Origin of the sequence: Bacillus cereus group sp. BfR-BA-01522, from assembly GCF_022662635.1 — a bacterium.
Classification (GTDB): Bacteria; Bacillota; Bacilli; order Bacillales; family Bacillaceae_G; genus Bacillus_A; species Bacillus_A cytotoxicus.
Genome location: NZ_JAKUDY010000011.1, coordinates 57,672 through 141,477, shown reverse-complemented (window position 1 = coordinate 141,477; position 83,806 = coordinate 57,672). Strand labels below are relative to the sequence as shown.

The window sequence follows — 83,806 nt, the reverse complement described above, 5'->3', positions numbered from 1 at the left end:
TTGCAGCGTTGTATAATCCTCAAGTAATGTATTTATTTTCTTTTCTTGTTTTCTATGATAGAAATCAATACATCTATCTGAATCTAAGTCTTGTATTCTCTCTTGTATATCCTCTAAAAGTTCATCTGCTTGCCGTAAGTTCGGGATTGCATCTTTTGTAATCTCATTGATCCCATCTTTCATTTGTTGCCAATGCTTTGACTTATAATGCACATCCATCTCTTTTCCATCCCCTACTTCCGTATCCTGATTATTCAAGAACTTCTCATATTTTTTGTAATTCCTCGTCTTTTTTTATCATTTCTTCAAGTGTATAGTTCACAACGATTGTAGCTGGTCTATAGATATCAGCCATTTTCGCTATTTTATTGCTTCCCTTTTTTAATAGAAATGGAAATTTTCTAGATTACTCATGTTTTACCTCCTTTATTCATTTCGATGAAATAATTATTTTTCAATACTTTATGTATAATCTGTCTTATGGTTATTTTCAGAATTTTGAACATAAAAGTATCGTATGAATATTCTATCAAAAAATAGTTTCTCTTGGTCCTGAATATATTTTTTTATTGTTGCTTCATTCCATTCCACTGTACTCACATCATATCCTTCTATCCCAAAATGCCTATTTCCAAATTTATATTTTAAGTTTGCATGTTTATCAAATTCCTTTTAGATATCCCATAAAACTTAAAACAGATAGCTTGGGTGGGATACTCACCAACATATACACATGATCTAGCATCAAATGACCCTCTATAATTTCTACCCCTTTATATTTACATAACGTTCTTAAAAATTCTTCAACACTCTTTCTATATGGATTGTAAATTATTTTTCGTCTACACTTTGGAGTGAAGACTACATGGTACTTACATATCCATTTTGTGTGTGCAAACTATTCGCTTTATTAGCTAGCGAAAGATGCTCACTTTCCTTCCTTCTTACAAAGACTTGAGCACTCTCTATTATAAAACTGAAAGTGAGTTTTTTTATAACTTCTATTTTCCACCGCATAGCGGGGGATTTATGTTTCGCCTTTCTCAGGCTCAACTGACTCAAGTCGATAATATAAAAGAAGCTGCCTCTTTAGGAGACAGCTTCTTCCTTTTTTACCCATATACGAACAAAAAATACTTCGTTTGTTGCTTTTAATTGAGTTATTGTTTCCCACCTCAATATCCTAACCAGCAAGGTAAGAAAAACACTCAAATATCTTTCACTAAATTTCCCTCTTTATGTTGTTCAAGGTATTCTAAAAATTTCTTCTTATAAATATTTGTAGCACAACGGATTTTTCTAACATCATTTACTCTTTCCGAAAAGACAGCTATTTCATACGTAGCCAGGTTTAATTTTCTTTCTAAAGTATTTTCTGATACACCTGTAGTTTCTATAAATTTTTTCAAATAAATAACCTTACGGACAGTACCACTTCTAATAGTTTGAATAGTAATTTGTTTTTCTTCAAAAGAAAAACCTTTCTGTTTATTTTTTAGAAATTCCATTCCAAAGATGTATAGGCAAAGTAATACCCCATATTTCACTTGAAGATTTGTGAATAACCATAATACAAGCATAAGCAATCCAATCTTTATGACTTTAACTGCTGCTGGTTTTAAAAATGCAATAGTATGTACTTTCTCTATACATTTGGGCATTGAAAAATCAGGCAAATATTTTTTGAATAATGATGATACTTCACTACTTTGAATCGACGGGATAAGAACAATTTTCGATTTTCTAGAGCTATTTCCAATAAGTTGTAAATGTATTTTACTATATCCAAACAAACGATAGATCCATGGTTGAACAATTTCAACTGCTCTAATATCGTGTTTTGCAATAGATACCTCTTTTTTATCAATTAACCCATATGAAATATCAATACCAAATGTACTTCTTTGAACCTTGAAATTTTTATACGTAAAGAACGTAATGATTATTGATATACACCAAGCTATCATAATTATGATAAAAATAACCAAAATAAAAGATAGTATTGTTTTAACAGTTCCGCTTGAAAGCAAGAGTCCTTGAATATCATTCTTAAAGTCTTGACTTAAATTTATATGTATACTATCTTCTGTAAAATCAAAGGAAAACAAGTTTTCTTGTCCCTTATTTTTTTCTGGATTTTCTCCAAGTCCTAAATACTTAATTAGTTGTTGGGATGTAGTTAAGGTTAGTAGAATAGAACCCCAGAAGAGTTTAAAATTCGTTGTCGTTATTAATATATAATCTTTTAGCTTAAAGAAATTTGTATTTTGCGTTTCTTTTGCAACTTCGTTAATATGCCGGTTTAATATACTCTTTATGTAAGATAACTTTTTATTGGAAACAACTATTTGAATTGTGTCGCCACCAACTGTTTCTATATTAACATTGGATACGTTTAGTATTCTTTTCACAAACGTACGATCTATACTGATTGATTTAACCTTAGTATAATGTATATCGCTATATTCTTTACTCCATACCCCTTCTCTCACAGAAAGTATATCTTCATAAAAGATAAATACATTATTTTTCCAAATCAAAAATGATTTCAACAGGATATAGCTTACAAAAATTGCAAAACCGTAATAAGCGAACCTCTCCCATTTCCCATTAATCCCTAATGTAGCAATAAGTGTTGTAAGTAGCGGATATAGATGATCCTTAATTTTCGTAAAGTTAATATACAATAATTCGATAGGATGATTACGCATTCTCAATTTTTGGTGCATTCATATCCTCCTTTCCGTGAAGAAACTGCTGAACCTGTTGCATAATATCATCAGCTACTTCTTTGGAAATAAATCCAATAGTGTTGCAATCACCTGCGGTATACACTGTTAATTCATATAATTCAAACCACCTTGATATGTATGTTTGAGAAATGTTCATATGCTGAACGCGAAAGATAGGAATCCGGATTTCTTCATTAATCATTCCTTTTTTATAGATGCAAATATTTTCTTCTGTTATTTTATATAACTTATTTTTAAATAGAAGATAATTAAAAAAGATATTTTGAATATAAAGCCCCACATTTGCGAAATATCCTACTAAACAAAGCTTTTGTACAAATTTATAATCCTTTAAAATGCACTGTACCACTACAATAAATGCGGTAAATATAAGAAACTTAATGGTATCTCCTATATTCCAAATCTTTATAGTACGTTTGTCTACTTTTTGCAACTCATTAATATTCACTCATAATTCCCTCCGAAACCTAAAATCAATAAATCACCAGAACTATATTATACAATTTTAAAACGAAAAGTTAATGCTGTTCTCTTATCTTTTATGTACCTACTCAGCCTATAGTTAAAAACACAAGACAAATAGAGGTAATCGCTACGAAGCGTTACCCCTAAGCTTGAGATGGGAAAACTCTAACTCTCCTGTTTCAATCCACTCTTTGGTACATTGAAAGATAGATTTCCCTTGTTTTTTGATCGTACTCATATAACTTCTAATTCGTAAAAAGTTGCGAGCACCATATTCACTTCGGAACGAACCGCTCATTGTTTGTCGTAATTTTACAGGGCGTATGTCTCGTTCCGCTTGATTGCCGTGTCTTTATATTCATCGCACAGTAAAATGTCATCTCGCCTAAGCTCGTACTTTATTTTCTATTCTATCATTGCACGTAATACTCTATAATGGTACAACCATCATGGAGTACTTACTTTTTAACAGCTTATTCATTCTTTTTCTTCACTTTTCTTATATGTCTTTAACTTTAATACCACATATTAAATCTTGTTATATTACTTACAAAGTCATTGTACCAAGTTTTATTGTAGTACCTCTAAAAACTCAGTAAAGTTATCTACTACTTTATAAAACACTGGTTCGAACTCTCCTGACTCTTCATGAGACCATACACACACCGATGGATTCTCTTTATTTTCTCTAAAATCCAAGCATACAAAATCCCCTGCAAATATATTAGCTATTGGTAATACCTCTGCACCTAATAAATCTTCATTATCAGTTAATCTTTCCTCTATCTGTGAAAATACAACATCAATATCATAGATTCCTTTAGGGTTATTTTCAATGTCATCCAGCATACATAAAAACCTTTCTATCGCATAACTGCGATTATCACATACAAATGTAGCTTCTTCAACTTCTGCACCATTATACATTTTAATAAAATCCAAAAATGAACCTGGTAGTTTTAATCTCCAAAAATTTCCATGTTTTTTATTAACTCTTCTGAAGGTAATGGTTTTACAATAGTATCCTGTTTTATTTTCATGTTTTTACCTCTTTTTTTAGTTAACTATCTAGGAGCATCGACCCACATTCCAGCCGACCTTCCACCATTGTGAATCGTAATATGGATCGAACTTTTTGGAACCACCAATACTTCGGTAGTACATGGCACCGATTTCCTTCCAATCAAACGCTCGTTTCTCACAGCTCATTTTATACAAAGCGATTAAAAATTTTAAAAATAGACATACTTTATGAAAAGACCAACGTTTTTCAGCTAAAATAGATACTTCTTGTTTTATTTTACATTCCAGATCATGTAAAACACGCCATAACTTTTCCGTATATTCATTTGTATACACTGGAAGCGTCTGTTTTTCTTCTATCCATTGCCGAAGCATCTCTTCCTCTTCCTTCTTCTCTAACTTTCGTTTCTTTTCAATATATAAAAATAATCCATATCCCATTCGATATATAATCGATTCAACCGTCTTCCCATCCTTTTTAAAACGAACTTCTTTTATTAAAATGCCGCGCTCTATATAGTCAACCATTTCATGTACAGTTAACCATTTTAAAACATCATTTTCCTTTTTCTTTACATTAGGGGAATAAAACATTTTCATAATATGAGTAGAAACATCCAACCCTTTCCCTTCACCGAGAAAAATTTCAGCTGTTTTGACAACTTTACGCGCAGTTTGTTTTATAATGGGGACAATAGTGATATTATGTTCTTTACGTATATATACATGATCTATCTTTTCTGCACTTTTCACAATATAAGATTGAAAAAATTGTAATTCATCCATGCTTCCACTTCCTTATGCCACATACTTCTTTTATTGTAGCATACGCGCAAACTTACAATATAACTTGCTCTATTTCAGCTTCTCTCTAAAATGTAAGTATTTAAACCGAGTCTCGGAAACATTCTCATATCGAAGCTGCATTCAATGGTGCAAAATACTCTTTCCTCTTTTTAAAACATTCCCTAAATACATTTCATAAGGAGTATCTCCAAAAAGCCAAAAACCATTCTTTTGACTCTTTATCTAATTCCTCGTTTATTTCTTTACCTTCTTCATCCAATTGCTTCAAGTTTGTATACTTCTACATTCTTATGCACATACTTTTTTTAGTGTGGTATATCCGAAAAGTCATAACAGATTCGCACTTTTTCAAAGATATCAATCGAGAGGAAATTTTAATTTAACCGAATTTTATAATTATTTATTAAAAACAAAATAATTATAAAAATTAATATATTACCGCTTTTTTAGCTAATTTTATTCAGAATTTGATTCTCTTATATTTTTTGAATATACTTTTCTTATAACTAGAAAAGGAAGTGCATTATATGATAGAAACCTTTAGTAGATTTCTTGGGATGACGAATAACATTCTATGGACATATATTCTTCTTGCAATGTTAATCGGACTTGGGCTTTATTTTTCTTTTAGATTAAAATTTGTACAAATTAGCCATTTTGGCGAAATGATACGATTAGTAAGTAATGGATTTAGCGGAAAAACAAAGAAAAAAGGTAGTATATCTGCATTCCAGGCATTTTGTTTAAGTGCAGCAGCTCGCATTGGAATCGGAAACTTAGCTGGTGTGGCACTCGCGATTTCAATGGGAGGACCTGGGGCCGTATTTTGGATGTGGTTCATCGCAATTATCGGCGCAGCTACAAGCTTTGTAGAATGTACGCTTGCACAAATTTATAAAGTAAAAGACGGAAGCAGGTTTCGCGGAGGTCCTGCTTATTACATGGAAAGAGGTTTAAAGAAGCGCTGGATGGGCGTTTGGTTCTCACTCCTCATTACCGTTACTTACGGCTTAATTTTCAACTCTGTACAAGCCAATACAGTCACATTAGCATTTAAAAATGCTTTCGGTGTGGAACGTTATGTAATAGGGATTATATTAGCTGTATTAGTTGCGATTATTATTTTTGGTGGTATTAAAAGTATTGCACGTATTTCTGAAACAATCGTTCCTCCAATGGCAATCGTTTATATCGGTGTTGCCGTTTTTGTTGTCATTAAAAATTACTATGTATTGCCAGATGTTTTCTCAGAAATATTTAAAGGTGCTTTTGGTTTAGAGCAAGCGATCGGCGGTGGTATCGGGGCCGCAATGAAGTATGGGATTCAGCGCGGTTTATTCGCGACGGAAGCTGGTATGGGAAGTTCTCCAAACGCTGCCGCAACATCAGATGTGTCACACCCTGCAAAACAAGGATTTATTCAAGCACTCGGCGTTTTTGTAGATACATTCTTAGTATGTACCTCAACGGCGTTTATCGTATTGTGCTCTGGGGCATATAAAGCAACAAACTTGGAAGGTATTGAATTAACTCAAAACGCATTAAGTTCACAAATTGGTCCATGGGCAAGCAGTTTCTTAGCCATTATTATTTTCTTATTTGCTTTTAGTTCATTACTAGGCAATTACTATTATGGTGAAACAAATATTGCGTTCATTAAAGAAAGTAAACTATGGTTACTGATTTATCGTATTGCAGTTGTTGGAATGATACTATTCGGGTCCGTCGCAACACTTCAAACAGTTTGGAATATGGCTGATTTATTTATGGGACTAATGGTATTTACAAATTTAATTGCGATTACACTTCTTAGCAAGTTTGTATATGCGACTTTAGCAGACTATATAAAACAAAGAAAAGCTGGAAAAGATCCAATTTTCCGTGCAAGTTCTATCCCTAACTTAAAAAACACAGAGTGTTGGGAGGATACTCATTTAGAGAAAGACAGACAGGCGGTATCGTAAGAACTTACCATATGAACGAATAGATTAATCAACTCTTATTTCCCAGGCTGTGGAGAATACTTTCTCCACAGCCTATTCTTCACTTCTACTACAAAAAATAGTAGCACAGACCATAACCATAATCTGTGCTACTAATCTTAGTATGGCTTTAATTTTTCTTCTTTTCCGTTCTGATGACCAATATGCGTGCCCGATCAGTAACGCTTTAATCTGCGGGGTTTTCTTGGTTATTCCTTGTTTCTTTCTGCATCCTAAGGCGTGAATCTGACTGTTCTAAGCATTCGTACCGTTTGAAGAGAACATATCATTATGAAGTCTAGTGGATTTTGATATATTCATTAATATTCCTACCGCAATTAAATTGGTTATGAAAGAACTTCCTCCGAAGCTGACAAAGGGTAGCGGTGTACCCGTAAGAGGAATAATTCCTGTAATCCCTCCCAAATTCACAATTGTCTGTATTCCAATCATACATCCAATTCCAATTGCTAACAAGCTCCCAAACAAATCTGGACACTTTTGAGAAATTCGCAAAGCGCGAATGACTAGTAGCAACAGTCCCATTAAAATGAGGAATACCCCTATAAAGCCAAGCTCTTCAGATATAATGGCCATTATAAAGTCTGTATGTGGCTCAGGTAAGAATCCACGTTTTTGGATACTATTACCGAATCCGCTTCCAATTATCCCCCCCGATCCAATTGCAATAAACGAATTAATGAGTTGATATCCACTTGTTTGTGGGTCATCAAATGGATTTAAAATCGTCGTGATTCGTTTCATTTGCACTTCAGATAAGCCATATTTAATAAAAGCGTATAGAATCGGCACTGTCAAAACAGATGTGAATAAAATTCTTTTTATTAAATATTTAATACTTATACCTGAACAGAAAAAAATAGAAAAGCTTGTTGCGACAATTAACAACGCTGAACCTAGATTAGGCTGTTTATATATTAAAAAAAAGATAACAGAGAGAAATAAAATGATTTTCCCAATTCCCTCCCAATACGGTTTTCCCAGTTCTTGACGAATCGCAAAAAAACGAGCCACTACAATAATCATACCCAATTTAGTAAATTCTGCAGGCTGTATTCCAAATATCCAAGATTGCGCATTATTTACAACTTTCCCCTTCCACAAAACTAAGCAAAGTAAAGTAATACTAAAAACTACGATACATACTGAAATAAACCTCTTTTTCCAAAACTTAAAAGGAATAAACATACATATAAACAAATATACTCCACCTATTAATAATTTGTGTAATTGCGACTGAAAAAAGTAATGACTGGGAAGTTCATAATGGGTAATTGCAACTATAGAACTAGCACTGTACAACATTATAATCCCTAATGTAGATACCAATACCAGTGGGAGTAGTAAAGCGTAGTCAATTTGCTTTACAAATTCCTTCATTGTCTCTACCTCCATTAATTTTTAATACCGTTAAAAATTACGAACCCCCTACCATTTTATTCAAATATTCAAATAAATCTTAGCAACTGTAAAGTAAATAATGAGTCCCGTCCCATCAACAAGTGTCGTTATGAAAGGACCCGAAATAACAGTAGCATCTAATTTTAATTTATTAAGAATTAATGGTAATACTGACGCTACAAAAGAAGACCATATTACAACAAAAAGTGCTGAAATAGCTACAACTTTTGCAATCTCTTGTCCCATACCAAGTGTATATGCTCGAATCAACGCAGCTCCTCCAAGTGTAAAACCAAGAAATATACCTACTAATATTTCTTTCTTCATAACATGGAAAATATCTTTAAATTTTATTTCTTCTACTTTTAGTGCACAGACAAGCGTCGTAACAACTTGAGTACCTGTATTCCCGCCAGTACCAATTAATAATGGAATAAAAAAGGAAAGAGCAACGACGTGTGCAATGACTTCTTCGTAATAGGATATAACAGTACTTGTATATGCCTCAGCTATGAATAGGACAAGTAACCACGGGATACGTTTCCAATAAATGCTCCAGATTGAACTATTCAAGTAAGGCTGATGAGATGACTGGTAGTAATCTAACTTGTAAGTATTTTCGATATGATGATTCTCAGTAGAGTATATTGCTCCATTAAGAGCTACGCTTCCAATTAAACGATGATCCTTAGTAACTACAGGCAGCTCTGATACATTCATGCTTGTTAACCGCTTTAATATAGATTGCGAATCTTCATCTATTTGTGCAGTAACTACTTTTCGAATCATTATATCCGAAACTAGCACATCATCATCTGCTGATAACAATTTATGAATAGAAACAACTCCGTTAAGATACCCATAATTATCAACTATGTATATATTCGAAAAATATTTTATGTCTGTAGCAGTTTTTCTAATATGAGAAAAAGCTCTTTTCACTGACCACGCTTCTCTAATTGATATATAGTCGTTTTCTAATAGTCCTCTCATATTATTGGCATTCAAACTTATTAAATTATGGATATCTTTTTTTACATTGCCATCTAGATAATGCATCATTTCCTTTCGTTGTGTTGAATGGATGGCTAATAAAAAATCGATTAGGTCACGATTAGGTTTTGTATTCATTATAATTTTCGTTTTAAATTTAGGTAGATTTATTAAAATACTATATTGCTGATCAGGAATCAAGTATTTCATAATTTGAATGCTTTCATTCACCGGAAAAATATCCATTAATTCGACTTGTTTACTAAGCGGAAATCTTTCTATCTCTTTAGCAATTTCACATGATTGATACTGCATAATTTCTTCTATTAAAGAAGTGTTCTTACTTATAAGTAATTGTTCTAAACGTTCTTTCACAATATCCCTCCCTGCTAAACAAGAAAATTGAAAATTCACTTGTTTGTTAAGTTATTCACTGCAATATAAAGATAAAAGAAACATAACAGCATCATTTCGCTCATATTCCATGAAAAAAATTTCTTGTATCATACTTAAATCGAATTGTTCTACTAGACTTGATGAAATCATTTCATTCGGTAGCAAACTTACATTCTCGACTTTTGTGTTTTTACATATTTTTCTATATGTTTACCCCGAATTAAAGCGATCGTTACACGAACCATATTTGTCTATTGGACAATCTAATAAAGGGTAGGTCTTGTAGAAATGGATTTCTTCATCTACACTTACAAATAATGACTGAATTCAAGTCCTGTTTGAAATTCATAATTTTGCCTCTTTCATAAATAACAGAAGAAACATTTAAAAAACCCATCACTTCCTCTTTCTTCAATATCTCTATTCATATAGGAATCATTTTTTTACAGAGAGTTAAAGATAAATTTACTATTTAAAAATATTTATACCTACCCTAAAATCATATCAATTCCCGTACAAATACATGATACTAAATAAATAACTTATATTTACATAATATTTTCCTTTTGTTAAAGGGAGTTTTCTTCCTTTCCTTTTTTGATTCTATATAAAAATATAGACTTGAACGTTTGAACAGAGCATTACAGCAAGAGAAAAGACGTAAGACAGATTTGGAGATTCTGCTTATTCAAAGAAAAGAAATATGTAATATGCGAACGAATCTCCATTCAATTTAGATCAAAATGAAATCCCATATTACACAAGGTATATCTCAAAAAGATGATAAACTCGAGTTTATATACGTGTGTAAAGCGGGATATGCAAGGAGCTACCTACAAAAAAATATAGAAAAAATCTTCATAATAAAAAAGTGAAAGTTTCCTCGACTTCATCGAGGAAACTTTCACTTTTTAAACGATAAGGACTTTTTCAGTAATTTCTTTTTTTAACGATAAGCAGAAACGTTATGTCCTTTTGCTTCGTAATAGTCTAGGATACCAGCGTAGATTGCTTCAGCAGCACGCTGTCTCCATTCTGGTGAAGATAGTTTCTCACCTTCTATTTGATTGTCTACAAATCCTAGTTCTGTTAATACAGCTGGCATTGTATTTTCACGAACTACGTATAGATCCCCTTCTTTAACTCCTCTGTCGCGTGTTCCCAGTGCACTTACAAGACGACTTTGGATTTTTTCGGCTAGTAAACGACTCTCATCTACATATGGATTTGTTGCACGTGTTGCTGATCTGTAGTAGTAAGTTTCTGTGCCGTGAGCCGTTCCGTCAAAACCGTTACCGTGAATACTTACAAAGATATCTCCATTATTTTGTTGTGCAAATTCCACTCGTTTTCTCAGAGAATCTTTTGCATCTGTTCCTGGTCGTACATCTGTATCATGTGTTAGCAATACAGTAAATGGCGTTTTTTGTTCAAATAATTTCTGTACACGTAGCGCTGTATCTAATACAATTTTACTTTCGTCCATATTTACGCCTGTATGACCTGGATCGACTCCGCCATGACCTGGATCAATAATAATCGCCTTTCCTTCCAAGAAGTTATCTTGCTTTGGCGGATTTAATTGATTTTTATCAACCCATTGAAAACCAGAGCTTGTCCGAATGCGAATCCAGCTTCCGCTTTCTTCTATAACTGTTACTGTTTGCGGTGCATATGTACCTAGTATTTTCGATGAATGTGATGCTTCTTGATATGTAGTAAACGCGCTATGAATTGTTTCTTTCTTTTCCTGTAATGGTGTCCATTTATCGCCTTTATCCGTTACAATTTTCAGCCAACCATCTTCTCGCTCTTCTTTTACCACAATCATTTGCGGTGCATGCTGATTTGATGTAATCCCTGATGATAAGGATGGCTGATGATATGTAATGAAATATCTGTTCATGTACATTCTTTTTGATGTATCTGCTTTTTGCATATCCGTTTGTGCGATAAATTGCGCTGCTTCTGCGCGCGTCACAATACCATTTGGTTTCCATCCATCACCAGTACCCTTTGAAATCCCTAATGCAACTAATATATTCGCTTGTTTCTCACCCCAATGCCCTTTTAAATCAGCAAATTGCGTTGGTAAATTACCAATAATTCTATTATTTAGCTTATAAGCTTCAACAAGCATAGATGCCATGGAAGCACGATCAATGTTTTTTGATGGGTTAAAGTGACCGCTCCCATCTCCTTTAATGACACCAGCTTTTTCAACCGCCGCAATATATGGAGCTGCCCAATGATGTTTAGCATCTTGGAATGAAGGTTTTGCTTCTTTATTAATCTGTAAGCCTAGTACCATAGCTATTAACTTTGCAGCTGAACCACGGTCAATTTCTTCTGATGGTGAAAAGGTTCCATCTGGTTTTCCATCAAGTGCATGTTTCTCCACTAAATAGTTAACTGATTGTTGTGCCCAGCTTGGTACATCTGGAAATGTTTTTCCTGCTGCTGAGGTGCTTAATGGATAAGTGAATAAGTTAGCTGCCAAAATTCCAGCTGCGATTACTCCGTATTTCATTCGCTAGTTTCTCCTCTCAAATCTTCTCATTCTCAAAATCTCATTTATTAAAATAGTACCTAATTTAGTGTATTCCATTTATTAATTTGAGTAAATATGAATAACATTAATTAATATTTAAATATTAATTACAGAAACGTATCATTTAGATATAAAAATATAAAATTACCTTTTCACTATAAAAAAGAGAGTGTGTCTATCACTCATAGACACACTCTCTTTTTCTATCAAACTTGTATATTAACGATAAGCTGACACATCGTTACCCTTCCACTCATAATAATCTAAAATACCAGCATAAATTGCTTCAGCAGCACGTTGTCTCCACTCTGGCTGAGCTAGTTTTTCACCCTCGATCTTGTTATCAACAAATGCTAGTTCTGTTAATACAGCCGGCATTGTATTTTCACGGGTCACGTATAAGTCTTTGTGTTGTACACCTCGATCGCGTGTTCCAAGTGCCGCAACAAGGCGTTTTTGAATTTTTTGAGCTAACATGTAGCTTTCATCTACATGTGGGTTTGTTCTTTTTGTTTTAGAGTTATAATAAAATGTCTCTGTTCCATTAGCTTGTCCGTTATATGCATTACCATGAATACTTACAAAGATATCGGCTTTATTTCTTTGTGCAAATTCTACCCGTTTTTTTAGGGAATCCGCTGCACTGCTTCCTGGTCTCGCATCTCCTTCACGTGTTAACAAAACAGTAAATGGTGTTTTCTTCTCAAACAGTGCCTTTACTCGTTTCGATGTATCCAACACAATTTTACTTTCTTCCATATATAAACTGTCTTTCCCTGGATCCGGATCACCGTGACCTGGATCAATGATAATTGCTTTCCCTTCTAGGAAGTTTGCTTGTTTTGGAGGATTTAATTGCTTTTTATCTAACCATTGAAAACCAGCATTTGTACGAATGCGAATCCAGTCTCCACTTTCCTCCATAATTGTTACAGTTTGTGGGCCGTATTTCCCTAATATCGTAGATTTGTGAGATGCTTCTTGATACGTAGTAAATGATTCACCGATATACTCTGTTTTCTCATGTAATGGCGTCCATTTATCACCTGTACTTGTTACAATCTTCATCCAGCCGTCTTTTCGCTGTTCTTTTACTTCAATAATTTGTGGTTTATGTTGATTAGATGTAATACCAGATGAAAGGGATGGCTGATGATACGTGATAAATGGTCTATCCATATACATTCTTTTAGATGTATCTTCTTTTCTCATATCTGTTTTCGCAATAAATTGAACTGCTTCAGCTCGTGTTACTTGACCTTCTGGGTCCCAAACATTTCCTTTTCCTTTAGAAATCTCTAAAGCCGCTAGAATGTTCACATTTTTTCTGCCCCAGTGATCTTTTATGTCATCAAATTGATTTGGGATTTCTCCAATAACTTTCCCTTCTAAAGCATAAGCTTTAACAAGCATCGTCGCCATGGAAGCTCGATTGATTTTACCTGTTGGATTGAATTTCCCATTCCCTTCCCCAACAATAATCCCAGCTTTTTCTACTGCTGCAATATAGGGAGCTGCCCAATGATTTTGCGCATCTGTAAACGATGGTTTTGCCTCTTTGTTCACATCTAATCCAAGAACACTCGCTAATAATTTAGCTGCCGATCCACGGTCAATCTCTTCAATCGGTGCAAACGTCCCATCTGGCTTTCCATCCAGTACATTCTTTGCAACTAAATAGTTCACTGAATCTTGTGCCCATGTCGGCACGTCTGGAAAGCTTTTTCCCGCAGCCAAACTGCTTGTTGGACAAGATAATACCGCAGCTGTCAGAATGCCCGCAACAACTTTTCTGTAATTCATAAGTCAATCCTTCTCCCCTCAAAATCTCTCATTTTCATTGTAAAATATTCGTTCTACTAATCACCCAAAATATGTCAACTATAATAGTTTACATTATTAAAATATTATAGTAAACATATTTTTAAAATATACTCCTTGGAAACATCAAAAAAAGTGAGTAGTACTGAAATACCACTCACCTTTTTCAACGATTGATTACTCTCCTACCATCGGTGATAACACATAGGCATAAACAAGCGCTTCTGTATGTGCAATTGAGCTTTCATGTGTACGTTCAAACGCATGAGATGAATCAATTCCGGCTCCAATTAACGCATGTTTTATATCGAATCCAGCTCGAATCGCTGCTGAAGCATCTGAGCCGTAATATGGATAAATATCTACTTTATATTCAATCTTGTTTTCTTTTGCAAGTTCTACTAGATGCTTGCGTAAGCCATAATGATACGGACCGCTAGAATCTTTCGCACAAATGGATACCGTATATTCATCTGAAGCTTGTCCATCTCCTAACGCTCCCATATCGACTGCTAAATATTCTACCGTTTCTTCTGGAATATTAGAATTTCCTCCATAACCAATTTCTTCATTATTAGAAATTAAGAAATGCGTTGTATATGGTAATATCACCTTTTCTTCTTGTAATCGTTTTATAAGTTGTAATAGAATCCCGACACTTACTTTATCATCTAAATGACGCGACTTTATGTATCCACTTTCTGTAATTTGCACGCGCGGATCAAATGAAACAAAATTTCCTACTTCAATTCCTAATGCACGCACCTCATCCGCTGAAGATACTCGTTCATCAATGCGGACTTCAATATTTTTCTCATCACGTTTCGCTTCTCCTGCATCCTTATATACATGAACCGATGTTTGGTGCATTAAAATTGTCCCGGTATACGTTTTTCCGCTCGATGTTTCAATCTCACAATATTCTCCTTCCACCGAATTCCAGCGAAATCCACCAATCATCGATAAACGAAGGCGGCCATCCGCTTTAATCTCTTTTACCATCGCCCCTAACGTATCGACATGCGCTGTTACTAAACGGTGCCGCAACTCATTCTTTCCTTTTAGCGTCAGAATAAGAGCTCCCTTATGATTTCGTTTCGTCTCTACATTCCATTCCTTCACATAGTTTTCAATAAAGCTTATAATTTTCCCTGTATTTCCAGATGGACTTGGAATTGAAACGAGCTGCTTGATCAGCTCCATCGTTTCTTTTGTTTGATGTGCCACTGTCATTCCTCCTCTTTTTTTCCTAATATTCAGTATACCGAAATACTCATAAAACCTCTACTCATCTTCTATATATCTTGTTTCGAATTCTACAATTATCGTAAAATATAACAGTCAAATGAAAAAAGAGGAAACCCTGTGAAATTTACAAAAAAACATGAAGAAATACTTTTAATTTGGATATTATCATCTTTATTATGCCTGCATATCGGTACTTCTATCGCCATTTCTGTAGGATGGATATTCACCGCAGTCCTTTTCATGATGAGTCTCTACATAGGAAACAAACATATTAAAAAAAGCACAGCCATTCCTAAAAGCTGTGCTTTTTCTATTACACTATTCCTCAGAAACATCAAGAAGGTAGATTCCTTTTTCGAATCCTCCGCGCTCCGTTTCTTTTTGTTTCCGAATGCGTTCGATGTCTTGGAACGTTGCCCCTTCTGCACGCGCTAATGCAATGATAACCTCTAATGCATCAGCAAGTGAATCAAGCGCATGTTCCCGCTCCTTCATCGAAGCAAATTCACGAAGTTCTTCCGTTCCAATTTTCGCTAATGCTTGTATGTAGGCTTGCCCTGTTAATGTTTGTGCTGTATATGTTTTTCCAGACATTAAAATCTTTTCTGGAACACGATCTCTTACTAACTTATTATATGTTGCCATCGTCTCTTTGCCTTCCTCTCATTCCTTACAATCTTTTGAACTATGCAATATAACATACATAACGATGAAAAGCGTAATCACCATTATACTTTTTCTTTTATTTTTTCATCTATTTCTCCTAAAAAAGTGCTAACACAATTATACTAAAATGTGCTAGCACTTTCTTCCTTTTTATTCTCCTTTAAAGATTGGGGAACGCTTTTCTAAAAACGCAGCAATTCCCTCTTTATGATCGGCTGTTTTTCTCATTGCATATTGTCCACGCTTTTCAAGTGCTAGTGTTCGTTCCAGACTTGAGCGATTGAATTCACATAAAATTTGTTTCGTTTGAATCATTGCTTGAATTGGCTTTTGCAACCACTCATTGATTTTTTGTTTTACAGCCCCTTGGAAGTTTTCCCCGATTACTTCATCAATTAAACCGAGATCTAACGCTTCCGTTGCCGATAGTTTTTTCCCTTCCCAAATGATTTGCTTGGCCACATTTTCACCAAGTCGTTTTTGTAAGAAGAAATGTCCTCCGCCATCTGGAATCAGCGCAATTCCAATGAAATTCATCGCAATAATAGATGAAATATCTGCTAGCACATAATCCGCTGTTAACGCAATGCTTAGTCCAAGGCCTGCCGTTGGACCATGAATTGCACTAATCACAAGCTTTGGCATTGTATATAACGTAATAACAATTTCCGAAATCGTATTCATAATGTCGTCAAATTTACTTTCATCGTTGCTAGAAAGCATGGATTTAATATCCCCACCTGCAGAAAAACCACGGCCATTTCCGCATAATACGACAATGTGAGCAGGACTTTCTGCCACTTCTTTCAGTTTTTTTCGTAATTCTCTTAAGGTAGGCTCATCTAACGCATTTAATACTTCAGGACGATTGACCATCACTGTTGCAACACGTCCTTCATATTTCACAACAACAGATTCTGCTTTGCTTTTTACTTCCATTATATACCCCTCTCTCTTGTCCAATGATTATACTTCTATACTTATAGAAAAGAGCTACAAAACCCTTCTTTTTCCCTAATTTTCTGTCTAATAAAGGCAAATTTTGTATGTTTTCTTGTATAAAACGAATGATTGCGAAGAAAAATAATGGAGTTCAAAGAGATTCTTCACCTCTTCCCTTCTATTTACCATTAGAATGAAATAGTGTATTCTTAAGTTTGATGTACCAAAATCATATAGAAATTCATTCGCCTTACAATAGATGAAAGGCTGTTATGAGCAGCGGAAAATCACGCTGCAATAAAGGAATGAAGAAATGGAGGAAAACATGGTTAACAAGTTGAAACAAACGGATAACTACTTCCCACATTTCCTGTTACTATTCATTGTGTTTCAACCAATTTTAGATTTACTAACATCTTTTTCAATCTACATATTACACATGAGTGCGACAGTCGGAGTTGTAGTCCGTTTTGCTTTTATGCTTCTTGCACTAGGGTATCTTCTTTTTCATATAAAGAAGCCTGGAAATAGAAAGTATATTATTTATTTGATCTTACTTGGAATTGTTTTGGGAATTGGCCTAATCAACAATATGATCGTAAAATCACCTGTTTCATTTAGCGAAGAAGTGAAGTTCATTTTAAAGAGTGTATATCCATTTGTATTATTGTTTGGATATATTATCGTCTTTAAAGAATTAAAGGATCAAACAGATACATACAACAAACTGATTACCTATTTCTTATATACAACAATTATTTTAAGTATTGTCATGATTGTATCGATGGCAACGGGAACAGATTTCCCAAGCTATCCACATTCAAAGATTGGTTCAAGAGGATGGTTCTTTGCCGGAAATGACTTAAGTGCTATTTTCGCCATTATGTTCCCAATCGTTGTCCTTTACTCTATACATAAAACCACTTCATTTTCAAAAATATACTACTGGATTCCAACACTGTTAGCCATGTATGCAAGCATTATGGTTGGAACAAAAGTTGGTTATGGCGCAATTGTTGTTACATTAGGCATAGCCCTTTTCTTTTCATTTATTGAATATATGATGAACCGGAAAAAGGAAGGGAAGGGATTCCCTCAGCTCGTAAATACAATTGTTGCGCTCGTTGTACTAGCAGGATTAGGTGTGCTTACGCCGCTAACTCCAATCGCAAAAAATATGGGCATACATTTGCAAATATATGAATACAAAAAAGCGTTACGAGAAGAGCAGGAACGAAAAGAAGGAAAAGTAGTAAAAGAAGATCCGGACGAAGCGAAAAAACATGCGCAAGGTGAACTGACAGATTCTGAAGTAAAGAGCTTAATCTATAGCGACCGAGATAAATTCTTAAAGGTATACCAAAGATATTATAAAGAAGCACCCCTGTCACAGAAACTATTTGGTATGGGATACGCTGGAAACTATACAAAAAAAATCAAGTTAATCGAGATGGATTTTCACGATATATTCTTTGCTTTCGGAATCGTTGGCTTTCTCATTTACTTCATACCGCTTCTATACTTTGGAGTCCGATTACTAATCCGTTTCCTTGCAAACTTCAAACAAATGCTGACTGTAAAATATACGCTGCTTGCTAGCACCATTCTCTTATCGCTTGGCATCGGCTTTATGTCCGGTCACGTATTAACTGCACCATCTGTTAGCATTTTCTTTGTAGTCATTCTTGCATACTTAATTGTTGATTTACGAGCGGAATAATTTCTAATGTTCAATCAAAAAGCAGCATCCCTAGATGCTGCTTTTTACTGTTGTATAGATGCATAAATTCGATCTAACACTTCATCAATATTATCTTTTGTAATCACAATCCCAAAATCTTTTGGAATCGTATGATCTTCTTTATTGACAACTTTATGTGCAATCATTTTCCCCACTTCTGGCCGGAAATGATGTCCATCCATATAGTTGTCCAAGTTTGTTGTAACAGAGTTTATATACATAAAGTGTTGCACTTCTCCAAATACATCAACAACGTCATGAAGCCATCTTTTATACTCTTCCCATCTGCCAGACTGAATCATCGTCCGAAAAAGTGGCTCAGAAACAGGCGTTGTAAAAATATAAAACTTCGTATTTGGATTATGAGCTTTTACAGTACCTAATATTTCTTTCATATTTTGATATTCATAATTCCCACCATAGATTTCCCTACTAAATTTATCAACTTGTGCTTGAATTTGTGCATCTCTTTCTTCTTTCGTATACTCACGCATTTTCTTTATATTATCACGATTATATCGATCAATATCTGTACTCTGATGGATAGATGTCTTAATTGTCTGTAAAGAATAGGTAATCCCATCTGTACTCACATACGATTTAATTGGATATAACCAGCTCCGTGCCTGATCGATATACACGTTTGGCTTATCAAAACCAATCTCTCGGTTTCCATTCGTTCCAAGAAAATCTAAGCCAATCACAATAGATGATAATTCACTTCCCTTTTGTTCCTTTGCATATTCAATATATGCATCATATTCACGCGGATCCATACTACTAACCGCATAGTTAAATGCATGTAATCCAGTGAAATCATGCTGGTTAATAAATGTCGTTCGGCTGCTTCCCAATATAATACTATCGTAAGGAAACGGACGATATGATATGTAGTTTGTTTTTTGCTGTCTCTCATTAAATCCAAACTGAACATTATTCCACTTATTTTTATGAGGGAATATCCAAAGGGAATCAATATAGCTATTAAATATCCCTACCCCAATAAGCGGAATGAAAACAAATGCAGAAACGACAATAAGCCAATGTTTGTTTTTCATATTCCCCACCTAGAAATTAAAATATAAAAACTCACTAATACTTGTTAAATGTAGCACGCTATATACAAGCAATATTGCTGTAAATACTGCATTCCATATGTGAGGTCGAAACGTATCTCTTAACTGAATAGAATTCTTTAAGAAGAAACTAATACATAACGCACCCAAAATATAAACGACCATCGTCCGGTCTAATTGTGATACTTGATAACTTTCTGTAAACGAAATACTATACTGCGCCAAAAACTGCATTTTCTGCAATATAAATGCAGGAAACACACTGTTTGCTAGTTCAAATCCATTTAAGCCAATCATACCTTTTAATACTTTTATCGCATCATGCCACGATGTAGCACGGAAAAACACCCAAGTTATATTAATAAATAGGAATGTAATCAGCCAACCAGCCCACGGCGGCATACACCCGCCCATCTTTCTCCATAAACGATGAATCACTGAAGCAGCCCCGTGCAAAAATCCCCAGAAAATAAAGGTCCAACCAGCGCCGTGCCAAAGACCACTAATTAAAAAGACAATCATAATGTTTACATACGTTCGCGTTACGCCTTTACGATTCCCACCTAATGAAATATATACATATTTCGTTAAAAATTGACTGAGTGTCATATGCCAGCGATGCCAAAAATCCTGTATATTCACTGCTTTATACGGTGAATTGAAGTTTTGCGGCAATGTAATATTGAACAGTAAAGCGATTCCAATTGCCATATCGCTATACCCGCTAAAGTCAAAATACAGTTGAAATGTAAAAGCAAGTGACGATAGCCATGCTTCAACAAACGTTAAACTCGGTTGTACATCAAATCCTTCCCGAACAAGAGGTGATAGCACATCTGCAATCCCAACTTTTTTAAAAATCCCAATTGCAAATACGAATATCCCCAGCACAAGGTACTTCGATTGCCAACGCTTCTTCTCACGATCCATAAATTGCGGCATAATTTGTGCATGATGCACAATTGGACCTGCAATCAATTGAGGGAAAAACGTAATAAACAACGCATAATCAAGAAAATGACATGCTTCTGTTTCTCCGTGATATGTATCTACTAAAAAAGCAATCTTTTGGAACGTATAAAAACTAATCGCAAGCGGTAATGTTAATGATAACAATGTAAAATGCGTTCCAAATAGTTCGTTTACATTTTCTAAAAAGAAATCATAATACTTAAAATAACTAAGCATTCCGATATTAAACAGTAAACCAACCGTTAACAGCACTTTACTTCTATGCTGCACAAGGTGCATCCCAATAAAATAGTTCACAATAAGCGATACTAACATAAGCGGCAAATACTTTACATTCCAATAACTATAGAAAAATAGCGATGCAAGCACAAGCCATACCTTTGCCAATGTCACATATCCAAATCTATTTAATAAAAAATATAAAAGAAACGCGATTGGTAAAAATAAAAAAATAAACTCAAATGAGTTAAATAACACACCATCTCTTCCCTTCTAAACGAATCACACTTTATCATCTTATCTTATCCAAATAGTGGGTGTCAAAGGGATTCCGCACATATAAAATATGACATATGAAGTGAAACTTATTTCATGATTCACCCTCCTCCCATTTTAATTGAATTATTAAAATGATAAAATATTAAAGGCACTTTTATGAGAAAAAATATATAATAGATATGTCGCTTTTTGGAAGATAAAATGAGTAATAATTCTTTCAATCTGTTCTAATAGAATGTATTTTATAAAAAGTGAGGAGAATAGCTTGGTATTTAGTAGTACTGTTTTCTTATTTATCTTTTTACCCTTAGTATTATTTTTCTATTTTATTGTGCGGGCTGCATTACGGAACTTCGTATTACTAGCATTTAGTTTACTCTTTTACGCATGGGGAGAACCACGTTTTGTTTTCTTAATGCTCTTCTCCATCCTATTAAACTACTGCTTCGGTTTACTCGTACATCGTTATGAGCAGCATAAAAATATGAAAATCACCTTTTTAATTATGGCGATTATCGGTAATATTTTACTTCTTGCTTATTTTAAGTATATTTCCTTCTTTGCTGACATTGTCAATCAAACATTGAACCTATCGATTCATATCGATCCTGTTCCATTACCAATTGGAATCTCATTCTATACGTTCCAAGCAATGTCTTATGTCATTGATATATACCGTAAAGATGGAAAGGTTCAAAAAAATCCGCTCGATTTAGCATTGTATATCTCGATTTTCCCGCAGCTCATTGCTGGGCCAATCGTTCGATACAATATCGTTGCGGAACAAATAAAATCGCGCATTCATTCTTTTGAAAAATTTACAGAAGGCATTCAAATCTTTATTCTTGGACTAGCAAAGAAAGTTTTAATCGCCAATCAAGTTGGATTTGTTGCTGATAAAATTTTTGCCCTTCCTCCTTCAGAAATAGGTGTCGGCACAGCATGGATTGGCATTATTGCCTATACACTACAAATTTATTTCGATTTTAGTGGATACTCTGATATGGCAATTGGACTTGGGAAAATGTTCGGATTTGATTTCCCTCGCAATTTCCATTACCCATACATTTCAAAATCTATTTCGGAATTTTGGAGAAGATGGCATATTACACTCGGTTCTTGGTTTCGCGATTATGTATATATCCCGCTCGGGGGAAATCGCGTCTCTAAACTAGCCAACTATCGAAATGTATGTATCGTTTGGGGGCTCACTGGTTTATGGCATGGTGCAAGTTGGACGTTCCTTGCTTGGGGATTATATTACGGATTGATTATTTCGATTGAAAAAGCAGGTCTTGAAAAACTGTTACAAAAACTATGGAAACCGCTGCAACATATGTATGTATTATTACTTGTTATGATTGGATGGGTCTTTTTTCGCGCTGACAATTTTGCGTACTCGTTCCAATACTTACAATCAATGATCGGTCTTCATCATCCACTAACAGATGATAACACGATGTTATACTTACATGAATATGGTCTTGTCTTTCTCATTGCCTTCATTGCAGCAACACCAATTTTAATGCGCATTCAAAACGTACTCGAACTTGCGCCAAAGACGTATGCATTTTCTATGCAAATTGCACGTCCAATTATATTACTCACATTATTTATGATTTCGATTATGTATCTCGTTAATTCGACATATAATCCATTTATTTATTTTAGGTTCTAACTTATAAAGGAAGGAAAAGTAATTATGAAAAAATTGGGGAACTTTGTTCTTTGTATCGGTTTTCTCACCATTATCCTTTCATTTGGAATTATATCATTGCTGAAAACAGATCGTGCGATTTCACCTGTTGAAAATCGTCAACTTGCTCAAAAACCTGTCCTGACAAAAGAATCGATTGTGTCGGGCAATTTCTTTAAAGATTTCGAAGCATATACAAACGATCAATTAGTGGGCCGAGATGAGCTCATAAAAACCTATACGCTTGCCCAGATCAAAATGGACAAGTCTCTCATTAACGATATCATTCTTACCGATGATAAATGGCTCTTAAAAAATCCGGCATGGACAACAAAATATAAAGAAATTGACAAGTCAATGCCAAGGATTCGAGAATTGTCTCAGTTTCTGAAAGAACAAAATATTGAGTTTTACTTTGCACTGCCGCCGTCTAAAACGAACGCCTTATCATTTAAATTACCTTCTCACATTCAAACATATGCGAAGGAAAATTTACAATACTTTTTAAATCAACTTCCAGCGGATGTAAAACCAATTAAAATTATGGAACATTTTCAGAAACAATATACACAAAAAGAAATACAAGATATGTATTTTAAAACAGATCATCACTGGAATATGGATGGTGCCTTTCTAGGCTACCAATACATTATGAATACGATAAAACAAGAATCTTCTATATATATAGGAAAAGAAGTGAAGCGAGAAGATTACACGCGAGTATGTGCAAAAAACAAGCATCTCGTTGGTAGCTTTAATAACCAATTGTATCAGCTCATCGATGCAACAGGTGAAAAACTATGCTATTACACACCAAAGGGTGGCTTCCACTTCACAAGTGTTACGGTCAAAGATGCAAATGGCACAATTTATCATTCACTAGATGAACTATATGGTACAGAAAAACAAAAGGGCACAACATCATACGCAGGGTATTACACAAACGATTATCCGGAAATTATCTTTGAAAATCATGATGCACCAAACAATACCCGTATTTTAATTTTAAAAGACTCATTTGCAAATGCGATCATACCGCACTTCGCCCAAAACTTTAAACATACATCAATACTAGATTTACGTCACTATCACGAAAAAGATGTTTACCAATACATAAAAGACAACAATATTAATATGGTCTTGTTTGTATATAGTGACTCCAATTTAAGTGGTGAAATGTTTAAGTTTAAGCAATAATCATAAGATAAGCCCCTTTAGAAATCTCTAAAGGGGCTTATCTCATTAGAACAAAAACAATCCCCACGCCACTAGTAGCGCAGGGATTAGTAATCAATTAGATTTCTTCTTTAATTACGTTGATTGTTACAGCTTTTGTACCATACTCAGTAGTTGGTGCAACTCTATCTTTCAATACTTTAAAGATAACTGTACCTTTATCTCCAAATGCAGTTGTTACACCTTTGAAGACATCATTTTTCTTATCAGCAGTTTCATCAGCTAAGAAGTCGAATAGTTCATTTCCTTCTTTAGATACTGTATCATTTGATTTCACAGCTGTTACATAACCAAGCGCAACATCGTTACCATCAAATGTAGCATTGTCGTTGCGGTCAAGGTAAAGTTTACCTTGTTCTGGATTTGCTGCATCATCTACAATACGTACTTTATGTTCTGTGTTGATATTTAATTTGATACCGTTTATAACATCATCTTTATCACTCTTCACAACGTCAAGCACTCTATGAATATCTACTTTACGATTTTCAAATTGTTCCACTTCTACATCTTTAAATTTAACAGATGTAATTTGAATATTTTCTTGTGTAACAGTAATTGTAGCGTGTCCAGCTGTAGCGCCATCTTTCGTTAAAATAACATCTGTAACACCTGCTTTTTTACCTGTTACTTTTAATGCTTTTCCATCAATTTTAGCTTCCGCAATTTCCTCATTACCTACTCTAAATTCGTAACCTTCTAAGCTTGCTGCATCTGCATATACACCTTCTGTAGTGTAGTTAGATAATTGATATGCAACTGTATTTCCTGCTGCAAGTGTAGTATCTGCTGCTTGATCTTTTTGACCTGCTTTAGAAACTAGCTCGAAACGTGGAGCGTCATGACCGATATTGCTCTTCGTAACTTCAACATGAAGTGAGCCGTAACCTTCGCCGCTTGCATTGTTATTTGGGTTTTGGAAGTGGATTGTACCTGCTCCCACTTTCGCACCTTTTACTAGAATAGAAGATGTGCCAATTGAACCTTCTTTTGTTGTAGTAACATCTAGAGCTTTTACAATACCTGTTTGCGGTAACACTTCTTTAATTGCGTCAGTGTTTGCACCAAATGGATCGCCATATTGGTCAGTTGTTACAAATGTTACTGGTAACTCTTTGCCTTCAACAACTTTTAATTGATCTGGATTTGCTTTTACAGTTGTAAGTTTACGTGCATCCGTTTTTACAACAAAGTTAAAGTCTTTTGTTACATCGCCCACTTTAACAGTAAGTGTTGCAGAACCAGCTGCTTCCGCTTTAATTTCACCGTTTTTCACGGAGATAACACCTGGATTAGATGATTTCAAGCTAATTGCATTAGGATCAACAACTTTGTTCTCTTTATTAATTTGAGCAACAACTTTATGGATACCTGCTTTTTCACCAGCAACTAATGTTTTACTATTTAAAGTAAAGTCTGTTCCATTTAGTACTTTAGCATAATTTACTTTTCCGTCTCTATTTGCATCTACTGCAAAGACAACATTTTTAATTGCTGTTGCTTCTGCATCAAGGTTTTTCACTTCGATAAAGCCAGTGTTTGTAATGGTAATGCCGCCGCGTTTTGTCACTTGTACTTCCACTTTATATTTACCTTCAGCGATACCTTCAGCTAGTTTACCAGTTGTTGACTCTGCAGAACCTCCTTCAAAGATTTCTGCCGGAGTACCATCTAAGTTATTCGCAACAAATTTCACATCGTAACCAGCTATATCTAAATATTCGATGTCAGCGTTGCCTTTTTCGTCATTCACTTTAAATACAACTGCTTGACCTGCACGATCGTCATCAAATGTAAGTGGTTCTACACGTAATTTTTTCACTTCATATACATATTTCGCATTGAATGAATCATCTTTTACTTTTACAGTAAGATCTTTATTTGGAGCAACTTTACCGCTAAGTGTTACAGTTGCTGTTTTTCCATCTTCACTTGCTTGAATTGCAATCGCTTTGTTTCCTTCAAGCGTTACATCTTCAGCAGCAAGCTTTTTCAATCCTGTACCAGTTAATGTTAACTCTGTTGGTCCAGAAACAGAAACGTTCGTTACTTTCGCTTCACTGTTATCTTCTTTTCCATATTTACTATGTGTTTGTGCAATAAATTGAGCTGCCTCTGCACGAGTTACAGATTTATCTGGCTCCCAAGCCTTACCTGTACCTACAGAAATGCCAAGGTTAACGAGGATATTTGCTTTTTCTTCGCCCCAATGTCCTCTTAAGTCATCAAATTTTGTCACTAATGTGCCGTTTACTTTATCTTTTAAGTTATATGCATTTACTAACATAGATGCGAAAGAAGCACGATCGATTTTACCTTCTGGATAGAAGTTATCTTTACCGTCACCGACGATAACACCTGCTTTTTCAACTGCCGCAATGTATTTTGCAGCCCATGTATTTTTAGCATCTTTGAAAGATGGCTGAGCATTTTCATCAATTGGTAATTCTAAAAGCTGTGCAAAGATCGTTGCTGCAGAAGCGCGGTCAATCGCTTCACTTGGACCATATGTGCCATCTGGTTTACCTTTGATAGCACCTTGATCTACTAAATAATAAATGGATTCTGCTGCCCAATGATCAGATGGAACATCTGGGAACGATTTATTTTCCGCTGCTACTGGAGATACAACTCCCGCCACCATTGCCGCTGTCATTGTACCTGCAATTACTTTCTTGTAAGAGTTATTCTTTGCCATTTCTCTCTTTTCCTCCTTTAGGACTATGTTACTAGTTTCATAATCATATGTAATTTGAAAACTAGTTACTTATAAACCTATTAATCGAAAAACTACATACAAACATACATACAAATTCCAAAGAGTTTCACATAATTATAGATAGTAGAAAAAATATTAGGTAAAATAATACATTTTTACTATCTTTTTGAAACAAGTTCATCATACTATATTCGGTTATTTTTTTTCAACAGTTTTATCAAAAGAAGATTCGACATTTTCCGATAATTCAACTTTTTATTGTGTTATCAAGATATAGTCAATAATAAAACCACTTCTACTATTCCATAGGATCAATTTTTCCATTTGTATATCAAATACACAAATGGAATTATATCACAAATAAACACATTATTATCCAAATATTTTTTTGCAGCATCTGTAATATTCAGACTTTTAATGACAATATACCTCGTTTTTCGACAATATCATTCATATTTCTAATCTATTTTTAGTAAGAAAATATTGGGATTTACAAAATCTTTACATATATTGCAAGAGGTTTTGATAGGGTGAGGATATATTTCTCAATAAAGATATATAGTAAAATTGAGAATTTTTTATTTTGTAAACCAAATAAAAAGCCTATGATACTCATAGACTTTTGTCTATTTTCTCATAGGCTTTTACTAATCATTTAATGTATCAAATGATTTTAAATTAGTTTTTTGGTGCTTCTTTAATAGATTACAGCTACTCTTACTGGTTTGTCAAATTCAACTTTTTGTGTTTTCTCACCTTTTTTAACAGTAAGTTCTTTAACAAAGACAGAAGTTGAACCTTTTTCACCAAATAAACCAGTTTCATCAGCTACAACATTTGTATCTGCAGAAACAAATTTCACATCAGTTACAGTTGCACTTGCTTCAGTTGCAGGTACGTTATCAACAGATAGAATGTTTGCAAGCTCAGCTTTTAAATCAGCTTTTGGAGCCACATCTTTAAGAGTTGTGCTTGTAAATTCTACTGCTAGTTTTTTAGCAGCTGGTGCTGTATCAACAACTTTAAATGAGTGAGTTGTGATTAACTTACCATCTAATTTAACAGCTACTTTATAAGTTTCACCAGCTTTTACATCTGTACCAAGAGCAATTACACGGTTATCTTTTACAGAAATTTGTGCACTAGTTGCAGGTACTTCTTTACCTTCTTTATCTGTTGTTGTTACTTCTAATTCAGCATCTTCTGCACCTTTTAAAACTAAACCATTTGCATCAACTGGAAGAATCGAAACAGTCATTTCATTTTTCTTGTGTTCATCAGTAACATATTTATCTAATTCGTTCTCTAAACCACGAACTTCAAATTTAGAGAATAAACCTGGGTCTTTTAACTCTAATGCTAATTTAGCTTTAACTTCTTTTTCACCAGAAATAGCTGTTAATTCTACTGTGTATTTACCAGCTTCTTGGCCGTTAGAATTTACTACTAATTCTTTGTTTTTATAATCAGCTTTTAATGCATGTTTTGTTAGTTCTTTGCCATCTTTATCGTAAACTTTTACTTCTACTTTATCAGCATCAAAGTCTTTGCCATATTGGTCTAATACCGGTGCTTCTACTTTGAAGTCTGTTACATCTTTTGTAGAAAGAGTTAAGTTTGTTTTTTCTAATTTAATTTCGTTCATTGCTTTTTTAGCAAAAGTTTCGATTTCAACTGTTTTTGTAGCAAGTTCTTTACCGTTTTCATCTTTAACAGTTACTTTTACTGGCGCTTTTCCTGCACTTAGTACTGTTACCTTACCTGTAGCTTTATCTACCACTGCTACTTCTGTATTTAATGATTCATATTCAACTTTTCCAGTTGTTACCATATTAAATTGGTCTTTCAATTCTACTTGAACGTAAGCATTGTCGTCTTCATAAACTTTATTATTTTGTTTGAAATCTTTAGAAGTAAAGTCAGCTTTATTTTGTTCTGTAACTGTCCAATTAGAGATTGAAGCTACTGTAGCACCTTCAGCAGAAACTTTTACAGTTTTACTTTCAGCTACTACTTTATCGCCTTTTTTGTATACTGCTTTTACAGTAGTTGAAGTACCTTTTGCTAAAGTAATCTCACCGTTTTTAATTGTTCCTTCAGCAGCTGGAGTTTCAAATTCAATACCAGTTGGTGAAACAATTTCAGTACCGTTTTCATCAGTAACTTTGTATTGTAATTTAGTTGCTTTTCCAGCTACAACTGTTTGATCAGCCATTTCAATTGTTTTTGGTTCTAAAGAGCCAACAGTTACTTCTGTTTTACCAACATTATTTACATCTACAGTGTAAGTTTGTTTAGCTTCTAGTTTACCGTATAATTCAACTGTAGCAGTTGTTTTATCTTCAGATAAAGTTACATCTTTAACTAATACTTTATCGTTGTTAGCTTTGTTTGCTACCTTCACATCTTCTTTAGTTAATTTTTCAACAGCTTTGTCGAATTTAACTTCTAATTTTTGAGATGTAGCTACTTTTGCAGAGTCAACTTTTGCTGCTGCACCGAACTTCTTATCAGTGTTTGCAATAAATTGAGCTGCTTCTGCACGAGTTACAGATTTGTTTGGCTCCCAAGCGCTACCTGTACCTACAGAGATTCCTAATTCAACTAGGATGTTCGCTTTCTTTTCACCCCAATGATTTTTTAAGTCATCGAATTTCGTTTTTAATTCTCCACTTACTTTAGAATCTAATTTGTAAGCTCCTACAAGCATAGCTGCCATTGAAGCACGATCGATTTTTCCATTTGGATCGAATGTGCCGTCACCTTTACCTGCAACTACACCAGCTTTTTCTACAGCTGCGATGAATTTTGAAGCCCAGTGATCTTGAGCATCTTTGAAAGATGGTTTTGCATTTTCTTCAATTTTTAAGTTTAAAATTTGAGCCATCATTGTAGCTGCTTCTGCACGAGTTACTGTGCGGTCAGGAGCAAATGTACCGTCATCGTTACCTTTGATAGCACCTTTTTCTACTAAGTAGTAAACTGAGTCTTTTGACCAGTGATTTTCTACGTCTGGGAATGTTTTACCTGCTGCTGCTACTGGAGAAACAACGCCTGCTACCATTGCAGCTGTCATTGTACCAGCGATTACTTTTTTGTAAGAGTTATTCTTTGCCATTTTATCTATTTCCTCCTTCAGGAATGTAATACTAGCTTCATAATGTATGTATAAAAATGTATTTTTTGATAAATTATGAAACTAGTAAATATAATGTGTTAAAAATTCATCTTAATAGAATGAAAAAATCATCCATAAAGTAGAACAATAAACATAATACACCATTTTTGGATATTTTTAAACATTTTTCAACAGTTAATTTCGACAAAAATGGTAACATTTCAATTTCTTAAATATGTAATTTTCTATTTCTACGGAAAAATAACTTCCAATAAAATCAAAAAAATACATATATATAAAGGATTTCATCTAAATTACATTCGTATTCTTTAGATATATCTATATTCAACTATAACAGGTACAATCGTCATATTTCAACATCTAATTGTTACTATTTTTCGACTTTATACGACAAAACAGACTTCTTTTCGCGAAAAGCATATAAATAAAAAAGATCAAGGTGTCACAATCACCTTGATCTTTTTTATTCACTCACATTATTGATATATTTTTTCATAATCTAGAAGCTAGATTATCATATTGATTCGTTCTCTCATTCTTATATATTTTTAGTGTTATTTATAAAAGAGGGAATGACTTCTAAATTTTCGATTTCACTTCTCTTTTTGCCCCTTCTCTTGTATGTAAATCATAAATAATGTGCTTGGAAGCTTTTGAAATTTGTTCACGTAATTCTTCCACGCGCTGACCTAGTGTCAACTGTACATTTTCTTTTTGTTGAAGTTGTTTCATCGCCATGCTATATAATGTTTCCGCTGTCCAATCTCCATCTACGTTGCCAATGATCGGCTGATTCACTTGTTGTAAAAAGGAATCAATCTTTGGATCGTATGAAATACCAATCATAGGTATATTTGCTACTGCAGCAAATATAAGCGCATGGAGTCTCATTCCAATTAACAGGGAACATTCTGATAAAATAGCAATTTTTTCGTGAATATCCATTTTATACGGGAGCATATGAGCTTCTTCCCCCATTAAATTAATAATATCACGAGATGCATTTTGATCGAACGGTCCATGCATCGGTACAAACAAAATATGATAGCCCTCTTGCTTAAACTTCTTTAACGTTTCGGCTAACTTTCTCATATAATCTTCTTTTGCATCCCAGTAACGAACACTCACTGCAATCACTTTCCCCTGAACAGATTGCTTTTGTAACCAGCCTGAATGTTGCTGCTCTGGCTGACAAGCTAATACGGGGTCAGGGACAAGTTCAATACCTTTCTTAATACCAATTTCTTTTAAATACAGAAAAGAGTCTTCATCACGCACTGAGATATATTCTGCTTTTGACACATGCCATTTTACTAATAATCGATTTTGCTTCTTTGTAATGGGACCAATTCCTTGTGCATAAATATAGTACGGTTTCTTCAAAAAACGAGCTAAGCGCATAATACCTGTATAATATAAGATGCTTTTAATACTCGTTTTATCTTGTAATAAGCTACCGCCTCCACTAATGAGACCATTACTTTGTTTTATCTCGCGATAAATCGCTTTTATATCCCAGCGATTTACTGCTTCTACACCGTACATTTTCCTTGTATAGTCAGGATCATTGGAAAGTACAACAAGTTGAAGAGTAGGATCCTCTTCATGTAATGCCTTAATAATTGACTGCAAAATCGCTTCGTCCCCAACATTATAAAAACCGTAATATCCTGATAAAACTAACCGCACTCTTAATCTCCTCCAACATTTCGCAATCAACTCTTTTTGTACTTAAACAAATGGCCATCAACTCCTTGATAAAAAAGGTTTGATAACATAAAACTAATAGCTTCCCTACTAAAGCTATTCATTGCTTTTATCTATTCCGCATCAGCGGATATGAATCTCTACAAATGAGAGTACTAAATGTTCTATTTCCTTAAAAAGGATATCTGTTCTTTCGATATCCAGTCAAGTTTTAATGCACATAAACCATATAATAGCGTTGCCAAACAAAATGCGATTCCGCTGTATAAAAGCGCAAAAAATCTTGAATCCGTTACAGGTATGGTAGTAGATACCTCATATAAACCAAATCCTAAAATACAGGATACACAAATGACAGCAAAAAATCTGCCTATATGAATGGAATACGCAAGATATTTACGAATATACATTTGATTTACAATACAAATCAATATATATATAAACAGCGTGCTATAAGCTGCTCCGCTTATACCAAACTCTCCCACAAGTACAATATTGAATATAATCTTTACGAAACTTGCACAAATCACAATCCATGCAGCTTTCATCGAATGATTAATGCCTTGCAAAATACCTATTGATAATACCATAAGTGAAGTAAAATACGAACTACCAATCACAACGGCTAACATACCGCTCCCTTTCGCATCTGTAAACAAACCTACATTTAAAGGTACTGTTAACGCAATGAGCCAAACTGTCATAGGCATTGTTAAAACATGGGCAAGTTCTGTTGTACGCTGCACTGTTACTCTCGCTAACTGGGTGTCGTGCTTCGTTAAAGCTGACGTTAATAATGGAATTAGCGGAAATACCATAGCACTCGCAAACACGACAATTAATTGCGTAAAAGCAAAGCCGCGACTATATATACCAAATTGCGCATGAATCGTTTCAGAGGATTCATGCAGTAAACTCGGAATGGTAATGGAGTCTATTAAATTTAAAATGGGCATAGATAACGCGCCAATTGCAATCGGAATCGAAATGTGCAATATTCTCTTTCCATCTCGTTTCAAGTCTTGAAATGTGTATGTTTTCGTCTTATAACGATATGGACTTTTACTATACTGGACACGCAAGTATAGCAGTGAGCTCATTACGCCAAGAACCGCGCCAATCATCGCCCCACCTGTTACGACATCGCTACTTTCATTCCAAACAACACATACATACGCAATTGTCAGCATAAAAAACACGCGAACAAACTGTTCAATCACTTGTGACACGCCAGTTGGAGCCATATCTCCAAACCCTTGAAAATACCCGCGATATACTGCCATATACGGCGCAACCAAAAGTGCAAATGAAGTGATAATAAGTGACAGTCTTGTCTCTTGCCCTCCAAGCATATTAGCAATTGTGCTAGATCCAAGTACAATAACAACGCAGCCAATTAATCCAAATATACTGCCTATAATAGAGGCAGAAGTAAATAATTTCGCTATCCTTTCTTGCTCATTCTTTTCATGAAGTTCTGCTATTAATTTAGATATCGCTACTGGAACCCCGGCAACCGATAAAGTTAAAGCTATCATATATACAGGAAAAACAAGGCGAAAAATACCTAATACCTCATCTCCTGCAATGTTTTGTAATGGGATTTGAAAAAAACTTCCCAACAGCTTCGATAGAAACGTTGTAATCGTTAAAATCGCAGCCCCTTTAACGAACTTTTTATTCATGTTCCTTCTCTTTTCTTTTCATATATTGAATGAATTTTGAATATTTTTATCGAAATATTCAAATAGATAAAGTGTATACACAATATATATAAATTCACTTTCCGAGCATATAAACCATAGCCATGAAACAAAAAGAAAATTTACATTCATTTTCTTTTTCATTTCATATAACATAGCTGATAAAAACACTGACCACTTCTATATATAGTAGGATGTTCTCTTTCGAAATGCTCTTCAAAATTCGTACAAGCACCACCTTATCTCATTAAGTTATCATACCAAATTTCTCATATATTGAATACTCTCTTTCTTTTTCTATCGAAAATAAAATGTATGAAATGTAAGTTTATTACCCATATTTTTCTTCTATTTACTCCTTCTACTTTTTCTAGAGAAACATGTGATATAATGAAGCTATTGTCAGTAAGAGGAGTGTTACAAAATGCTGAATTCGGTAAAAAAGCTGTTAGGAGATTCTCAGAAAAGAAAGTTAAAAAAGTATGAACAACTCGTAAATAAAATAAATCAATTAGAACCGGACATGGAACGTTTATCAGATGAAGAATTGCGTCAAAAAACAACGATATTTCAAAATATGCTCCAAAACGGAAAAACAATTGATAATATAAAAGTAGAGGCATTCGCGGTTGTACGTGAAGCCGCAAAGCGCGTACTTGGCTTGCGTCACTATGATGTTCAGTTAATTGGAGGACTTGTATTATTAGAAGGAAATATCGCTGAAATGCCAACTGGTGAAGGGAAAACGCTCGTTTCTTCTTTACCGACATATGTGCGTGCTCTAGAAGGCAAAGGGGTTCATGTTATTACAGTAAACGATTATTTAGCAAAACGGGATAAAGAGTTAATCGGACAAGTGCATGAGTTTCTTGGTTTACAAGTTGGGCTAAACATCCCACAAATTGATCCATCTGAAAAGAAACTTGCCTATCAAGCTGATATTACATATGGTATCGGAACAGAATTCGGATTTGACTATCTTCGTGATAATATGGCTCCTTCCTTAGCAGATCAAGTACAACGCCCGTACCATTTTGCGATTATTGATGAAATCGATAGTGTCTTAATTGATGAAGCTAAAACACCACTTATTATCGCTGGAAAAAAATCAAGTAGTTCTGAATTACACTATTTATGTGCAAAGGTTATTCAATCATTTAAAGATACTTTGCATTATACATACGATGCAGAAACAAAATCTTCTAGTTTCACAGAGGAAGGAATTTCGAAAATAGAAGATTTATTTGATATTGATAACTTATATGATCTTGAACATCAAACATTGTATCATTATATGATTCAAGCGCTACGTGCGCATGTAACCTTCCAACGAGATGTTGACTACATTGTCCATGATGATAAGATTATGCTCGTTGATATTTTTACAGGGCGCGTGATGGATGGACGCTCTTTAAGCGATGGATTACATCAAGCAATTGAAGCAAAAGAAGGCTTACAAATTACAGAGGAAAATCAAACCCAAGCATCGATTACAATTCAAAACTTCTTCCGTATGTATCCTACATTATCTGGAATGACTGGTACAGCGAAAACGGAAGAAAAAGAATTCAACCGTGTGTATAATATGGAAGTGATCCCGATTCCAACGAATCGTCCTGTTATTCGTGAAGATAAAAAAGATGTCGTATACGTAACCGCTGACGCTAAATATAAAGCTGTGCGTGAAGAAGTCATCAAACGTCATAAAACGGGACAACCTATTTTAATTGGGACAATGTCCATTTTGCAATCCGAAACGGTTGCTCGTTATTTAGATGAAGCTGGATTGTCCTACCAGTTATTAAATGCTAAAAGCGCTGAGCAAGAAGCGGACTTAATTGCAACAGCCGGTCAAAAAGGACAAATTACAATTGCGACAAATATGGCTGGACGCGGAACCGATATTTTGCTAGGTGAAGGTGTTCATGAGCTTGGGGGATTGCATGTAATCGGTACAGAGCGCCATGAATCTCGCCGCGTTGATAACCAATTAAAGGGACGCGCTGGTCGACAAGGTGACCCTGGAAGTTCTCAGTTCTTCCTTTCATTAGAAGATGATTTAATCCAGCGCTTTGCACATGAAGAAGTGGAAAAGTTAAAAAAATCACTACAAGCAGACAGTTCAGGTCTTATTCAATCAGCAAAAATTCATGACTTTGTTAACCGTACACAATTAATTTGTGAAGGTAGCCATTTCTCTATGCGTGAATATAACTTAAAATTAGATGATGTGATTAATGATCAACGAAATGTCATTTATAAACTTCGCAATCGTTTCTTAAATGAGGAAACAGATATGATAGAAACTTTCATTCCGATGATTGAACATGCAGTCGATGCCATTGCAAAACAACATCTTCTAGAAGGAATGCTTCCGGAAGAATGGGATTTCACAAAATTAATAGCTGCTTTACAGGAAGTTTTACCATCTGAATCGTTCCCAGAACTATCGGCTAATAATATCCATTCTCCTGAAGATTTACAGGCTGAATTAAAAGATACAATTGCTGATTATATTGAGCGCGTCAAAGAACTAGATAGCCATACAGACTTACAACAGTCATTACGCCAAGTTGGTCTTCACTTCCTAGATCAAAACTGGATTAACCACTTAGAAGCAATGAACCATTTAAAAGAAGGTATTGGACTAAGACACTATCAACAAGAAGACCCGACACGCCTTTATCAAAAAGAAGGGCTGGAAATTTTCTTATATACATATAGCACTTTCGAAAAAGATATGTGCCGATATGTCGCACGTCACTTAACAGTGCCACAAAACGTATAATGAGGTGAAGTTTTATGCTGTCATTTTTAAAAAGAGCAAAGAAAAAAGGGAAGGATTCCGCTGTTTCAAGTGATCAATTATTTGGTCAAAAAGAAGCAACTCCCCAAAATAAAACAGTGAAACCTGTTCTATATTTTCATCCTAGCTGGGGGGAAGTAGCTCAAGAACAAAAATATATTTATCAGTTCTTACATAAAGAGTTACCACGTTTACAAGAAAATCAAATTTCTTTATCTGGGATTGAAATTGAAAAGCGTGAGGGCTCCTATGCTGTAGCTGCTTTTATTCGCAGCAGCATTTCGAAGCCAATTTCTTTCGAAGAAGTAACGTTATTACTATTAAATAAAGAGGATGAGCTGTGCGCACGTAAAACATTTAACTTATCAGACATTGGCGATATTCCTGCCAATGTAAATATGCCTTGGGTTTTCACATTCGATGAAGAAACAATTACCGATGCAGAATTATCTCAAACAGATTGGCAATTAGCATTCGAATTAGAGGGCGAGCATCGCTTAGATTTAGATCCGACTTGGGAAACACAACTATCTCCACAAGGTAAGGAAGCTTTACGCAACTTTGTAGAAAGTTTAACACCTCCTCAAAATGGTGAGTTAAACTTCTTAGGTTTACAAGCTGCTCAAAAAGAAAATGGCGATTTACATGCGACTATTTTAATCCGTAATGGCTGCAAGCGTAATATTCAACTAAAGCAGCTTCCACTTCATATCGAAGATGCATCTGGCGAAATAGTTGTGAAAGGTGCTTTTACATTACCAAACCTTGAAATTAAAGCAAATTCAACAAAACCGTGGTCATTTATCTTCCCTGTTTCTTTCGTACTGAAAAAAGAGATGGACTTATCCACATGGAAAGCAATTGTACCACAAGATTAATAAAATAAGAGAAGGCAGAGTAAACATGTCTTCCCTTATTTATTTCTATCATTAAAAGAGCCTATACAAAAGAATGGAGTCCCTCATCCTTTTGTATAGGCTCTTTTTCTATGTAAAATCTATTTTGTTACAAGTAAACGGTCAATATGATACTGTGCTTCTAATTTACACATTTCATCCACATGTTTTACCTTATGTTTCTTTAATTGTTCTTTCTGTTCTTCCGTCGGCTCTTCATTAATTAGCTCATTTATTTTCTCGTTTACTCTCATTGCTAATGCTTGATGGAAATCTGGATGTTCTTTTAGTTCACGATCTACTTTATGAAGCCAAGTCGATCTTGTGTATAAGTATTGTTTCCACTGCTCAACAAACTGTTGCATATCAAATTTTTCCGCATTCCACTCAATGTCTTTCATATACTGTTCAAAAGAAGCAACAATTGAGCGCGTAATCCCAATTTTTACACCATGTGGTAACTGTTTGTACATCAAATATTCCCTCCAGCTTAACGCTCCTCCAAATAAAAGGAAGATTAAATTCATATATTCTTAATGATAGCATATTGCTAATACAAAATGTTACTATACTGTCTAAAATTTTAAATGTCAACTTTAATATAAAATACTAATATATCGATATTAAAACCTTACAAACATAGATTCATATAAACACTGTATGTAGAAAGATAAAAAACAACTTTGACCACTACATATAATGATCTCTTCCATCTTTAGAAAAAGAACGCGCTATGCTATAATGAACAAATTAAATCTTATACTATATACTTTGGAGGCTTTATGCTAACTTTTGAAGAGAAATTATCAATTATCGAGTCCTTCCCGCAACTAGAAAGAAAAAATGTATCGTTAAAGCGCGTTAACTTTCACTTTGAAGAAAGTCGTTTAGATAAAAAGAACGTTGTCTATCATTTACACCCAAATGGAAATGGTTTCGTATATGCAAGTGGAATTAGCGGTTATAAAACAGATGATAAAGGCATGGTAAATATCCGCGATTTTTCAGCAGATGAACTGCGAACACTCATTCAAAAAGCAATTGAGCGGCTATCACATACCCCAGAAGAAATCGTGGTACAAGCTGCACCGGTAACAGAAGAGGAATGGCGGAATGAAGATGGTCATACGCTTACACTCATTCACGAAGACGATATGTGGAACGTGTACGCCAGCTTAAACTTAGATGGTACATTTAATTCCTATCCAGAAGCAGCGGAATACCTAGATGAAGAAGGCTTTTCACGTAAATAAGAATGAAACAGGAGCCCTTTGACTCCTGTTTTTCTTCTATTTCTTCGCACCTTTTAACGACTCACGGAGTATAAATTTTTGAAGCTTTCCGCTTGCATTTCGCGGAAGTTCATCGACAAATATATAATGGCGTGGACGCTTATAATCAGCCAATTGGTCGCTTTCTTTACAAAATTTTTCTAAATCAGCTGCTGTTACATACTCATCTTTTTTCACGATTACTGCAACAACACGTTCCCCCCACAATTCATCTGGTTCACCAAGAACAGCAACATCCAATACACCTGGATGACTATGAAGGAAATCTTCAATTTCACGCGGATAAATATTCACTCCACCGCTAATTACCATATCGTCTACACGATCAGCCACATATAAATAACCATCTCTATCTAAATATCCCAAATCACCTGAATGGTACCACCCCTTGTACAATGCTTTTGCTGTCGCCTCATCATGATTATGATAGCCCGCCATCATACATGGCCCACGCAAAATAATCTCCCCTACTTCATAAGGAAGTAATACATCATCTGGTTCAGATGGTCCCTCCTCATTCGGCTTCACAATGCGAATTTCATGACTAAAGCAAAGCGTCCCCGCAGAACCAGCTTTCGTAATTTGATCTTCTTCTACTAAAAAAGCAACGACTGGTCCCATTTCTGTCATACCATAAATTTGGACAAGATCAATAAAAAGACGCTCCTTGCATTCTTTCACAAGTGCCGGTGCCATTGCCGCGCCGCCATATATCCCAACCTTCATCGATTGTAATTCATACTGTGACAAATCCTCTTGTAACATCATATTCCACATCGTTGGCGCGGCAAAGAATGTTGTAATTTTTTCCGTTTCTATCGAATGTAATACTGTCTTTGTATCGAAGTGGTGTAAAATAACATTTTTTCCGCCGACTTGAATACGCGGCAAAATGCCAGCATTTAATTCTCCGCAGTGATAAAGCGGCGCTACCGAAAGCCCGATACTATCTCTGTTATACTTTAAGAAATATGTACAAATCATACTATGCTCTGCAATTTCACGATGACGATGTAACACGCCTTTAGGATGACCTGTTGTACCACTTGTATATAGCATAGAACAAAAGTCTATTTCTTCTACTACTATATCGACTTCTGTTGATGGTGCAGCCTGTACTTTTTCATGATATGACTCAGCATAATTCGGTTTGTCATCTTCTATATACCAAAAAGAACTGTTTGGGAAATCTTTTTCAATAGCGGCAACTGTTTGTTCAACAGCTTTTTCAAATACAACAACTTTTGAGGATGCATCTTGAAGAATATAAGCGACTTCTTTTGCTTTTAAGCGGAAATTAATTGGATTAAAGATTGCGCCGATTTTAGAACAAGCTAGGTAAACGTTTACAAATTCATGACAATTATATAAATAAACCGATACAGTATCCCCTTTTTTCACCCCTTCAGCTAATAAAGCATGCGCCGTTTTATTTACTTGTTCATCCCATTCTGTATATGTCCAGCGAATATTTCTTGCCGGTTCTACCAATGCTTCTTTATTTGGATACTTACCAACTGTTAAATCAAAAATTCTCCCAATCGTCATATACATGCCAAAATATGCCCCCTTTATACTTTCATAAATTTATCATTTCGTGTATAGATAGACATTTCCTTCACATTTTTACTTTCTTTTTCTGATGTTTCTCGACATGATCACCACTCGGGCTGTTATTGCCCTAAAATAGCGAAATAAAACATACATCATCACAGAAGCGGTCTCGATATATGAAATTATATCGGCGCAAGTAGCACTTTTATCGGCGATTGAGCACGAAATATCAGCGCAAAATGAAAAATATCGGCGATTCGACACGAAATATCGATCAGACGACAAAATTCGCCACCTCATCACTACCAAAAAAAGAGCCTATCCAAAAGGACAGACTTATTTTCGTTTAACAAAATAGTTCTTCTAAAATCTTTAGCTTATCTTCTGTATATTTTACATAGCCATCATTGTATGACTTTGGATCTTTCGGATTGGCAAAATACGTAATGGCTCCTGTTTTCGGATGAACAAATTTACTTGATGCACCGCAACCAAGACCAATAATAGACTGCACTTCTTCCATAATTACAATATTATAGAGGCTCTCTTGCGTTGGCATCGCATACCCTACATTCTCTAAGTTGCCTAAAATATTTTTTTGACGATATAAGTAGTATGGTACGTAATTATGTTTTTTCGTCCACTCTTCTGCTTCATGCATCATCGCAGTAATTTCTTCGCGACCAGCAACTTTATATTTGCGCTTATTTTGCGTCATTTCAGAAGCACGTTTAAATGATAGTGTGTGCACAGTTAATGATTCTGGCATTAACTTTTCCGTTTCAGCTAACGTATGCTGAAAGATTTCTAACCCTTCACCTGGAAGACCAATAATTAAGTCCATATTAATATTGTTCATTCCCATTTTACGTGCTAAATGATACTTCTCAATTGTCTCTTCTACTGTATGATGGCGCCCAATCGCCTTTAACGTTTCTTGATGGTACGACTGCGGATTAATGCTAATACGGTCAATATTCCATTTATTTAATACTTCTAGTTTTTCTGGTGTAATGGTATCTGGACGCCCTGCCTCAACCGTTACTTCACGCACATTTTCCACATTTGGAAAGGATTCATACATTTGTTCATACAACATATCCATCTCTTCTGCTGTAATACTTGTCGGTGTACCACCGCCGTAATAAATCGTCGTAACTTTAATTCCCTTTTCCTTTAAGAACGCACCAATTTCACGAATTTCATAATGCAAACCGCCTAAGAATGAATCAACAGAGCCTTGGCGCCCGTTAATCGCATAAGCCGGGAACGTACAATACGCACATTTCGTTGGACAAAACGGAATACCGATATAAATACTTACTTCTTCCTTTAAGCGATATAAATCAGGAATAACTGATAATTGACAATCGACGATGCGCTGCAATAATTTAATCTTTTCTTCATCAATTAAATAACTATCACGAAGTTCTTTATGCGCCTCTTCTTTTGACATACCACTTTGTAGCATTTTATGAAGAAGTTTTGTTGGACGTACCCCTGTTAAAATTCCCCAGCTCTGTTTTATTCCAGTTAGTTGCTGTAAAACTGAAAGATACACATAGGAAACAACATGCTTCACTTGTTTCATACGTTCTTTTTCTACTCCATAAGAAGATAAATCTTTAGAAAATGTTTGCTTATATACATTTCCTGTCACAACGTCTGTTAAACAGGCAGAAGCCATTACATTTCCTTCAATTTGTATATCAACAATAAGATTTGCCCCTTCTTTCTCAAACCCTATCGTACTCTCCTCAAAAAACAAGCCACTAATATGTTGTAGCGGACGTAAAAAACGATCATCTTGTAACGTTTTAATTGAAATTAACAACCCTTATCACCTTTTCATTTGTAAACTCTCTTTAGTTTACTTGAAGGGCGTTTTTAGGTCAATATAGAAGATTTTACTACTTTTTTATGTAAACCATGTATTGCATCCCCTCTTTTTCTCTTCCCATTAAATCACCATTTTATGTAACTCATAAATGCTTAACTTAACTAAAAAACGGACTATTATATGCCTATAATAGTCCGTTTAAATCAATCTAGTTATATTTTCTTTTATTCACTACTAACATTAATAGTCCTAGCACAAACAACACTCCACCTACATGTCCTCCATATGACATATGACCACCCGTCTGTGGCAATTGTTTTCCGCCACCTTTTGATGATCCATGTACTTCGGATTTCGCTTGTACTTGATGTTTTCCAAACCGACTTGTTTCTTCTGGCTGTGGTTGCCCTTCTAATTCATCCATTGTTTCCCATGTTTCTTCAGTTTCTTTTTCTTCATCCACGCCTTCTACTTGTGGTTTTTCTACTTTTGGATCCTGTAATTTCTCTTCTTCCTCTTCTTTTGCTGTTTCCAGCTCTGGGTGCTCTTCTTTTAACTCATCTGTTGTTTCCCATGTCTCTTCCATTCCCTGCTCTTCTGCTTTTGAATCGTTGAATTCCCTTCCTTCTGTTGTCTTCTCTTCACCCACGCCTTCCACTTGTGGTTTCTCTACTTTTGCATCGTGTAGTTTCTCTTCTTCCAATTCTTTCGCTGTTTCTGGCTCTAGTTCTGGGTGCTCTTCTTTTAATTCATCCGTTGTTTCCTCAGTTTCTTTCTCTTCACCCATACCTTCTACTTGTGGTTTCTCTACTTTTGGATCCTGTAATTTCTCTTCTTCCTCTTCTTCCAATTCTTTCGCTGTTTCCGGTTTTGGGTGCTCTTCTTTTAATTCATCTGTTGTTTCCCATGTCTCTTCGGTTTCTTTCTCTTCACCCATGCCTTCCACTTGTGGTTTCTCTTTATCTTTTTCCTGTCTATCCCCTTCAGCCTCACCATATAGTGTAATATTTTCAATTTGTTCAACTTCTGACATAGACACCGGTCTATGATTTTCTATCTCATATTTAATAGTATACTTATTTTTTAGATATTGAAGTTTCTCTCCTTCTTCAGTTATATCTACGTTATACATAATTGAAAATCTAGTAGCACTAGCTTTCTTTTTATTAAAAGTAATATTGAAAGTTGAATCATTCACAAATTTTATTGTTCCATATCCTTGGCTCTCAAAATCTTTTAATGTAAGACCTCTATATTCTGCACTGTTTTCAACCACTATATAAAAATGATCCTTCTTTAATTTTTGACCACCTTGTAAGCTATCAGTTATCGTAATATCTTTATTTAAAGTATCCTTATTATAATTGACCATCAAATACCACTGAACTTCATGGGTATTATCTGGATCTATATAACCTCCTTTGTAAGAAAATGGTCCTTTTTGCTCTTCACCATCACCATTACCACCACCGCTACTTGGACCTGTAATAGTTATGGTTTTCATTTCTAAAAGTGTTCCTAAGTTAGTTTGTATTTCTTTCTTCTGATCTACTTCTACATTTGTAACTTGAATATCAATACCAAATTTCCCTCTTATATTTGTATGCGTACTTACCTTTTCATTAAATGTACACTGCGCAATGCCTGATGATATTTCACAAACACCATAATCATCTAATGCGACTTTTTTATTAAATCCTTTTAGTTCTTGAGGTAAGGTTAATGTTAATACATCTCCAGGCTGTAAATCATAATTATCTTTTTCACTAAATTTCACAGTGATTTTCGTTCTTTGTCCATAATATAAATCTGTGCTCTCAAACTCGATACTATCTACAAATCCCACTGAATTTAATTCTTGTGCCTTTGCAGTGATTGGCATGAAACTTTGTGACATAATAACAACAAAGACTAAAAATAGTACAAACCATTTTTTTGAGTTCATAAAATCCCCCCTTTTATTGCCATTGGGATAAGATATTCCAAAAACTTCTACAAGAAAAAAGATATTAAACTAACTGAACTGGAAAATAAATCCTAAAACTCATAATAAGGAGCCATCACCCCACAACTTCCCTATTATAAATGAATATTATGGAAATGTCAGGCTTAATTTGGGAATTTTTCACGAAATTTGTATGGCTAAAAAAAGAAACTTTATTCATAGACAGACACCACTGAAAAAGACCATTTCATAAGAAAAAGGAGTCTATCACCTGTTATATACAGGTGATAGACTCCTATACTTCACATTTTGATGAAATCCATTTTATTTTTTGCAAGGTGCCCACTGATTATGCGTTCCCACCTACCTTCCTTGTTCCTCTCTGAACTTTAAGATAGAAGTCTTACTGCCTGTAAATAGCAAGGTTAAAACTATTAACGATATTTCTTCTTTTCTCACCGTTTTGGCATTTGCGTATGATTTTTTAAAAACGGAAGTGGGAATTGTTTACGGAAATGCTCTTTAATCATGTACTGCACACCATTTTCATTATTAGAACGCGTAATCCAGTCTGCTGCTTGTTTGAGCGGAAGAGGTGCATTTCCCATCGCTACCCCTAGGCCTACATGTTCAATCACTTCAAGATCTTCTAAACTATCTCCAATCGCTACCATTTCATTTACATGAATACCGAGATGCTCCCCTAATACTTGTAATCCACTTAATTTTGATACATGAGACGGTAGGATTTCTAACCTTCTTGTATCACACTCCACATATTCTATATCTGCAAATGCTTTCTGCAATGTCTTAAACGCTCGTTCCTTTTCTCCCTGGCTATGAAAGATGACATCAATTTTAGGAGCTGCCACAGGATGATCGCGCAGCGCATCCCCTAATGAATCGACAAATTGAACGGGATAAAAGAGCGGGTCTGCACTCGATAACACAGTGCGCGCAATTAAATTTGGGGTATTGCGTTCCCTGTTCCCAATTGAAAAGCGCTCATGTGAAATCCGAATATTACATTCAAAATGTTCTAATACTTGCACAATATTAAAAGTCTTTTCTTCAGATAGTCGTTTTTGCATGAATGGCTTATCTAATGTTGCTGAAATAAACGCGCCACCATGCGTAACTAATATAGAATCTAACTTTAAAGATTTCGCTATTTTATGAGCCGATTGAAAATTACGATTTGTAAATAATGTCACATATACGCCTTTTCTTTTTACAAAATCAACGGCTTCTCTTGTGCCTTTTGGGATTTTACCATTGTTCTGTAATAGCGTCCCATCTATATTAAGAGCCAATAAGCGATAAATCATGACACATTCCTCCTCTTAGCTGCTTTACCCTATCCATAATTTATGAAAGAAATATGCGAAATAGAACGAGTTAGAATTACTACTATAAATTTGGTTTAATATAAAGAGAAACCTTCATTTATGAAAAGTTTCTTCATCTCTCACGAATTAGACTCTCTTGCGAATCGAGCTTTTACAGGTACCAAAAACATATATCATCAAGAAAGGAGCGATGAACATGAAAGCACCTCCTCCCTTTTATGAAGGTGATACATTGGACGTTGCGAAAAAATTGCTTGGACAGAAACTTGTCCATATCGTAGATGGAGTGAAACGAAGCGGATATATCGTTGAAGTAGAAGCATATAAAGGACCGGATGATAAAGCCGCACACAGTTATGGAGGGCGACGAACAGAACGAACGGAAATTATGTTTGGTGCACCAGGACATGCTTATGTATATCTTATTTACGGTATGTATCATTGTTTTAATGTAATTACCGCACCAGTTGGTATCCCCCAAGGCGTTCTCATTCGGGCATTAGAGCCAGCCGAGGGAGTAAAAGAAATGAAACTGGCACGATATGGAAAGATGGAACTGACGAAAACACAATATAAAAATTTGACGAATGGACCTGGTAAGTTATGCCGCGCGCTTAACATTACGTTAGAAGAACGTGGACTCTCTTTACAAGGAGACAAACTATATATTGAATTAGTGCCTGAATCACAGCACCTCTCTTCTCAATATGAAATAGTAAAAGGCCCGCGCATTAATATTGATTACGCAGAAGAAGCTGTCCATTACCCTTGGCGATTTTATTTTCAAAACAACCCATTTATTTCCAAATAAAAAAGAAGCAGGATATCATTTTCCCTCCTGCTTCTTTTTTCAGCATTCACTTCTTTTCACTCCGCACCTTCTACAGTCGCAATGTCGTCTTTAAAATTTTCTCTCGATAAATTAGCTGTTTCTAGGAGCACTAAAGCATATGTGCTTTTTAGCAAATATAACGGCATTTCTTCATCCTATATTAGCATTTCGGTACAAGCGATCAACTAACCAACACAATTCGCACCTCACTGCTACTAAAACATATAAACAAAAAAAGCCGCCCAAAAGTTATACTTTTGAGGCAGGCTCGTCTCAAAACAGACAATACATAAAAATAAAGTTTCACTACAATCAGAGTAACTCGTTTTAAAAATTGTACGCTATTTCTTTTCATATTTTTTAAAACATGTAGGGAATTATGAGAAATAGCTAAGGAAAATAAGAGTTAACTTTTATCGTCATAATGGAACTTATGGAAGAAATGCAAGCGTCCAATTTTCTTCGAGTTATTGCTCTTCCTGTAATTATAGGATACGTTATCCTTCTTCTTATTTCACCGAAAAGCTACTTCGCTTTTCCGCAACGTTTCAGTGGCGAGTTGCATTACGAATCAAAAAAACACTATTTGCCCTTGCAAACAGTGTTAAGAAATATTAGTTTATTCCTACGTTAGAGAAGTCCTATGCTCAACTCATCCGATGAATTCTACTAGATTGTTTACAGCGGAGTATCTGTTAAGGTCCACTCTAATTCACCCTGATACGTCTCATTCACTTTGACATTCGGACCTGGCTTAACTTTTAACCGAATTCCTTCAGAATCTTTCCAGTTAATATGCACATTTTGATCATCTTCTGATTTATGACGATACACTAAAGAATTTTGATCGCTCAGTACAATATCCTGACCGCCCTTACTGTATACAAATCCATCTGATATTACATCATTTTCAAGAGACGTCAATGGTTTTACTTGCTTCACATAAATTTTCCATTCATTTTTATGTTGTCGCTGATCTGAAACAACAATCTCGCCTTGCATGCTACTGCGATTTACTATTTTTTCTCTAGATGGAATTGTAATGTTTTCAAAAGAAATTTTTTCTGGCGCAGCAATTAATTCTAAATTTCCTTCGTCAATCGTTAGATTTATCTTTTTCACAATATCTTCTCGCTGTTTTGTCAAATCTTTAGATAAGAACAATTCAACTATGTAGCTTCCTTTCTCTTGTTTTATTTGATCAAAATTACGGATTTGAACATCTTTTTCTCCATCATGATATTTAAAATCAGCTACATACCATGCTTTCACATGACTTTCATCTAAAAGGAATTGTCTAAACTCTTCTCTAGACATAGATTGTATATCATTTATACGGGCTTTAATATCGGTTGCATGGATTTCTCCAGCTGTAGCATGAACAACTAGTTCACTCTTAATTGGTTGACTCGTATTTCCATTGTCGTCTTCCAATACAATATACACTTCGTGTGTCCCCTCTTGTTTTAACATTGTCTGCAAGTCACTCGTATTCTTGTCACTCCATAAATAATTTATTTTCTTATTGTTCGGATTCGTATCTGATTCTTCTTTGATAAAATTTGATAGTGCGGGAACTGTAGTATCATTTAACGCTGTTTCTATCTTTTCTCCAGTACCTACAGGTGGCGTTGTATCTAAAACTTCTACTGAATATTCACTATATTTCCCTTCATTAAAAGCAAAAGCAACAATTTTATCTCCAGCTACAAAATGACGTGTAGGTGAAATTGTATACTTAAAGTTTCCTTCACTATCAGCTTTCACTGTGAAATTATCAGATATTTCTTTAGGAATATCCTCGCCTTGAACAGGACTTTTGATTGTATGATCCTTTTCCGTAAAAGAACTACCTGATAAGCGAACATACGCATTTGGTATAGTTTTCCCTACCACAATATAAGAATTCTCATCTTTCGGATTATCGGAAGGCTGATTCGTGATTTTCACATTACAATCAGGTATATGATCGAAAACGATTCGTTGTGCTTTAGCCGAATTAAAATGTTGCTTAAAGTCACGAAGCATGTCTTCATTTACTGATTGCGCTCTAATATTCCCAACCGTTGTATTCACATATGGAATTGCCATTCCAAAAATCGGTGTCCATTTATAATCAGGCGATTGAGTTATATTTCCTTTATTCCATTGATAGACACGTTGAACATCTACTTTCCATTCTCCTGAAGGCATTTGAATCAGTGCTGAAGGACTATTAGGATTTGTTAATTGCAAATCAATTTTCTTAGCATCTGAAAATTGAAAAGTTGATCCATTTCCCATATATATTAATCCATAATTGGGAGATGTCATATCACTTATCACTGTAAAAGTGCCGTTTTTCCCTACTTTAAATGTTCCTGCCCCCATATTCACAATCGCTGGAGCGCTTCCAGCATTCGTTCCTTTTACATTTAGATGAAAACTACCGCCATCATCTACAAAGAACTGACTGTTTCCTTCCATATAAATGGGACTTTCATTTCTACCATAACCAACTTCATCTTTTTGAATTTCAATATCTAGTACAGCATTCTTTTTAATCGATATCTTACTATTGTTAGCCATAGAAATCGCACTTGGGCGATATGCACGACCTGGTCCATTAATTATGTTCATATGACTATTTTCTCCCAGTGTTAGCGAACCCGCTCCATAGAAAAAAATAGATGGACTTGCATCAGTATCTGTATGATTTTCTGAAGCTGAATTATCAAAAAGGATAGAAACATCTTTTTCAATTTGAACATTTCCACCATTTTGAATAGCAAAATTCGAAACGGTACTATACCCATTCGCTTTAATTTTACTTCCTTCTTTCACAGTAACATCCGCAACTTCCCAGTTCGCTTGTCCTCGGACAGCGATTCCATCTGTTCCGTCACCATTAGAGGAGTTTACTACATTGTAAGTATATCCATTAATTGGTGAAGTGTATGAACCAACTTCATTATTTTCAATATTTCCTGAAAGAATTAATTTACTATTAAAGGAATGTAGCATTTGTGCCCCAGTATCCTTTACATTATGAAAAGTTATCTCTGAATTATTTGCACCAAAAGCCGTCGTAATAAATCCATACCAATTCCGATGGTAAATATTTAAGTTTTCAACCCTTATTTTACAATTTATACCATACAATGAGATAGATTCACTACCAGCATCAATTGTATGTCCATTCCCTTTTATTGTTAATTCGCGATTCACTTGATTATAATAGTTCTTAAATGTAACAGCACCTGAGTTAATATGATCCATTGTATAGAAATCCTGTGTAATATTGATTACTTGTATTTTAGGATTGTCCCAAGCAGCATGCCAAGTTTTCTCATCATATACATTTGCAATGTAATCCGCATTCTCGGGCGCTTGTTTTGTCTCATGTTTCTTATTTTCATCTAGTTGTAGATTTTCTTGTTTTGTTACATTTGTTTGTTCCTCAGACTTTTCCGGTGCCTTTGCTTTGGATTCTATTTGTTCTGCTTTTTCAACTTCTTTTTGTTTCACTTTATTTTTCATTTCCTTAGTAGATCTGTTATCTTCTGGACTCTCATTCTGTTGTTGAGTGAAAATACGTTTTTCTTTAAAATCAGAAAGCTGTTTTTCTTGTTCTTCCACTCTTAACACTGTTGCCTTTACTTTCTTATCTTGTCCTTTAGATTTGACAATTGGTGCAAATGTATATTCGCCAACTTTTTTCATTTGAATAACGAGAGAAACGTCACCTATATCATCACTTTTCTCTTTTTTAGAAATTTGAATTATTCGTTGTTCAGGTAGATATATAACTTGAGCCGCTTTATTTTTTTCATTCAGCTTGTTTGTTTCTTCTTCATTGAAGACTTGACCATCGGATAATGCAAGTTCAATACGAGAATCTTCTTTGTTTTTATTTGTAATTTTTAATACTACATTTTCATTCACTTTGATATTTTTCTTATCTATATCCACACTAAATGTTCCTTGCTTTTCATTCGTAGCAGCATAAACTTTATTTGGAATATAATCTAGTACGCTCGTTTGTGTAAAGAAAATTCCCCCCGTCAAAAAAAGAATCCCAAATTTCTTTATTATTTGCATCTTCAAATTCTCAACCCCCTTCCTGTTAAATTCAGCAATTTCATCTAGTATGAAAAGCAAAAAAGAATTTAACATCAGTAGCTTTTCATGAAGGAAGTCTCAACACCATAAACGCCTTATATATCATTTTTTACTGCTTTTTCTTTTGCGAACGTCTTCCTAACCAGAACATCAAAATTAATAAGAGAATGACTAGTACAATACCGCCTACAATGTAGTACATTGTATAATCTTTTTGTGCCTCGACAGCTGTTTCGTTTAACTCTTTTGCCTTGTCTCCTTCAATTGTAAATTTTTTCGTCCATTCCCATTTTTGATCGCCATCTGTTGCTTTCATTTCTAAACGATATGTTCCAGGCTCTAGCGCTTTGTTTTCCCAACTAATTGCGTAGTCAAAGTTTGAATTTGGTGCCATGCGTAAATCTTCTTTTTTTGTTTCATGTAAAATATTTTTCCCTTTTTCCGTATATACTTTTGCATCTACAGTTAAATGTTTTAACATTGCTGCTTTTGTATTTTGTAAGTTCGCTGTTACAACGTTGCGTGCATTTACTTGCCCTGGCTTAATGTCATTCAACTTTAAATTAGGCTTTACTTCATTGTTTGTTTCACTTAAGACAACACCAATTGCATATGCATATTTATTTTTAATCTGTACGTTATCAGATTTTCCCTTTATCTTCTCATCTTCTTTTTCTTTAAAATACAGTCCCCCTAATATTACACCATCGAATGGTTCGTTTGGCATTTCAACATTTACGTCTAATGTAACAGTACTTTTAGCAGGGATTTTTGTTTCTTTTTGTACTTTTGCAATTTTAGAAAATGGAAATTTAAGAGTGGAGTCAAATTTTGGATTTTTTGTACTATAATCTACAATTCCGTTACTATTCGTAATTGCTGTATTTGCATATGTTTCGACAATAACGTCCTTATCCGTGTCATTTTTCATTTGTACTTGAAGAGTCTGTTTTTGACCAGGCTTCATTTTTAAGTCAAAATAGCTTTGATTTTTATCAATTTGATTCTCTGGAATTACTGCGGTTACTGCAAATTTCATTTCTGCTGCATGTGTAGTAATATTTGTAACATGCAACAGAAATACTATGGCCAGTAAGCTACTTACTACTTTCTGCATACATTTCATACGATATCCCTCTCACATTTGTTATTTTATATAGATAAAGAAAGAGATAAAAATTGAAAATTCCTCTTTATCCCTTTCCTCATTCCCACTATATAAAGAACTATTACATAGGTGTCTCTTTTAACTCCCAAGTTAATGAAGTTGTATACATAGCTTTTTCTTTTTTTGCTTTACCTGGTACACTTAACTCTACGCTCTTCTTCGCTTCATCATTTGTTGCACCAAAAGCATTTGTCCATGTTCCCATACCTTGGTTTTCTTTAGCTGTAATAACATCAGAAGCTTGACCTGGAGTTAATTGGATCCCTTCCTGATTTGTTGTTGGCGCTGCATTTCCAGAAGCTGATTGTAATGTTCCGTTTTTCAATGTTAAAACAGCTCCTTCTAACTCTACACCTTTCTCAGTTTGAAATTGCTCGTTTTGTTTAACAGTCAACTTCCAACCTTTGTTTGTACCACGGTTATCGGTTACTTGTATATAGTTCGGTACTTCTAGTGTCTCTTTTGTACCTTTCTTAACAACTGTATCTAAGTTTGCATAATAGACTTCATTATTACCAGAGGCTTTTTGTTCTTCAAATTTGAAATTCGATACATAGTCAATGCTTAATGGACCATTTGTTCCTTGTTCATGTGGATTGTTCGGATCATCCGGCTTAACCGGCTCCACATTATCTCCTGGATTATTCGGATTTATTGGATCTACATGATCCGTATTTTCTTGAAATTTGATAAAAGCCTTTGAATTCATTGTTGCTGCTGCTTCTTCTGCAAATGCTGGTGCTCCTGCTGCTAATACTGCTGAAAATGATACGACTCCTGCTAATGCTACTTTTGTTAGTTTCATATTATTTTTCTCCTTATCTATCTTTTAACTTATTGAGGTGTATCTTCTAAAGCCCAAGTTAATGTTGTTTCATATTTTTCATCTTTAACTTTTGCAACTGCACCTGGTACAGATAACGTAATACTTTTTGCACCTTCTACTTCATCTTGTCCATAACGAGTGACCCATGTCCCCATACCTTTACCCTCTTTAGCAATTGCTACTTCTTGTGTAGCTCCATTTGGGTCTAATGCTACTTCTTTTACCTCTGGAGCATATTCCGCCCCAATTGTAGAGCTTGCAACTGGATTATGCAATTTCAGTTCTGCACCAGTTAACTCATTATTCCCTGCTTTAAATTGAGCATCTTGTTTTACTGTTAATTTCCAACCTTTATTTGTACCGCGGTCATCTGTCACTTGGACATAGTTTGGTATTTGTATTCCTTTTTCATCTCCTCCTTTTACTTTCACTGTATCTAATTGCGCTGTATACACTTTGTCATTCCCTGACATTTTTTGCTTGCCAAAATGAAAATTAGATACATAATCAATACTTAATGGACCATTTGTCCCTTGTTCATGTGGATCATTTGGCTCTACATCTTCTCCTGGTTTAACTGGATTTACTGGATTTACTGGATTTTCATTTTGTGTAAATGACACATCTGTATGTGACTTCATTGTTGCTGCTTCTTCTGCAAATGCTGGTGCTCCTGCTGCTAATACTGCCGAAAATGATACGACTCCTGCTAATGCTACTTTTGTTAGTTTCATAATTTACCTCCATTAATATGTTTTTTTTATTTATTTAACAGAAACATTTGTTTTTATTTCTCCTGTTACTTTTCGCCAATGCTATCCAAATTGCTAAGGCTACTAATATACTTCCCACTCCCATGTATATAAAGGAAATAGATAGATTACCTCCAGTTTTAGGAAGTACCTTCTTATTCAACTGGTTATCAGACGAATTATCAGTCGGCGTAGAACCATCTGGTATAACTACCGAATTTGGAATATAGCTATTTGAAAATCTAATTCCCGCTTTAGAATGCATTGTTTCTGCTCTTACTGTTTCATAAGAGGAAAATAGGGGAATTAGCATACTGATGATGAATAGCATTGCAACTATATATTTCTTGACCATTCTACTCTCTCCCTTTTAATTGATATATATCAATAAATACTTATTAGATATATCATTTTAAATTGGAGTATCTGTTAAGGTCCACTCTAATTCACCCTGATACGTCTCATTCACTTTGACATTCGGACCTGGCTTAACTTTTAACCGAATTCCTTCAGAATCTTTCCAGTTAATATGAACATTTTGATAGTCTGATGACTTTTGACTATGCACTAAGTAATTTTGATCGTTTAGTACAGTATCTACCCCATTTTGAGTGTATACTAATGCATCTGGCAATATATCCTTTTCATTCGAAGTTAATGGTTTCGCTTGTTTTACATATACGCTCCACTCTTTTCTATTTTCACGCTTATCTGAAACAACAATCTCGCCTTGCACGTTACTACGATTCACCGTTTTTTCTCTAGATGGAATTGTAATATTTTCAAAAGCAATTGTTTTGGGGACTTCAATGAATTCCAAGTTTCCCCCTATCACATTTACGGTAATGGTTTTCTTCACATTCTTAACTCTCAAGGTCACTGTATAACTTCCAATTTGATTGCACAGTCCACCGTTATCTACTTCCACTTGACTGGTGATATCTGTATTGCTAGGCAACTCCGTGGCTTCGGCTTTTGCTTCTTTTAAGATGAAAGTTTTCAATTCTTCTGGATTTGTTGGGATACTTCCTATCACCGTTGAAAAGTCATTCGCTTCTAAAGTTGCTTTAACTAGAGCATATATATGTGTAAATACTTGATTTTCAGGTAAAAATATGCCTGTAATCGGGGTATTCTTTACAACTTGATATCCCGGAATCTCAATCGGCTCCACACGGAATGGATCGGTGATAATACCCTCTACGACCGTATCTTGTACATTTGGAATAGGCTGATTCGTTTCTTTGTCAATATGTTGCACCTGGACTTGACTCAAATAGTTAACAAGAGTTGTCCCACTTGCTTTGGCATGATTTACATTTCCATCAACACTTTGGGACACAGTAAAGTCAATCGGATACATGCTATTTTGCTTTAACCTTGACTTATCAACTGGATTTGTTTCACTTCCTACAAAGTTATATATTTTTTTAAAAAAATACACATTATCATAAAAGTTTGGATTGTTTAATGTTTCTGGTTTCGCTGCAATTTTCGTCGTACCGTCTGAATTCTCTTCAAAGGTAAACCAATTTGAGCAATCTTTACCATGAATATTTTCCACAATCCATTTTGACTTTGCATATTGATTTCCTTCATTGGAAGTGAAGAGATATGATAATTGTTTAATGTACCTTTGTTGATTTAAGTATGGAACCGTTTGAATAAATTCAGCACTTATATTGGGGTCATTTGCAACTTGAAACGATTGATTATGTGCATCCACTTTTGGAGTTTCAACTTTTGGAAAAAAATCTGTCAAGTATCTTACTTCAGATTCGGTAGACTCTCGATTCTCTATATGCATTTTTAAATGAGTAACTTCCTTTGTAGTTAAAGTCAGTTTCTGTGGATCACCATACCATTCTTTTACATCAGAATGAAATCGATATGCTCCACCATCTAGCATGTCATACTGAATAGGTGAATCTTGTGAAGCGTACATATTGCTAATTGTTTCGTTAAAATTACGAATAGTAATATATTTTGCGCGGTTTACACCTTGATAATTTAAAGATGTTTTTATTGGAAATGGATTACCTTCTTCATCCAAAAATTCATACTCCATATCTACTGAAGATTTAGAACCGTCGACTTCTTTCCCCAATTTCAAATACAAAAACAAGTAAGCTTCAGTACTAGTCCACGATTCAGCTGAACTGTGATTTCGCAAAGTTACTTTTAATGTTACCGGTTTTCCTTTGTAGTATCCTACATTTGTAAAAGTTACTACTGCCGTTTTATGTGAATTATCAACAATTAGATTTTCCCACTTACTCCGTATACCATCTGATACAATAACTTTTGTTTTTGAAGTAAACCTTGCAACAAAGGCATTATCGCCAGGTATTACATCTGTTTTAGCATCCTTAAAATAACTTGATTGTTGAACCGGAATATTTTGAGATTGCACAGTAGATTTTTGGAGATTTTCTTTCAATTCTACTTGTTGACTTTCTTCCACTTTTCCCAAATCGTTCCCTTCAGGTTTCTCAACGATTTTCTTTGGATTTGTTTTTGCATTTTCAGAAACATTCACTTTAACCTTTGTCTCTATCTCATTGTTTTCTCGTTGTACTTTTGCTGTAATCGTATGTTCTCCAGCTACTTTTCCTGTAATGACGAGAAATACTTTTCCTACTTCAACACCTTCAGATGTTCTTTCAATTTTTATAACCGATTCATCTGTCATCTGAATGGTTCCAATTGCCGGATTTTTTTCATTTAACTTCGCTGTCTCTTTTTCATTCAACTTCATGCCATCAGGTAATACTACTTCGATCTTTTGGTCTTGCGTATGTATGCCTTCTAGTGTAAGCACAATGTTCTCATTTATCTTTACCTGATCTTTATCAGCTTTTATTATAAAATCTGATACTTGATTTTCTGTCATCGCATAAGCAATTGTTGAAAAAGAACCGAGTGTACTAACTTGAGTCAATATAATCCCACTGGCTAAACATATCTTACTAAGCTGCCTTATTCCTTTTTTCAATCTATCCCCCCTTTCCATTTATTTGATTTTATTATATAAATTATCCGAAAATTATAAAACGAAAAATGAGATTACATATCCGAAAAAGTTATGTGTTACCACGCAAAATACGAAACTTCTGATTTTTTCATCATTTTTATATCAACTATGCAGATAGGAACTATTTATTGCGATAGAGAACAAAGCGTCTTCACGCAAAATATAAAAAAGAGATCTTGCCCCATATAAATTGGAACAGGATCTCTTTTTTTCTTTCTATTTACGACTCAATATTATGAAACTGTTCTTACAAATCAAGAAAAGCAATTATCTTCAACTCTTTTGCCCTCTGAACAGCTGTCATTCGAGAAGTTACTTTTAATTTATGAAATATATCAGTTAATTTGTACTCTACAGCTCTTTGACTTAAATGTAAAATTTCAGCCAGTTCTCTATTCGTTTTTCCTTTACTTACTTCAATTAAAATTTTCTTTTCTTCTTCAGTTAAGGAAACTACATTTTCTACTTGCTCTTGTTCATTTATATTCGATACACTCTCTTTAATTCTCAACTGCTGAATAAGCTGATGTGGTAAAACAACTTCTTTTTTTACGGCATGCCGAATCGCATCTATAATTTGTTCTTCGAAATATGTCTTACTTAATACACCAAGAACTCCATTGTCAATTAATAAATTATAATGTGATAACACATCATATCCAGTGAAAATCAAAATAGATGCTTCTGGATGGATTGTTAATATTTTCTTAGAAAGCTCCAAACCATTTATATTCGGCATTTGTAAATCAATTAAATACACATCATACGTTTTACTTTGAAGTCTTTCTATCACTTTATCACTTTCGTGTAATACATCAACTGTTATATCATTATATTGCTCAATTAATGCTTTTGTTCCCAAACCTACAGCTACATGATCGTCTACTATTAGTACAGAAATCATCACTTTCATCCTTTCTCTATCCTTTAGCATTATCACATATCCTAAAATTTCACAAATACCTGTAAACCATCGTTAGGTTTTGAATCTATTGTTATTTCCCCATCAATACTTTGAATTCTCGTTATAATTCCTGACAATCCCAAAGTATTATACGAGTAATTAAAATGCTTTAAATCTATCCCTATTCCATTATCTGTATAGGTTAAAAATAACTGCTGATCTTTTTGAAATAATTTTATACTTACATTCGATGCTTTCGAATGTTTCAAAGCATTATTTAGAAGTTCCTGTATAATCCGGTAAATTGCTTGTTCATGCTCTGCACTAGGTACAACTATATGTTCAGGAATATCATAATAAAAAAAGAAAGTAGCCTTTAAGTTAATTTGTTTGAATAAGTTTAATAACGCTTGTTTTATTCCTAATTCATATAAAAATGGTGGCCTTAAGTGATTACATGTTTCTCGAGTCATGTAAATATGATCGAGTAATTGTTCTTTTATTTCATGAAGTATATGTTTCATTTCTTCATCTTGAATATGCTTATTGTAAGATTCAAACTTTCTTACTAAACGAATTTGATCTTGTAAGACCCCATCATGTATATCGCTTGCAAGATTTGCTCTTTCTTTTTCCGATAACTTGAACAGAAGTCGGGATAACCACATCGGAGGGTGTTCTATATTTTGTAAATCTTGTAATTGTTTTAATAAGTCTTCAATTTGATTCAAACATTCTAATAGCAAATCTGTATAATTACATAATGTCTCAACCCAAACAATCTCATCAAAGTTTAACGTTTCTTTTTTATTATTTTTGCACAATAAGATAATCACTTTTTCTGTCGTTGTAGAAAGAACAAATCCAAAATGTTCTTCCAACTTCATCATAGAACCAACTTTGTATGTTTCCAATTGGAAATCGAACAAACTGTCCAATATGGATTGAGGAGGAACATATTTACTCTCAAAAACATGAATAGATTTATTCTCCTTATTCATTTCTACATAGCATACCTCTTCCATTTTCAAGACATCAGAAAATTCTCTTTGTATGCTATAAGTCAAATTTGACAATTTATATTCATGTTTTGCTTGATATAAAAATCGATACAAACTAAACTGATAATTTTTTTGATGATGATATAAACTTTTTCTTAATTTAAAATCCAAGTAATCTTTTATAAATAAAAAGAAAATTGTTGCAATAAAAGTAATACAACTAAAGCGAATGGTATCTAATATATGATCTGCATTATCATTAAAAATAAAAATACCCAATATAGTTACAAATCCTGTAAAACTAATCGACAACATAATATAATATGGAATTCGTTGAATCATAAATTTAGCATCAAATAAATCTCCTGAAATCACCCAATAAAACATATATATTGGAATAAACAAAAAGAAAATCCCAATTGTTTCAACACTGATTATTTCTTTTCCATATATCATATCAGGAATTAAGAATAAACAAATAAACGGAATAACAGATGCAAAAAAGCTCATCACGATAACCTTCATAAATTTAAAATGATGACTATGTTTGCTTCTAAAATAAAACCTTACTAAAAGGTAGCCTGTTAATAAAAATAAAGCAATGCTTAAAGCGATTGTAAACATGACGGAAATTTCATTATACTTCATATAAACAACGATGTTTACTGCAATTAATACAATCATTATTATATCCAAAATTCTCAATTGTTCTCTTGTTAAAAATTTAATTTGATTATGTTTAAAATACAATTTCATAAATCTAATAAAGAAGGTAAAGGAAGAAACTAATGAGATAGAAGCGATAATAAAGGCAATTCCATCTTTTCGTTGCGCGGCTATAATACTAATGAAACTCATTCCCATCGCAATCAAAAAGTATAGTAAATCTTGTATACTATTATTCGTTTTAGGAACAAATATTAAAAGATAAAGAGCCATAAAAATACATGTAATATAAAATCCAACTGGTATTAATAGCTGGTAAAAAAGTTGCCTACTGTAAGGAACATATTGAATGTTATATTCTTTTACCTGCCCATCTTTTTGTATAGATATTTTTTTCGCCTGTTCAATGGCATGATAGGATGAAACTGTAAAGTGCTGACTCGGCAATTTATCATCTATCTTTTCTATTTTATCTCCTACTTGTATCCCATGCTTATGGGCCCAAGTAAATCTATGCACTTCGCTTACAATATAGTTTGAATTTAGCTTTATACCAACCTCAGGATATGTGAGAATTAAATGTATAAGATACCCACTAATAAGGAGAGAAAATACTACTATGAAATATTGAAATTTTTTCTTACTTATTTTTCTTATCATTTCATCACGTTCTTTCTTATTAATTTTTGAATATAATTGTTTGTTCCTCCACTTCTCCTCATTATCTTTTTTCATTTCATGCGGCATAGTATCAATTAAGCTCTCTAAAAAAAGAAAGAATAATCGCTTTTCTGTTTATATACATGCCTGCTTTTTCTAAATGAATATCATTTAATTACGTTTATAATGAGGATTAAGGGGAAAATCTTTATACGGTATATGAAAAGGCATAAGTGTTAAACAAATGCAAAGCTGTTCTACTCTTCCTACTACATACGAATAGCAAAACAGCCTGGGGAAGATTAAAACGAATAAAAAAACCGAATCGTGGATTTTTTCCATTATCGATTCGGAGACATTGCATATTGTAGCTGACAAAAAATCATTTTGAATCCTTTTTTATCAGATTTTTCATTTAAAACCGTTTATTTGTACTTTGAAATATTTTTAACTATTATATCTCCTTTTCTGTATAGGATACAAATTCAATTTTTTCCACTATACATATAATTTGTAAATAAGAGGATATTTTCCCAAAATTCATAATAATATTTTGAAATTAACCAAAAATTCCGTTGATTATTTTTGATTCCCTCCTAATTTTTTCATTCTACTTCAAGATAAGATGTAGCGAAAACATTCATTTTACAACATATACAAATGGTTATTTATATAAAAAGACGCCTCCTTTATTTAGGAGACGTCTCTGTTATTATGCTTGATATGCACTATATAACTCTTCAAGTGGCTTCATGATGATTTTGTTAATGTCGCCAATTACAACATTTAAGCGTTGTTCTGCTTCCATTAATTTTTTTATGTGTTCATTTTGCTGTATTAAGTCGATTACTTCTTGTGCTTTTTTGTTATCTTCTTCTGTAATTTCTTGACCTTGCATCATTTTTTGTTGAATTTCTAATTGCATGTTACGGAATGTATCAAATAATTGCTTTGAATCTGCGTCTCCTTGCACTTTTGCATAGCTTTCTTTTAGCGTTTTGAAATCTGTATGATCTGCGATTGCTTTTTGTAGACCATATGCTACATCATGAATATTTTTTGACATTATTATTTTCCTCCTTTAGCAGGTTAGCGCTTTATTTCAGCTCTATCCCTTTTCCATACGCACCTTCTTACAATATCAAACTATGCAAGAGATGTGAAGAAATTTCACTTTATTTACAATCCTTACATAAGGAAAAGCAATAATATACCTTGCATGAGTCCAATTGTTCCTCCAAGTAAAGCGCCTAAATATGTAATCATTTTTAACTCATTCTTCGTAATGGATAAAACGAGCTCCTCTAATCTTTCTGTAGAAAATGTAGATACTTCTTGTTGAACAACCTCCGCAAGACGGAATCTTTTCAATATATGTGCTGTATTATTTACTCCCCAAGTTAATCCTTTTTGCACTATATTCGGTACCAGTGTTTCGACAATGTTCGTTCGCACAGGTTCACATATCTTTTGAACAGATTGATTAAGAAATCCGCTTACGATATCTCGCGTTTTCGTTGTTGATACAATGTATTTCACAATCATTTCTTTTTCAATAAAAGACGCTAATTCTTTCACTTCTCTTCCTTTAAATTTCTGCCATTCTTTTTGTAAAACATCACGTAACAGTTGCTTCGTTCCTTCCTGCTGTAAAAACTTAATCACTTCCGGCTGCACACGATCCACTACACTTACGTTTCCTAAAAACATCCCGACTATATTTAATAATGTACCTCGGGAAGCAAAGAAATCATCAATCATTTTTTGCAGTCTTGCTTTTCCCTCATCACTTTCAAAAAATTGAGTACCTCTTGTTAAAATAAACGTTGCCGCTTTTGGAATCATTTCTTCCACTTTCTCATGAACGAATTGAGGTAAAGCTTGTTCCCACGTATATGTATAATACTTTGATACAAATGTATCTACTTTTTTCATAAGCATCTCTTCTATTTCTTAAACAGCCTTCTCTTCGACATGTGCCAGTTCCCATTTTTCTAACACATCTCGTAACGACCGCTCATTCATAAGCAGTTTATCAACCTCGATTTGTGCCCACTGTATCATTTCTCTTTGAAAGTTTTCATCTGTTAATTTCTTTCCAATTCCTTCAGCGGTTAATAAATGATCGACAACCATTTTTCCTAATTGCACCGCTAGTTCGTCGCGACGCTTCGGTATTAAGCCTGGTGTAAATGGCACGCGAAATTTTCCAATATAGATCGGACGATGAGGACGAAATAACATTTTAATAGCGAGATGGTTCGTATATCCGCCAATTATCGCCCCTAATCCTGTTGTAGTTAACATATTTAGCCAAACATTCATTATAATCTCCCTTTCGTTTCTCCAAGTATATAGCTAAGAAAAAATAGCATATCGTTATATGGACAACAGTATAATAATATAAAAACTTACTGATTATGTACATCTTTTCTCATTGCTAGCATCATAGGCAAAGGAGTGATTTCGTTGGTTTTCGGACTTTTCCCGTCAAAGCTTTATCATGAATGAACGTACTACACCGAAATCGCTAAAAAAGCATACCTTTCTTACAATGTTGTTGCTCAGTTTACTCTATTTGATATCAATTTAAACACTGAATTGATTACAGGTCTTATGTATGACACAGATGCAGGAAATTGGAACTTTCTATTATAATGGACAGAAATGGAGCGATTTGGTTTATACATGTGAATCTAAGACCAGCTTATGAACTTTAGGACAGTAACAACCCGATTGATGAGAGTTCATAATCAGTGGGGATAAAAAAACTCCCACTGATTCAAGTTCCCTTTATCCCTTATAAACAAGCTTTAACCGAAGACATCTTTCATAATCCGCTTCGGGTTAGTCGCTTTACTCCATAATGAAGAAAGGAGGTTATTTCATTGAAAGAACAAACCTATACACTACACATTTCAGAAAAACACCCAAATTCGATAACATTGCCTTACATATTCTCTAACAATCGTTCCCTTTCATCTCTATCTTTTGGCATTCGCAGCGTTTCATTTACAAATATTGAGACGCACTATACGCTTGCAAATGAAATTACAATTGGAGAGCAACTTTCACAAAATCTTCTGCTTCCCCCAGTGCCAACGATTCACGCCTTTATGCAAGAGGAAACGATTATCCTTGGTCCGTTACTTGGCATTTTCACGACTGGGTTCACTGAATCAAAGATGGCACCTTTAGGAAGCCGTTCCACTATTTTTACTGATTTACTTATGCCATCCTTCACATTACAGCCGTTCGCTTTTTTATTTGGTCCGCAGCATATCGACTGGGATGAAGAAACAATTGATGGATTATTCTTTTTGGAAGGAAAATGGGAGCAACATACAATTCCATTCCCAAATGTCATTTATGATCGCTTACCAAATAGGAAGGCAGAATCTTATAAACCTATCGCTCGAGCAAAAAAACGATTGCAAACCAAATATACGATTCCGTGGTTTAATCCTGGTTTTTTTGACAAATGGGATATTCATAAACTACTGATGAAAGAAGAAAACATTGCTTCTTTCTTACCTAGAACAGAATCATTTCAACACTTCGAACAAGTAGAAAGATTTTTATCCACCTATAAGTATGTCTATTTAAAACCGATGCATGGTAGCTTTGGGCGAAATATTTATCAAATTTTTTATTCGCAAACAGAAAACAAATATTATTGTCGTTATCGTCAAAACGAACAAAATAAATTTCGAAAGTACAATTCTTTAGAAACACTTATGAACCATATTTTAAGCGGACATGACTTAAAGCAATTTATTGTGCAGCAAGGCATCCCTTTATTGCGTTTTGATGGCCAACCGATGGATTTTCGCATTCATACAAATAAAAATCATTTTGGAAATTGGCAAGTTAGTACAATTGTTGCCAAAGTGGCCGGCAGAGGTAGCATGACAACCCATATGAATAGCGGTGGAAACGTGAAACTTTTACACGAAATTTTCGCAGATCCAACAGAACAAGTTCGAATAACGAATATATTGTCTCATGCTGCCTTAACGCTCAGCTCTGTTTTAGATCAACATATTTTAGGAAATATTGGCGAGATTGGCTTTGATATTGGTTTAGATAAAGACGAAAACCCGTGGTTATTTGAAGCAAACTCAAAACCAGGCCGAAGTATATTTCAAGAGGAGAAATTAAAAGAACAAAGCGAGCAAACGAGACAATTATTTTATGAATACGCCTTATATTTGACTGAACATGCTTTTGCATTCCCAAAAATAAAGACGCAAAAAAATGAAACGGAGTTACCTAAAACGGACTTACCGTCCACTCCGCTCATTTTAAAACGAGAACGGTAAGAAACAGGAGCTTTATGATGGCTCCTGTTTTTATTATGTTATTTCCTATTTGTATCCTCTTAGTTAGTATGCCCCGCGAAGTTCGATCACCATTTCAGTATCTATATTACATGTTGCACAGTAAAACAGATGCGTGCAATAGCGCTCAGAATTCTGTGCTGTTAAACCATCTACAGCAGTTAATAGCTCTTGATCCATATAGGGGCTGTAATCATCTATATAATCCACAACTTTTCCATAATCTTGGAGTACATTTTGACAAGTTGGACAAGAATATGTTTGAGCATCTAATGCATTACAAAGTGGACATATCATCATCATTCCTCCGTGTCATTCGCCAATTAAGGCATCTTTATCATTAGTGTGACCTTCTTTTCTAAAAATACAACGTTTGCTGTTTTTTTCAGCCCACTTCTTTTTTACAAAATTTACAAATTATTATTTCGCATATCTTTCTAGGTAACATCCATACTATGAATACATTCACCTCAAACAATGGATTAGCGCCGAACGGGGCGATTCTCTGGTTCAATCCCAGCTAATCCAACCAAAATTTTCTATACTCTAAGGAGGATATATTCCTATGGCAAACCAAAATTCTTCAAATCAACTAGTAGTACCAGGAGCAACAGCTGCAATTGATCAAATGAAATATGAAATCGCTCAAGAATTTGGTGTACAATTAGGAGCAGATACTACAGCTCGTGCAAACGGTTCTGTTGGTGGCGAAATCACAAAACGTTTAGTTGCAATGGCTGAGCAAAGCCTTGGCGGATTCCAAAAATAAATATATATGGCAAAAAAGGTCTCAAGGCATTCGCCTTGAGACCTTTCTTACTACTGTAGCATTTGTAAAAATTTCTTTGTACGTTCTTCTTTCGGATTTGTAAATACTTCTTCTGGATCTCCTTGTTCGACGATCACACCGCCGTCCATAAAAATCACCCGTTTCGCAATTTGATGAGCAAAGCGCATTTCATGCGTGACAATCACCATTGTCATTCCTTCTTTTGCCAGTTCTTTCATTACTTTTAAGACCTCTTGTACAAGTTCAGGATCTAGCGCTGATGTTGGTTCATCAAATAGTAACACCTCCGGCTCCATCGCAAGTGCACGTGCAATTCCGACACGTTGCTGCTGACCACCTGAAAGCTGGAATGGATATAAATCCATCTTGCCACCAAGACCAACTTTTTCAAGAAAATACGCTGCTTTTTTCTTCGCTTCTTCTTTCCCCATCTTTTTCACTGTGACAAGCCCTTCCATTACATTTTGAAGCGCTGTGAAATGAGGAAATAAGTTATGATGTTGAAACACCATACCAGTTTGTATACGAAGATTAACAATATCCGTCTTTGTAACCTTTTTTGAGAAATCTAACTCTTTTTTACCGATGCGAATCATGCCTGCACTCGGTGTTTCTAGCACGTTCAAACAACGTAAAAATGTTGTTTTACCAGAACCAGATGGCCCAATAATGACAACAACTTCACCTTTTTCAACGGATAAATCTATATGCTTTAGTACGGTATTTTCACCGAAACTTTTTTGTAAATGTTGAATTGAAATCATAAAAATAAAAACTCCTTTTATGAAAGGATTATTTTAGTATATAGCGTTCCGTACGTTTTTCTAATATTTGTTGCACAATGGATAATAAGAAACAAATCACCCAATACATAAGTGCAGCTTCGAAATATACAATTAAAAACTCATAGTTCATCGCTGCAATTTCCTGCGCTTTTCGAAACATCTCTGTAACTAAGATTAAGGAAGCAAGTGATGTATCCTTCACTAAACTAATAAAGGTGTTTGAAAGCGGCGGAATGGATACGCGCGTCGCTTGCGGTAAAATAATACGTTTTAACGCTTGCGTGTACGTCATACCCATTGTGTAAGCTGCTTCCCATTGTCCTTTCGGAATGGACAAAATAGAAGCGCGAATAATTTCAGATGCATATGCACCAACGTTTAATGAAAATCCAATTACTGCTGCTGTATATGGATCAATTTCGATTTGTAAAGTTGGAAGACCATAGAAAATAAGAAACAATTGTACAAGAAGTGGTGTTCCGCGAATAATAGATACATAGATACGAGCAATCCATTGTAATATACGACTATTTGAAATGCGTGCAAGTGCCGTCAAAGTCGCCAAAATGAGACCGATGATAAATGTTATAATTGTCAATGGAATTGTCGTAAAAATGGCTTCCTTCAGCATAGGCATGAAGGAAGCTTGCATAATATCCATCCACGTAGAGAAACGATCTAGGGTGAATACATTACTTAGATACATTTTCACCGAACCATTTTTTCGCTATTTTGTCATACGTACCATCTTTTTTCATATCTTCTAACGCTTTATTTACTTCTTGTACTAATTTACCGCTGCCTTTGCGGAATAAAAATCCACTTTGTGATGCTTCTTTTTCTGTATCTACAATTTTAATGTTCGCATCTTTTTTCGTTTCTAAATAGTTCAGTACGGATAACTTATCATTAATTGTGAAATCAACGCGTCCAGAATTTAATAATTCAGCAGCTTGGCTAAATCCTTCTACACCGACGATTTCTGCGCCATTTTTCTTAGCGATGTCCGCGTAGTTACTTGTTAAAGATTGCGCCGCTTTTAGCCCTTTCACATCGGTGAATGTAGCTGGCTTATCTTTATCTTTCGCAATAACTAACGCCGCTGAAGAAGAAACATATGGGTTAGAGAAATCATATTTCTTTTGGCGGTCCTCGCGAATTCCTACTTCATTCGCCACCATATCAAAGCGTTTTGCATCTAAACCTGCAAGCAAGCTATCCCATTGCGTTTCTTTAAAGACAGGCTTTACACCTAAACGCTTTGCAACTTCTTCTGATAGTTCAACGTCAAATCCAGTTAATTTATTACTCGTATCATGGAATGTAAATGGTGGGTATGTACCTTCTGTACCAATTACAAGTTCACCGCTTTGTTTAATTTTTTGTAATGCATCTTGACTAGCTGTATCTTTTTTCTCTTCTTTGCCACAGCCTGCCACAATCCCAACTGCTAAAGTAGCTACCGCAAGCACTGAAAATAATTTCTTCATGATCTAATCCTCCAAGTATTCTGATAGGAATTTTAAAAAACTATATTGATTGTATGCAATCTTGAACAATTTTTCAATGAAAATGTTCGTCATTAGTGTATCCTTTTTCTTCATAATCAAACAAAAAACACATATTACACACAAAAAATAAGTAACATTTTTTAATATAGCATTAATTATAACGAAGGTAAAACAATACCTCTTCTCTCTATACAAAAAAATTCTCTTTTTCATCTAAAAAAGAAAAAGCAATACAAATAAGATATAAGATTTCTTCATCTCATACCGACCAGTCGACAAAATCCACACCTTTTTCTCTATTAAAAAAAGAGCTTACTACAGAAGCAAGCTCCTTCAACATATCATAAGGAATAGAAAGCGTGATAAATACTCTTTGAAATTTAAGCACTTTGACTTCCTTCTAATTGTGTTTTGTACATTTCATAATAGCGCCCTCGTTGTTTCATGAGTTCATCGTGCGAACCTTTTTCAAGAATTCGGCCGCGATCTAGCACAATAATTTGGTCTGCACTTTTAATCGTCGACAGGCGGTGGGCAATAATAAAAGTCGTTCTTCCTTGTTTTACTACTTCTAATGCCCTTTGAATCATCGCTTCTGTCTCCGTATCAATACTAGAAGTTGCCTCATCTAAAATTAAAATAGCTGGATCAAAAGCTAATGCACGCGCAAATGATATTAATTGACGTTCCCCAGCCGAAAGCGTACTCCCTTTTTCTGTAATTTCTTCATCTATATGATTCGCAAATCGCTCAGCACCAACGTCTCGCAATGCTTTTATAATCCGCTCCTTTGAAATGTTTGGATTTTCCAAGCTTACATTAGAAGCAACGGTTCCACTAAATAAAAACGGATCTTGCAAGACAATACCCATATGTTCACGAAGCGCCTGTTTTGGCATCTGCTTCACATCGTGACCATCAATCGTAAGCTTCCCTTTTTGAAACTCATAAAATTGAAACAGTACGTTCATAATCGAACTCTTTCCGGATCCAGTATGGCCGACAAACGCTACCGTCTCACCTTGCCTTGCTTCAAAGGAAATGTTTTGTAGCACGTCGTCTTTTCCATTATAAGAAAATGACACATTATCAAATTTCACATGTCCACATAAGCGCGGAATACGCTCTTCCTTGAGCACTTCTCCTTTTTCCTCCAATAATTCAAAGACTCGCTCTGAAGCAACGCGCGCTTGTTCTAAGTTAGCAAGCTGGTTCATCATATTCGTAATTGGCGAAAAAAGCCTTGTTAAGTAGTCAATAAATGCATATAAAACTCCTAAAGAAATTATCCCGGCAGCGCTTAAAGAAGCACCTCCAAAATACCAAATCACCCCTGTAAAGGCAATATTTCTTAATACACCGACTAAATTATGTGACGTTGCTGCATTTAAGTTTAAAATTTTATTTTGATATTTAAAATAATCTCTGTTTAATTGTTCAAACTCTTGTTGTGTTCCACGCTCTTGGCGGCACGCTTGAATCATCGTCATCCCTTGAATCGATTCATTGACCATTCCATTAATATCGGATAAACGAGAGCGCATTTTATGATTGTATACAGAAGCATACTTTCGATAAAGAACCGCCCAAATGATTAAAATGGGGATAATGAGTAAACATAACAGCGCTAATTTTATATCGAGTAAAAATAACGCCACGAAAATCCCAATAATATAAATAATACTGGAAGCAAATGTTGCGAGCACCGTTACATATAAATCACGAATCGCCTCTGTATCATTCGTAACGCGAGAGACAATTTTCCCAGCTGGCAAACGATCAAAATAGCGAATCGGCAATGTTTGAATATGAGAAAAGACATCTTCTCTCATCATTTGAATAATTTTATTCGCTGCTTTCTGTAAGAAAAACTGCTTTCCATATGAAAATAAGGATACAACAACTAATAAAGCAAAATATCCACCACCAAGCAGTAGGAGCCTTTTTATTTCTGGCTTATAAAACGCGTATATTTCCTCTTTTGTTAATGGCTTCGCTTTATATACTTGCACCGCTTTCCCATTTTGAATGGTAACCATATTATTTTTTACAACGCGTGACCCTTCGAGATTCATTTTACTCGGTACAAAATAGTACTGAAACCCAACTTGAATAACGTGAACTTCTTTTCCCTTTTTCTCGCCTTGTTGAAAGCGGTCACTCCGCTTATAGTAAGCACCGTTATAGAAAACGGTATCATCGCCCTTTCCTGTTTCATACCACGGCTTTTCTATTCCAACAATATGATCATCAATCATCGTCTTGGCAACGAAAGGACCGGCGAGCTCAGCGATAACAAAAATAAATAACATCGCTAGCGCTGCAAAAATCGTACCTTTTACCTTCATTGCGTATTGAAATAATCGCTTGGAAATACTCATATTTTCACCCCACCTTCTATCATTTCACCTTGCTGTCTTTCAAACTGCTTTCGATACCATCCTCCATTTTGGACAAGTTGTTCATGCGTTCCTTCTTCAATGACCTCACCGTTATCCATAACAAGAATCCAATCCGCATGTTGCACAGCAGATAAACGGTGCGTCGTTATAATAGTCGTTTTTCCGCTTCTCTCCGTTCGAATATTTTCAATAATCGCTGCTTCTGTTCGCGCATCAACAGCCGATAACGAATCATCTAAAATTAAAATTTCCGGATTTTGAATAACAGCTCTTGCAATCGAAATTCGTTGTTTTTGTCCACCAGATAAAGAAACTCCCTTTTCTCCAACGAGCGTTTCTAAACCTTCAGGTAAAAATTCTAAATCCTTTTTAAACGCAGCAATTTCAATCGCTTTCCAAAGATCCTCTTCGCTCGCTTCTCTATTTCCAAATAAAATATTTTCTCTTGCTGTTTTTGAAAATAAAATATGCTCTTGTGGGACATACCCAATCCAACTTCGTACTTTTTCAATTGGAATTCGATTAAGTGGCACATTGGAAATGGTAATGTTTCCTTCTCCAAGTGGGTATTCACGAAGAAGCTGTCGTACAATCGTCGTTTTCCCGCTTCCTGTTTTCCCAACAATTCCAAGTGTCTCTCCTTGTTTTAACGAAAACGATACTTGCTTTAAATTTACTTTTGCTGATGAAGGATAGGAAAAAGAAACATGATCAAACTGAATCTGCTTCGGTTGCTGAATCATCTGTGGGTTCTGTGGATTTTTCACATCAGGCTCATACGCTAACGTCTCATTCACGCGATCTAATGAAGCATTCCCGCGCTGCATAACATTAATTAATTCACCGATTGCAAACATCGGCCAAATCATCATTCCTAAATAGACGTTAAACGAAACGAGCTCACCTAGTGTAATTGTTGTCTGAAACACAAGATATGCCCCGTACACTAAACCAATTAAGTAACTAAGACCAACAAGCATTTTCACAGTTGGCTGGAATAACGCATCGATGCGAGCTACTTTCATATTTTTTTCGTACACATCATCTCCTAAATGTTGAAACCGTTCTTGATCTGCCCTTTCTTGAACATACGCACGAATCACTCGTACACCAGCAATCGATTCGAGTACTTTATCGTTCATATCTCCGAAAGCATCTTGAGCAATTGTAAATCTCTCATGCAGTTTCTTCCCATATACATTCATCGCATATGCCATAATCGGAAGTGGGATAAGCGCCGCAAATGTAAGTTGCCAACTAATGGAAAACCCCATCATAAATACAATAGTGAGCATATATAAACTTGAATCAACGAGCGTTAATATCCCGAATCCAGCTGTGATGGAGATTGCTTTTAAATCATTCGTCGCGCGCGCCATTAGATCACCTGTGCGATTTTTTTGATAAAAGGTTGGCGTCATTTTCAGCAAATGCCCCATAAATTTTGAACGCATCGTTTTCTCGAGTACAAATGCCCCACCAAATAATTGATGTTGCCAAATAAAGGTCAGAACATATCCACCGATTGTAACTCCAAATAAAACCCAAATATACGCAAGAATCGTTCCATTTGTTAAAGATCCTGTTTTTATTTGATCTATCGTTAAACCAAGCACTTTCGGAGGAATAATCTCAACGATATTAACAATTAAAAGTGCTCCAATTGCAATGCTGTACCTCTTCCAATGTTCTTTAAAGAACCATCTTAACTTTTGTAATACTGAAAACAATGTAATCTCTCCCCTCTTATTCCAGCTTGACTGCAAGCACTTTTAGATTAAAAAACATACATCACATGTTTTCACCTTCTCTTTTTTATAAAGTGAAACCTACATGAATGAGGATTTTCTCCATCCCCTACTGATTATGAGCCTTCACCAATCGGGTTGTTACAGACAATAAAACTCCCGCCCCCCTCTTCTTTGCTTCCTCCCTGACTCTTGCAACGGTCGTCTTACTGCCCGAAAATAGCAGATAAAAGCCATAAAAAAATATAATAACCCCTCATTATAAAGACAAAAAAAACGCATACCGCCGCTTGACGATATGCGAAAATGCATAAAAGCGTACGTTACGATATTACGCAACGCACGCTTTCAAAAACAAAAAAGCCTTATCTTTCCGTACAGGTTGCGCAATGATATGAATGTTTCATTTCAACTTTTCCTACAGTTAACTTCATCATATTTACCATTACAATCATCACGCACACCTCCTTCTTTCATTTTCTATTTTTTAATTTTATAACTTAGCGGACTTTTCTGTCAATTATTTTTTTACATAATTGTAAAATAAACTTGAAAGAATACTGTATTGATATAACAATGACATATTCTATATGCGACTTGAAAAGGAAAAAAATGATTGTAAAAAAGAAATATAAAATATATTTTTAATAAGAAATCGTTTTCACAAACATTTTATTTGAAATATATTCTTAAACCGCCTACAATCACCATATACTCACTCTTACAAGTTGCTATTTTAGGAGGACTAATCATGACAACTAGCAATACGTACAAATTTTATTTAAACGGAGAATGGAGAGAAAGCTCTTCTGGTCAAACAATTGACATTGTATCTCCGTATTTACACGAAGTAATCGGTAAAGTACAAGCAATTACTCGCGATGAAGTAGACGAAGCGATTGCATCTGCAAAAGAAGCACAAAAAGATTGGGCAGCGGCATCTCTACAAGATCGTGCAAAGTTTTTATATAAATGGGCTGATGAGCTCGTAAATATGCAAGATGAAATTGCCGATATTGTAATGAAAGAAGTCGGTAAAGGTCATAAAGATGCGAAGAAAGAAGTTGTTCGTACAGCAGATTTGATTCGCTACACTGTAGATGAAGCACTTCATATGCATGGCGATAGTATGATGGGCGATAGCTTCCCAGGTGGTTCGAAATCGAAACTTGCAATTATTCAGCGCGCACCACTTGGCGTTGTGTTAGCCATTTCACCATTTAACTACCCAGTAAACTTAGCTGCTGCAAAAGTTGCACCAGCTCTAATTATGGGGAACGCAGTTATCTTTAAACCAGCAACACAAGGTGCAATTAGTGGTATTAAAATGGTTGAAGCGCTTCATAAAGCAGGACTTCCAAAAGGACTTGTAAACGTTGTAACAGGACGTGGTTCTGTAATTGGCGACTACTTAGTCGAACATCCTGGCATTAATATGGTATCGTTCACAGGTGGTACAAATACAGGTGCTCACTTAGCGAAAAAAGCTGCTATGATTCCACTTGTATTAGAACTTGGCGGAAAAGACCCAGGTATCGTATGCGAAGATGCTGATTTAACTGAAGCTGCAAAACATATCGTAAGCGGTGCATTCTCATATTCTGGTCAACGTTGTACTGCAATCAAACGCGTGCTTGTACATGAAAATGTAGCGGACGAGCTTGTAAGCTTACTAAAAGAGCAAGTTGCTGCATTATCTGTTGGTTCTCCAGAACAAGATAGTACAATCGTTCCATTAATTGACGATAAATCAGCTGATTTCGTTCAAGGTTTAGTTGACGATGCAGTAGAAAACGGCGCAACAATTATTATTGGTAACAAACGTGAGCGCAACTTAATCTATCCAACAATTATCGATAACGTAACAGAAGAAATGAAGGTGGCTTGGGAAGAACCATTTGGTCCAATCCTTCCAATTATCCGCGTTTCTTCTGATGAAGAAGCAATTGAAATTGCAAACAAATCTGAGTTTGGTCTACAAGCAAGTGTCTTCACAAAAGACATTAATAAAGCATTTGCAATTGCAAACAAAATCGATACTGGTTCTGTTCAAATTAACGGACGTACAGAACGCGGCCCTGACCACTTCCCATTCATCGGTGTAAAAGGCTCTGGTATGGGCGCACAAGGTATTCGTAAAAGCCTTGAGTCTATGACGCGTGAAAAAGTAACTGTATTAAACTTAGTTTAATCTTATATGTAGAAGCCAATCTAGTTTTAGATCGGCTTCTTTTTTATTCAAAGCTATTTTCGTAAACATCGTTGTTTTTTATAAAATGAAATTTTCATGTGATTTGTTGTATAATATATATGGAATTATTTTGCAGATTGGTCGGAGGTAATTTTATGAATTTGCTTAATATCTCTTTTATAATATTGATAATGGCAGGATTATTATTGGTTATTTATGGATTGCAGAAAAAATCCCAATTATCAATGTTCTTTGGTGGGATGGCCTTCTTAGCACCAATATTTTATTTCATTAGTTGGACTCCCGTTTTACCTTTTGTTGCCCCGATTGCATTGATAATTTCATTTCTTGGGAAGAAAAAAGGTAAAAACGCTTAAACAGACTCTTTAAAGGGTCTATTTTTTATACACACTTTAACATTTCAACTGTTGTATCATTACGCTGAAATAAGCATTTTCCTATTTCGAGCCAACGGTACTAATAAAGATAATTGTCCAAATATTTCATAGCACCCCGTTGAAAACGCACTAGCCATTCTTAATCACAAACTCTTCTCTATAATCTGATTATTGCTATATCCATTGACGTATAAAAATTCATTTGTTACCCTTGTTTATGTTAATTAAATACATAAATCCTCATTCGTATCTCGGTGAGGTAGAGGTTGCAGTCATTAAGAGTATCATTTTAGGAGATGGAGTGGCATCGATGAATAAATGAGAAAGGAATGATTGCCGAAGTAAGATGTGTCCACTATGCACACTTGCTGGGTCTGCTATTTAATAAATGCAGAACTGTCACAAACAACTGTTTGTGGAGAGCTATCGAGAGGTATGTCGTGGGTTTCCTATAAGATAGAAAGCACGTGCGACGATCGTAGGTGTTTTTTTTGTTTTGTACGAAGCTTGCCTTACTTCCTTTTCGGAAGACATACATATCTCCTTGCTTGACTTGGTTATACTAACTTTGGAGGTATTTTTTATGCAACAGAAAAAATGGGGCTTTTGGGTACTAACAGCATTTGTTGTCGGCAATATGGTTGGCGCTGGTATTTTCATGGTGCCAAGTACATTAGCACAAACAGCAAGCCCTCTTGGTGTTACGTTAGCTTGGTTAACAACCGGATTCGGTGTTTTAATGTTAGCCCTTGTTTTTGGCAATTTAGCAATTCGTCGTTCGGATTTAACGACAGGACCACAAAGTCACGCTTATGCTTTATTCTCATCACCTAAGAAGAAAAAAATGGCTGGATTCAGCATGGTGTGGGGCTACTGGGTCGCAAACTGGGCAAGTAATGTTGCCATTATTACATCTTTTGCAGGTTATTTATCGCTTTTCTTCCCAATTATGAAAGATACACGACTATTATTTACAATCGGTACTTTCGATGTGGAAGTTGGAAAGCTCATTACATTTTCCATGTGTTCTTTCTTATTATGGGGAACACATATCATTTTAACAAACGGTGTAAATGGAGCTGGAAAATTAAACTTTTTAGCAACAACAACAAAGGTAACAGGATTCCTTCTATTTATCATAGTAACTTTATTTGCATTCCAAGCTTCAAAGTTTGGACAATGGTACACACCAATTGTTGATAAAGAAGGTGTATCGCATGGGCTACTTTCACAAGTAAACTTAGCAGCTCTAACAACGCTTTGGGCATTTATCGGCATTGAGTCTGCTGTTCTTTTATCAAATCGGGCAAAATCCCCAAGAACAGTGAAACATGCAACCGTAGCTGGATTATTAATCACTGTTGCAATTTATTTAGGAATCACCATCTTAACAATGGGTGTTCTTCACATAGATAAATTGCAGATTTCAGAACGTCCATTAGCTGATGCATTAAATGCCGCTATGGGGCACGGCGGAGGAAAATTAATGGCGCTCCTTGCTCTTACTTCTCTCTTCGGTTCCATTTTAGGCTGGATTTTATTAAGCTCAGAAGTACCTTATCAAGCAGCAAAAGAAGGTTTCTTTCCTTCCTTCTTTGCGAAAACAAATAAAAAAGGAAGCCCCATTTATTCACTAAGACTGACAAATATTATGTCACAAGTTTTCCTATTCTCGACATTATCAGGTACAATCGCTGAAGCTTATACATTTGTCATTACGGTATCAACATTAGCTTACTTAATTCCATATCTCGTTTCACCAATTTTCCAATTAAAACTGGTTGTAACTGGTGAAACATATAAAAATGAACTAGGTTCCAGAATATTAGACGGAATCATTGCAGTCATTGCACTATGCTATGCACTATGGGTGATTAAAACGGGCTCTTCTGATCTAAAAACATTCCTTCTTGGAATCGGCTTATTTATAGTCGGATTTGCCTTTTATCCATTAATGAATCGCGATACAAAACAAAATAAAAGCGAGCAAGTTGCCTAAAGCAATTTGCTCGCTTTTATTTTCACTTTATAATAGAAATAGAGGTGAAAAACATGTCAATTGAAACATTATGGAGTGCTCGCTTTCAAAAGCATTTGCAAAACATGTTCACATATTTTACTCGTATGATCAATGGACTTTTGTATAGCTTTATTTTTCTCACATGTATCGGTGCTTATTATTACGCACAATTTTTAAAAACGTCTCCTTCTAAAGTCATCTCATTATTCATCATCGTTATTTTACTTACTATTATACTCATGAGATGCCCGGTTCGGACGTTTCTGCAGAAGCCTGATGCTGTCTATTTACTAGCGCTTGAAGAACAATTAACATCTTATTTTAAGAAAGCTCTTCTATATAATTATATCGTTCAGTTGTTCCCATTACTGTTCACTTTTCTTATCATCACACCGCTCGCCATGCAAATCTTACATATGACATTACCTTCCTTATGCACTTCCTTTTTCATTCTTATACTAGTAAAAGGATGGAATGTATACATACATTGGATATGGCAAGAGCGCCTTGAGAAAAACATATGGCTTACTGTCCGAGCAATTCTTAACGTACTCATTCTGTATACTCTTTTTTCTTATACAAACGTAATCGTACTCGGAAGCTTTTTTTTCTTTCTTGTCGTTACACTTTTATATACAAACAAACAACCGAAAAAGCAAATACCTTGGGACTATCTCATTCAGCAAGAAGAAAAGATGGACATTCATTTCTATCAATTTGCCAGCATCTTTACCGATGTACCACAACTGAAAAAACAAATAAAACAAAGGAAATGGCTTACTAGTTGGATTGAAGTACTCTTATATCAAAACCGAGAAACGTTTTTGTATGTAAATACACTATCTTTTTTACGTGCAAATGATTATTTCGGTCTATATATGCGGCTCACAATGATTGGCTCTTTCCTTGTTTATTTCGTACCAAACGTATTTGTAAAAAGTGCTCTCACTTACTGCCTCCTATATATGACATCAATGCAAATGCGCTCTCTATGGACATATTTTTCAAGAAATATGATTGTCGCATTGTATCCGATTGAAACGAATGAACGAATGCGTCAATTTCTTACACTTATCTCTTTTCTAGCAAGTATTCAACTGATACTATGTGCTAGCATCATCCTTCTATCTACGTGGCAAGTGCTACACATTTGTTTGTTTACAGTCATTGGCATAATTTATATCAAATATATGATTGTACCAAAAACAAAGAAACGAATTTCTTCATTACCTATAAGATTTAGTTAATCAACTCTTTAAAAGGAGCGATAAAAATGAATAAAAAATTTTTATGGTTAGCTTTGATTTTAAGTTTACTAGTAGTTGCACCATTTCGTTGGCACCTCGGCACTTCATTCCTCGTAGTCTTTATCGATATGATTACGAAGTTCTCTTTATACTTCATAGGAATAGTACTAGCTCTATACCTTATACAGTACTTAAAACAAAAAATCGAATACGAAAAACAAATACTACAGCTTTTAAAAGAACTGAAAGAGAATAAGAAAAAAGGTTCTCTTTAAATTTGAACCTCGAATATATCTAATGCCCCCAGATGCTTTTCAGTATGTGGGGGGCTTTTACTTGATGTTTTTTCATAGCGGCATATGTTGTAATAAAAGTTTATTTAAGATTTTTTGCATCCCATATCGGCAATACAGTAGAGTATTTAATTTCACGAAGCGCCAGACTTGTCTGTATTTTTGTAATGCCAAGCTTATTTAATTTTCTAATAAAACGTTCTAATTCTTTGCGATCTCGATTAGCTACTTTTAGTAAGTAATCGTATTCCCCTGTTAAACAATGACACTCTAACACTTCCGGCATAGATTGTAATTCTTTTTCTAACACTTCTAGCTTTTCTGCTTGATGAATGTTTGTACTCATAAAAATAAAGCATAACAAATCAAACCCAAGTTTTTCTTGATTTAAAATTGCAACTTGTCTATCAATAAATCCTTCATTCTCCAGTCTTTTAATGCGCGCATGCATTGCCGATGGTGATAAATTTACACGTCGCGCTAATTCCGCATTACTTACTTGTGATTCCTTTTGTAAAATATCGAGTATTTGGACATCTAAATCATCCAATACCTTAATAACGGAAGACTCCATCAAACTCCTCCTTTTTTCTTACCGATGATTCTTCGAAAAAACACATCACAACCATATGAAATACGAATTTTTTTCGTTAAATAGATGATTGACGAAATATTTTATTGAATTTTCACTATTATACAAAAGAACATATTAGATTTGAAGAAAAAATGCTAAAATGATTTACAATTCATTCTTATTTTGTAAAAGGGGTTTGAGGTCATGCCTTATTTTTATATTTTATTATTATTACTAACAAGCTTATTATGGGGAGGAAATTTCGTCGTTGGAAAATCACTTGTTGATTATGCTTCGCCGATGACACTTACAAGTTTAAGGTGGATTATCGCGATTGTTTGTTTATTACCGATTGTATGGCTGAAAGAAAAGAAACTCCTTCCGCCGCGTGCTGCTCTTCTGCCGCTAGTGCTAATGGGAATTACAGGAGTTGCTCTTTTTAATATTTTTCAATTTTTAGCGCTTGAGAACACATCCGCTACGAATGTCGGGCTCATCTCGACATTAAATGCAATTTCAATTGCCTTATTTTCTGCTTTATTTTTAAAAGAAAAGATTAATATGCTGCAAATTCTTTCTATGATTCTATCTTTTTTTGGGGTTCTTCTCGTTCTGTCAAAAGGGGATTTTTCCATTTTATTTTCATTACGTTTCAATAGTGGAGATGTATGGATGATTGCTGCCGTTTGTATTTGGGGCATCTACTCCGTTTGTAGTAAATGGGCAACGAAAACAATATCACCCATGCTAGCAACTTTCTATTCGGGAATTTTCGGTGTCATCCTATTATTACCTTTTCATATCCGCACATTTACTGTGACGAAAATCGATGCTTCCTTTGTGACTTCTTTGCTTTACACTGGGCTTATTTCCACTGTCGTCTGCATGGTCCTTTGGAATATTGGCGTGCAAAAATTAGGAGCGACAACGTCGGGAATCTTCTTAAATTTCAATCCTATTTTCACTGCTATATTAGCATTCCTTTTCTTAGGCGAAGCGTTAACATGGGTGCAAGTGTTAGGAACAGCAATTGTTGTGACAGGTTGTTATTTATTTTCTCATTTTAAAACTGCTACCTTGCAGCCGCGTACACCACTTGTGCGCAATCATTAAAGAAAACGCCGTGATGTTACGGCGTTTTTTTCACTCCTATAAGTTTCAATTTTTGTCCTGCCTTCACATAAGATAATAGCGGAATATCCTCCTTTACTACCTTTCCAACTACATTCACTTTTTCATCCTCTGGTAAATCTTGAAGCGTTATTTGTAACTCTCCTGCATATCGGCCATATAATTCGTTATCAATTATAATGCTTCCGCACTTTCGTTCCACTGTGTTCTCTGCTCGTAATCTAACCGGATTTTCTTCTCTTGATTCAACAGAACGAATGACATCACGTGCTGGATCAAACCGATTCGTATGTACTCTTTCTATTCTCTCTACTATCTTCTTCTCATTTATACAAGGTGTATAACGAATAGGAATCACGCCTTTTTCTGCACATGCAATGTCTTGTACACTTTGCAAACTCCCGCTTATATCCCCGATTGACACTTTATCTACACCACATTCTTGTACACATTCTAAATATGCCTCAAGCGGCCGCATATATCGGTGCTTTTCTAAAGTTGGTAGCCCTTCATATAACGGGCCCCGTTTTTCACCATCACCAGGAATAAAAGCCATCGTTTTCATTCCGCATTGATGTAGATAGTGATTTCGCTTTTGTAAAAACGATTTTGCTAATCCCGTTTCCGGACGCGGGTAAAAATTGTGCCATGCTTCTACGGAATCGACTCTTATATTCTCCTTACAAAGTTCCTCCCAAAAAGATGGTGTGATTGTACTTGCATTTAATGCGACTTTCATCTTACGAGATATATGAGCAATTTGCTTTGGCTCTATCCCATAATCCATACGTAAACCAGTAATTCCCCAGCCTACTAGCTCTTCTACATTTTCATATGAAACGCCTAAATGGTGTAATGATTTTGAAGATACATCTACCATTAATTCCATTTCATATTTTTGTGCCTGTCTTCCAAGTATTTGTATGAGTTCTTTATACGTATTCGGGTCATCTTCTGGTATATGAAGAGACGTAAAAATAGATGAAAATCCATTTTCCTTCGCAACTTTTAACCATTCTTCTTGTTTCTTTATTCCCTCTTTTGCAAGATAAATCGAAACTCCTAGCATATAAATCTTCCTTTCTATTAATAGAAAAAGGAGCTGTCCCATAAGTCGGTGAAACCGACTTATGGGCAGCCCTTTTATTTTTTGCACAAAAAAAATCGCCTCATCCTGTATAATTGTAAGCAACCAAACTAACAAAAAAACGAAAGCAGAGGCGATTTTTTTATGAGTAACCATTCAGTTACTTTTATTCATTATAACATTGGGCAATTGATTCTACCAATGGATTATAGCGATTGAATCCCAGAAAATCATGTGGCAAGAGTCATCCATGAGATGGTAGAACAAGTCAGTGATGATTTATTCTTTTCTCGTTATCAAGGGAGTAGCCGTAGGTCCTACCACCCAAAAATGATGACAAAAGTGATTCTCTATGCGTATACGCAAAAAATCTATTCTTGTCGTGATATTGCCAAATCCTTACGAGAATACCTACCAATGATGTGGTTATCTGGGCAACAAATGCCCGACTTTCGAACAATTAATCACTTTCGCTCAGAACAAATGAAAGATAGGATTGAACCTCTTTTCTCAGAATTAATTCAGCTCTTATTGAAACAAAACTACATATCTATGGAGAACTACTTTTTGGATGGAACAAAAATAGAAGAAAATGCCACTAAGTATTCTTCCGTATGGAAAAAATCAACAGAGAGCTATGAAGAGTAGTATTTTATATTTCTTAATGTATAAAATAATTTAACATGATAAGATAATATTTGAATAGACGTTATATTACTAAAATTAAAGTGGTTCAAGTTGGAAGAAGGCAACTCAGGTGTCTTTTATTTACTCCTAAATCTACAATTTACCGTATAATTCCCTTATTCTCATATAAAGGATAAATTAAAATAAGGAGGATATTTATACATAAAAAAAGGAGCTCTTATAATTACATCTTTATTACTTATAATTAGTTTATTTATAATCGGAAAAAGCATAATAGATCGTTATTTCATTACAGGTGATCCGAAATTAAGAGAAGAAACCATTATAGGTATAATGTGGAACTTAGAAGAAAAAGGCTATACGAAGTCAGATGTTTTAGAAATTAAGCCTTTTTTTAGTAGTAAAATAAATCAATACGGAGTATATATTAAATTTAAAGATGAACCCAACATATGGTACGAATACATACGTTGGGATAATCCTCATACAGGTAAAGTTAAATTTGAACAAGATTATAATGGCGAGCGAGGAAAACATACAGAATTAAAATAATATGGATTTAATTACATCGCAAAAAGCATATTAATGCATCTTATATATCTTATGTATATTTTCTTCTAAAAAAAGCACTCCTACAAGTCATAGCCATCAAGTTAAGGTTACGTATGTATAATTTTCAACAAAAACAGCCATCCTTTCATGGAGTATCCATGAAAGGATGGCTGTTTTTATGTCTTCAATGAATCTTACGGAAGAACTTCAATTATTAGAACCAGAACTAAAAGGTACATTTTCACTTTCCTTTTTAGAATCACTTGCACGAAAAACAGGAATGATTCAACGTGCAAGGAAATGTAAAGCACAGGATATCGTTTCTTTATGCGTTTTTCTAAGTAAAACAATTGGTACAGAATCATTAGCTAGTCTTTGTACCAAATTAAATGAATCAACAGGCGTTTCCCTATCTTCTGAAGGACTGAATCAACGTTTTATCCCTCATACCGTTCAAATTTTTAAACGAATTTTTGCAAGGCTATTCCATCAGAATATTTGTCCAACTCCATTGATAGTAGGGAATTTTAAACAAATTCGAATCTTAGATTCTACCATGTTTCAACTTCCCAAGCACTACGCTCATATATATAAAGGTTTTGGTGGTGGTGGATCAGAAGCTGGAGTCAAAATTCAACTGGAGTATGCTTTATTATCTGGAAACTTTCTTCAAATGGATGTGAATCATGCAGTTAGTAATGATAATGCATACGGACAAACTCGAACAGATGCATTAGAACCAGGAGATTTATGTGTCAGAGATTTGGGGTATTTTTATATTGATGATTTTAAGAAAATGGAGGAAAAGCGAGCTTCTTATATTTCGCGTATCCGTTGGAATACACAAGTATATAGAAAAACAGAGGACATGTGGGAACTGATTGATATAGAAGCCACTTCAAAACAATTAAAAGAGGGAGAACATATCGAGTTGCCTTGCGTATATATTGGATTTCATCAAAAACAAGTAACACGTTTGATCATCTATAAATTAACAAAGTCTGAACATACGAAGCGATTAGAACGGCACAAAAAAGAAAAAAGACGAATGCCTACATACGCAAGTGGAATCAACTTATTTATTACAAATATAAAAGAAACAGATATGAAAGCACATGAGATTTATCAATTCTATTCCCTTAGGTGGCAAATTGAAATTTTGTTTAAAACATGGAAATCTATTTTAGGTATTCATGCGGTTAAAAAGATAAAACTCGAACGATTCCAGTGCCATTCGTATGGACAGTTGATTGCGTTATGTCTTATCGCAAGTATAACTTATAAAATGCGGAGACTCATATGGGAGAGGAAACATAAAGAAATCAGTGAATATAAGGCAACATATATTATATATTTATTTTCCAAGTATACTCGATGTGCTGTTCACATCCTGTCGAGACATAATTCCCATTCTTATCAGATTATTCGAAGACCTGTCGAAAAATGGTAGGAAGGCGCATCGGTATACCAAATATTCACCATTTGATATTCTTGGCATCACTCAAGAATATACAAATTCACTTCAACACATCGCTTAAAAAATAAATATGTTGAAGTCTTATTTGAGTATGTCCAAATATAGAAACTTGTATTCTATATCTAACAAAAACATTCCAGATGCTGAAAGCATCTGGAGTGTTTTTGTTAACTTGATGGCTATGCTCCTACAAGTACTTTTTTTAACCTAGCTAATACTATTAATTACTTAACCCCAGGTTCCTCCTCTACCAATAAAGTATAGCGCTAATTTATGTTAAGTAAATAAGAAGTCTGCTTGTATTTTATTGAAACCCCTACTAAAATATGACATTATATAATATGTATTTCTATTTTATATAATATTTTTCTGAAGGAGGAAAAAGGTATTGAAGAAGTATTTTTCAATTTTCATGTTATTATTTTTAGTTATTCCTTCATTTAACAACATTTCTTTTGCAGAAGAAACAGTAGTTAAACAGCCTTTAAACAAATGGTTCTATGCATATAATGAGCCATCGTTTAATTCTCAAAAGTCTAATGGAGGCAATCAATTTGGACCACAAATAGCTTTAGGTGTTAAAGAGAAGCGAGCGAATGGTTGGTGGAAAGTAGTTACTTATGAAGGTGATAAGTGGATTAATCCAGACGGAGAACTTAAAGCTTTTGATAAGCCATTTTTAGTGTTCTACGAACCATCGTTTGCATCTCAAAAAGGAAATATGGAAAAACCGTATAATCCTACTACTATTAGAGTAGTTGATGGAAATACTGCAGGTTGGTTAAAAGTCCAAACTTGGGAAGGCGACAAATGGATGTATCCAGATGTTACAGAGACAAGAGTAGTTGATCATAACTTTTATGTTTATAACGAACCTTCTTTTACATCAGCTAAAGGGAATGGGGGCAATCAATTTGGGCCACAAAAATTCCTTGCTGTAATGGAAAAACGTCAAGATGGCTGGTGGAAGGTAGTAACTTGGGAAGGTCCTAAATGGGTTGCATTGAATGGTGCTAAAATGTATATACCACAAAATCTATATTACGCATATAATGAACCTTCGTATTCTTCTGATTTTGCAAATGGTGGAATTCCATATGGGCCACAGACCGTCAAGGTTTTAGAAGAGATTCCTAATGGCTGGTTAAAGATAGCGACATGGGAAGGTGATAAATGGATTAATCTTATTGGAGAGAAAGTATGTAAGAAGATTAATTCAAATGTTCAGCGTGCATCTATTTCTAAAACAGAACTAAGTAGTAATGAAAAACAATTAAATACCAATGGAGAAAATGTGGATGTAGTGAGTTCTTCAGACTCTATCCAATTGTCTTGGAACAAAAGGAACATTGTAGCTAATTATAAGTTGCAAAAATTCAATGATAATAATCAATGGGAAGAAATTTGGAATGGTTCTGATACAAAGTTTA

At 34.8% G+C, this 83,806-nt stretch carries 58 protein-coding genes, 5 pseudogenes and 1 riboswitch (1 of these 64 running past the window's edge); of the genes and pseudogenes, 21 read left to right on the top strand and 42 right to left on the bottom strand.

The window, feature by feature from the left end; translation table 11 throughout:
* The 6 genes and pseudogenes from MR059_RS16075 to MR059_RS16045 all read right to left on the bottom strand — a co-directional run.
* Window positions 1–258, bottom strand: a pseudogene (locus MR059_RS16075) (hypothetical protein); the annotation flags it as partial.
* Window positions 259–462: 204 nt separating this feature from the next.
* Window positions 463–880 (bottom strand): annotated as a pseudogene (tnpA, locus tag MR059_RS16070) (IS200/IS605 family transposase).
* A 328-nt stretch (window positions 881–1,208) separates the two neighbouring features.
* Window positions 1,209–2,729 carry a PH domain-containing protein gene (locus MR059_RS16065; RefSeq protein WP_011983833.1) on the bottom strand — a complete coding sequence of 507 codons (1,521 nt, stop codon included), beginning with the start codon at window positions 2,727–2,729 and terminating at the stop codon, window positions 1,209–1,211.
* On the bottom strand, window positions 2,704–3,201 hold the full coding sequence (locus tag MR059_RS16060) for a PH domain-containing protein (protein WP_011983832.1): 498 nt from the start codon (window positions 3,199–3,201) through the stop codon (window positions 2,704–2,706). Before MR059_RS16060 ends, MR059_RS16065 begins: the two co-directional genes overlap by 26 nt.
* A gap of 587 nt (window positions 3,202–3,788) precedes the next feature.
* A pseudogene (locus MR059_RS16050) lies at window positions 3,789–4,258 on the bottom strand (SMI1/KNR4 family protein).
* 28 nt (window positions 4,259–4,286) lie between these two features.
* Window positions 4,287–5,027: a hypothetical protein gene (locus MR059_RS16045; RefSeq protein ID WP_011983830.1), complete on the bottom strand. Its 741-nt coding sequence runs from the start codon at window positions 5,025–5,027 to the stop codon at window positions 4,287–4,289.
* 548 nt (window positions 5,028–5,575) lie between these two features.
* Between MR059_RS16045 and MR059_RS16040 the strand changes: the two genes are divergently transcribed.
* Window positions 5,576–7,012 carry an alanine/glycine:cation symporter family protein gene (locus tag MR059_RS16040; protein WP_011983829.1) on the top strand — a complete coding sequence of 479 codons (1,437 nt, stop codon included), beginning with the start codon at window positions 5,576–5,578 and terminating at the stop codon, window positions 7,010–7,012.
* A 273-nt stretch (window positions 7,013–7,285) separates the two neighbouring features.
* Here MR059_RS16040 and MR059_RS16035 read toward each other — a convergent pair whose 3' ends face one another.
* The 7 genes from MR059_RS16035 to MR059_RS16005 all read right to left on the bottom strand — a co-directional run bounded on the left by MR059_RS16035 (window position 7,286) and on the right by MR059_RS16005 (window position 17,066).
* Window positions 7,286–8,431, bottom strand: coding sequence for an FtsW/RodA/SpoVE family cell cycle protein (locus MR059_RS16035; protein ID WP_011983828.1), 1,146 nt, complete (start codon window positions 8,429–8,431; stop codon window positions 7,286–7,288).
* A 60-nt stretch (window positions 8,432–8,491) separates the two neighbouring features.
* Window positions 8,492–9,820 (bottom strand): magnesium transporter, encoded by a 1,329-nt coding sequence (mgtE, locus tag MR059_RS16030; protein ID WP_011983827.1) that lies wholly within the window; start codon window positions 9,818–9,820, stop codon window positions 8,492–8,494.
* Window positions 9,821–10,787: 967 nt separating this feature from the next.
* The gene (locus tag MR059_RS16025; protein WP_048723130.1) at window positions 10,788–12,371 is read right to left on the bottom strand and encodes an N-acetylmuramoyl-L-alanine amidase; all 1,584 of its coding nucleotides are present in this window, start codon (window positions 12,369–12,371) and stop codon (window positions 10,788–10,790) included.
* 240 nt (window positions 12,372–12,611) lie between these two features.
* Complete coding sequence (locus MR059_RS16020; protein WP_011983825.1) at window positions 12,612–14,195, bottom strand: N-acetylmuramoyl-L-alanine amidase; 1,584 nt, start codon at window positions 14,193–14,195, stop codon at window positions 12,612–12,614.
* Window positions 14,196–14,390: 195 nt separating this feature from the next.
* A complete protein-coding gene (locus MR059_RS16015) occupies window positions 14,391–15,440 on the bottom strand; it encodes a M42 family metallopeptidase (RefSeq protein WP_011983824.1) in 1,050 nt (349 codons plus the stop codon).
* Between the two features lie 339 nt (window positions 15,441–15,779).
* Window positions 15,780–16,106, bottom strand: coding sequence for a nucleoside triphosphate pyrophosphohydrolase (locus tag MR059_RS16010; RefSeq protein WP_011983823.1), 327 nt, complete (start codon window positions 16,104–16,106; stop codon window positions 15,780–15,782).
* Between the two features lie 171 nt (window positions 16,107–16,277).
* Window positions 16,278–17,066, bottom strand: a complete 789-nt coding sequence (locus MR059_RS16005) for an enoyl-CoA hydratase (RefSeq protein WP_048723133.1) — start codon at window positions 17,064–17,066, stop codon at window positions 16,278–16,280.
* Window positions 17,067–17,394: 328 nt separating this feature from the next.
* On the opposite strand from MR059_RS16005, the gene MR059_RS16000 reads away from it, so the two are divergent.
* Complete coding sequence (locus MR059_RS16000; RefSeq protein WP_011983821.1) at window positions 17,395–18,789, top strand: O-antigen ligase family protein; 1,395 nt, start codon at window positions 17,395–17,397, stop codon at window positions 18,787–18,789.
* A 44-nt stretch (window positions 18,790–18,833) separates the two neighbouring features.
* On the opposite strand, the gene MR059_RS15995 is transcribed toward MR059_RS16000, so the two are convergent.
* Complete coding sequence (locus MR059_RS15995) at window positions 18,834–19,868, bottom strand: BTB/POZ domain-containing protein (RefSeq protein WP_011983820.1); 1,035 nt, start codon at window positions 19,866–19,868, stop codon at window positions 18,834–18,836.
* 9 nt (window positions 19,869–19,877) lie between these two features.
* Window positions 19,878–21,335: an MBOAT family O-acyltransferase gene (locus MR059_RS15990; protein WP_242161892.1), complete on the bottom strand. Its 1,458-nt coding sequence runs from the start codon at window positions 21,333–21,335 to the stop codon at window positions 19,878–19,880.
* Window positions 21,336–21,621: 286 nt separating this feature from the next.
* On the opposite strand from MR059_RS15990, the gene MR059_RS15985 reads away from it, so the two are divergent.
* Complete coding sequence (locus tag MR059_RS15985; protein ID WP_011983818.1) at window positions 21,622–23,034, top strand: MBOAT family O-acyltransferase; 1,413 nt, start codon at window positions 21,622–21,624, stop codon at window positions 23,032–23,034.
* A 24-nt stretch (window positions 23,035–23,058) separates the two neighbouring features.
* A complete protein-coding gene (patB1, locus tag MR059_RS15980) occupies window positions 23,059–24,249 on the top strand; it encodes a secondary cell wall polysaccharide O-acetyltransferase PatB1 (RefSeq protein ID WP_011983817.1) in 1,191 nt (396 codons plus the stop codon).
* Window positions 24,250–24,346: 97 nt separating this feature from the next.
* Here patB1 and MR059_RS15975 read toward each other — a convergent pair whose 3' ends face one another.
* The 4 genes from MR059_RS15975 to MR059_RS15960 form a co-directional block, all read right to left on the bottom strand.
* Window positions 24,347–26,986 carry an S-layer homology domain-containing protein gene (locus MR059_RS15975; protein WP_048723137.1) on the bottom strand — a complete coding sequence of 880 codons (2,640 nt, stop codon included), beginning with the start codon at window positions 26,984–26,986 and terminating at the stop codon, window positions 24,347–24,349.
* 718 nt (window positions 26,987–27,704) lie between these two features.
* On the bottom strand, window positions 27,705–30,125 hold the full coding sequence (locus MR059_RS15970) for an S-layer homology domain-containing protein (RefSeq protein ID WP_242161891.1): 2,421 nt from the start codon (window positions 30,123–30,125) through the stop codon (window positions 27,705–27,707).
* Between the two features lie 600 nt (window positions 30,126–30,725).
* A complete protein-coding gene (csaB, locus tag MR059_RS15965; RefSeq protein ID WP_011983814.1) occupies window positions 30,726–31,835 on the bottom strand; it encodes a polysaccharide pyruvyl transferase CsaB in 1,110 nt (369 codons plus the stop codon).
* Between the two features lie 182 nt (window positions 31,836–32,017).
* Complete coding sequence (locus MR059_RS15960; RefSeq protein WP_011983813.1) at window positions 32,018–33,538, bottom strand: putative polysaccharide biosynthesis protein; 1,521 nt, start codon at window positions 33,536–33,538, stop codon at window positions 32,018–32,020.
* Window positions 33,539–33,980: 442 nt separating this feature from the next.
* Here MR059_RS15960 and secA2 point away from each other — a divergent pair, with 442 nt between their 5' ends.
* Both secA2 and MR059_RS15950 read left to right on the top strand, forming a co-directional pair.
* The gene (secA2, locus tag MR059_RS15955) at window positions 33,981–36,344 is read left to right on the top strand and encodes an accessory Sec system translocase SecA2 (protein WP_011983812.1); all 2,364 of its coding nucleotides are present in this window, start codon (window positions 33,981–33,983) and stop codon (window positions 36,342–36,344) included.
* Between the two features lie 14 nt (window positions 36,345–36,358).
* Complete coding sequence (locus tag MR059_RS15950; RefSeq protein ID WP_011983811.1) at window positions 36,359–37,240, top strand: accessory Sec system S-layer assembly protein; 882 nt, start codon at window positions 36,359–36,361, stop codon at window positions 37,238–37,240.
* A 119-nt stretch (window positions 37,241–37,359) separates the two neighbouring features.
* On the opposite strand, the gene MR059_RS15945 is transcribed toward MR059_RS15950, so the two are convergent.
* Window positions 37,360–37,731 carry a hypothetical protein gene (locus MR059_RS15945; protein WP_011983810.1) on the bottom strand — a complete coding sequence of 124 codons (372 nt, stop codon included), beginning with the start codon at window positions 37,729–37,731 and terminating at the stop codon, window positions 37,360–37,362.
* 309 nt (window positions 37,732–38,040) lie between these two features.
* Here MR059_RS15945 and MR059_RS15940 point away from each other — a divergent pair, with 309 nt between their 5' ends.
* On the top strand, window positions 38,041–38,511 hold the full coding sequence (locus MR059_RS15940; protein ID WP_011983809.1) for a hypothetical protein: 471 nt from the start codon (window positions 38,041–38,043) through the stop codon (window positions 38,509–38,511).
* A 36-nt stretch (window positions 38,512–38,547) separates the two neighbouring features.
* Here MR059_RS15940 and MR059_RS15935 read toward each other — a convergent pair whose 3' ends face one another.
* The 4 genes from MR059_RS15935 to MR059_RS15920 form a co-directional block, all read right to left on the bottom strand.
* On the bottom strand, window positions 38,548–40,104 hold the full coding sequence (locus tag MR059_RS15935) for a fatty acid--CoA ligase (RefSeq protein ID WP_011983808.1): 1,557 nt from the start codon (window positions 40,102–40,104) through the stop codon (window positions 38,548–38,550).
* Between the two features lie 346 nt (window positions 40,105–40,450).
* Window positions 40,451–41,938 carry a coproporphyrinogen III oxidase gene (locus tag MR059_RS15930; protein ID WP_011983807.1) on the bottom strand — a complete coding sequence of 496 codons (1,488 nt, stop codon included), beginning with the start codon at window positions 41,936–41,938 and terminating at the stop codon, window positions 40,451–40,453.
* A gap of 214 nt (window positions 41,939–42,152) precedes the next feature.
* Window positions 42,153–43,889: a collagen binding domain-containing protein gene (locus MR059_RS15925; RefSeq protein WP_242161890.1), complete on the bottom strand. Its 1,737-nt coding sequence runs from the start codon at window positions 43,887–43,889 to the stop codon at window positions 42,153–42,155.
* A gap of 455 nt (window positions 43,890–44,344) precedes the next feature.
* The gene (locus MR059_RS15920) at window positions 44,345–45,217 is read right to left on the bottom strand and encodes a Cof-type HAD-IIB family hydrolase (protein WP_011983805.1); all 873 of its coding nucleotides are present in this window, start codon (window positions 45,215–45,217) and stop codon (window positions 44,345–44,347) included.
* Between the two features lie 217 nt (window positions 45,218–45,434).
* Here MR059_RS15920 and MR059_RS15915 point away from each other — a divergent pair, with 217 nt between their 5' ends.
* Window positions 45,435–46,049: a DNA-3-methyladenine glycosylase gene (locus MR059_RS15915; protein ID WP_011983804.1), complete on the top strand. Its 615-nt coding sequence runs from the start codon at window positions 45,435–45,437 to the stop codon at window positions 46,047–46,049.
* A gap of 699 nt (window positions 46,050–46,748) precedes the next feature.
* Here the strand turns inward: MR059_RS15915 and MR059_RS15910 are convergent.
* From MR059_RS15910 to MR059_RS15865, 10 genes and pseudogenes are all read right to left on the bottom strand, one after another.
* Window positions 46,749–50,150: a pectate lyase-like adhesive domain-containing protein gene (locus MR059_RS15910; RefSeq protein WP_306464849.1), complete on the bottom strand. Its 3,402-nt coding sequence runs from the start codon at window positions 50,148–50,150 to the stop codon at window positions 46,749–46,751.
* Window positions 50,151–50,280: 130 nt separating this feature from the next.
* Entirely contained in the window at window positions 50,281–51,297 is a 1,017-nt protein-coding gene (locus MR059_RS15905) for a WxLIP family cell surface protein (RefSeq protein ID WP_011983802.1), read from the bottom strand.
* A gap of 103 nt (window positions 51,298–51,400) precedes the next feature.
* Entirely contained in the window at window positions 51,401–52,144 is a 744-nt protein-coding gene (locus MR059_RS15900) for a WxL domain-containing protein (RefSeq protein ID WP_011983801.1), read from the bottom strand.
* Window positions 52,145–52,173: 29 nt separating this feature from the next.
* Window positions 52,174–52,899 (bottom strand): WxL domain-containing protein, encoded by a 726-nt coding sequence (locus MR059_RS15895; protein ID WP_011983800.1) that lies wholly within the window; start codon window positions 52,897–52,899, stop codon window positions 52,174–52,176.
* A gap of 34 nt (window positions 52,900–52,933) precedes the next feature.
* On the bottom strand, window positions 52,934–53,272 hold the full coding sequence (locus tag MR059_RS15890) for an LPXTG cell wall anchor domain-containing protein (protein WP_041809474.1): 339 nt from the start codon (window positions 53,270–53,272) through the stop codon (window positions 52,934–52,936).
* Between the two features lie 57 nt (window positions 53,273–53,329).
* On the bottom strand, window positions 53,330–55,912 hold the full coding sequence (locus tag MR059_RS15885) for a MucBP domain-containing protein (RefSeq protein WP_011983799.1): 2,583 nt from the start codon (window positions 55,910–55,912) through the stop codon (window positions 53,330–53,332).
* Window positions 55,913–56,198: 286 nt separating this feature from the next.
* Window positions 56,199–56,855: a response regulator transcription factor gene (locus MR059_RS15880; RefSeq protein ID WP_041810229.1), complete on the bottom strand. Its 657-nt coding sequence runs from the start codon at window positions 56,853–56,855 to the stop codon at window positions 56,199–56,201.
* A 41-nt stretch (window positions 56,856–56,896) separates the two neighbouring features.
* Window positions 56,897–59,182, bottom strand: coding sequence for a sensor histidine kinase (locus tag MR059_RS15875; protein WP_041810227.1), 2,286 nt, complete (start codon window positions 59,180–59,182; stop codon window positions 56,897–56,899).
* A 712-nt stretch (window positions 59,183–59,894) separates the two neighbouring features.
* Window positions 59,895–60,248: a YlbF/YmcA family competence regulator gene (locus MR059_RS15870; protein ID WP_011983796.1), complete on the bottom strand. Its 354-nt coding sequence runs from the start codon at window positions 60,246–60,248 to the stop codon at window positions 59,895–59,897.
* 122 nt (window positions 60,249–60,370) lie between these two features.
* Window positions 60,371–61,507, bottom strand: a pseudogene (locus tag MR059_RS15865) (DUF445 domain-containing protein).
* Window positions 61,508–61,651: 144 nt separating this feature from the next.
* Here MR059_RS15865 and MR059_RS15860 point away from each other — a divergent pair.
* Together MR059_RS15860 and MR059_RS15855 are read left to right on the top strand one after the other, a co-directional pair.
* Window positions 61,652–61,825, top strand: a pseudogene (locus tag MR059_RS15860) (YheC/YheD family protein); the annotation flags it as partial.
* Between the two features lie 245 nt (window positions 61,826–62,070).
* Window positions 62,071–63,504 (top strand): YheC/YheD family endospore coat-associated protein, encoded by a 1,434-nt coding sequence (locus MR059_RS15855; protein ID WP_011983794.1) that lies wholly within the window; start codon window positions 62,071–62,073, stop codon window positions 63,502–63,504.
* 63 nt (window positions 63,505–63,567) lie between these two features.
* On the opposite strand, the gene MR059_RS15850 is transcribed toward MR059_RS15855, so the two are convergent.
* A complete protein-coding gene (locus MR059_RS15850) occupies window positions 63,568–63,822 on the bottom strand; it encodes a hypothetical protein (RefSeq protein WP_011983793.1) in 255 nt (84 codons plus the stop codon).
* 265 nt (window positions 63,823–64,087) lie between these two features.
* Between MR059_RS15850 and sasP the strand changes: the two genes are divergently transcribed.
* On the top strand, window positions 64,088–64,291 hold the full coding sequence (gene sasP / locus MR059_RS15845) for a small acid-soluble spore protein, SasP family (protein WP_011983792.1): 204 nt from the start codon (window positions 64,088–64,090) through the stop codon (window positions 64,289–64,291).
* Window positions 64,292–64,341: 50 nt separating this feature from the next.
* Here sasP and MR059_RS15840 read toward each other — a convergent pair whose 3' ends face one another.
* The 5 genes from MR059_RS15840 to MR059_RS15820 form a co-directional block, all read right to left on the bottom strand.
* Window positions 64,342–65,076 (bottom strand): amino acid ABC transporter ATP-binding protein, encoded by a 735-nt coding sequence (locus tag MR059_RS15840; protein ID WP_011983791.1) that lies wholly within the window; start codon window positions 65,074–65,076, stop codon window positions 64,342–64,344.
* A gap of 28 nt (window positions 65,077–65,104) precedes the next feature.
* On the bottom strand, window positions 65,105–65,749 hold the full coding sequence (locus tag MR059_RS15835) for an amino acid ABC transporter permease (RefSeq protein ID WP_370684819.1): 645 nt from the start codon (window positions 65,747–65,749) through the stop codon (window positions 65,105–65,107).
* A gap of 40 nt (window positions 65,750–65,789) precedes the next feature.
* The gene (locus MR059_RS15830) at window positions 65,790–66,587 is read right to left on the bottom strand and encodes an amino acid ABC transporter substrate-binding protein (RefSeq protein ID WP_011983789.1); all 798 of its coding nucleotides are present in this window, start codon (window positions 66,585–66,587) and stop codon (window positions 65,790–65,792) included.
* Window positions 66,588–66,988: 401 nt separating this feature from the next.
* Entirely contained in the window at window positions 66,989–68,989 is a 2,001-nt protein-coding gene (locus tag MR059_RS15825) for an ABC transporter ATP-binding protein (RefSeq protein WP_011983788.1), read from the bottom strand.
* The gene (locus tag MR059_RS15820; protein ID WP_011983787.1) at window positions 68,986–70,740 is read right to left on the bottom strand and encodes an ABC transporter ATP-binding protein; all 1,755 of its coding nucleotides are present in this window, start codon (window positions 70,738–70,740) and stop codon (window positions 68,986–68,988) included. The genes MR059_RS15825 and MR059_RS15820 overlap by 4 nt, the downstream gene beginning before the upstream one ends.
* Before the next feature lie 769 nt (window positions 70,741–71,509).
* Here MR059_RS15820 and MR059_RS15815 point away from each other — a divergent pair.
* The 5 genes from MR059_RS15815 (at window position 71,510) to MR059_RS15795 (ending at window position 76,889) form a co-directional block, all read left to right on the top strand.
* Window positions 71,510–72,949 (top strand): NADP-dependent glyceraldehyde-3-phosphate dehydrogenase, encoded by a 1,440-nt coding sequence (locus MR059_RS15815; protein WP_011983786.1) that lies wholly within the window; start codon window positions 71,510–71,512, stop codon window positions 72,947–72,949.
* Between the two features lie 155 nt (window positions 72,950–73,104).
* Complete coding sequence (locus tag MR059_RS15810) at window positions 73,105–73,326, top strand: hypothetical protein (protein WP_041809471.1); 222 nt, start codon at window positions 73,105–73,107, stop codon at window positions 73,324–73,326.
* Between the two features lie 273 nt (window positions 73,327–73,599).
* Window positions 73,600–73,781: riboswitch (Lysine riboswitch) on the top strand.
* A gap of 149 nt (window positions 73,782–73,930) precedes the next feature.
* Window positions 73,931–75,346, top strand: coding sequence for an amino acid permease (locus MR059_RS15805; protein WP_011983785.1), 1,416 nt, complete (start codon window positions 73,931–73,933; stop codon window positions 75,344–75,346).
* A 53-nt stretch (window positions 75,347–75,399) separates the two neighbouring features.
* Window positions 75,400–76,614 carry an ABC transporter permease gene (locus MR059_RS15800; RefSeq protein WP_011983784.1) on the top strand — a complete coding sequence of 405 codons (1,215 nt, stop codon included), beginning with the start codon at window positions 75,400–75,402 and terminating at the stop codon, window positions 76,612–76,614.
* Window positions 76,615–76,640: 26 nt separating this feature from the next.
* Window positions 76,641–76,889: a hypothetical protein gene (locus tag MR059_RS15795; RefSeq protein ID WP_011983783.1), complete on the top strand. Its 249-nt coding sequence runs from the start codon at window positions 76,641–76,643 to the stop codon at window positions 76,887–76,889.
* A 100-nt stretch (window positions 76,890–76,989) separates the two neighbouring features.
* Here the strand turns inward: MR059_RS15795 and MR059_RS15790 are convergent, their stop codons facing one another.
* Entirely contained in the window at window positions 76,990–77,481 is a 492-nt protein-coding gene (locus tag MR059_RS15790; RefSeq protein ID WP_011983782.1) for an Lrp/AsnC family transcriptional regulator, read from the bottom strand.
* A gap of 204 nt (window positions 77,482–77,685) precedes the next feature.
* Here MR059_RS15790 and MR059_RS15785 point away from each other — a divergent pair, with 204 nt between their 5' ends.
* Window positions 77,686–78,594 (top strand): DMT family transporter, encoded by a 909-nt coding sequence (locus tag MR059_RS15785; protein ID WP_011983781.1) that lies wholly within the window; start codon window positions 77,686–77,688, stop codon window positions 78,592–78,594.
* Window positions 78,595–78,610: 16 nt separating this feature from the next.
* Here the strand turns inward: MR059_RS15785 and MR059_RS15780 are convergent, their stop codons facing one another.
* Window positions 78,611–79,681 carry a DUF871 domain-containing protein gene (locus MR059_RS15780; RefSeq protein WP_011983780.1) on the bottom strand — a complete coding sequence of 357 codons (1,071 nt, stop codon included), beginning with the start codon at window positions 79,679–79,681 and terminating at the stop codon, window positions 78,611–78,613.
* Between the two features lie 237 nt (window positions 79,682–79,918).
* Here MR059_RS15780 and MR059_RS15775 point away from each other — a divergent pair, with 237 nt between their 5' ends.
* The 4 genes from MR059_RS15775 to MR059_RS15760 form a co-directional block, all read left to right on the top strand.
* Window positions 79,919–80,347, top strand: coding sequence for a transposase (locus MR059_RS15775; protein WP_465038434.1), 429 nt, complete (start codon window positions 79,919–79,921; stop codon window positions 80,345–80,347).
* 201 nt (window positions 80,348–80,548) lie between these two features.
* A complete protein-coding gene (locus MR059_RS15770) occupies window positions 80,549–80,899 on the top strand; it encodes a DUF3139 domain-containing protein (protein WP_041809469.1) in 351 nt (116 codons plus the stop codon).
* Window positions 80,900–81,077: 178 nt separating this feature from the next.
* Window positions 81,078–82,349 carry an IS4-like element ISBce12 family transposase gene (locus tag MR059_RS15765; RefSeq protein WP_011983777.1) on the top strand — a complete coding sequence of 424 codons (1,272 nt, stop codon included), beginning with the start codon at window positions 81,078–81,080 and terminating at the stop codon, window positions 82,347–82,349.
* A 415-nt stretch (window positions 82,350–82,764) separates the two neighbouring features.
* Window positions 82,765–83,806 carry the beginning of a DUF3238 domain-containing protein gene (locus MR059_RS15760; RefSeq protein ID WP_011983776.1) on the top strand. The gene runs 1,274 nt beyond the window's last position, so 1,042 of the gene's 2,316 nt are visible here — the first part of the coding sequence; the start codon lies at window positions 82,765–82,767; its stop codon lies off the right edge, out of view.

Coding starts and splice junctions, on each gene's coding strand:
- MR059_RS15905 (WP_011983802.1), bottom strand. CDS start 51,297: ATGAAATGTATGCAGAAAGTAGTAAGTAGCTTACTGGCCATAGTATTT.
- MR059_RS15910 (WP_306464849.1), bottom strand. CDS start 50,150: ATGCAAATAATAAAGAAATTTGGGATTCTTTTTTTGACGGGGGGAATT.
- MR059_RS15765 (WP_011983777.1), top strand. CDS start 81,078: ATGTCTTCAATGAATCTTACGGAAGAACTTCAATTATTAGAACCAGAA.
- MR059_RS16010 (WP_011983823.1), bottom strand. CDS start 16,106: ATGGCAACATATAATAAGTTAGTAAGAGATCGTGTTCCAGAAAAGATT.
- MR059_RS15945 (WP_011983810.1), bottom strand. CDS start 37,731: ATGTACAAACAGTTACCACATGGTGTAAAAATTGGGATTACGCGCTCA.
- MR059_RS15925 (WP_242161890.1), bottom strand. CDS start 43,889: ATGAACTCAAAAAAATGGTTTGTACTATTTTTAGTCTTTGTTGTTATT.
- MR059_RS16000 (WP_011983821.1), top strand. CDS start 17,395: ATGGTTAACAAGTTGAAACAAACGGATAACTACTTCCCACATTTCCTG.
- MR059_RS15790 (WP_011983782.1), bottom strand. CDS start 77,481: ATGGAGTCTTCCGTTATTAAGGTATTGGATGATTTAGATGTCCAAATA.
- MR059_RS16065 (WP_011983833.1), bottom strand. CDS start 2,729: ATGCACCAAAAATTGAGAATGCGTAATCATCCTATCGAATTATTGTAT.
- MR059_RS15805 (WP_011983785.1), top strand. CDS start 73,931: ATGCAACAGAAAAAATGGGGCTTTTGGGTACTAACAGCATTTGTTGTC.
- MR059_RS15995 (WP_011983820.1), bottom strand. CDS start 19,868: ATGAAAAACAAACATTGGCTTATTGTCGTTTCTGCATTTGTTTTCATT.
- MR059_RS16020 (WP_011983825.1), bottom strand. CDS start 14,195: ATGAATTACAGAAAAGTTGTTGCGGGCATTCTGACAGCTGCGGTATTA.
- MR059_RS15800 (WP_011983784.1), top strand. CDS start 75,400: ATGTCAATTGAAACATTATGGAGTGCTCGCTTTCAAAAGCATTTGCAA.
- MR059_RS15935 (WP_011983808.1), bottom strand. CDS start 40,104: ATGTATATGACGATTGGGAGAATTTTTGATTTAACAGTTGGTAAGTAT.
- MR059_RS15975 (WP_048723137.1), bottom strand. CDS start 26,986: ATGGCAAAGAATAACTCTTACAAGAAAGTAATTGCAGGTACAATGACA.
- MR059_RS15815 (WP_011983786.1), top strand. CDS start 71,510: ATGACAACTAGCAATACGTACAAATTTTATTTAAACGGAGAATGGAGA.
- MR059_RS15840 (WP_011983791.1), bottom strand. CDS start 65,076: ATGATTTCAATTCAACATTTACAAAAAAGTTTCGGTGAAAATACCGTA.
- MR059_RS15915 (WP_011983804.1), top strand. CDS start 45,435: ATGAAAGCACCTCCTCCCTTTTATGAAGGTGATACATTGGACGTTGCG.
- MR059_RS15810 (WP_041809471.1), top strand. CDS start 73,105: ATGAATTTGCTTAATATCTCTTTTATAATATTGATAATGGCAGGATTA.
- MR059_RS15780 (WP_011983780.1), bottom strand. CDS start 79,681: ATGCTAGGAGTTTCGATTTATCTTGCAAAAGAGGGAATAAAGAAACAA.
- MR059_RS15875 (WP_041810227.1), bottom strand. CDS start 59,182: ATGATAAGAAAAATAAGTAAGAAAAAATTTCAATATTTCATAGTAGTA.
- MR059_RS15895 (WP_011983800.1), bottom strand. CDS start 52,899: ATGAAACTAACAAAAGTAGCATTAGCAGGAGTCGTATCATTTTCGGCA.
- MR059_RS16035 (WP_011983828.1), bottom strand. CDS start 8,431: ATGAAGGAATTTGTAAAGCAAATTGACTACGCTTTACTACTCCCACTG.
- sasP (WP_011983792.1), top strand. CDS start 64,088: ATGGCAAACCAAAATTCTTCAAATCAACTAGTAGTACCAGGAGCAACA.
- MR059_RS15960 (WP_011983813.1), bottom strand. CDS start 33,538: ATGAATAAAAAGTTCGTTAAAGGGGCTGCGATTTTAACGATTACAACG.
- MR059_RS15880 (WP_041810229.1), bottom strand. CDS start 56,855: ATGATTTCTGTACTAATAGTAGACGATCATGTAGCTGTAGGTTTGGGA.
- MR059_RS16005 (WP_048723133.1), bottom strand. CDS start 17,066: ATGGAAGTAAAAAGCAAAGCAGAATCTGTTGTTGTGAAATATGAAGGA.
- MR059_RS15920 (WP_011983805.1), bottom strand. CDS start 45,217: ATGATTTATCGCTTATTGGCTCTTAATATAGATGGGACGCTATTACAG.
- MR059_RS15825 (WP_011983788.1), bottom strand. CDS start 68,989: ATGAGTATTTCCAAGCGATTATTTCAATACGCAATGAAGGTAAAAGGT.
- MR059_RS15795 (WP_011983783.1), top strand. CDS start 76,641: ATGAATAAAAAATTTTTATGGTTAGCTTTGATTTTAAGTTTACTAGTA.
- patB1 (WP_011983817.1), top strand. CDS start 23,059: ATGAAAAAATTGGGGAACTTTGTTCTTTGTATCGGTTTTCTCACCATT.
- MR059_RS16045 (WP_011983830.1), bottom strand. CDS start 5,027: ATGGATGAATTACAATTTTTTCAATCTTATATTGTGAAAAGTGCAGAA.
- secA2 (WP_011983812.1), top strand. CDS start 33,981: ATGCTGAATTCGGTAAAAAAGCTGTTAGGAGATTCTCAGAAAAGAAAG.
- MR059_RS16040 (WP_011983829.1), top strand. CDS start 5,576: ATGATAGAAACCTTTAGTAGATTTCTTGGGATGACGAATAACATTCTA.
- MR059_RS15870 (WP_011983796.1), bottom strand. CDS start 60,248: ATGTCAAAAAATATTCATGATGTAGCATATGGTCTACAAAAAGCAATC.
- MR059_RS15890 (WP_041809474.1), bottom strand. CDS start 53,272: ATGGTCAAGAAATATATAGTTGCAATGCTATTCATCATCAGTATGCTA.
- MR059_RS15835 (WP_370684819.1), bottom strand. CDS start 65,749: ATGCAAGCTTCCTTCATGCCTATGCTGAAGGAAGCCATTTTTACGACA.
- MR059_RS15950 (WP_011983811.1), top strand. CDS start 36,359: ATGCTGTCATTTTTAAAAAGAGCAAAGAAAAAAGGGAAGGATTCCGCT.
- MR059_RS16025 (WP_048723130.1), bottom strand. CDS start 12,371: ATGAAATACGGAGTAATCGCAGCTGGAATTTTGGCAGCTAACTTATTC.
- MR059_RS15850 (WP_011983793.1), bottom strand. CDS start 63,822: ATGATGATATGTCCACTTTGTAATGCATTAGATGCTCAAACATATTCT.
- MR059_RS15900 (WP_011983801.1), bottom strand. CDS start 52,144: ATGAAACTAACAAAAGTAGCATTAGCAGGAGTCGTATCATTTTCAGCA.
- MR059_RS15970 (WP_242161891.1), bottom strand. CDS start 30,125: ATGGCAAAGAATAACTCTTACAAAAAAGTAATCGCTGGTACAATGACA.
- MR059_RS15830 (WP_011983789.1), bottom strand. CDS start 66,587: ATGAAGAAATTATTTTCAGTGCTTGCGGTAGCTACTTTAGCAGTTGGG.
- MR059_RS15785 (WP_011983781.1), top strand. CDS start 77,686: ATGCCTTATTTTTATATTTTATTATTATTACTAACAAGCTTATTATGG.
- MR059_RS15940 (WP_011983809.1), top strand. CDS start 38,041: ATGCTAACTTTTGAAGAGAAATTATCAATTATCGAGTCCTTCCCGCAA.